We start from the raw sequence: 82,352 nt of genomic DNA on the forward strand, positions 1-82,352 counted from the left end.
CGGATAGTACTCTCAGGTATTCGGAGTTTGGTTGGGTTTGGTAAGACGGTAAGTCCCCCTAGCCCATCCAGTGCTCTACCCCCTGAGGTATTCGTCCGAGGCGATACCTAAATATCTTTCGCGGAGAACCAGCTATTTCCCAGTTTGATTGGCCTTTCACCCCTAACCACAAGTCATCGGAGTCTTTTTCAACAGACACCCGTTCGGTCCTCCAGTGAGTGTTACCTCACCTTCAACCTGCTCATGGCTAGATCACTAGGTTTCGGGTCTAATACAACGAACTTGACGCCCTATTCAGACTCGCTTTCGCTACGCCTTCGCCTATCGGCTTAAGCTTGCTCGTTAAATTAAGTCGCTGGCCCATAATACAAAAGGTACGATGTCACCCAGAACGTATCTTGGGCTCCATCTGTTTGTAGGTGTCCGGTTTCAGGTCTATTTCACTCCCCTCGTCGGGGTGCTTTTCACCTTTCCCTCACGGTACTGGTTCACTATCGGTCGCTGAGGAGTACTTAGGCTTGGAGGGTGGTCCCCCCGCGTTCAGACAGGATTTCACGTGTCCCGCCTTACTCGTGGATACATCATCGCATTACTCGTACGGGGCTATCACCCTCTAAGGCCCAGCTTTCCTGACTGGTTCCGATTGTCTTTGATGTATCACTGGCCTGGTCCGCGTTCGCTCGCCACTACTAACGGAGTCTCTGTTGATGTCCTTTCCTCCAGGTACTTAGATGTTTCAGTTCCCTGGGTTTGCTTGAAACCTCCTATGTATTCAGAAGTCTCATACCTTCTCTTGATAACCGGAAATCCAAAACCTCTTCGATCGAAATCTAAAGGCTTAGGCATCTCACATTTCTGATCGAACCCCACACCAATGTCTCTCGACAAAGGTCTTGGAGTTCCGGCTATCGAAGGTGGGTTTCCCCATTCGGAAATCCATGGATCAAAGCTTCTTCGCAGCTCCCCACGGCTTATCGCAGCGTAGCACGTCCTTCATCGCCTCTCAGCGCCAAGGCATCCACCGAACACCCTTAAGGCACTTGATTGCTCTCATTATCAATGTCCACACACTCGGCAGAATGTTGTCTGCAGAACTACCTTGCGGCACGCGCCCTCGATGAACGCTATCTGCAGCCGGACAATGATTAGAAAGACCAGCTTGCTTCGTAAGATCGTTCCGATAGCGAGGCGGTCAAGCTTCGCTAAAAGGATCATTTACAACTCGCTTGTCTTTCAAGCGCAGCCTTGTGAGCTACCCTGGAAGACGCACGAGCGCCGAAATGATCCGGAGATAATGAAGTATCGCGCAGAAATCTTCTGCACGATCCAACTCGGATCGATCTCCTCTTTACAATGTCAGAAATCACGCACGTCACTGTCCATCCGGACTAGTGGGTGCGAAGTGATGTTTCGCGGACGACGGTTGAGTTGTCGGTGATCAAACCATCTGGTGGAGCCAGACGGGATCGAACCGACGACCTCATGCTTGCAAAGCACGCGCTCTCCCAGCTGAGCTATGGCCCCGTAACCAGAAGACGAATGCTCACTCGATGAGTGTGGTGGGCCTGGGAAGACTTGAACTTCCGACCTCACGCTTATCAAGCGCGCGCTCTAACCAACTGAGCTACAAGCCCCTAACGCATATCCAGTCAAGGACCAGGGATCCTGCAAGGTTGCAGCCCCAGCGCGTGTTCGTCCGCGAAGAAAGAGAAACGAAGACGGCGAAATCCCGCCAATGCAGCTCAACGATCCTGACGACCGTTGGCCACTGATGTTTCTAAAACGATCCGATAGCTAGCCGAAGCTAAGCTGAAGGATCATCCTTAGAAAGGAGGTGATCCAGCCGCAGGTTCCCCTACGGCTACCTTGTTACGACTTCACCCCAGTCGCTGACCCTACCGTGGCCGGCTGCCTCCATTGCTGGTTAGCGCACCGTCTTCAGGTAAAACCAACTCCCATGGTGTGACGGGCGGTGTGTACAAGGCCCGGGAACGTATTCACCGTGGCGTGCTGATCCACGATTACTAGCGATTCCAACTTCATGGGCTCGAGTTGCAGAGCCCAATCCGAACTGAGACGGCTTTTTGAGATTTGCGAAGGGTTGCCCCTTAGCGTCCCATTGTCACCGCCATTGTAGCACGTGTGTAGCCCAGCCCGTAAGGGCCATGAGGACTTGACGTCATCCCCACCTTCCTCGCGGCTTATCACCGGCAGTCTCCTTAGAGTGCTCAACTAAATGGTAGCAACTAAGGACGGGGGTTGCGCTCGTTGCGGGACTTAACCCAACATCTCACGACACGAGCTGACGACAGCCATGCAGCACCTGTGTTCCAGGCTCCGAAGAGAAGGTCACATCTCTGCGACCGGTCCTGGACATGTCAAGGGCTGGTAAGGTTCTGCGCGTTGCGTCGAATTAAACCACATGCTCCACCGCTTGTGCGGGCCCCCGTCAATTCCTTTGAGTTTTAATCTTGCGACCGTACTCCCCAGGCGGAATGCTTAAAGCGTTAGCTGCGCCACTAGTGAGTAAACCCACTAACGGCTGGCATTCATCGTTTACGGCGTGGACTACCAGGGTATCTAATCCTGTTTGCTCCCCACGCTTTCGTGCCTCAGCGTCAGTATCGGGCCAGTGAGCCGCCTTCGCCACTGGTGTTCTTGCGAATATCTACGAATTTCACCTCTACACTCGCAGTTCCACTCACCTCTCCCGAACTCAAGATCTTCAGTATCAAAGGCAGTTCTGGAGTTGAGCTCCAGGATTTCACCCCTGACTTAAAGACCCGCCTACGCACCCTTTACGCCCAGTGATTCCGAGCAACGCTAGCCCCCTTCGTATTACCGCGGCTGCTGGCACGAAGTTAGCCGGGGCTTATTCTTGCGGTACCGTCATTATCTTCCCGCACAAAAGAGCTTTACAACCCTAGGGCCTTCATCACTCACGCGGCATGGCTGGATCAGGGTTGCCCCCATTGTCCAATATTCCCCACTGCTGCCTCCCGTAGGAGTTTGGGCCGTGTCTCAGTCCCAATGTGGCTGATCATCCTCTCAGACCAGCTACTGATCGTCGCCTTGGTGAGCCATTACCTCACCAACTAGCTAATCAGACGCGGGCCAATCTTTCGGCGATAAATCTTTCCCCGTAAGGGCTTATCCGGTATTAGCACAAGTTTCCCTGTGTTGTTCCGAACCAAAAGGTATGTTCCCACGCGTTACTCACCCGTCTGCCGCTGACGTATTGCTACGCCCGCTCGACTTGCATGTGTTAAGCCTGCCGCCAGCGTTCGCTCTGAGCCAGGATCAAACTCTCAAGTTGGACTTGAACTTTGAACCGGCTGATCACAACGTTTTGACGAGGTCCCACCATTTTTCATCGACCGAAGTCGATGAGCTGCCCGCGATTCACATCGCTGGCAACGATGGTGTAACCTTAAAACGTGTACCGCCGAAGTCTTTCGTCCGGCCCCGATCCGAAAAGCCGAAGCTCTTCAAATGCGAGACCCGCAAGGACTCCGCCGTCCACGTTTCTCTTTCTTCATCTTCACTTGTCAAACAGCCCGGGACCCAGGAGGCCCCAACCTTCCAGAGAGGAAGGGTTCCGACACCCTTACCGACGATGAATGAACTCCAATCGACTTACGTCGACTGTTGTGTCACTCAACAAGGTGAGGAGCATCAGTGGCGCGTTCGCTCGCCTTGGTCAGTGACCCGGCGGCGCCGCGCTCAGTGGTCGGGTTATAGGCCCCGCCCATCGGAGTTGTCAACGGCCATTGTCAACAAATCGTCGCACGGTGGATTGTTGAAAAAATTCACGCGATTCCAGATGGTTAGATGACCCCTGAGCGCGCGGACTGAACCGGGGCGGTGAAAAAACCCAAAAAAAGTTTGGGCCCGAGGGGGCGCTGGAGGCCGCTTGCAGCGCCCCCTCCGGGGAGGTCCCTCGCGCCGGGCCGTTCAGGAAACTTTTCCATATTAGGCGCCGTACTTGAGCCACAATCCCCCGGCGTTCTGCTACAGACAAAGCTTGAATCGCAGGGATGCCAGTGGGGGCTGCCGGCGGTTTGCGTGGGGTCAGAGGAAGGCGATCACGATGACGCGGCCTTCTTCAGACATTCGAGCTTCAGACATTCGAGAAACATCGAGAGTTTTTTTTCCGCTTAGCTGTTCGTAATTTCGGCCGGCCCGTCATCAGGGCCTTCTGACCGCGGACGCCTGTGCGGCTTGCCCTTTCCGGCGACGCCCCCGAAGGGGCGGCGTAAGGCGTAAGGAGGGGCTCGAAACCGGGCTGCTCGAAACCGGGCTCTTGGGTCGTTGATTGGGGGACTTGGGTTGAACCACAGGACGTCACGCGGCGCTTACGGGCGTGAGACCGGGATCATCGATCTCGGCCACGAGCCGCCGCTGTCCGTCGATGGTTCTGAAGCCGCCGTCATCGATCGCCGCCGCGTCTCGGTGCAATGGTTCAGCGGGACGATCTTGACCGGACTCTGCGGCGCAGCCCTGATCGGCGGCGCCGTTTTCGCTTCGCTCGACGGCGAGATGACCTTCGCCAAGGTGCCGGAGCGCGTCGAAGGCGCGCTGCGCGGCGCATTCGGCGCAGCCGACCGCGCCGCCACGCTGCACAAGAGCGACCGCCTGCCGCCGCCGAACGAATCCACCGCATCGCGCAACATCGTGCGCGTCTCGACCGTCGCCCGCGTCGGCAACCGCGACGTGATGCGGGTGCGTCCCTTCATCCGGATCGCCGGCAATCTGTCGATGACGACCAGCGACCTGTCGGCGAAGATTCCGCCGTTCAACGCCCAGCGCCTTCTCACCGACGTCGGCGCCGATCCGAAGACGGCATCCGACGATCCCAACAATCCGGAAGCGGTCGAGCCCGACGCCGAGGTCTCCTTCGTCACCAAGGACCTGTCGCCGGTGCTGCCGAAGGCCAAGATTTCCGCAGTGGTGGCGCTCGACGACATCCTGATGCGGGTGCGCGATGCCGCCAACTGGCGCGGCAATGGCGGGGTGCGCTACGCCGCGCTCTCCAATGCCGCCGCCGACGTCTCCGGCGCGACCGGCCCGTCCGACATCAGAAGCGCCTACGCCACCGAAGTGTCGCCGTCCGATCCCTATGCCGGCTTCGAGACGCGCGTGGTGCCGGAAAACGTCACACTGCTGCCGAAGACCAAGGAGCAGATCACCGGTGGAAATCCCAACGGCGAACGCGTCCACATCGTCAAGAAGGGCGACAACGTCGCTGGCGTGCTGCGCGATCTCGGCGCCACGGCCGAGGAGATCAAGGCGATCGCCGCGACGCTCGGGCCCCGCGGCCGCGACGGCGGCCTCAAGGAAGGCGAGAAGCTGCGCATCCTGATGGCGCCCGCAAGCCCCGGCGCCCGGCTGCAGCCCTACCGCGTCGTCGTCGCCAACGAGACCATGGTCGAGGCGATCGCGGCGCTGTCCGATCTCGGCAAATACGTCGCGGTCGACGTCTCCAGCATGAACACCGTCGCCGACGCTGCGGCCAACGCCAGCAGCGACGACGATGACGACGATGACGGCACGGGCGTGCGGCTCTACCAGAGCATCTACGAGACCGCGATGCGCAATAAAGTGCCGATGCCGGTCATCGACGACATGATCAAGATCTACTCCTACGACGTAGATTTCCAGCGCAAGGTGGCGCCGGGCGATTCATTCGACGTGTTCTACGCCGGCGAAGACGAAGGCGTGACCGCGAGCGAAAAGAACGACGTGCTGTTCGCTTCGCTCACGCTCGGCGGCGAGACCAAGAAATACTACCGCTACCAGAGCCCCGACGACGGCGTCGTCGACTACTATGACGAGACCGGTAAGAGCGCGAAGAAGTTCCTGGTGCGCAAGCCCGTCAACAACGCCATCATGCGCTCCGGCTTCGGCGGCCGTCGCCACCCGATCCTGGGCTATGTGAAGATGCACACCGGCGTCGACTGGGCCACCGCCTACGGCACGCCGATCTTCGCCTCCGGCAACGGCGTGATCGAGAAGGCCGGCCCGGAGGGCGGCTACGGCAAATACATCCGCATCAAGCATAACAACGGCTACGAGACCGCCTATGGCCACATGTCGGCCTTCGCCAAGGGCATGGAGCCCGGCAAGAAGGTGCGGCAGGGCCAGGTGATCGGCTTCGTCGGTTCGACCGGCGCGTCGACAGGCCCTCACGTCCACTACGAAATCCTGGTCAACGGCCGCTTCGTCGATCCGCTGCGCGTGAAATTGCCGCGCGGCCGCTCGCTGGAAGGCCCGATGCTGGCCGGCTTCGAGAAGGAGCGTGACCGGCTCGACGGCATGATGAGCGGCCGCGTCGGCGCCATCGCCCGGATGTCGGACGCCACCGGCGGCCCGTTGCAGGTCACCAACCGGTAAGCCGGCGAGCCCGCCGACATCGGCCGGATATCTTCAAACACGACCTGGATTTGACGTTGTCGCGCGAGGTCCGCTTGGCGGCATCACAACGTCAAGTTTCGTTTGCCAAAGCGGCATGAGGAGCGAATACTTTCCAAAAAATGGGAGGTCTCGCCATGAAGAACAGGCTCGCCTGCGCAGCCTTCGTCGCTGCGATTGTCTCCGCCACCGGCGTTTCGGCCGAAAGCTGGGAGGTCACCAGGCTGGTCCCGGGCTCGGCGTTCCACGGCGTGCACGGGCTTGCGATCGACAAGGCCGGCCATCTGTTTGCCGGCAGCGTCGCGGGCGCGGCGCTCTACGAGGTCGACATCGCCGGCGGTACCGCCAAGGTTGCAATCCCCGCTCCGATCGGAATGGCCGACGACATCGCATTCGCGCCCGACGGCACCATGGCCTGGACCGGATTCCTGGCCGGCGATCTCTATTCGCGCAAGGGCGACGGCCCGATCAAGAAGCTCGCTTCCGGCCTTCCCGGCATCAACTCGCTCGCCTTCCGCAAGGACGGCAGGCTCTACGCCACCACCGTCTTCCTCGGCGACACGCTCTATGAGATCGACGTCGAGGGCGTCAAACCGCCGCGCCAGATCATGGAGAAGATGGGCGGCCTCAACGGCTTCGAGTTCGGTCCCGACGACAAGCTCTATGGTCCGCTCTGGTTCAAGGGACAGGTCGCAAAGGTCGACGTCGACAAAGCCGAGCTGACCGTCGTCGCCGACGGCTTCAAGGTCCCGGCCGCGGTGAACTTCGATTCCAAGGGCAATCTCTGGGTGGTCGACACCGCGCTCGGCCAGCTCGTCCGGGTCGATCCCAAGTCGGGCGCCAAGACCATGGTCGCGCAACTGAAGCCGTCGCTCGACAATCTCGCGATCGACGACAACGACCGCATCTACGTCTCCAACATGGCCGACAACGGCATCCAGGAGGTCGATCCGGCGACCGGCGAGGCCAGGCAGGTCATCATCGGCAAGCTCGCTTTGCCCGGCGGCATCGGCGTCACGTCAGAGAACGGCAAGGATACGATCCACGTCGCCGACGTGTTCGCCTATCGCACGGTGGACGGCGCGACCGGCGAGGTCACCGAGAAGGCGCGCATGCACGCCGCCGGCGTCACGCTCGAATATCCGATGAGCGTGACGGCGAAGGGGAACGACGTGGTCCTGTCGAGCTGGTTCACCGGCACGGTGCAGGTGATCGACGGCAAGACCGGCGCCACGCGCGACATGTTGCACGGCCTCAAGGCGCCGCATGACGCAATCGTGCTCGCGGACGGCAGCATTTTGGTGGCCGAGCTCGGCACCAACTCGCTGGTGCGCGTCAGCGGGGAACACGGCAAGGACCACACCCCGCTGATCGGCGGCCTCGAGGGCCCGGTCGGGCTCGTCGGCGGATCGCGCGGCGAGGTCTATGTCACCGAAGCGTTTGCGGGCGTCGTCTCGATGATCGACAGCAACGGCGAAAAGACCGTGCTCGCCAAGGAGCTGAAAATGCCCGAAGGCATCGCACGCGCCAGCGACGGCAAGCTGATCGTGGCGGAGGTGGGCGCGAGGCGCATTGTCCAGATCGATCCGAAGGACGGGGCGATCACCGAGATCGCCGCCAATCTTCCAATCGGCCTGACGGGCGCACCCGGCGGCCTGCCGACCCACATCCCGACAGGCGTGGCGGTCGGGGCGAGCGGCGTGATTTATTTCTCGTCGGATTTAGAGAACGCGATTTACAAGATGACGAAGAAATAAGCCCCAGAACGTCCCCCGTGTTCGGCGCCGCGCTGCTAGCCGCTGCCAGCGCATCGGCATCGCGCGCGTATCTCGGCTGGCTGCTCAAGCCGTGGCGCGCCATCTGCACGCGTGATGACTTATTTTAGCACTTCAATCACGGCGATGAGAGGATTGCGTCCCCTCTGGATCAGGAGCCCTGAGTCAGCCAGAGCCAGCTCTTCGGTGCCAACATTACCGCACGGTTCCTGATTACCCATCACGATGAGCGCTTTGCGCGGAACTATATCAATGACGATCCCGCTCTCCGAAAAATAACTTCCGGCCAAGATGCGATCGAACGTCACCTTTCCGTTGTTCCGGTTCACATGAAGAATATCGCCAAGTTGCGGCGCATAGGCTTCAATGCGTCTCGCCTGAAACGCACCTTGTTCGGCGTCTGCGTTCTGCACTGCAAATTGAGCATATTTCGAATGGCTGAGTGCCGTTGGAAATTCGGCCTCCGAAGCTCCCGCGGTGCGCATGCACCAGGAAATGAAGACTGCCGAATAATGCTGCTGGAACGAAGCAATATCTGTAATCCCGATTGAACGCCCATAGGATTCGATACGAATTTCAAGCTCCTGATCTCCGCGGCAGCGGCCAGACAGGGCCTCACTCTCTTGTCGCGCCAATTGGACGAATTGAGTCTTGAAAAGAGTAGGACCCGCCATTTTGATCCCCCTGCATTACGGTGCTTTCATTCGGTTGCGCCTGCCACCGAAATCAGAACTGGCTCTTGTCCAGGTCGAAAAACAGCATCGGTAAATGCAGTTGGTCGACGTAGCGAGCCCTCCAGCTCTTGAACGTGCGGTTCTGGGCGAACTGTCCCTGTCCCGAACTGTTCGAGAAAACCTGGGTGTTGTCCAAGCCTCCCGTGGGGCTCTGACCAACAATTCCAATGTGGCCGTGCACGGTTCCGGATGGCGGGGTCGGCGAGATGATGATCGAACCCGGGCTGGGGCTATCCGTCTGAATATGATGCTTTCGTAAAGCATCAAAAACTTCTCCCGTGCCCAGCGCATTTCTTCCTTTGCTATCGGCAGCGATCGGTTTGCCGAGCGCGAGCCGAACCACTTCATTGACCGCCCATGCGCAGGCAAGATTGCCTCCCTCTGTCCCAGGCACCTTGCTGGTGTCCATCCCGACGCTCGCTTGGGCCTTGGCAAACACCTTCGCATTGATATTGGCGTTTGCGCCGGGCGCTGGGCCGCCTTTCTTTTTCGACTTTTCGGGTTCGACGCTTGCCCTGTTGAGCTGATCAGCAACCGCCTGTGGAATCTTATCGCCCGCCTGCACCGGGAGTACCGTAGTGTTGCTGAGAAGAATTTCCGTCGCATTGTGGCCGACGCGACGCAATAGCGTTTGCCCCCCCTCGATCGATCCGATCTGGTTGGTTATCCAATAGGTGCTGTTATTGGAGGTCGTCATCACGACGAGCGAGCGCGTCATATCGGCTGGGAAGGTTATCTTATCGATCGCCGCCAAATTTACGCCCACGGCGACGCCGATCTGCGGAGTTGGAATTTCGACAGTGCAGACGTCGTCCGTTTTGAGTCCGAGCTTTGTTGCCAATCCCGGTGAAAGGTCTGCCACGCGACCGGTTGTCGGCTTGGGGCCCGAATCGACCGGCCGAGCTTCTTCCGACTTCCCGTTGGCGCTAACCCGGACCTTAATTGTTCGCAGAAACTCTCGCGGCGTTGCAAAGATGTCCCAGCGACACGCAATGTAATTGACCGTCGGATCGAGCCGCTTCGCCAGACCGGTAGTGTTTGGCGGTTGCGTCTGAAGAAAAATATCCGGATTGGCCGCGACATCTATCTGTTCGAACAAGGCGAGACCTTCATCAGGACCGACACCCGGATCGGTCGGGCCGCCAAAGGTCGACATCTTGCCAACTTTGGTTATGGGCGTACCGGGCAAATCCGTCGGCTTGTCTGCGACGATCACCGTCGACTCGACGGTGAAGGTGCCATCCTTGTCGACGAATGCTGTGACGATGTCAGCTTCGTCGATCTCCTTGAAATCGTTTATCAGGCTTACCAATTCCGACTCGGGGACTTTGGTCGTCCTATCAATAGTTGCCGTCATCCGATCCCCCTAAATATTTGAATTCAACACGACGATACTGAATCACTAAGGGATGTTTTGCTCGCTTACGAACTGTGCCCGCTTGCTGGCAAACTGACCTTGAGCAATGAAGCTGCTCGGAGAGGTGTTCAACTGCTCCCTCTTGATGAACCCCTCTAAAATGCTCACGCTACCCTTGATTACGTTCCCATTGGCGTCTCGTATCCACGCCTTAATCCTTCGCGAGAACGAATCTGCTCCAAATTCTCCATCCGTCCTAAACTTAACGCCGGAGGTCGAAGGACCACTCCCAGTCAGTGTTCCTGCGGCATTGCCGCCACTCGACGGCGCAGCAGTTTCCTTGACATTCGAAACCGTAATTGGATTGGGGCCCGACTTATCCTTCGCCTGCTCCGCGGCTCGGTCTGCGTTCGCAAGTGTCCTGGAAAGTCCAACCAGCGCGGAAGCAACTGTACCTGCCTGATAATAGGCATCCGCATCGGACAACGCCATCGGAAGGGTGTAATCAGCGATCGGTGTTATTATTCTTGTTGTACTGCTGACGTCCCTGAACATCTTGGCGTAAATGGTAGCGGCCTGGGTTTTTCGATCCGCTCGCATCTGAGCTTGCAGCGCCTGGATCGTGTTGCTGAGCAACTGCTTTTCGGTATAGGCCTTGTCAGCTCCGATGACTGCGGTGGCCGTCCCCGACAAGATGGATTTTGTCGACACGGCAGGTACCAAAGTCGCTGCCGTGGTTAGACCGAGGCTTGCCAAGGTCGCTGCTAAACCCTCTTCCTGCATTTCCTTTGTGAGGCGGGCTTCGTAGTAATGATATTCGAGGTCGGTCATATACATGCGGGCGGTCAGAACCTGATTCCGCATGTTCGCCTGCTGGTCCGAAGATTGACTGTAGAAGTTAGCCAAGTCTGGCGCGCCGAGCGGCCTTGTCCATTCGACATCATCTGTAATGAGAAAGGCTCGTCGAGGCCCTGGTTGACTTGACGTGCAACCGCTCACCAGCAGCGCCAATGCAACGCAACTCGCAACGATACCCGAACGCATCGCACGCCCCCACAATATCTTTCAGACCGTGACGAGCGAACTCTGTCGCTACGAACGACAGCCTCACGCGACCAACATTTCGGCAAACGCCGTATGTCGCCACAGCCCCTTAAATCTGGAATTGATTGTGGCGAACCTTAAGCAAATTGTTCAAGAAGATTCATGCACGCTCTCGGAGAAAGCGCAGAGCGTGTTCTATTTATAGCACACTCCCTTTACGGGCATTGCGGTGACGCAGCCATTGGTTGCGCTAAGGGTCACGCATATAGCGCGACACCTGATCGCCCCCTCGTCCCACGCAAATTGCGCGCATTGCCGGTACAAAAAAACCTCCCCGCGTCGCGGGGAGGTTTGGTCAGGTTCAGTGCTGCGCTATGCGCTCAGTTCAACTTCCGCTTCGACACCGGCGCCTCGAACTGGGCGATCTCCGCGGTCTGCGGCGCCTTGCCGTTGAAGGTCAGGACGTTGCCTTCGGACGAGATCGCAACGCTGTCGCCATCCTTGACGTCGCCGGCTAAAATCATCTCGGCGAGCGGATCCTGGACGTGACGCTGGATCACGCGCTTGAGCGGCCGTGCGCCGTAGGCGGGATCCCAGCCCTTGGCGGCGAGCCAGTCGCGGGCCGCAGCGTCGAGCGTCAGCACGATCTTGCGATCGGTCAGAAGCCTCTCGAGCCGCGCGAACTGGATCTCGACGATCCGGCCCATCTCGCTCCTCTGCAAGCGATGGAACAGGATGATCTCGTCGACGCGGTTCAGGAATTCGGGGCGGAAATGCTCCCGCACCATTCCCATCACCTGCTCGCGCACGGCCGAGGTGTCCTCGCCCTCCGGCTGGTTCACCAGAAACTCCGAACCGAGGTTCGAGGTCATGATGATCAGCGTGTTGCGGAAGTCGACGGTGCGGCCCTGACCGTCGGTGAGGCGGCCGTCGTCGAGCACCTGCAACAGGACGTTGAAGACGTCAGGATGCGCCTTCTCGATCTCGTCGAACAGCACCACTTGGTAGGGCCGGCGCCGCACCGCTTCGGTCAGCGCACCGCCCTCGTCATAGCCGACATAGCCCGGAGGCGCGCCGATCAGCCGCGAGACCGAGTGCTTCTCCATGTACTCGGACATGTCGAGGCGGACCATCGCGGTCTCGTCGTTGAACAGATACTCGGCAAGCGCTTTCGTCAGCTCGGTCTTGCCGACGCCGGTGGGCCCCAGGAACATGAACGAGCCGGTCGGCCGGTTCGGATCCTGCAGGCCAGCGCGCGAACGGCGCACGGCAGTCGCGACCGCACGCACGGCCTCGGCCTGGCCGACGACGCGTTGTCCGAGCTGCTCCTCCATCTTGAGGAGCTTCTCCTTCTCGCCCTGCAGCATCTTGTCGACGGGCACGCCGGTCCAGCGCGAGACCACCTGCGCGATGTGGTTGGCGGTGACCGCCTCCTCCATCATCTCGCCGGAGTTCTGCGTTGTATTTTCCTTGGCTTCGATATCCGCAAGTTGCCTCTCGAGCTCGGGGATCCGGCCATAGGCCAGCTCGCCGGCGCGCTGGAATTCGCCGCGCCGCTGGGCGTCGGCGAGATCGACACGCAAGCCATCGAGTTCGGCCTTCAGTTTCTGGGCGTTGGAGAGCTTGTTCTTCTCCGCGCTCCAGCGCGCAGTCAGCGCTGCAGACTTCTCCTCGAGCCCGGCGAGCTCCTTCTGGAGTGCTTCAAGACGGGTCTTGGAGCCGAGATCGCTTTCCTTCTTCAGGGCCTCCTGCTCGATCTTCAGCCGGATGATTTCCCGATCCATCGAATCCAGCTCTTCCGGCTTGGAATCGACCTGCATCTTCAGCCGCGCAGCCGCCTCGTCCATGAGGTCGATCGCCTTGTCCGGCAGGAAGCGGTCGGTGATGTAGCGGTTGGACAGCGTCGTGGCGGCCACGAGCGCGGAATCGGTGATCCGAACGCCATGGTGCTGCTCGTACTTGTCCTTCAGCCCGCGCAGAATGGAGATGGTGTCCTCGACCGAGGGCTCGCTGACGAAGATCGGCTGGAAGCGCCGCGCCAGCGCCGCGTCCTTCTCGACGTGCTTCCGGTACTCGTCGAGCGTGGTGGCTCCGATACAGTGCAGCTCGCCGCGCGCGAGCGCCGGCTTGAGCAGGTTCGAAGCGTCCATCGCGCCGTCGCCCTTGCCGGCGCCGATCAGCGTGTGCATCTCGTCGATGAACAGGACGAAATTGCCCTCGCTCGCCGTCACCTCCTGAAGCACGGCCTTCAGCCGCTCCTCGAACTCGCCGCGATATTTTGCACCCGCAATCAGCGCACCGAGGTCCAGCGACAGCAGCTTCTTGTCCTTCAGGCTCTCCGGCACATCGCCGTTGACGATGCGCAGCGCGAGGCCCTCGGCGATGGCGGTCTTGCCGACGCCGGGTTCGCCGATCAGGACGGGATTGTTCTTGGTCCGGCGCGACAGGACCTGGATGGTGCGGCGGATCTCCTCGTCGCGGCCGATGACCGGATCGAGCTTGCCGTCGCGCGCCGCCTGGGTCAGGTCGCGGGCATATTTCTTCAGCGCGTCATACGCGTTCTCGGCGGTCGCAGAGTCCGCGGTGCGGCCCTTGCGCAGCGCTTCGATCGCCGCATTGAGGTTTTGCGGGGTGACACCGCCCTTGGCCAGGATCGCACCCGCCTCGCTGGTCTTCTCCAGCGCGAGCCCGAGCAGCAGGCGCTCGACCGTGACAAAGCTGTCGCCGGCCTTCTCGCCGGCCTTTTCGGCGGCGTCGAAGGTACGGGCAAGCTCGGGTGCCAGATAGATCTGGCCGGCGCCAGCGCCGGAGACCTTCGGCACCTTGTTCAGGGCGTCCTCGGTCGCCTTCAGAATTGCGCGGGAATTGCCGCCGGCACGGTCGATCAGGCCGGAAGCCAAGCCCTCATTGTCATCCAGCAGCACTTTCAGAACGTGCAGGGTCGAAAACTGCTGGTGCCCCTCGCGCACCGCAAGCGACTGGGCGGACTGGACGAAGCCCCTGGAGCGTTCGGTATATTTGTCTATGTTCATTACTTCTTTCCCTCGGCCTGCCCCAGGAGCCCTCTAAGGCACTCCAAACGGCATCTTCATTGGGTTTCCGATTACCGCATTGACGTTTCTCAACCGGTAACGGTCGTTATCAGCCGGCGCTGGCGCCGGCCTGACCCAGATGTGGGAAGCGTCCCCTTGGACCGAAAGAGGCGAGTTCACAATTTCGTGCGCGGATCCGCCCGCTTGGCACCAGCGGGCCGAATCCCCTAAGTAGCGGCATGACATCCAGCGCAATGACCGCCAGCCAGAACGCCGAGATCATCGGCCTCTACCGTTATCCGATCAAGGGCCTGACGCCGGAGCCGCTGCCCCGCATCGCCCTGCGAACCGGCCAGACCCTGCCCGCCGACCGCCGCTACGCCATCGAGAACGGCCCCAGCGGCTTCGACCCTGATGCGCCCCAGTGGAAGCCGAAAATCCAATTCCTGATGCTGGCGCGCAATGAGCGGCTGGCTTCCCTCGACAGTCGTTTCGAGGACGCCACCAATCTGTTGACCATCCGCAAGGACGGCCAAATCGTCGCCAGCGGCGATCTCGAGACCGCGGCCGGCCGCGCCGCCATCGAGGGCTATTTCAGCGAGAACTTTCAGCCGGAGCTGAAGGGCCCGCCCAAGGTCCTGTCCGGCCGTGACCACAGCTTTTCCGACGTCGCCCGCAAAGTCGTGTCCATCATCAATCTCGACAGCGTCCGCGCGCTCGAGACCATGCTCGGCGGCGCCGCGGTCCACCCGCTGCGCTTTCGCGCCAATCTCTACGTGAAGGGCTGGCCGGCCTGGTCCGAGCTCGACCTCGTCGGCCAGACGCTCGCGATCGGACAGGCCCGGCTGCAAGTGGTCAAGCGCATCAAGCGCTGCCCGGCCACCAATGTCGATCCTGATACCGCCAGGCGCGATCTCGAAATCCCGGCGACGCTCTCAAGCAATCTCGGCCATATGGACTGCGGCATCTATGCCGAGGTGATCGCCGACGGCGAGATCGGCGTCGGCGATGCGATCGCGGTGGAAGAGCCGAGATTGGTGTGACGCGGCGCCTGCTCCACGTACTCCGTCATTGCGAGGAGCGAAGCGACGAAACAATCCAGGGTGCACCCGCGGAGGGATTCTGGATTGCTTCCGCCTTCGCCAGAGGCTTCGGCGGACAAGTCGCTTCGCTCGCAATGACGAGCGCTAATTCGGCATCACATAGGCATAGATCCGGCCGCGCGAGATCGGCGCTTCGCGGACGCGGTTGCCGTTGTTGCCGGAGATCATGATCGGATTCCCCTGCGCGTCGATGCCGGTGATGATGCCGACATGGCCGCCGCCGCGGCCGCGCGACATGACCGCGATGGCGCCGACCTGCGGACCCGAGACGCGCGTGCCATAGCGGGCGAACGAACTCGCCATGTCGGAGCCGGTGCCCTGATGGCCGGTGTGCTGCAGCACCATGTTCATGAAGCGCGCGCACCACAGGCTGCCGCGCCCGGTCGGATTGCCGCCGACATAGCGGCGCGCCTCGGACACGAGACCCGATCCGCCACTGACGCCTCCGCCGCTCGTAGCGTTATTGGGCATGCTGCCGACATTCGCGTTAGCGGCCGTCCCACCGCCACGCCTCATGGCGAATCGACCGCTATCGCTCATGGCGACTCGACCGCTATCGCTCATGGCCATCCGACGGCTGGTGCGCGTGGTCATTCCACCGCTGCCGCTCATGGTTATTTCACCGCCGCCGCTCATGGCCATGCCGCCGCTATTGGCGTTCGGGTCATAGCTGGCGAAGGTGTTGCCGAAGCCGCTCGCCTGCAATTGCGCCGCGCCGCGCTCGAAGCGCGAGCTGCGTGCATGATAATGTCTGCTGGCGTGATGCGCGTAAGCGTTCCGCTCTGCGCTATGACGATGAGGCCGTGCTGACGCCGGAGAGGTGAACGCGGCGACCGCCGCGAAGAAAACAGCCAGCGCGACGACACAACGCGACAGGCGAGACGCAAACAACTCGAACATACTTCATCCTTCGTTGACACCCCACTTTCCCATCGGCCCCGTGCGGTGGCCGACATCCGCGGGCCGTATCAGTATCCTGATGTGGCGAGAACAAGACGCGGTCGCGGAGATTTTGGACGATGATTAACAAGTGTTAGGGTCGCATGCGCTGATCGCAGAACGGCATTCCAATGCCGCAGCCACCACAGGGAGAAAACCGGATGCCTCACGCCCTCACGAAGGACAATTGCCGTCTCTATTTCGAAGAAGCAGGCACGGGCACACCGATTATTTTTCTGCACGAGTTCGCGGCCGACTACACCAATTGGGAGCCGCAGATGCGCTACTTCTCGCGCGGCCATCGCTGCATCACCTATTCGGCGCGCGGCTACACGCCATCGGACGTGCCTGATGGCGAGGTCTACAGCTACACGCATTTCTACACCGATGCGCTCGCGGTGCTCGATCATCTGAAGATCGAACGCGCGCATCTCGTCGGGCTCTCGATGGGCGCCTATTCATCGTTGCAGATCGGACTGAATGCGCCAGAGCGCGCGCTATCGATGACGCTCGCCGGCGTCGGCTCCGGCTCGGAGGTCGAGAATCTCGACAATTGGCGCAAGCAATGCCGCGCCAATGCCGAGCAATTCGAGACGCTCGGCTCCGCCGAAGTCGCAAAAGTCACGCGCGAGGCGCCGAGCCGGATTCCCTTCCTGGTGAAGGACCCGCGCGGCCACGCCGATTTCTACGCCGCACTGGCGCGGCACGACGCCAAGGGATCGGCGCGGACGATGCGCGGCTTCCAGGGCGGCCGCCCCTCGATCTACACCATGACGGATGCGATCAGAGGCGTTGCAACGCCGGCGCTCATCATCTGCGGCGACGAGGACGATCCGTGCGTGGGCGCAAGCCTGTTCCTGAAGAAGCATCTGCCTGCGGCGGGGCTCGCGATGTTTCCGAAGTCCGGCCACGTGCTCAATCTCGAAGAGCCCGCGTTGTTCAACGAAACCGTGGAACGGTTCGTGACGCTGGTGGAAGCCGGGCGCTGGCCGGTGCGCGATGCGCGGTCGTTGGCCGCGCATTAGAGCCAAGGTGTCACCACACGCGCCGTCATTGCGAGCGGCTACTTCCCCTGCCCCCGCGTGAGCAGAAACACCGCCTGCTCGCCGAACATGTTCCACACCCACCAGGGCAGGTTCAGCGGCACCGGACGGCCATAGAGATCGAGCGCCACCGAGCGCTCCATCTTGACGTCGATCGCGTCACAGAGCTCGACGAAGTCCTTGATGGTGCAGAAATGGATGTTGGCGGTGTCATACCAGCTTGCCGGCAGATTTTCCGTGCGCGGCATGTGGCCACCGATCAGGAGCTGGAGCCGCATCTTCCAGAAGCCGAAATTCGGGAACGACACGATGGCGCGGCGGCCGATGCGCAGCAAATTCTCCAGCACCACTTTCGGCTGCCGCGTCGCCTGCAGCGTCTGCGACAGGATCACGTAGTCGAAGGCGTCATCCGGATAATTCACCAGGTCGGTGTCGGCATCGCCCTGCACCACCGCGAGCCCCTTGGCGACGCAGCGGTTGACGCCCTCGCGCGACAGCTCGATGCCGCGGCCGTCGATGCCGCGGGTCTCCAGCAGCTGGAGCAGGTCGCCCTCGCCACAGCCGACGTCGAGCACCTTCGAGCCCGGCTTGACCATCTCGGCGACTAGCACATGGTCGGCGCGAAACTGACCGGATTGCCCGGTCGCAAGGCCACCCAGCGGCAACGCTTCCTGTACAGACATGGCTAGCCGTCCTTGTTAAGCATTCCTGGCGGCGAGCCCGCGCGCCTTGCCTGCCGATTGCAGGAAGGCGCGGGAGATATCGAAGAATTCGGGCACGTCGAGCAGGAAGGCGTCGTGACCGCGATCGGTCTCGATCTCGGCGAACGACACCCGCGCGCTCGAGGCATTCAGCGCGTGCACCAGCGCCCGCGATTCCGAGGTCGGGAACAGCCAGTCGCTGGTGAAGGAGACCACGCAGAAGCGGGTCTGGATTCCAGCGAACGCCTTCGCCAGCACCCCGCCATGGTCGCCGGCGATGTCGAAATAATCCATCGCACGGGTCAGGTAGAGATAGGAGTTGGCGTCGAAGCGCTCGACGAAGGACGAGCCCTGGTAGCGCAGATAGGACTCGACCTGGAAGTCGGCGTCGAACGAGAAGGTCGGCAGCTCGCGGTCCTGCATGCGGCGGCCGAATTTTCGATGCAGCGCGGCGTCCGAGAGATAGGTGATGTGCGCCGCCATCCGCGCGACGGCGAGCCCGCGATGCGGATGGAGGCCGTGATCGGCATAGCCGCCACTGTGCCAATCGGGATCGGCCATCACGGCCTGCCGGCCAAGCTCGTGGAACGCGATGTTCTGCGCCGAGTGCCGCGTCGAGCAGGCAATCGCCAGCGCGGAGAACACGCGGCTCGGATACGCCGCGGTCCATTGCAGCACCTGCATGCCGCCCATCGAGCCGCCGACGACCGCGAACAGCGTGTCGATGCCGAGCCGGTCGATCAGCATCGCCTGCGCGCGCACCATGTCGGGGATGGTGATGACAGGGAAATCAAGGCCCCAAACCTTGCCGGTCGCGGGATTGATCGAAGCCGGACCGGTCGAGCCCATGCAACCGCCGATCACGTTGGAGCAGATGATGAAGTAGTGTTGAGGATCAAGCGGGCGGCCCGGGCCGACCAGGGTCTCCCACCAACCGGGCTTGGCGGTGACGGGATGTACGTTGGCGACATGCTGGTCGCCGGTCAGCGCATGGCAGAGCAGAACGGCGTTGGAGCGATCGGCGTTGAGCTCGCCATAGGTCTGGTAGGCGATCTGGAACGGGCTGAGATCGACACCGCAATCGAGCCGCAGCGGCTGCTCCGTGCCGAACTGCGCGACCTGCGAGCTCGGATGATCCACCTCGTGCGACCGCTCGTCGGCAGTGATCGCGGGACTCGGAATTGACTGGACGCCAACCATCTGACCATCGACCTCGTTTGCGATCGTAGTGGTGACCGCATTGACATCAGGCCATGAAAAACCCGGCCTGAACGATAGGTTCGGCCGGGATCGAAAGGGTCCCCGGCCTGTTTAGCGAGTTTTTTAACGTGGCTGCAAGCCGGCCGGCTCAAATGACCACGGAACGGGCAAAAACTACCGGCTTGGACGGTTTTCGTCAAGTCGCGGTCCGGATCAACCAAATTCGCCTGTCGCGCCGCCGGCGGAAAGGGCCCGATTTCCCTTTGCATTTCTCTTTGCTTTCGCCGCCCTGACTGCCTAATCAGGACATCGATCGCAGCGGTGACGGCTCGACTGATCCGCATTGGAACGGCTCTCAACAAACGCCTGTCAGATATGTCCCAACGTCCGCCCGCTCCACCATCGCTCCAGGAATTGCGCAAGGAGATCGACGCGATCGACGAGGGCATGCATCGCCTCCTCATGCAGCGCGGCGACATCATCGACCGCCTGATCCAGGTGAAGCAGACCCAGGAGGTCGGCTCCGCGTTCCGCCCGGCGCGCGAGGCCGCCATGATGCGTGACCTCGTCCAGCGCCATCGCGGCATCCTGCCGCTCGACACAGTCGAGAGCATCTGGCGTGTCATCATCGCGACCTTCACCTATGTCCAGGCGCCGTTCTCGGTACACGCCGACATCTCGGCGAGCGAGCCGGCCATGCGTGATTCCGCGCGCTTCCATTTCGGCTTCACTGTGCCTTACGTCGCGCATTTCAGCGCGCAGGCGGCGGTCGAGGCGGTCGCGAAGTCCAAGGGCGACCTGGCGCTGGTGTCGGCGACCTCGAGCCGCACGCCGTGGTGGCTGTCGCTGGAGGAAAGCGGCGCGCCAAAGATCATCGCGCGGCTACCCTTCGTCGAGCGCGCCGACCATCCGGCGGCGTTGCCCGTGTTCGCGGTCTCGCGCGTCGCCGACAGCGCCCTGGTGACGGAGGTCGAGACCTTCAGCGTGCGCGTGTCGGGGTGGAACGCCGAGGTCGCGCGCGCCCTGTCGCCGCTCGCCGAGATCGTGGCCGTGCCCGATACCGCCTTCGATGGCGCCGCGCTGCTGGTCTCGATCACCGCGGCGAGCAGCCTCGACAAGATCAAGGCTGCCCTGATCGAAGCGGGGGCCTCAGTGCGCTCCACGGCCCTCGTCGGCAGCCACGCAACGCGCTATACGGTGCCCCCGACCGGGTCGAAATCGTAAGTCGCGAACCGCTTAGGCCACTCCGGAGTTGAAGATGTCACGCCCCGTGCCGAATCCCGGCATTCTCGATATTGCGCCCTACACGCCCGGCAAGAGCCCGGTCGCCGAGCCGGGCCGCAAGGTGTTCAAGCTCTCGGCCAACGAGACGCCGTTCGGGCCCTCACCGAAGGCGATCGCGGCGTTCAAGCACGTAGCGGATCATCTGGAAGACTATCCGGAAGGCACCTCGCGCGTGCTGCGCGAAGCGATCGGCCGCACCTTCGGGCTCGATCCCAACCGCATCATCTGCGGCGCCGGTTCGGACGAGATCCTCAACCTGCTCGCCCACACCTATCTCAGCCCGGGCGACGAGGCGATCTCCACCACGCATGGATTCCTGGTCTACCCGATCGCCACCATGGCGGTCGGTGCGAGGAACGTCGTCGCAGCGGAGACGAACCTCACCGCCGATGTCGATGCCATTCTCAAGGCGGTGACGCCGCGCACCAAACTGGTTTGGCTCGCCAACCCCAACAACCCGACCGGAACCTATCTGCCGTTCGACGAGGTCAAGCGTTTGCGCGCCGGCCTGCCGTCGCACGTCCTGCTGGTGCTCGACGCCGCCTATTCCGACTACGTCTCGCGCAACGATTACGAGATGGGGATCGAGCTCGTCGCGACGACCGAGAACACGGTGGTGACGCACACCTTCTCCAAGATCCATGGTCTTGCGGCGCTGCGCGTCGGCTGGATGTTCGGCCCCGAGCACATCATCGACGCGGTCAACCGCATCCGCGGTCCTTTCAACGTGTCGACGCCGGCGATGTACGCTGCCGTTGCCGCGATCGAGGACACCGCGCACCAGGCCATGTCGAAGCAGTTCACGGAGACCTGGCGCAACTGGCTGACCGAGGAGATCGGCAAGCTCGGGCTGAAGGTGACGCCGAGCGTCGCGAATTTCGTGCTGATCCACTTCCCGACCGAGGGCAAGACCTCGGACGCGGCCGATGCCTTCCTCACCAAGCGTGGGCTGGCGCTGCGCGGCTTGAAGAACTACGGCCTGCCGCATTCGCTGCGCATGACCATCGGAACCGAGGAGGCCAACCGCCTCGTCGTCGAGGGCCTGCGCGATTTCATGGCCGGCAGATGAGCGCGAACCCGCACTTCCAGCGCGTCGCGCTGATCGGCTTCGGCCTGATCGGCGGCTCGATCGCGCGCGCTGCAAAGCTCCAAGGCCTGGCCGGCGAGATCGTCACCACCGCGCGCTCGGAGAAGACGCGCGCACGCGTGCTGGAGCTCGGCATCGTCGATCAGGTCGTGGCGACCAATGCAGAAGCGGTGAAGGACGCCGACCTCGTCATCCTCTGCATTCCCGTCGGCGCCTGCGGGCCGGTGGCGCAGGAGATCGCCGCGCATCTCAAGCCCGGCGCGATCATCTCCGACGTCGGCTCGGTCAAAGGCGCCATCGTCAGGGATATGGCGCCGCACCTGCCGAAGGGCATTCATTTCGTGCCGGCGCATCCCGTCGCTGGGACCGAGCATTCGGGCCCCGATTCGGGCTTCGCCGAGCTCTTCATCAACCGCTGGTGCATCCTCACCCCGCCGGAGGGCGTTGATGCCGCTGCCACCGATCGCCTGCGCGCGTTCTGGGCGGCGATGGGCGCCAAGGTCGAGGTCATGACGCCGGATCATCATGATCTCGTGCTCGCGATTACCAGCCATCTGCCGCATCTGATCGCCTACACAATCGTCGGCACCGCCGACGAGCTGGCGCAGGTGACGGAGTCGGAGGTCATAAAATTCTCCGCCGGCGGTTTTCGCGATTTCACCCGCATCGCGGCCTCCGATCCGACGATGTGGCGCGACGTCTTCCTCGCCAACAAGGAGGCCGTGCTGGAGATGCTCGGCACCTTCACCGAGGACCTCGCCAAGCTGACGCGTGCGATCCGCCGCGGCGACGGCGAGGCGCTGTTCGACCACTTCACCCGCACCCGCGCCATCCGCCGCGGCATCGTCGAGATCGGCCAGGATTCGGCCGCCGCAGATTTCGGCCGGCCGCATGCGGCGCTGAAAAAGCCGTAGCCCACCCCTCTCTCCTCCGTCATTGCGAGGAGCGCAGCGACGAAGCAATCCAGACTGTTTCCGAGGAGAAAGCCTGGATTGCTTCGCTTCGCTCGCAATGACGGAGGAATCAATACAGCGGCGGAATCTGGCCGACCTTGACCGGGCCGAGCAGCACAGCGCCGTCGACGAACTTCAGCGGGAAGCTGCGGGCCTTCTTGCCTTCCAGCGTGCTCTCGGTGCCGATCGAATTGATACCGGCGGCGACGCCGGCATTGGCGTTCTGTTTGATGACCTTGCCGAGGCCCGGAACGGCGCGATCGAGTGCACCGAACAAATTATTGAGGTCCTGCGACTTCACGCCGGGCGCGACGCGATCGAGGGTGGCCTGCGGCACCCCCTCCTCCAGCATCTTCTCGATGCCAAGCGCAGGGATCACGCGCTCGAGGCCCGTCACGGTCATCTGCAATTCGCCGTCGAGTCGGCCATTGGCCGAGAGCCCGAGCGTGCCGGCCGCGACCGCGATCATCTCGCCCTGCTGGATCCGCGACTGCACGATCTCGATGTGACCACCCGCGGCCTGGATCTCGCGGAAGCGCTGCGGCCACGGCTTTGGCGTGAGGTCGGACAGTCCGGTGATCTTCGCGCGCGTGTCGGCCTCGAACGGCTCGGCAAGCAGCGGATGAACGCCCTGGATGCTGCCCTGCGCGATCTGCAGCACGGTCTCGATCACGGGATGATCGGACGGCGATCCATCCGCGAGGCGCCCGTGCAGCTCGATCTGCTTGGCGCGCGCGAGCGGCACCTGCACACTGCCGTCGAGCCGGTTGACGGTGGGGTCCTCGAATACGATGGAAGCGCGCTCGGGCACGGCGGGCAGGCCGACCACGCTGCTACGGCCCTTGCTCCAGTTTACCACGAAGGTGTTTTGCGTGACGCCGTCGGTGAGCGTCGCCGGCGCGGAGAATTCGGCGATGACACGCTTGGGATCGTAGACCTGGGCAATGACCAGGATGTTGTCGAGCCTGGCCGTGAACGGTGTCTTGCTGGCGTTCTGCGACACCAGGGCGACGCTGGCATCGGAACACTGGACCTCGAAGCGGAACGGGAAGCCCGCGATCGAGCGCTTGGCGCAATCATAGATGCGGCCGGATTTGGCCTCCTGCGCGCGCCAGGCGTCGGCGGCGACTTCCGCCTGCGACGCCGCATAGAACCAGAAGCAGCTCCACGCGACGGCGAGGATCAGGAGGATAACGGGTGCGATGAAAAGGCCCCAACGGGAGCGCCGGCCTGCGGCAACGGTCATATCGGACATGCGGCGACCCTTTGACCCCAGATGATGGCAAATGTAAGCGAGGTTCGGCTGCGACGAAAGGCCGAGAATTCGCTTCGCTTGGGGGCGCGGGTCTGGTAGCCGTGCCCGAAATGTCGGAAATCACCCTCCCCTCCGTCACCACAGCCAAGGGCGACCTGTGGGTGTTCGGCTACGGCTCGCTGATGTGGCGGCCCGGCTTCGAATTTAGGGAGCGCGTCCCGGCGCGGCTGGTCGGCGAGCATCGCGCGCTCTGCGTCTATTCGTTCGTGCACCGTGGCACGCCGGAGAAGCCGGGTCTGGTGCTCGGCCTCGACCGCGGCGGCGCCTGCCGCGGCATCGCCTTCCGTGTCGCCGAGAAGAGCCGCGCCGATGTGGTCGCTTACTTGCGGGCGCGCGAGCAGGTGACGTCGGTCTATCGCGAAGTCATGCGCTCGGTGTGGCTGGAGAACGATGCGCGGCAGCGCGTCTCGGCACTCGCCTATGTCGTCGACCGCGGCCACGTGCAATATGCCGGCCGGCTGTCTCTCATCGACCAGCATCGCCACGTGCTCCAGGGCCACGGCCAGTCCGGCGCCAACCGCGACTACGTGACCGCGACCGTGAAAGCAATCGAGGCCGAAGGTTTTCGCGATGCGCCGCTGCATCAGCTTGCCACAATGCTGCATGGTGATGCGCATTCTGCGCACGCGCCGGCTCCGGTGGAAGATCGAGAGAACCGCTAGCTCTCCGACGGCGCATAGCTCGGCGCCGAGCCGATCAGCTGCTCCTGCTCCTTGCGGCCCGCTTCGACCAGGCGCCCGGTCGCGTCTTCGATCGCCGTTTGCACGCGGGAGAGAAACTCATCCTTGGGCAGGCCAGACGGCAGCGGATCGAGGAACTCCACAACCAGCGTGCCGGGATAGCGCATGAAGGTGCGGCGCGGCCAGAACAGGCCGGAATTGAGCGCGATCGGCAGGCACTGCGCGCCGCAGGACGAATAGATCTGCGCAAAGCCGGTCTTGTAGTCCGGTGGCGCGCCCGGAGCGCGGCGCGTGCCTTCCGGGAAGATCACGAGCTGGCCGCCGCTGCGCACCGCCTCACGCGCCCGCCGCGTCATGTCCAGAAGCGCCTTGACGCCGGCATTGCGGTCGATCGCGATCATCCCGGTCTTGACCAGAAACTGGCCGAACACCGGAATCTGCATGAGCTGACGCTTGAGGATGAAAATCGGACGGTCGAAAAAACCCGGCAGGACGAACGTCTCCCAGAACGACTGGTGCTTCGCAACGATTACCAACGGTCCCGTCGGGATCTTTTCGACGCCGCGGAATTCCACCTTGATGTTGCAGACCAGGCGCATCAGAAATAGCGTCGCCTTCGCCCACCATCGCGCGACCGTGAGCATGGCGCGCGGCGGCAATGCGAAGGTCGGCAGCGCCACGATCGCGAGGCACACCAGCACGGTGTAGAACAGCAGGTTGAACACGAGCGATCGCAGGAAAATCAAGAACATCGAGTATCCGATCAATTGCCGATCAGTTGCCGATCAATTGGCCTGTGCGGTGGCGGGCCGCTTCGGCTGCAGCCCGGGAGGCTGCTCCGACATCTCGGGCGAAAGGTCAATCCCGAAATCCTCCAGCCGCACCCTGAGCTCGGCCGCGATGTACTTGACATATTCCGACAGCAGCAGCCGCAAGGTGGACGCCGAGGTCCACCACGGCTCCTCGCGCCATTTGTCGCCGACCACCACGAACGGGATCAGCTTCGTCTCCGGCATCGCATGCGAGAATTCCACCAACGCGCGCGGCATGTGATAGTTCGAGGTGACCACGATCAGCGACCTGAAACCGCGCCCGTCGGCCCAGCGCCGCGCTTCCGCGGCATTGCCGCGGGTCGAGACCGCGGTGCGGTCGAGATCGACGCAGCAATGCATGAAGGACTGGTTCTCCGGCAACGTCCGGGAGATGTCGCTCGCCGTCGAGGTCGGGTGCACGCCGGAGATCAGGAGCCTTCTGCCATAGCCGGCAGCGAGCAGCTCCATCGCATCCGACACCCGCGAGGAGCCGCCTGTCAGCACCACAATGCCGTCCGCCTTGCGGTCCGGCGCGATCTCGGCGCCGCGCAATTGCGACAGGAACGCGATGAAGCCCGCCGCCGCGCCGACGAAGGCGAACGCAATCGTCGACATCACGGCCGCGCGCAGCCAGCCGCGCGGGAGTTTCGGCGATCGATCGTCGGTCGGCGAGGTCATGCGATGTCGGTGGTCCCTTCCCTGGATGATTTTAGGACGTTTTGAGGCGAAGTGGAGTCCGGTTTATCGGACTCAATCAACATCATTCAGCGTCGCGAACAGTGTCTGGCGCGAGGCGACCGCGGTAATGGCGCCGATCAGCACGGCCTGCACCGCGAGCACGATGTAGCCGGACGGCCGCAGCGAGAAGGTGCCGAGCAGCGCGGCGAACTGGTCGCCGACGGGGGTGCCGGAAAACCAGCCTGCAATCGACTCGGAGAAGCCGAACACCAGCATGGCGGCGCCGCCGCCGATCACGCCGCCCTCCAGCCCCAGCCTGAGGAAATGGCGCAGGAAGCGGTTGGCGATATAGCGGTCGCCGGCGCCGACGAAATGCAGCACCTCGACGATTGGACGGTTCGCCGCCATGGCGCCGCGGGTCGCGAACGACACCGAGATGATGGTGGCGATGATGACGAGCGCGAGGATGCCGAGGCCGGCGAGCACGGTGGCGTTGGTCATCGAGCGCATGCGCTCGATCCAGGCGCGGTGATCGTCGACGCTGGCGCTTGGCGCCACCTGGGTCACGCGGGCGCGCAGGGCGCCGAGATCGAGCGCCGTGCCGGGCTGCACGCGCGCTATGATCATGCGCGGCACCGGCAGATCGTCCATCGACAGGCCGGTGCCGAGCCAGGGCTCGAGCAGCTTGCCGCTCTCGTCCTTGGTGAACGGCTTGACTTCGACGATGCCGGCTTGCGCGCGCATGGCCTCGGTCACCGCCGCGGTGTCGCGTTCGAGATCGCGGCCCGTCTGCGGCCGGACCTGGATGGTGATTTCGCTCGCAACGTCGGACTGCCATTCGGCGGCGGAGGCGCTCACCAGCAGCACCGTGCCCGTCGTCATCGAAGCGAGGAACGTCATGATGGCGACGACGGCAACCAGCGCGCGGCCGTGGATCGAGGCGCGCGGCACGATCGGCGACATGTTGCGCGCCCTGGCGGGAAGCTGCGGACGCTCCTGTCCGAGATCGACCAGCACGCCTCGCTCGTCGGTCCTATTCATAGACGTGCAGCCGTCCCTGGTGCAGCACCAGCCGCCGCGCCTCGTACTGGTCCATCAGGCCGATGTCGTGGGTGGCGATGATGACGGCGGTGCCTGACTTGTTGAGCTCGATGAACAGCCGCAGCAGGCGGCGGCCGAGCGTCGGATCAACGCTGCCGGTCGGCTCGTCCGCGAGCAGCAGCTGCGGCCGCGAGATCACGGCGCGCGCGATCGCCGCGCGCTGCTTCTCGCCGCCCGACAGGATCGGCGGCAGCGCATCCATGCGCTCGCCGAGCCCGACCCAACGCAGGAGGTCGATGACCTCCTTGCGGTAGCTCGATTCGCTGCGGCCCATGACGCGGAACGGCAGCGCGACGTTCTCATAGGTCGTCATGTGGTCGAGCAGGCGGAAATCCTGGAGCACGATGCCGATGCGCTTGCGCAGGTCCGCGATCTCGTCCTTGCCGAGCTGCGAGATGTCGTGGCCGAACAGGTTGACGAGGCCCCGCGTCGGTCGATGCGACAGGAACAGCAGGCGCAGCAGCGAGGTCTTGCCGGCGCCGGACGGGCCGGTGAGAAATTGAAAGGAATGCGCCGGGATCTGGAAGCTGAGGTCGCGCAGGACCTCGGGCCCCAGGCCGTAACGCAATCCGACATTTTCGAACCGAACCAAGCTCAGCTCCGTTCGAGAGAGGCCGCGGGCCACACGGTTGTGCTCCGCCACACGCGATCAACGGGTTTTGCGGCCGTTATGGTTTCCGGTTCGTTAACGGTCGCTCTGTAGCATAATTGGCAGCATCCTTGCCCCTCGGTCTCCGCGACCGTGTCATCGTTAAGCTCGTCCATGCATCAAGGCTCGTCCATGCATATCGTCTGCCCTCATTGTACGACATCCTACGCCATCAAGCTTGCGAGCCTGGGGGCGAATGGCCGGACGGTCCGCTGCTCCCGTTGCAAGGAAACCTGGGTCGCCCATGCCGAGGATGCCATCGAGGAGGCGTCCATACCGGCCATGGCCGCGGCCAGCCAGGCCGACGACCAGTCGGATCTCGCCGAGCAGTGGAACTCCTATGCCCAGGACGACGGTGCCACTGATGCGCCCGTCGTCGACAGCCCCTCGATCGCCAGCGACTGGCCCGACGAGGAAGCCAGGGACACCGAGGACGAATGGTCGGCGGCGGCCCGGTCCGTCGAGGAGGACGTCGTCGGCGAACAGCACCAGTCCTGGTTCCGCGGCCTGTTTGGCCGCCGCGGCGCGCGGGTGAGCCGCCCGGTCGCCGCCACGGCGCGGCGAAAATCCCATTTCGGCCTACCGATCGCCTGCGCCGCCATGGGCGCGCTGGTGCTGGCACTGGTGATCTGGCGCGGCGACATGGTGCGGCTGCTGCCGCAGACGGCTGCTTTCTACAAGATAGTCGGCCTCGAAGTTAATCTGCGCGGACTGGCCTTCAAGGACGTCAGGCTCTCCAGCGAGACTGTGGACGGTAAACAGGTACTGGTGATCGAGGGCGTGATCGTGGGCCAGGGCAAGAAGCCGCTCGACATTCCCAGGCTGCGCTTCGCGGTGCGCGACGCGCAAGGCGCGGAGATCTACGCCTGGAACACCGTTCTGGAGCAGACCGTGCTACAGCCCGGCGAGCGCGCCTTCTTCCGCTCGCGCCTGGCCTCGCCGCCGCCGGAGGGCCGCAACATCGACGTTCGCTTCTTCAACCGGCGCGACATCGCCGGCGGCAGCGTATAATCGGTTTCGCAGGTGTCGCAGGGAAAGTTGGTCGCGAGGTTGGTCCCAAGGTTGGTCCAAAGGTTGGTCTCATGCCCAAAATCTTGATCGCCGACGACGAGGATTCGATGCGCCAGCTGGTGGCGCGCGCCATCGCCATGGACGGCCACGAGACCGTCACCGCGCAGGACGGCGCCGAGGCGCTTGAAATCCTGACCCGCGCCGACGGCGGGTTCGATCTGCTGCTCACCGACATCCAGATGCCGGTGATGGACGGCATCGCGCTGGCGCTTGCCGTCGCACGCGATTTTCCCGATTTGACCATTCTGCTGATGACCGGCTTTGCCGACCAGCGCGAGCGCGCCTCGAACCTCAATGCGCTGGTGCATGACGTCGTGACCAAGCCGTTCTCGGTCGCCGACATCCGCACGGCAGTGGCGGATGCGCTGGCGGCGAAGAAGGGGTAGCGGGCGGTCACCACGTATTCCGCTGTCATGCCCCGGCTTGACCGGGGCACCCAGTACGCCGCGGCCTCTCGATTGAATCACAACCGTCTCGGAGTACTGGATCGCCCGGTCAAGCCGGGCGATGACAGAGAACTCAAAAATCCTTCAGCAGCCGCTCGATATAGTCGAGCTCGATCTGCGGGCGCGAGCTATCCCCCAAGCGGCGACGGAGCTCTTCGAGGATGCGGCGGACGCGCTGGGCGTCGATCTCGCCGGGGATCTTGACCGTGTAGTCGTCGCTCAGATCGCGGCCGTGAAGGGGGCGACCGAGTGGATCGGTCTGATTGCCGCCGCTCTGCTGGCGGCCGGCACGATTGCCGGGACCTTCGCCCTGCCCGTCGCCATCGCCCTGCTGCATCGCCTCGGCCATCTTCTGCGCGCCCTTGCGCAAGGCGTCGAGAGCTTTGCCTTGCGAGTCCACGGCGCCGTCGGAATTGCCCTCGCCGAGCTGCGAGCCGGCATCGCCCATGGCCCCGTCGGCGGCGTCCAGACTGCCGTCGTCATCGCCCTGGTCGCCGTCCTGATCGCCATTCTGGCCCGGCTGTCCCTGGTCGCCCTGCTGACCTTGCTTCCCTTTCTGGTTCTGACCCTTTTGCCCCTTCTGCGCGAGGCCGCGCTTGGCGAGCTCGTCCTGCAGCTTCTTCAGGCGGTCGCGCAGCGACTGCTGGTCCTGCTGAAGGTCCGACATCGACTGATCGCCCTGCTGCTTGCCGCGCGAGCGCTCACGCCGGGAATCCTGGCCCTGCTTGAAAGTCTTGTCACGCAATTGCTGCTGCTTGCGGATCATGTCGCTGAGCTCGTTGAGCGCCTGCTCCATGTCGCTGTCGCCGGATTGCCCGGGCTGCGCCATCTGGAGATTTTCCATGATCTGCGCAAGCTGCTCGAGCATGCGCTGGGCCGCCTCGCGATTGCCTTCGCGCGCCGCCTTCTCGATCTGCTTCAAGAGCTCGTCCAGATCGCGTTGCGTGATGACGGAACGATCGCGATTGGAGGATTGGCTTTTTTCCGTCGCGCGCTTGTAGTCCTCGAGCTTCTGAATCGCATCGGATTGATTGTTCAGGCTGCGTCCGGACTCCTTTTGCCTGAGGCTGTCGCCGGAATCCTGCATCGCTTTTTCCGCACTATCGAGCAGCGCGTCAGGATCCTGATCCTGCTGGGCCGAAACGGCAGCGGGGAAGCCTCCCAGGAGGAGGGCAAGACAGGCGATCGACATCGCCTTCAAGACTGGCACGCGCGCTAGCTTCCGCATTTCCGATCCCGCGTAAACTGATTGGTCCCGTCCTCGCCCCCCTTCGCCCGACTGCCCGCCGACTTCCGATAAGCCTGCAGCTGCTGGCGCAAGACATCCTGCTGCTGCGCCAGCTCTTCGAGCTGCTCGGGCGTGGCATGCTGGGTCTTTTGTCGCAGCTCGACCGCCTTGTCGAGGATGAGCTGAACCTCTGCCGGGAAAGGCTGCCGGGGTCCAAGCGGATTCTGCTCGGCGCGCCGGGCGAGATCGCGCACCTTGCCGGCCATCGCCTCGCGGAGCTTTTGCGTCAGCGCCTTGATCTCCTCCTCGCTGGCGCCGCGTTCCAGCGCCCGCTTGAGCGCGTCCTGCGCCGAGCGCAGCGCGGCGTTGACGCTGCCGGCGACACCGTCGTCCTCGATGGTGACCGCGAACGCCCACATGCTTCCCACCACCTCGCGCAGCGCGTCGTCGGTGCGGGCCGCTTCCAGCTGGAGCGCCAGGCTGCGCAGGCCGAGATAGCAGCCCGCATCCGGCGTGAACAATTCAGGCGCGATCATCAGCGCGTCGAGCGCGGTGTAGACATCCGAGTTCTTGTTGGCGTCGAGTGCGAGGATGCGGCGCTGCTCGATCAGCGCGCGCGCGAGCGAGTTGGTGAACAGCCGCTCGGGCAGGCGCATGTTGAAGGGCTCGCTCCTGGCCTCGTTGCCGGCCTCGTCCTTGGCGGTGAGGGTCAGCGTGACGTCGGCGCCGGCATAGGGGTCCTCGCTGAGGTCCTTCACCGTCTGGCCGACGCCGTTGCGGGTGCGCGCATTCGGCAGCACGAGCGGGAATTGCGGCGGCTGGAATAGCGGCCGCGCGGCCGCCTTGGTGTCGTCCCTGCTGCCATCTTTGGCATCGGCGGGGCGCAGGCCGATGTGCGCGTCGGCGCCGGTGACGCCGTAATCGTCCTCGATCTTGTAGGAGAGCTGGAGTCCGCCGCGGGCCTGGCGCTCGGGATCCTTGGCGAGGGCGATCGTCGGCGCGCGGTCCGGCGTTGCCGCAAACGCCCATTGCGGTTGGCCTGAGGGCGCGCGGACATGCGCGGTACCGTCGCCGGCGATGGTAAAATGCTTCTCGTTGGTGCCCTTGGGCGTGGCTTCAGTGGGGGCGACCTCCTTGAGGCCGCCGGAGACGGCAACATCAAGGCTGCCGCCGGAGGAGCGCACGATCAGGGTCGAGCCGGCGGGAACGGCAAGCGGACCGCTGGCCGGCAGCGCCGCAGCCTCCTTGTTCGCGGCCGACAGGATCACCGGCGGCTTGCCGGTGTAGAGCGGCGGCGTGACCCAGGCATCGACGCGAACGTTCGTCGGCGCCAGCGCGCCGTTCCAGTCGAATGCGGCCACGAGCCGCATCGCACGCTCGTCGCCGGCGGCGAAGAAGGTCGCAACCAGCATCACCATGACCAGCGCGCGCAGCGCCCAGGGATCGTGCAGAGCGAGCCGCGGGTTCGGCAGACCGGCGCGGATGCGCTTGATCGAAGCCAGCGTGCGCACGCGCTGCGCCTGCCACAACGCCTGCGCAACCGGGTCCTGCGAGGTCAGCGTGTCCGTCAGCGTGGTGGCCGGCCGATGACGGAGGCCGGAGCCGCGATCGAGCCGGGCAAGCGCCTCCTCGCGGCCCGGCCAGCGGAAGCGAACCAACGGGAACAGGACGGCAATCGCGATGCCGGCGAAAACGACGAGACCAATGGCGCGGGCAATGAACGGCAGCGCCAGCCAGAGGCCGGCCCAGGACACCACCAGGAACAGGCCGACGACGGTGAGAAGCCGCGCCAAATTTGGCCAGGCACGCTCCCATGCGATGGCATAAATGGCCCGCTGCAGGGCCTGCGCCAGCTTCAGCCGCGACAGAGCGTCGCCATCGCGGATCGGGTCTGACGGGTCGGGGGTGACGCCGTTCAATCAACTCTCCAGGTTGCCCGGTAGAGAAGCGTACCACAACGGCAGCACTGAGGCATCCGTTCCTGTACGGGAGAGACCCCTTTTCCCGCATAACACGAGGACGTGACTGGCCCGCCGCAACCCCGTAATTTCCGGGCCGCCATCCAAGAAAAACGAAGGAAACGCCATGGACAAGAAGATGCACGACAAGGGCCTGGAAGTCCGCAAAGCGGTGCTGGGCGAGGCCTATGTCGACAATGCCCTGAAGAGCGTCGACGATTTCAACCGTCCGTTCCAGGAGATGCTCAACGAATATTGCTGGGGCACGGTGTGGGGCCGCGAGGAGCTGCCGCGCAAGACCCGCAGCATGCTCAACATCGCCATGATCGCGATCCTCAACCGCCAGCACGAATTCCGCGCGCATCTGAAGGGCGCACTTACCAACGGCGTCACCCGCGACGAGATCCGCGAGATCCTGATGCAGGTCGCAATCTATGGCGGGGTGCCGGCCGCGGTCGACAGTTTTCGGATCGCGCGCGAGGTGTTCGCGGAGATCGACGGCAAGGCGTAAGGGGGTAAGCCGTGAGGGGGTAGGCCCTCTCCACGTCGTCCCGGCCTTTTCGCCGGGACGACGCCGAAAGCAGGACGCGCTGTTCGCCAACAACAAAGCAAAAAGGAAACACCATGAACATCGGATTCATCGGCCTCGGAAACATGGGTTTCCCGATGGCGCGGCGGCTGATCGAGGCGGGCAACCGGCTCGTCGTGTTCGACACGCGCAAGGAGGTCGTCGACAAGCTGGTGGCGCGTGGCGCCACTGCGGCGACGTCGCCGAAGGACGTCGCCGACCAGGTCGAGACTGTCATGGCGAGCCTGCCCTCGCTGCAGGCTTCGCTCGCGGTTGCGACGGGGCCGAACGGCGTGATCGAAGGAAGCCGCATAAAACGCTTCATCGATCTCTCCACCGTCGGCTCGCAGATGGCGGCGAAGATTCACGGCCTGCTCGCCGAGCATAACATCGTACAGATCGACTGCCCCGTCTCCGGCGGCGTCGGCGGCGCCGAGAAGGGTACGCTGGCAGTGATGGTCTCGGGGCCGAAGGCCGAGTTCGAGCTGCTCAAACCCGCGCTCGAAATCATCGGAAAAGTGTTCTTCATCGGCGAGAAGCCTGGCGCGGCGCAGACCATGAAGCTCGCCAACAATTTTTTGTCTGCCACCGCCATCGTGGCGACGTCCGAAGCCGTCGTGATGGGCGTGAAAGCCGGGCTCGATCCCGCCGTGATGATCGACGTCATCAACGCCGGCTCGGGCATGAACACCGCGAGCCGCGACAAGTTTCCGCGCGCGGTGCTGCCGCGCAGCTTCGATTTCGGCTTCGCCACCGGACTGATGGTGAAGGACGTGCGGCTGGCGCTGGAGGAGATGAAGCAGCTCGGCCTGTCGATGGAGGTCGCCGACGCGGTGGGACGGTTGTGGGAGACCGTGATCAGCGCGGAAGGCGCCGATTCCGATTTCACCGCGGCGATCAAGCCGATCGAGAAGAAAGCGGGGGTGGTGGTTGGCGGGACAACCGCCCGCAGCTAGTGCCGGCGCAAGCGCAGCGCTGGTGACTGGCGCTGCGCTGCTTGGCTCGGTCGATCGATCGTGGAAGGAAGTCTATGAGCGGCGTCCGCCGACGGCAACGGCGCCGATCGACTGATCGAATTGCAGGGAGGCGGAGCCACCGCTGCATTTGATGTATTTCTGATCGCACCTGCGCATGCACCGCGTATCATTGGAGCATTTCGCGGCAGTGTTGTTTCAGCTGACCCAAGCGGTATCACACCGCGAGACTCGGGCTGAAGCGGCGCCGGACAATCCGATCAGGAAGGCCGCACTGCAAGCCGCGAAAAGCAGGCGAAGCTGGCCACCGCCCGCGAGTGAATCGTTCATTCCATTCTCCTGTGTGGGCCGGGCACGGTGTGCGCCTGCGGCCAGGTCCGATGTCTTGACGAAGATGCGGCTCAAGCCTTGGCGAGGTAGGGAATCGTGCCGGCCAGATCGGTGTCGTCGATCAGCTGGAAACGGCTCTCGCTGCCGCCCCGGCGCGCCGCGGCGAAGCGGCCATAGGCCGGATCGGTCACGAAGGATTCCGCTGCCTTTGCCGTGGGAAACGACATGATCGCGATCAGCGAGGTGTCGAGGGGGGCACCTTCGAGGGTTTTCACGTTGCCGCTGCGGGAAAGATACTTGCCGCCGTGCTTGTGCACCAGTTCGTGGACCGAAGCCGCGTAGTCCGGCACCCATTTTCCGTCAGTCACTTTAATGTCCGCGATCAGATACGCTGTCATGTCGTGTCTCCTGGCTCGAGTTCAGCTCCGCCTTGACAGGGGCGGGCATGACTTGGGTGCCAGAACACGGCGGCGGCTCGCCAGTACGGGAACTGTAGCGGGGCGATACAAATACTGAATCGAGCCGCCCTGCATCAGCTCGCCAGCTTGCGTTCCTTGGCGAACGGGCTGAGGCCCAGCCAGCTTTGCATCGCCGCGGCAAGCTGCCGGTCGCCGGTGAGCAGCATCCGCCGGCTTGCGACGGCCGCGCGCACGGTATCGAGCCCCATCCAGATCGCCGTCATGGTGCGCAGATCAACTGACACGTAAAGGTCGACGTCGAAACCGGGATCAATCGAGCAGAGGTCGACGCCGTCGTCGGGATCGACAATCAGCCACCACAATCGCTGCGTCGAAGGCAATTCCGGATATGCGAACTGCAGCACGCTGCGGCGGGCCGGCATCGGGGTCGTGTTCAGATTCCGCCGCATGTCCCACATCAACAGCTGGACATCGAGATGCTGAAGCGACAGATGCGACTCGATGCGGCGCTGGCCCCAGATGCCGAACGCCTCGACGATGGGGCCGAGTTCGCGTCCGGCGGCGGTCAGCTGATACTCGATCACGCCGCGCTCGGAAGCCGATGGTTGGCGGATGACGATGCCTGCGGCTTCGAGTTCCTTCAGGCGCTGGGAAAGCAGCGCAGGCGACATGCGGGGAACGCCGCGGCGCAACTCGTTGAACCGGGTCGAGCCGGCGACGAGCTCACGTAGCAGCACGACGGTCCAGCGCGTGCATAGTATCTCGGCCGCCATCGCGACCGGACAGAACTGCCTGTAGCTGCCGATGGTCATGCGGGCCTCCGTGACAAGCGAGAGCGGAACCATAGGGCCGGTGCGCGCGGCTTCCTAGTTCAGATTCTGTATTGCCCTGGGTTCATTTGCTGAACTGGCCGCGGACGGCGGGCATCGTCTATCCGGCCGCATTGCAAGCCAGACCGGCCGCCGTCGCGGTCCATCAGACAACGGAGATTGATATGAAGAAGCACGATTCAGCGGCGTTCAGACGCCTCGCCTCGCTAAGCAAGGCGGCGATTTGCGTGATCGGCCTCGGCGCCGGCGCGACCACGGCTTCCGCAGCCAACCTGACGCGCAGCATCGAGGTCAGCGGCGCAGCGGCCGACGTGTGGTCCGTCATCGGTCCATTCTGCGCGATCAAGGACTGGCTGCCGCCGGTCGGCATGTGCATCGAGGACGGCAAATCCCCGCCGACCCGAACGCTTGTGACCAAGGACGGAAAGGCCGCGTTCGTCGAGGCGCAGACCGGGCGCGACGACAGAAGCTACAGCTATTCCTACGCGTTCCTCACCAGCCCTTTGCCGGTCAGCCAGTACAAGTCGACCATCAAGGTCACGGCGAGGGGCGAAGGGGTCTCGGTCGTGACCTGGACCGGAATCTATACGCCCGTCCCGGGCAAGGAAAAGGACGCGATCGACGCCTTGAGCGGCGTCTACGATTCCGGCCTCGCCTCGATCAGGGACAAATTCAAGAAGTAGGCCGGGCGCCCCGGCCGGCTCGATGAGCGCGGACGGCGTCTGCGCTCATCGGGCGCAAGGCGCCGACGTGATCCTCACAACCACGGCGCCGGCGCGTCCATCGCGATCAGCTGCTCGACCTCGATGCGCGGACGCACGACTGCGTACTGGTCGCCCTTCACCAGCACCTCGGGCACCAGCGGCCTCGTATTGTACGTGCCGGCCTGCACTGCGCCATAAGCGCCAGCGGTCATGATGGCGAGGAGATCGCCCGCCTTCGGCGTCGGCAGGGTGCGGTCGAGCGCGAGATAATCGCCGGTCTCGCAAACCGGGCCGACGACATCGGCCGCGATCGTGGCCGCGCCCTTCGCAGGCTGCGTCACCGGCAAAATGTCGTGATGGGCTTCATACAGCGTCGGACGGATCAAATCGTTCATGGCGGCGTCGATGATGACGAAATTCTTGCCGTCGCCATGCTTCACATAGATGACCTTGGCGACGAGGATGCCGGCGTTGCCGACGATCATGCGGCCCGGCTCGAACATCAGCGTGCAGCCGAGATTGTGGCTGACACGCTTGACCATGGCGGCATAGGCGTCGGGCGCCGGCGGCGCCTCGCGGTCCATGTAATAGGGAATGCCGAGGCCGCCGCCGAAATCGACATGCGAGATGTTGTGGCCGTCGGCGCGCAGCGTCTGCACGAATTCGGAGAGGATGCGGAACGCGATCTCCATCTTGGAGAGGTCGGTGATCTGGCTGCCGATATGCACGTCGGTGCCTGTTACCTCGATGCCCGGCAGCTTCGCGGCGCGGGCATAGACCTCGCGGGCATATGCGATCGGAATGCCGAACTTGTTCTCGGACTTGCCGGTCGAGATCTTTGCGTGCGTGCCGGCATCGACGTCCGGATTGACGCGGATCGAGATCCGCGCGGTCTTGCCCGTCTCGGCCGCAAGGCGCGACAGCAGCTCGAGCTCCGGCTCGGATTCGACGTTGAGGCAGAGGATGTCGGCGGCCAGCGCGGCGCGCAGCTCGGCTTCCGTCTTGCCGACGCCGGAGAACAGGATCTTGCTGGCGGGAATGCCGGCGGCCAGCGCGCGCTTCAATTCGCCGCCGGAGACCACGTCGGCGCCAGCCCCCAGCTTGGCCAGCGTGCGCAGCACCGACTGGTTGGAGTTCGCCTTCATGGCGTAGCAGACCAGCACCTTCTCGCCGGCGAAGGCGTCGGTGAAAACGCGATAGTGCCGCTCGAGCGTCGCGGTCGAATAGCAATAGAACGGCGTGCCGACGGTTGCAGCCAGCTCGGACAGGTTCACCGCCTCGGCGTGCAGCACGCCGTTGCGATAGTCAAAATGGTTCATGGCGTTGGCTCAGTTGCCCCAGCCTATCGGCTGGGTCTTTCGTCCAGGAGCGGGTCGAGAATGAACGGTTTCTTCTTGCCCTTGGTCGCCGCCGGTGCGGCGTCCGCACCATAGGTGGGATTGAACACGCTCGGCGTCTTCTGGGCTTCGGTCTCGGTGTCGGTCGGCGGCGCGACGTTCGCCGTGGACGCGCTGGAGGCGGTCGGCGGCAGATCCAGCGGGCCCTTGCGGCCACAGCCGGCAAGCGCGAGCGCCGTCAGGCTCAAGACAATGATGGCCCAACCCGAGCCGGCCGGGCGAAACTTTGACGTCACGACGAAATCCCCACTACGCGCGGCGCACCATACAGAGATTGGCGCGCTCTGGCGAGACCCGGATGACCATGAAACATAAGCGAAATTTTGCCCTCAGCCCAATTTTCGCTCTTTTTCCAGCCGCTTCAACCAGGCCTTGGCCTGCGACGCCACGTTCTTCGGCGCGGTGCCGCCGAAGCTGGTCCGGCTCTTGACCGACGATTCCACCGAGAGCACGCCGAGCACGTCCTTGGTGATGTCAGGCTCGATCGCCTGCATCTCCCTCAGCGGGAGCTCGTGCAGCGCCACGCCGCCCTCGGCGGCTTTCGCGACGATGCGGCCGGTGACGTGATGGGCCTCGCGGAACGGCATCTTCAGCGTCCGCACCAGCCAGTCGGCAAGATCGGTCGCGGTGGCGTAGCCCTCGCCTGCGGCCGCTTTCATCTTCGCCTCATCAGGCACGAGATCGCGAACCATGCCGGTCATGGCGCGGATCGCGAGCGACAGCGCGGCGAAGCCTTCCATGGCGCCCTGCTTGTCCTCCTGCATGTCCTTTTGATAGGCGAGCGGCAGGCCCTTCATCACGATCAGCAGACCGTTGAGCGCGCCGATGACGCGGCCGGTCTTGGCGCGCACCAGCTCGGCGGCATCAGGATTCCGCTTCTGCGGCATGATCGAGGATCCCGTGGTGAACTTGTCGCTGAGGCGGATCATGCCGACCAGCGGCGAGGTCCAGATCACGATCTCCTCGGCAAAGCGCGACATGTGCACGGCGCAGATCGAGGCCGCCGACAGCGTCTCCAGCACGAAGTCGCGATCGGAGACCGCATCGAGCGAGTTCGCCATCGGACGGTCAAAACCGAGCGCCTTCGCCGTGGCGTGGCGGTCGATCGGGAACGAGGTGCCGGCGAGCGCTGCGGCGCCGAGCGGGGATTCGTTCAGCCGCTTGCGCGTGTCCTGGAAACGGCCGCGATCGCGTGCAGCCATCTCGACATAGGCGAGCAGGTGATGACCGAAGGTCACGGGCTGCGCGGTCTGCAGGTGCGTGAAGCCGGGCATGACCGTTCCGGCATGCTCCAGCGCGCGCTCCACCAGCGCCTGCTGGAACGCGGCGAGCGCGGCGTTGGTCTCATCGAGAACGTCGCGGACATAGAGACGGAAATCGGTCGCGACCTGGTCGTTGCGCGAGCGCGCAGTGTGCAGGCGGCCGGCGGCAGGGCCGATCAGCTCGGACAGGCGGCTCTCGACATTCATGTGAATGTCCTCGAGCGCGCGCTTGAATTCGAAGCCGCCCTTGCCGATCTCTGACAAAATCGTGTCTAGACCCTTGCCGATATTTTTCGCATCAGAGGCCGTGATGATGCCCTGTGCGGCCAGCATCGCGGCGTGGGCCTTGGACGCGGCAATGTCCTGAGCAAAGAGGTGACGATCGACGTCGATGGAGACGTTGATCTCTTCCATGATCTCGTCGGGACGTTCCGAGAACCGGCCGCCCCACATCTTGTTGCTCATGATCCCCTGCTCACGCCTTGCTTGCCGCCACCGCACGTTTGCTGGCCGCGGCCCGCCGTATTAAGAGGTCCCTGATAGCCATATCTGCGACCGGATGACAAACGATATGCTCGACCCCAACGATATGCTCGACCAAAGGAAAGCGCGGTCGGCCACGCGCCGGATCCCCGTCGTCATCGCCACCGTGGTGGTCGGGGGCCTGGCTGGCTTTGCCGCGCTGTACGGGCTGGGCCTGAGCCGGGCCCCGTCCGGCGATCCGGCCTGCCGGGCGGCCGTGGCAACGGCCTCCAGGATCGCCCCTCTCGCCCATGGCGAGTTGGCGGCCCTGACCATGGCGAGCGCGCCGTTGAAGCTGCCGGACCTCGCCTTCGAGGACGCCGACGGCAAGCCGAAGAAGCTGTCCGACTTCCGCGGCAAGACGCTGCTGGTGAACCTCTGGGCCACGTGGTGCGTGCCCTGCCGCAAGGAGATGCCGGCGCTGGACGAGCTTCAGGGCAAGCTTTCGGGCCCGAATTTCGAGGTGGTGGCGATCAACATCGACACCCGCGACCCCGAGAAGCCCAAGACGTTCCTGAAAGAGGCCAGCCTGACCCGGCTCGGCTATTTCAACGACAAGAAAGCCAAGGTTTTTCAGGATCTTAAAGCGATAGGCAGGGCGCTGGGCATGCCCACCTCGGTGCTGGTCGACCCGCAAGGTTGCGAGATCGCGACGATCGCGGGACCGGCGGAATGGGCAAGCGAGGACGCGCTCAAGCTGATCCGGGCGGCGACGGGCAAAGCCGCCGCGTCGTTCTAGGAGTTCAGGCGGTGACGTTGAGGTTGCCGCCGACGCCGGCGCCGACATTGGCAAGCGAGGGCTGTCCCGCACCGAGCAGCGTCAGGACGGTGGATTTCTCCGCATCCGCGTTCTGCTTCATCAGCGTCGCCGAGATATCCGACTGCAGCGCGCCTTGCTGAGAGGCCAGCATGCTGCTGACCATCGCCATCATGTCCATTACGCGAACCCTCGGGCTGCAGCCTAGAGGCGAGCGGTTAACGGAAGGTGGAGATTTTGGACGCTTTCGTGGCCCGGACACGAAGCGACACGAAGTGCCGTAGCGTGGGCGCTGCTGGGCCCGGCTCTGTAGCGCACCGCTGAAGAAGCGCTGCTTAGCGTCCGGGCGCGAAATCGATCAGCGCGTCGGAACCGGCTTGGCGCCACGGTAGTCGTAGAAGCCGCGCTGGGTCTTGCGGCCGAGCCAGCCCGCCTCGACGTATTTCACCAGCAGCGGGCACGGACGATATTTGGAGTCGGCGAGGCCCTCATGCAGCACCTGCATGATGGAGAGACAGGTATCGAGGCCGATGAAATCGGCGAGCTCCAGCGGGCCCATCGGATGGTGCGCCCCGAGCTTCATCGCCGCGTCGATCGCCTCGACATTACCGACGCCTTCGTACAGCGTGTAAATCGCCTCGTTGATCATCGGCAGCAGGATGCGGTTGACGATGAAAGCCGGGAAATCCTCGGAGACCGCGACCTGCTTGCCGAGCTTGGCGACGAATTCCTTGGACGCCTCGAAGGTCTGGTCGTCGGTGGCGATGCCGCGGATCAGCTCCACCAGCTCCATCAGCGGCACTGGATTCATGAAGTGAATGCCGATGAAGCGTTCGGGCCGGTCGGTGGCGGCGGCGAGCCGCGTGATCGAGATCGAGGAGGTATCGGAGGCGACGATCGCCTCCGGCTTCAACACAGCGCAGAGCTCGTGGAAAATCTTGCGCTTGACCTCTTCCTTCTCGACCGCGGTCTCGATCACGAGATCGCAGTCCGCGAGATCGTCCAGCTTCTCGCCGGCCACGATGCGCGCCATCGCCTTGGCTTTGTCGTCCTCGCTGACGGCCTTCTTGGAGACCTGGCGCGCCAGGTTGCCGTTGATCGTGGCCATGCCTGACTTGAGGCGGTCGGCCGAAATGTCGTTGAGCACCACGTCGAAGCCGGCCAGCGCAGCGACATGCGCGATGCCATTGCCCATCTGCCCCGCGCCGATCACGCCGACCTTCTTGATTACTGCCGCCATAATGTCATCCACCGGAACGGCGCGCTGCTAACCGCGCCTGCCTATCCCCCTGAGCCGGGAGGTCCGATTTAATCAGAACCCGGCCTCGAAACCTAGATTGGATCGCTTCGAAGGCGTGTCCCACGCCAAAGAAAACGCCTCAAAAGCAACACCGGCCGGAGTTTATACCTCCGGCCGGTGTTTTTAACGCGTTTTACTTGCCGAGCTTGCCGAGTTCGGCTGTCAGCTCCGGAACCGCCTGGTAGAGGTCGGCGACCAGGCCGTAATCGGCAACCTGGAAGATCGGCGCGTCCTCGTCCTTGTTGATCGCAACGATCACCTTGGAGTCCTTCATGCCGGCCAGATGCTGGATCGCGCCGGAAATGCCGACGGCGACATAGAGCTCGGGGGCCACGACCTTGCCGGTCTGGCCGACCTGCCAGTCGTTGGGCGCATAGCCGGCATCCACCGCCGCGCGCGAGGCGCCGACGCCGGCGCCAAGCTTGTCGGCGAGCGGCTCGATGTACTTTGCGAAGTTCTCACGGCTCTGCATGGCACGGCCACCGGAGACGATGATCTTCGCCGAGGTCAGCTCGGGACGGTCGCTCTTGGCGACTTCCTCGCCGACGAAGGACGACAGGCCCGGATCGGCGGCCGCTGCGACGCTCTCGACCCAGGCGCTGCCGCCTTCACCCGCTGCTGCGAAGGTGGACGTGCGCACCGTGATGATCTTCTTGGCGTCCTTCGACTTCACGGTCTGGATGGCGTTGCCGGCATAGATCGGGCGCTCATAGGTGTCGGGCGCGACCACCTTGGTGATCTCCGAGACCTGCATGACGTCGAGCAGCGCTGCGACGCGCGGCATCACGTTCTTGAAGCGCGAGGTCGCGGGCGCGACGATCGCGTCATAGGACGGCGCCAGCGAGACGATCAGCGCGGCCAGCGGCTCGGCAAGATCGTGCGCGTAGAGGTCGCCCTCGGCGACGAGCACCTTGGCGACACCGGCAAGCTTCGCGGCAGCATCCGCCGCAGCCTTGGTGCCCTGGCCGCCGCCGGCAACCAGCACGTGGACGTCACCGCCGAGCTGGGAAGCTGCGGTCAGCGCCTTGTTGGTGGAGTCCTTGAGGACCTCGTGTTCGTGTTCGGCAATCAGCAACGTCGTCATCAGAGCACCCCGGCTTCGTTCTTGAGCTTCGACACCAGCTCGGCGACGTCCTTGACCTTGACGCCGGCCTTGCGGCCCGCTGGCTCCGTCGTTTTCAGAACTTCGAGGCGTGCGGTGACGTCGACGCCGTAGTCGGCGACGGTCTTGTCCGCGATCGGCTTCTTCTTGGCCTTCATGATGTTTGGCAGCGAGGCGTAGCGCGGCTCGTTGAGACGGAGATCGGTGGTGACGATCGCCGGTCCCTTCAGCTTCACGGTCTGCAAGCCGCCGTCGACTTCGCGGGTGACCTTGAAGTCAGAACCTTCGACCTCGAGCTTCGAGGCAAAGGTCGCCTGCGACCAGCCGAGCAGTGCGGCCAGCATCTGGCCGGTCTGATTGCTGTCGTCGTCGATCGCCTGCTTGCCGAGAATGATCAGGCCCGGCTGCTCTTCGTCCGCAATCTTCTTCAGGATCTTGGCGACGGCGAGCGGCTCGACCGCGCCCTCGGCCTTCACCAGGATGCCGCGATCGGCGCCCATGGCGAGACCGGTGCGGATCGTTTCCGACGCCTGCGCCGGTCCGATCGAGACCACCACGACTTCGGTCGCCTTGCCGGCTTCCTTCAGGCGCAGCGCTTCCTCGACCGCGATTTCGTCGAACGGGTTCATCGACATTTTGACGTTGGCGAGTTCAACGCCCGATCCATCGCTCTTGACGCGGACCTTGACGTTGTAATCGACCACCCGCTTTACCGGCACCAAGACCTTCATCGATCCTCTTTCACTCAATCTGGGAGGGGGCTATCAACTGGCGCGGAACCTAAAGGCCTGATCCGGCCCGGTCAACGCGCGAAAGCCTCTAATTTTGGCCTCCAGAAATGCGCCGCTCAATGGGTCAGCGGTTCTGGCCGGGAACCCAGAGCACGTCGCCGGCGCCGTCATGATTAGCGGCGCGGCTGGCCACGAACAGGAAGTCCGACAGGCGGTTCATATACTGGATGCCAGCTGCTCCGACCGGCTCATTGGGCCGGGCCGCCAGTTCCACCATCACGCGTTCCGCCCTGCGGCAAATCGTGCGGGCGACATGGAGGTAGGCGGCGGCCGGCGTTCCGCCCGGCAGCACGAAGGAAGTCAGCGGCGCCAGCTTGTCGTTGAGCGCGTCGATGTCGCGCTCGAGCCGCTCGACCTGGCTCGCCACCACCCGCAGCCGTTCCGCTTTGCCTTCACGCTCCGGTACCGCAAGGTCCGCGCCGAGGTCGAACAGATCGTTCTGGATGCGGCCAAGCATCGCGTCGAACCCGGGCATATCATTGGTGTGGAGCCGCACCACGCCGATCGCGGCATTGGTCTCGTCCACGGTGCCATAGGCCTCGATGCGCAGATCGTATTTCGGCCGGCGTTCGCCCGAGCCGAGCGCTGTCGTGCCGTCGTCACCGGTTTTCGTATAGATGCGGTTGAGCACGACCATGTTAACGCCCCATCGCCCACACGGCGAGCATCGCGATGACGATCGCCACGAACTGAAGCAGCACGCGCCAGCGCATCAGCTTCTGCGAGGTGTTGGGCGAGCCGCCACGCATCATGTTGATGAGACCGAGCAGCAGCACCAACGCCACGGCGCCGACCGCGATCGGCAAGATGAAAGTACTCAAGAGCGATGCCATCCAAGGGTAAATAACACCCGGCGCGCCGGTCCGCTATGGCGTTCCCGATCTGGCTTTTAAGCCAATAATATCAGAAGCTAGCTGGATGAATCTGGATTTGCGGGAATTGCCCATCCTCTTCGCCCCTCCCCGTTTGCGGGGTGAGGCCGGAATGCGCTCCGCGCACGCGGGAAGAGGAAGTGACGACAGCAGTGTGGGTGGCGCGTGAAGGCGATCCGCACCATCTACCTCGTCGTGATGGACGCGTTCTACACGTTCCTGGCCGACGATGGCTGGGCGATCGCGAGCCATATCGCGCTGTCGACGCTGATGGCGCTGTTCCCGTTCCTGATCGTGCTGACCTCGCTCGCCGGCTTCTTCGGCTCCAAGGAACTCGCCGACCAGGCCGCAAGCCTGATGCTTCAGGTCTGGCCCAAGCAAGTCTCCGATTCAATCTCGGGCGAGGTGCACGACGTGCTGACCACGACCCGCTCCGGCGTGCTGACCGTCGGCGCCATGCTGTCGGTCTACTTCGCCTCGAACGGCGTCGAGGCGCTGCGGGTCGCACTCAACCGCGCCTATGCGGTGGTCGAGATGCGGCGCTGGTACTGGCTGCGTTTGGAGTCGATCGGCTACACGCTGGTCGCCGCCTTCACCGCACTCGCCATGGCGTTCCTGATCGTGCTCGGGCCGCTCCTCATCGAGGCGGCGCGGCGCCACATTCCGCTGTTCGTCGAATCCAATGAGAGCATCCTCACCTGGCTGCGCTACGGCATCACCGTGGGTGCGCTGGTAGTGGCGCTGCTCATCCTGCACGCCTGGCTGCCGGCGGGGCGGCGCGGTTTCTTCCAGATCCTGCCCGGCATCGTCTTCACCATCGTGGCGTCGCTGATATCGGGCATCGTGTTCGGGCAATATCTGGCGCGCTTCGCCAACAACTACGTGACGATGTATGCGGGGCTCGCCTCGGTGATCATCGCGCTGGTGTTCCTGTACTTCATCGCCGCAATCTTCGTTTACGGCGGCGAGCTCAACGCCGCGATCATCAAGTCGCGGCTTCCTCACGGCGTGTCGCTTCAAGCAGCGCAGTCGCTAAAGCCCGCGGAGACACAGGCTTGACCAGAAAGGCGTCGGCGCCGGCCTCGCGTGAGGCGACTTCGTCTTCGCCGCGACCGGACACCCCGATGATGGGGATCTGAGCCAGCGGCGTCGCCATGGTGCGGATCCGCCTGATCGCCTCGACGCCATTGATGCCCGGCAGCACCATATCCATCAGCACCGCATCGAAGGCGCCCTGCGCGAGCCGGTTCACCGCGTCCTCGCCGCGCCCGATGAACTCGGCATGATGGCCAAGCTCGGTCAGGATGGTGTTGAGCACGACGCGGCCGAACGGATTGTCCTCGACGCTGAGCACGCGCAGCGCCGCGACCGCATCCACCTCGGCTTCGCCCTTCGCCTTGCGGGACCTGCCCGATCCCGTCGCATCCACCGACACCGTCAACGTGAAGGTGGCGCCGCCGCCGGGCCGCGGTGCGACCGTGATGTCACCCCCCATCGCGCGCGCCAGCTGCTTCACCGAGGACAGGCCCAGGCCAGCGCCGCCGAACCGCGAGGCAATGGTGACATTGGCCTGGGTAAACGGGCGGAACAGCCGCTTGATCTCGGCCATGGTGAGGCCGATGCCGCTGTCGGACACCGCGAAGGCGACACCGACCCTGCCTTTGCCCTTTGCTTTGCCCTTGCTCTTGGCGGAACGCCAAGGCGCGACCGCGAGCGCCACGCCGCCTCGCTCGGTGAATTTCACGGCATTGTCGATCAGGTTCTCGAGCGCGGCGCGCAGGCGGACGGGATCACCGACCACCAGCCCCGGCAGCTTCTCGGAGATATCGACCTCGGCCTGGAGACCCTTGGCCGCGGCGCGACCGGCCAGCGAATCGCCGGCGTTGCGGGCGAGCGTCCGCAGGTTGAACAAATCCTGCCGCAGCGTGCTTCCATTCTTCGCGGCCCCCTTGCCGGTTCTGGCGGCGTCCACGAACAGGGTGGCAAGGCTCGCCAGATGCTCAGCGCCGGCCTTGATCGTGTCGGCCCAGCGCCGTTCCCGTTCACCGAGATCGGAGGTCGCGAGCAGGTCGCTGATCGCGAGAATGCCGGTCAGGGGGGTGCGGACCTCATGGGCAAAGGCGGCAAGCGCGGCGTGGACCACGTCCGGCGCGACCTGCTTGGTGCCGGGCTTGCGCACCGTGGCGGCCGCCCCGGACCGCTTCCGAGGCGGTCGCCTGGACGTCCGCGTGGTGCGCGCTGCGCGCGATTTCGCCGCCATAAATCCCCTTCGAAGTATCCGCTTCGAACCCCGGGCTCGTCGGCAAGCATGGCACGGCGGAACACCCGGAGTCACGGCGGCGTTTGGCTAAACCCCAGAGAAACTTAACCTAATCCCACCAACTGGCGGATACCGGCGGCTGTGGCGCCGGCAGTGCGCAGTTCACGAAGGCCGGTCGAGCTGGTTGATTTCGACAGCTTCCGACCGGCCTCGTCGCGAAGTAGCCCATGGTGGCGGTAGAGGGGTTCGGGCAGGCGGAGCAGAACCTGCAGCAGGCGGTGGACCGAGGTGGCGTGGAACAGGTCCTGGCCCCGCACGACCTCGCTCACGTCCTGGAGCGCATCGTCGACAACGACGGACAGATGGTAGCTTGTCGGCGTCTCCTTGCGGGCCACGATCACGTCGCCCCAGGCCTCCGGTCGCGCCGGGACGATGCCGCGCTCGCCGTCGGATCCCTCGCCCAACTCGTTCCAGGTCAGGCCGGCGGCGCGGCGGCACGCGGCCGCCATATCGAGCCGAAGCGCATAAGGCGCGCCGGACTCGATCAGCCGGTCGCGCTCGTCGGTGGACAGCGATTTGGCGTCGCCGGGATAGAGCGGCGCGCCGTCGGGATCGCGCGGCCACGGCCCGTCCGCTTCACGCGTCGCAACCAGCCTTGCGATCTCGGCGCGGCTTTCGAAGGCGGGATAGACCAGGCCGAGCGCGGAGAGCCTGTCCAGCGCCGCGCGATACTCGCCGTGATGCTCCGACTGCCGCCGCACCGGCGTCTCCCAGGCGATGCAGAGCCAGGCGAGATCTTCGTAGATCGCCGCCTCATATTCCGGCCGGCAGCGCATCGCATCGATGTCCTCGATCCGCAGCAACAGCCGTCCGCCGGTCTCGCGCGCGCAGTCGAAGTTGAGCAGCGCCGAATAGGCGTGGCCAAGATGCAGGAAGCCGTTCGGGCTCGGGGCAAATCGGAAAACGGGTGGCATAGATTCTCGCGAGACTTGTCATTGCCGGCTTGACCCGGCAATCCATCTTCCAGGACTCTGGTCCCGCCTGCGCCGAAGGCTTCGGCGGGCTTCCGGTATTGAGCCGGCGTAGCTTTAGCAGAGACGGCAAGCCCGCGCATGACGAGTTGAGCAAGCAATGACCATCCACCTCGAAACCCAGTCGGATCTCGAAGAGGCCGTCCACGCGCTCGTCAAGCGCGATCCGCGCCTGAAGCCCGTGCTCGCGACTGCCGGCATGCCGGCGTTGCGGCGGCGCGAGCCGGGCTTTGCCGGGATCGCGCACATCGTCTGCGGGCAGCAACTCTCGACCGCGAGCGCCGCGGCGATCTGGGGACGGCTATCGGCCGCGTTCGACCCGTTCGACCATGAGGCGGTGCGCCGCGCCCGCACCGACCGGCTGGGGCGGCTCGGCCTGTCCGCCGCCAAGATCAAGACGCTGAAACATCTTGCGCGCGAGATCACCGCGCAGCGGCTGAACCTCGAGGTGCTCGCCGAAGAGGATGCCGACGCCGCGCATCACACGCTGATCTCGCTGCCCGGCATCGGGCCCTGGACCGCGGACGTCTATCTGCTGTTCTGCCTCGGCCATGGCGACGCCTGGCCGGCCGGTGACCTCGCCGTGCAGGAAGGCATCCGCATCGGGCTCGGCTTGCAGGCGCGGCCGACGGAGAAGCAGATGACGCCGCTCGCCGAACCCTGGCGCCCCTTGCGCGGCGCGGCGGCGCATCTGTGGTGGAGCTATTATCGCGCCATGAAGAAGCGCGAGGGCGTGCTCACGGCGTGAGCAACCAAACAACGTTTAAAACTATGTTACCGTTGCAAACGGCGCGCGTGAACGATTGAGATGTCGGCGCGAACAAGAGCCGGGATCGACATCATGACAGCCACCGACTTCATCGTGACGCGAAACGATTTCGAAACCTGCAAGGTGGTCGCGACTGAGCTTCCCGGCGCGGATGCGCTGCCGCCTGACGCCCTGCTCGTGAAGGTCGACCGGTTCGCCTTCACCGCCAACAACATCACTTACGCGGTGCTGGGCGACGAGTTGAAATACTGGCAGCTCTTTCCCGCGCCGGCCGGTTTTGGCAACATTCCGGTGTGGGGCTTTGGCGAAGTGATCGCCTCCAGGCATCCGAACGTCGCAATGGGCGAGCGCCTGTTCGGCTATTTCCCGATGGCGACGCATCTCGTCATTGAGGCCACCGACGTCAGCAAGCGCGGCCTGCGCGACGGTGCCGCGCACCGGCAAGGCGTGGCGCCGGTCTACAATGCCTATGCGCGCGTCACGGACGATCCCGCTTACGCCGGGCGGCAAGGCGACTATCAGGCGCTGCTGCGGCCACTGTTCATGCTGTCGTTCCTCGTCGACGATTTTCTAGCCGAGAACGACGATTTTGGCGCGCGCGCTGTGCTGCTGTCGAGCGCCTCGAGCAAGACCGCGTTCGGGCTCGCGCATGTCCTGCACACGCGCGGCCGCAGGGTGATCGGACTGACATCGGCTGGGAACACGAGTTTTGTCACGTCGCTCGGCTGCTTTGACGAGGTCGTCACCTATGACCGCGTGACGTCGCTGCCGCCGGACGTTCCCGTCGCCTTTGTCGACATGGCCGGCAACAGCGCGCTACGCGACACGCTGCACCGGCATTTTGGTGAGCAGATGAAATGCTCGGTGCGCGTCGGATTGACGCATCGCGCCACCGATACCGACGAGGGCGAGATGCCCGGCGCAAAGCCGCGCTGGTTCTTTGCCCCCGACCAGATCCGCAAGCGCGCCAAGGAATGGGGCCCTGGCGGAATCGAGCAGCGCTTTGGCGCGGCATGGTCAGGGTTCGCGCCGCTGCTGGAGAGATGGCTGACCGTGGTGGAAAGCCGCGGACCTGAGGCGGTGCGGCAGATCTACCTCGACACGCTGAAGGGCCGTATTCCGCCTGAGCAGGGCCATATGCTTTCGCTGCTCGGGTAAACCGCTTTTGGCGTAGGCTTATCCAGTATAGCGTCGACCCTCAGAGGAAGCGCGCGGCAAGAGGTCGCGCATGCTCGACAAGACCAAGGATATCTCTGCATCTGCGCAGGTCTGGCTTGATCAGTTCGAGCGCACGCTGGGTGAAGCCGGCACGCTGGATGGGCTGTTCCTCGTCGAAAGCTATTGGCGCGATGTGCTGGCGCTAAGCTGGAACCTACAAACAATCACAGGCCGCGATGCGATCGCTGACGCACTGACAGCGCTTGCACCGGAGACGGCGGCGGTCAGCTTCAAGATCGCGCCGAACCGTGCACCGCCGCGCTGGGTGACTCGCACCGGCATCAACAATATCGAGGCCATCTTCGATTTCGAGACCGCGCTCAGCCGCGGCAGCGGCATTTTGCGGCTCGTTCCCGATGCGGCCGACGGCGACAGGTTGAAGGCATGGACACTGCTGACCGCCCTCGACGAATTGAAAGGCTTCGAGGAACAGCTCGGCACCTCGCGGCCACGCGGCCAGGCCTATTCGCGCGATTTCCGCGGACCGAACTGGCTCGACCTGCGCAACGCCTCGCGCGACTACGCCGATCGCGATCCCGCGGTGCTGGTGGTCGGCGGCGGCCAGGCCGGCCTCGCCATCGCGGCAAGGTTGAAGCAGTTGAAGGTCGACACGCTGATCGTCGATCGCGAGGCGCGGATCGGGGACAATTGGCGCAAGCGCTATCATGCGCTCACCCTGCACAACCAGGTGCAGGTCAATCATTTGCCCTACATGCCGTTTCCACCGAGTTGGCCGACCTACATCCCCAAGGACAAGCTCGCCAACTGGTTCGAAACATATGTCGATGCGATAGAGCTGAATTTTTGGACCGGCACCGAATTCGAAGGCGGCGCCTACGACGACGCGCAAGGCCACTGGACGGTGACGCTGCGGCGCGCCGACGGCAGCAAGCGCACCATGCATCCGCGCCATGTGGTGATGGCGACCGGCGTCAGCGGCATCGCAAATGTGCCGGATATTCCGACCCTCGATAACTTCAAGGGCACGCTGCTGCATTCCAGCCGCTACGAGGACGGCGAGAACTGGACAGGCAGGCGCGCCATCGTCATCGGCACCGGCAACAGCGGCCACGACATCGCGCAGGACCTCTACTCCAGCGGCGCCGACGTGACGCTGGTGCAGCGTTCGCCCACGCTGGTCACCAACATCGAGCCGTCGGCCCAGCTCGCTTATGCGACCTACAATGAGGGCACGCTCGACGACAACGATCTGATCGCGACCTCGATGCCGACGCCGCTCGCGAAGAAGACCCATATGATGCTGACGAAGCAGTCGAAGGAGCTCGACAAGGAGCTGCTCGACGGCCTCTCCCGCGTCGGCTTCAAGCTCGATTTCGGCGAGGCCGGCACCGGCTGGCAGTTCAAATACCTCACCCGCGGCGGCGGCTATTATTTCAACGTCGGCTGCTCCAACCTCATCGTCGAGGGCGCGATCAAGCTCAGGCAGTTTTCCGACGTCGAGGGTTTCGTCACCGAGGGCGCGCGGATGAAGGACGGCACGACCATTCCGTCCGACCTGATCGTGCTCTCGACCGGTTACAAGCCGCAGGAATATCTGGTGCGGAAGCTGTTCGGCGACGGCGTTGCCGATCGCGTCGGCCCGGTGTGGGCTTTGGTGACGGCTTCGAGCTGCGCAACATGTATGCGCGCACGCGGCAGCCGGGCCTGTGGTTCATCGCCGGCAGCCTCGCGCAATGCCGGATCAACTCGAAATATCTCGCGCTCCAGATCAAGGCGATCGAGGAAGGGATTTTGGGGCGTGAGGTGAGTGCCGCTTAGGCCTCGTCATTGCGAGCTCAGCTGAAACGAACAAGAGGGAAAAACCAATGCCAGCCATTCTCGGCACCGGCGAGCACCGCTACCGCGTCGTCGAAAACTTCGCAAAGCTGCCGGATGGCTGGCAGTTCACCGACGTCGCTTCGGTCGCGGTGGACAGCAAGGACCGCGTCTACGTCTTCAACCGCGGCGCCCATCCGATGGTGGTGCTGGACCGCGAGGGCAATTTTTTGCGCAGCTGGGGTGAAGGTCTGTTCTCGCGCGCGCACGGCCTGCACATCGACGCCGACGACAATCTCTATTGCACCGACGACGGCGACCACACCGTGCGCAAATGCACCACCGACGGCAAGGTGCTGCTGACGATCGGCATCCCCGAGAAACCGTCCCCGTTCATGAGCGGCGAGCCCTTCCACCGCTGCACCCACACCGCGCTGTCGCCGAAGGGCGAGATCTACGTTTCCGACGGCTATGGCAATGCGCGCGTGCACAAGTTCACGCCGGACGGCAAGCTCCTCAAGAGCTGGGGCGAGCCCGGCACCGATCCCGGCCAGTTCAACATCGTGCACAACATCGCCACCGACGCCGACGGTTTTGTCTATGTCGCCGACCGCGAGAACCATCGCGTGCAGGTGTTCGATGGCGAGGGCAAGTACGAGACGCAGTGGAACAATCTTCACCGGCCTTGCGCGCTGTGCTGCTGTGGCGGGGGCAAGAGCCCGACCTTCGTGATCGGCGAGCTCGGCCCCGGCCTTGCCATCAACCGCGATGTGCCCAATCTCGGCCCGCGGCTCTCGATCGTGGACGCCAAGGGCAAGCGCATCGCGCGGCTCGGCGGCGAGGAAGGGCCGGGCGTTGCAAGCGGAAAATTTTTGGCGCCACACGGCATCGCGCTGGATTCCAGGGGCGACATCTATGTCGGCGAGGTCGGCGTCACCAACTGGGAGACCAGCTTTCCGGGCGGGGAGATGCCGGTCGCGGTCCGCACGACACGGTGTTTGCAGAAGCTGGAGCGGGTGCGGGAGTAGTTGCGCAGGCAAGCCCCGATGCGCTGTCAGGTCGATCCTGCCTCCCGCCGTGGCCCCCGCCCCAAAATCACGGCGTTTTTGGTCGCTTTGCCACCCCGCCGCCGCATTGCTTGCGCCTGAATAAGTCGCTCAACGGGCTTCACAATCCCGTCACGCTGCATGTAGTATGTCAATACATGCTGCTTCGCAGCGTACATGGAGGCCGGGAGCGTTACTTGAACGCACATGTCTCGCAAGGCAGTTGGCCGGTGTTGGTGCTGAATGCGGACTTCCGGCCGCTGAGTTACTACCCGCTGTCTTTGTGGTCGTGGCAGGACGCGATCAAGGCGGTGTTCCTCGACCGCGTCAACATCGTCGCGCATTACGATCAGGCGGTCCATAGTCCCACGCTGCAAATGCAGCTGCCGAGCGTCGTCTCGCTCAAATCCTTCGTCAAACCGACCACACATCCCGCGTTCACGCGATTCAACGTCTTCCTGCGCGATCGTTTCGCCTGCCAATATTGCGGCTCGCCCGAAGACCTCACCTTCGACCACATCGTCCCGCGCAGCAAAGGCGGCCAGACCACCTGGGAGAACGTGGTCGCGGCCTGCTCGCCCTGCAATCTGCGCAAGGGCAATCTCACGCCGGTCCAGGCCAAGATGTTTCCGCGCCAGCACGCCTTCGCCCCAACCGTGCACCAGCTCCACCGCAACGGCCGGCTGTTCCCGCCGAACTACCTGCACGACAGCTGGCTGGATTATCTCTACTGGGATACGGAGCTGGATCCGTAGGATTGGCGTCTGGTCTCACACCCCGATCGCATTCCGCGCCACCACATCACGGTAGAACGCCGCGCTCAGCTTTGGCACCCTCGCCTGCGTCTCGAAGTCGACCCGGTACAGGCCAAACCGCTTCCCATAACCAAAAATCCACTCGAAATTGTCCATCAGGCTCCAGAGGAAATAGCCGCGGATCGGCACGCCCTCGGCGACCACGCGCTGCATCTGGGTCAGGTAATTGCGCAGGAACATGATGCGGTCGAGATCGTAGACCTGGCCGTCGGCGGCGACCTTGTCTTCGGACGAGGTCCCGTTCTCGCTGATGTAGATGGTGTCGATGTTCCAGATTTTCGCGGCGATGCGCGGCGCCCAGTAGATCACCTCGGGGCCGACGCGGAGCCATTCCGAATTCATGTGCGGGAACGAAGTCGGGAACGGCAGCACGCGGAAGCCGGGCGCGCGATCGGAGGCCGTGACGTAATATTGCGGCGCGTAGATGTTGAGGCCGACGAAGTCGTTCGGCGTGCCGATGATCTTCAATTCCTCAGGCGTGAATTTCGGCGCGTCCGCCCCCGCATAGGCGAGGAAGCCGTCAGTGTATTTGCCCTCCAGCACCACACCGAGGAAGCCGGCATTGAGCTCGCGCGTCGCGATCTCGGCAGCGCGGATGTTTTCGGGCGTGGCGATCGCCGGCACGCAGGCTGCGATGTTCTCGGCCGCGCCGACGCGGGTGCCGGCGCGCGCCGAGGCGCGGATCGCCTGCACCGCGAGCCCGTGCGCCAGCGCGACGTGGTGGCGGGCCTGGTTGAGCTGCGCGGTCGGCAGCTTGAGGCCGGGGGCGTCGATGCCCCAGCCATAGCCGAAATTCACGAAGCGCCCGACCTCGTTCACGGTGAAGATGTTCTTCACACGATCGGTCAGGCGTGCGGCGACGTACGCAGCGTAGTCGGCAAAGGCCTTTGAGGTATCGCTCGACCGCCAGCCGCCGACGCGGTCCTGGAGCGCCTGGGGCAGATCCCAGTGATAGAGCGTGGCGTAGGGTTCGATGCCTTTCGCAAGCAGCTCGTCGACGAGGCGATTGTAGAAATCGAGCCCCTTGGCATTGGGCTGCCCTGCGCCGTCCGGAAATACCCGCGGCCATGCGATCGAGAAGCGGTAGGCCTTGACACCGAGCGCCTTGATCAGCGCGACGTCGTCCCTGTAGCGATGATAGTGCTCGTTGGCACGGTCGCCGGTGGTGCCGTCCTCGATCTTGCCGGGCGTGTGGCTAAAGATGTCCCAGATCGACTTGCCGCGGCCGTCCTCGTCGACGGCACCTTCGATCTGGTAGGACGAGGTCGCCGTCCCCCACAGAAAATCCTTCGGGAAGCGCGCCGGCGCGTGACGCTCGGTCGATGCGGGCGTTTCATTCTCCGCAGCCCTGGCACCCGCCGCCGCCCCAGCCGCGGCGAGGCCCGCGAGCTTTGCAAAAGTGCGCCGCGAGAAACCAGTTGCCATTGCTATCTCCGCGCCTGCTCCATATCGATCTGATAGGCGGAAATCCGGTCGATCTCGAATGCGATGCTCGGTGGCGATTCCGCGTCGACCGGACCGACGCCGAGAAAGAATTTCGATCCGATCGCGAGATTGACGATCATGTACATGGGATCGTCGAAGCCGATCGGCACCTTGATGTCGGACACCGGCCTGCGGTCGATGAAATAGACCAGGCGATCCTCTGCCCACAGCACACCGTAAGCGTGGAATGCGCTCGAGGCGTCGCCAACCGCAAAATCGAAGCCGCAGGACTGGATCTTCTGGGTCGAGGGAATTCGCCAATGTGTCGTCATCACGAGATCACCCGCCTTTTCGCCGCGCCCCTCCAGCACGTCGACCTCCGGCGGCCAGCCACCGTCATCCGCCAGCATCCAGAACGCCGGCCACACCGCATGCCCGACCGGCACCTTGGCGCGGATTTCGAAATAGCCGTGCTTCTGCGCGAACGTACCCTGGGTCGTCAGGATTCCGGAGATGTACTCGTTGTTGAACAGCACCGGTTTCAATTCCGGCGGCGTGCGGCTGGCGACGATCGACAGCACGCCGTCCTTGACCTTGAACGGATCGAGCCCGAGCGGCGCCGCGGCACGCCCCGCGTAGCGGGGATCGACATAGATCTGCTGCTCGCCATTGGCGCTGGTCTTGCGCTTGAAGTCGGAGCCGTCGCCGCCCCAGTAGCGCGCCTCCGGCCACGCCGCGCCGCCGGCGTAGTGCGGCACCCAGCGTCCGGTCGCCAGCGGATGCTCGTCAAAATCCTCGTTGAAGGTCCGGCGCAGCGGCAGGAACACGAGCGAGGCCGGATTGACCGTCTCCAGCCGGCGGCAGTCGATGGTGGATGGATCGGTTGTCACCTGCAGCGACATGCTCGCCGGCGCACCATCAAGATCGTCCTGCGCGATGCCTGGCGCAGGCACGACGCAGAGACCGATCGCCGCCAGAGCGCCCCTCGTCCAACGCTCGATCATCACCGCACTTCGAAGATTCCGGAGGAATGGCCGAGGTTAGCTCGCTCGCATCGGGACGGGCAAGAGCAGCGACGCGACGCTGCGCCAATTCGGAGCGCCCGCCCGGACACGCGACCCACATTTCCGTGCACTTGCAAAAAAATGGACCACCGCCCATGGGCAGCGTCCAGCAGGCGAGCGCAGGCTCTCGCCGGGGACGGAACCCGAAGCGCCGGCATCCGTTCAGAGTCGAGGCCGGATGTCTCGCGAGTGCCGACTGTCTGCGACAGAGGTATCCGGCGCCGCCACAGCACAAGGGGAGAATAGTCATGCCCACGAGCGAGACAGATCACGTCTACAAGATGCTGGAACTGGTCGGATCGTCCGAGACCTCGATCGAGGACGCGATCAAGAACGCGGTCAGCCGTGCCGCCAAGACCGTCCGCGAGATGAAATGGTTCGAGGTTGTGCAGACGCGCGGCCACATCGAGAACGGCGCCGTCCGCCACTACCAGGTCACGTTGCGCGTCGGCTTCACACTGGATGGATGATACGGCGACGCCAGGCGAAACCGTCACGCCGCGGCGACGTGGTTAACAATCGCCGACGGGCGTCGATCAAGATATCGGCAACTCTCTCCGGCCGAATACGGGCTCCGCACAATCATCGCGGATGTTGCAACAGGCCGTTAAGACCAAAGTGAGAGGTTTGCACCGATTTGGAGCAAGCCCGATGGTCACGAGCCGCGAACTCGCCAAGACGCGCCTTCCGCTCTGGGCGGCGGGTTTCGTCGTGCTGATTTGCGTGGCGATCCTCGGCTTGAGCGGCTGGCGCGAATGGGAGACCCGCAATGCCGAACTCAGGAACGCCGAGATCGACGTCGCCAATCTGGCGCATTCGCTGATTCAGCACGCGGACGACACGTTCGAACTCGTCGATACGATCCTCGTGGGGCTGGTCCACCGGCTCGAACTTGACGGCACGGGTCCGGACACGATTGCAAAGCTTCAGGCCTATCTGCCGACACGCAAATCAGCGGACCGCATCCGCGGCATCTTCGTCTATGACGCGACCGGCCGGTGGCTTGCCACGACTGAGCGCATCGACTTCTCCAAGCTCAACAACAGCGACCGCGAATATTTCCAGCGCCATCGCGACTCGCCGGAGACGGGCACGCTGATCGGACCGCCCGTCAAGAGCCGAGCCGGGGGCCAATGGATCGTCACCGCGTCCCGCCGGATCAACGATCCCGACGGCGGCTTCGCCGGCGTTGTCCTGCTCACGATCGACGTCGGCTATTTCGTCAAGTTCTACGAGCGATTCGACATCGGTCCGAACGGCTCGGCATCGTTGCTCAACAATAGCGGCATCATGCTGGCGCGCAGCCGCGACGACAGTGGTGCCTTTGTCGGACGCGACCTGTCCAATGCGCCCTTGTTCAAGGGTTGGGAAAGCCGTCCCGCCGCGGCAGTCTACTATTTCAAGTCGCCGCTCGATGGCGTGCAGCGGCTGAGCTACTACCAGCGCAGCAGCCGCTATCCCCTGATGGTGCTGGCGAGCAAGTCGCAGGACGACGTGCTGGCGCCCTGGCGGCGCGCCGCAGCTGCGCGCACGACCTTCGTCCTCGGCCTCGTGCTGCTGATCGCGGTGATCGGCTTCTACCTGGTCCGTCAGCTCGTGCAGCGGCAGCGCATGGCCCAGGCGCTGGTCGCCAAGGAAGCGAATTTCCGCCTGTTGGCCGAGCAGTCCAGCGACATGGTGACCCGGATCGGGCTGGATAACCGGCTGCTCTACGTCTCTCCCTCGTGCGTGCGCATCACCGGCTGGTCCGCCGACGAACTGCTGGCCACCTCGGCCCTGGCCGGCATTCACGCCGACGATATGGAGCGGGTCGAGCAGGCCATCGCCGCGCTGAAAAATGGCGAGGCCGAGGAGGCGCGGTTCGTCTATCGTCAGCGCCATCGCGACAAGGGCGAGATCTGGGCCGAGGCGGCGCTGCACGTGACCCTGGCGTCGGACAGCGGTGAGATCGACGGCGTCGTCGCAGTGGTGCGCGACATGACCGAGCAGAAGGATCTTCAGGACAAACTCGCCTCGCTTGCAACGACCGACGGCCTTACCGGCCTCGCCAACCGGCGCGCATTCGACGAACGCCTCGCCGACGAATGGGCGCGCGCCCGGCGCGACGGCACGCAGCTGTCGCTCCTGCTGATCGATGTCGACCATTTCAAGAAGTTCAACGACCATTACGGACATCTGGCAGGCGACGGGTGCCTGCGCGCGCTGGGCCGGATCCTGACCGCCCAGGCCAAGCGCCCGGCCGACCTCGCGGCGCGGTACGGCGGCGAGGAATTCGCGGTGCTGTTGCCGAACACCGGCCCGGATGGGTGCGCCGAGGTCGGCGAAGGGATTCGCCAGGCGCTGCACGATCTCGCCATGCTGCATGCGCAAAATCCGCCTTCCCGCCTGGTGACTGCAAGCGTTGGCGCCGCGACGAGTCTTCCGTCCCAAACCACGACGGACTGCAGCACGCTGGTCGCCGCCTCCGATCGCGCCCTCTACGCCGCCAAGGACAATGGCCGTGACCGGCTGGTGATGTCGGGACAGGTGGTTCCCTGGCCCGCGAGGAGCGCTTGACGGGATTTGACCGTTGCTCCGGATTTGTCGGCCGCGCTCCAGCGGGGTATGGCTTGGATCACGGCCGGATATCCGGCTAATCCGCGAGTGCCGCTGTGACTGATGGGATCAAGCTCGTCCTCTTCGACATGGACAATGTTCTCTGCGAGTACGACAGGGGAAAGCGCGTCGCATGCCTGGCGGAGCTTGCAGGAGCCACCAGCGACTTCGTCCACAAGGCGATCTGGGAAAGCGGCTTCGAGCTGCTCGGCGATTCCGGCACTCTCGATGCCGCGGACTACTTGCGAGGCTTCGGCGGGCGCATCGGCTATCCGCTGTCACTGGACGAGTGGGTCGAAGCGCGGCGCCGTTCAATGCAGGTCGATCGCGCGATGCTGGAGATTGCCGGCAGCTTGCGTAAAACCGTCGACATGGCCGTCCTGACCAACAATACCACGCTGGTCGCCGACCACATCGACACGCTGCTGCCGGACTTGCGTCCGCTGTTCGGCTCGCGAATCTACACCTCGGCCCAATTCAAGGCAGCAAAGCCGGACCCGCGCTGCTACCGTCTCTGCCTGTCGGAGCTCAACGTGAGGCCGGAGAGCGTCCTGTTCGTCGACGATCTCGCAGCCAATGTCGTCGGTGCGCGCGAGGCGGGTCTGTTCGCGCATCACCATACGTCAGTGGAGACTTTCAGGCAGGCCCTTTCGGAGCATGGCCTGCTTCACGAATGAATACGCGCTCCGCTTTCCCCGGCCTCACGCCAGATGGCACGCCACAAAATGCCCGCCTGCGCCTTCCCTCAGCTCCGGTGCGCTCTCCGAACAGCGCGGCTCGGCGATCGGACAGCGGGTGTGGAAGTGGCAGCCTGACGGCGGCTTCATCGGGCTCGGCACGTCGCCCTTGAGGCGGATGCGCTCGCGCTTGAGCTTGGGGTCGGGCACCGGCACCGCTGATAACAGCGCCCTGGTGTAGGGATGCTGCGGATTGCGGTAGAGGTCGCTGGCCTTGGCGAGCTCGACGATACGGCCGAGATACATCACCGCGACGCGATCGGAGATGTGCTCGACCACCGACAAATCGTGCGCGACGAAGAGATAGGTGAGGTTCAGCTCGGCCTGGAGATCTTCCAGCAGGTTGATGACCTGCGCCTGGATCGAGACATCGAGCGCGGACACCGGTTCGTCGCAGACGATCAGCTTCGGCTCGACCGCAAGCGCGCGGGCGATGACGATGCGCTGGCGCTGGCCGCCGGAAAACTCATGCGGATAGCGGCGCATGTGCTCGGCCTTGAGCCCCACCTTGACCAGCAGGCTCGCGACGCGATCTTCACGCTCCTTGGCCGACGATCCAAGCTTATGGATGATCAGCGCCTCGCCGAGAATGGCGCCGACCGTCATGCGCGGGTTGAGCGAGGCGAACGGGTCCTGGAACACCAGCTGCATGTTCCGCCGCATGGCGCGCAAATCGGTGCCGCCGAGTTGGCGCACGTCCTGGCCGTCGAACACCACCTCGCCGGCGGTCGGCTCGATCAGGCGCAACACGCAGCGACCCGTCGTCGACTTGCCGCAGCCGGATTCGCCGACGAGGCCGAGCGTCTCGCCGCGGTTGACCGAGAACGAGACCCCGTCGACGGCGTAAACGCTGCCGACCTGGCGCGACAGCAGGCCGCCGTGCACGGGGAAATATTTCTTCAGGCCGCTGACGCGCAGCAAGGGTTCGCTCATGCTGCACCTTCCAACTGCGTATCTCCCAGATGACAGGCCATGCGGTGGCCGGGCGCGATCTGGCGCAGCAGCGGCTCCTTCGCGGTGCAGACGCTCATGGCGTGGCGGCAACGCGGGGCGAAGCGGCAGCCGACCGGCGGATTGATCAGGATCGGCACAGAGCCGCCAATCGCCTCCAGGCGCGTCTTGTGCTCGCTGTCGAGATCGATGCGCGGGATCGAGCGGATAAGCCCTTGCGTATAGGGATGGCCGGGATTGCCGAAGAGGTCGTCGACAGGCGCCTCCTCCACCACCTTGCCCGCATACATCACGACGACGCGCTGCGCGGTCTCGGCGACGACGCCCATCGCATGGGTGATCAGCATCACCGCCATGCCGAAGCGTTCCTTCATGTCCTGCAGCAGGTCGAGGATCTGCGCCTGGATGGTGACGTCGAGGGCCGTAGTTGGCTCGTCGGCGATGATCAGCTTCGGCTTGCAGGCGAGCGCCATCGCGATCATCACGCGCTGGCGCATGCCGCCGGAGAATTGGTGCGGATAGTTGTGCACGCGGCCTTCGGCGTTGGGAATCTGCACCAGCTTCAACATCTCGATGGTGCGCTCGAGCGCCTGCTTCCTGGTCACCGCTTCGTGGCGGCGCAGGCTCTCGGCGATCTGTTCGCCAACCGTGAGAACCGGATTGAGCGAGGTCATCGGCTCCTGGAAGATGAAGCCGATCTCCTTGGCCCTGATCTCGTCGAGCTGACTGCTCGTCAGCGGCACCAGATCGCGGCCCTCGAAGATGATCTCGCCCGCCGCGATGCGGCCCGGCGGCATCGCGATCAGCTTCAGGATCGACATCGCGGTGACGGTCTTGCCGCAGCCGGATTCGCCGACGACACAGAGCGTCTCGCCCCTGTTGATGGAGATGTCGACGCCGTCGACGGCCTGGAGGATGCCGTCGTCGGTGGAGAAGTGGGTTTTCAGTCCCTTGATCTCGAGCAGCGGCGCCATCAGATCACCCGTCGCGCATCGAGTGCGTCACGCAGGCCGTCGCCGATGAAGTTGATGGCGACCACCGCGATGAAGATCGCGCCGCCCGGAAACAGCGCCCAGTGCGGGCCGATGTCGAGGAAGTCCTTGGCATCATAGAGCAGCCGGCCCCAGGTCGGCGTATCCGGAGGGAAACCGAGGCCGAGGAAGGACAGCGTCGATTCCGCGATGATGGCGGCGGCGACGTCGATGGTGCCGGCGATGATCACCGGACCGAGTGCATTGGGCAGGATATGGCGCACCACCTGCCGCACCGGGCTCGCCCCGAGAGCGCGCGCAGCTTCGACGAATTCCTTCTCGCGGATCGACAGGAACTGCGCGCGAACGAGGCGGGCGACCGGCATCCAGCGCAACCCACCGATCACAAGCACGATCAGGATGAAAATGCCGCCCTCGGGGCCGAACGCGGCCTTCAACCCGTCGCGAAAGAGATAGATCAGCAGCAGCAGGAGGGGCAATTGCGGCAGCGACAAAAAGAGATCGGTGAGCCACATCAGCCCATGACCGAGCGCGCCGCGCGACATGCCGGCGAGCGCGCCGATCAGCACACCGACAAAGACCGAGACCAGCATCGCGGCAAGTCCGACCGCGAGCGAGATGCGCCCGCCATAGATCATGCGGGCAAGAATGTCCTGGCCGAGATCGTCGGTGCCGAAGGGATGGGCCAGTGACGGCCCCTGCATGCCCGCCACGATATCGATGTCGTCGATCTTGACCCGCCAGACGAAGGGGCCGGCCACCACGGCCAGGATCAGAATGAGGAGCAGGAACGCACTGACCACGGCAAGCCTGTGGCGGCTATAGCGCCGCCACGTCTCGCGCCAGGGCGAGTAGACGCGCCGCTCAGCGGAGGGAGATGCGAGGGTCAAGCCAGCCATAAAGAACGTCCGCGATGAGATTGAACAGCACGACCAGGCACGCAAAGACGAAGGTGACGGCCATCACCACCGGCGTGTCGTTGGAGAGGATGGAGGAGATCAGCAGCGAGCCGATGCCGGGGATGCGGAATATCTGCTCGGTGACGATGGCCCCGCCGAACACCGCCGGGATTTGCAACGCAATGAGCGTGACGACCGGGATCATCGCGTTGCGCATCACGTGCTTGATGATCACCCGCCGCTGGCCGATGCCCTTGGCGCGCGCGGTGGTGACGTAGTCGAGCCTGATGACGTCGAGCATCGCCGAGCGCACGAAGCGCGTCATCGACGCCGCCTGGAACAGGCCGAGCACCGCCACCGGCATGATCGCCTGACGGATCACCTCCAGCAACCAGTGAATGCCGGTGCCCTTGATGTCGGTCGTGTAGACGAAAGGCAGCCAGTCCAGCGTGACTGAGAAGATCAGGATGAACAGGATGCCGGTGAAGAAGGTCGGCAGCGAGAAGCCGACAAAGGCGAGCGTGTTGGCGACCTGGTCGAACAGCGAATAAGGTTTCGTCGCGGCATAGACCCCGACCGGGATCGCGATCAGGAGCGCCAGAATCTGCGCCGAGCCGATCACGTAGAGCGTCGTTGGCAGTCGCTGGAGAATGAGTGTGTCGACGTTCATCCGGCTGACGAAGGAGAAACCCCAGTCGCCGTGCAGCATGGCGTTGAGCCAGTGCAGGTAACGAAGGTAGATCGGATCGTCGAGGCCGAACCTCGCCCGAAGCGCGGCCTGCACTTCGGGCGGTACGTTCGGATTGGTCGCCAGTTCCGAGAACGGATCGCCCGGCGCTAGTGCGAGCACGACGAAGAGCACGAGCGAAATTCCGAGCAGGCTCGGAATCGCGATCAGGAGGCGACGCAGGACATACTGGCTCATGAAGGAGGACCCGCTCTAGGCGTGCGTGATCATTCCTCGCGGTACCAGTCGAACAAATTGTCGGTTTCGTTGGCCCAGCCGCTGATCACCGGACGCAGCGTGTTGGCGGTCGCTTCCACCTTCAGCCGATGCTGCGCCGGGATGAACACGGTGTCCTGGAACAGGAGATCGTTGGCCTTGATGTAGAGCGCCACACGCTTGACCGGATCCATCTCACCGTCGGCGGCGTCGATGGTCGCGTCATAGTCCTTGTTGATCCAGCGCGGGAAATTGGTGCCCTGCCACTTGTTCTCCTTGGCCGCGACATTGCTCGAATGATAGCGGCGCATGTGCTGGGCGGGATCCGGCTGGCTCATCGGGATCTGGAACATCTCGATGTCCGCGTAGAATTTGGCGTACGTGTCGGGATTGGCAACGTCCGAGGAGAAGAACACAGAGGCCACGACGGACTTCAATTCCACGTCGATGCCGGCCTTCTGACAGGCCTGCTTGACGATCGCCTGGGTCTTCTGGCGCGGGCCGTTGATCGAGGTCTGGTACACGATCTTCAGCCTCTTGCCGTCCTTCTCGCGGATGCCGTCGGCGCCGGGCTTCCAGCCGGCATCGTCGAGGATCTTCGAGGCCTTCTCGACGCTGAACTCCCACGTGGTGTTCTTGGAGACGAACTTTTCGGGACCGTTGAGGAAGTTCGCGGTGGTGCGGCCGGCGCGGCCATAGATGGCTTTCTTGATGGACTCGCGATCGACCAGCAGCGACAGCGCCTTGCGCACCGCCGGATCCGAGAACAGCGGATGCTTGGTCTTTATCGAGGAGCGCTCGCCGTCGACCTCGGCGTTGGGATCGGTGAAGTTGAGCGCGATGAACTCGGTATCGCCGCCTACGGCGTAGATGGTCTTGCCCTTGCCGCCCTTCTCCAGACGCAGCAGCACGTCGTCCTCGACCTGGATGTTCCAGCCGAAATCATATTCGCCGGTCTGGATCACCGCGCGCGCCGCCGAGACGGCATCGCCGCCGCCCTTCATCTCGATCGTATCGAAATGGGGACGGTTCGGCATGTGATAGTCGGGATTGATCACGCCCCGGATGAGATCGCCGGGCTTGAACTCGACGAATTTGTAGGGGCCAGTGCCGACCGGGGCGAGGTTGGCCGGCGCCTCACGGGACTTCGAGCCTTTGAACTCGGCAAACAGGTGCTTGGGCAGAATCTGTCCGGTCGCGCCGACGAAGGCATCGGCCCAGAACGGCGTCGGCTTCTTGAAGCCGAGGCGGACTGTCAGATCATCCACCTTCTCAACCGTAATATCGCGGTAGGTCGCGACAGTGACGGCCGCGGTCGCGGGATCGATGATGTATTCCCAAGTGAAGACCACGTCATCGGCGGTGAAGGGTTTGCCATCGTGCCATTTGACGCCGGGTTTCAGCTTCCAGGTCACCGACGTGCCGTCGGCCGCGAGCAGGCCGTTCTGGGTCGAGGGAATCTCCGTCGCGAGAACCAGCTTCATGTTGCCGTCGGGATCCCAGCAGGCGAGCGGTTCATAGAACAGGCGCGAGCCGTCCTGGTCCTTGGTGCCGGTGGCGAAATGCGGATTAAGCAGGGTCGGCCCCTGCCACCACAACAGCTTGAGCGCACCACCGCCGCCGCGCTTGGTCGGCTTGTAGGTCGAGGCGCCCTCAGCCATGGCGACCCCGCCAAGCGCGAGGATCTGATTCGCCAAAGGCGCGGTGAGACCCACGGCAGCCAAATGCTGAATGAAGGCGCGGCGATCCATCCGCCCGCCCTTCACGTCACCGATCATCGAACGCAGTTCTTTATCCAGCATGGTTGTCCCCGTCTGGTTCCCGTATGGATGCAGGCGGTCGCGCGGGGCGACCACCGGGCTTGTCTGGCGGTAGATGGCACACCGAATGGGGCGCGCGTCAACTGCGACCGTGTGTATGCAAACGGTCTTCTGACTGTCTGTTGGGCAAAACCATATTCCGCAGCCCATACGTTCGGCAATCCAGCATCAAAACACGCTGAATTCCGCGCTGCACTGCAGAAAATTTGATCGCCGGATCAGACGAAGTATCGAGGCGAAATTCTACGCCACGGACATGTCGAGCGGCGGCGCGACGTGGTCTGGCAGCGGACAGACATAAGGCGTCTTGGCCGTCCGCTTCTCGAGGTCAGCCTTGGCGGCCTTGATCAGCTCCGGCTCCGTCAACGCCTTGATGCCGATGCCGGCCATCGCCTTGGCGGCCTGCACCATGGCCTTGTGCGCATGCGGGCTCTTGCCCTGCGCGACCACCTGCCAGGTGTGGAAGGGCGTACCGATTGCAACCGTGGGTGCGTGAACCTGCACGGTCGGCACCACCCAGCTCACGTCGCCGACGTCGGTCGAGCCGACCAGCGGGTTGCGCTTGGCATCGAGCGGCACCAGGAAGTCAGCGAGCGGCCGATCGGTCGGCTCCATGCCGATCGCGTAATAGACCGACTCGATGTCCTTGTCGCTCAGCGTCGCGCGGATCTGGCTGGCAAAGCCGTTGTCGGCGTCATCGAAATGCGGCGGTCCGAGCTCTTCCATGACCCGGTGCAGCGCCTGCTCCAGCGGGGTGTTCGGCAGGATATTGGAGACCGCGGAGATGATCTTCATCTCGACCTTGGTCTCGGTCATCAACGCCGCGCCGTCTGCGATCTTGCTCACGCGTCCGACCAGTTCGTTCATGCCGGGCAGATCACGGGCGCGAATGGAATAGCGCACCCGCGCATGCGCCTGCACCACGTTGGGGGCGATGCCGCCGGTGTCGAGCAGCGCGTAGTGCACGCGCGCGTCGCTCGGCATGTGCTCGCGCATGTAATTCACGCCGACATTCATCAATTCCACCGCGTCGAGCGCGGAGCGGCCAAGATGCGGTGAAGCCGCTGCATGCGAGGTGCGGCCGGTGAAGATGAAATCGGCGCGGGTGTTGGCGAGCGACGGCGTCACCGCGACTTCCCAGAAGCTGTGCGGATGCCAGGTGATGGCGACGTCGGCGTCTTCAAACGAGCCGGAGCGCACCATGAAGGCTTTTGCCGCGCCGCCTTCCTCCGCGGGGCAGCCATAATAGCGCACGCGGCCCGGCACCTTGTTCTCGGCGAGCCAGTCCTTCACCGCGGTCGCGGCGAGGAGAGCTGCGGAACCGAGCAGATTGTGACCGCAGCCATGGCCGTGACCGCCGGTCTCGACCGGACGATGCTCCGCGACGCCCGCCTCCTGGCTGAGCCCCGGCAGCGCGTCATATTCGCCCATGAAGGCGATGACCGGCCCGCCCTCGCCCCATTCGCCCATCACCGCAGTCGGGATGCCCGCGACGTTCTCGGTGATGCGGAAACCCTGATGACGCAGCTCGGCGAGATGTTCTGCGGCGGACCGTGCCTCGGTGTAGCAAACCTCGGGCATGCCCCAGACCTTGTCGCTGAGGTCAATAAAACGTGCCTTGATCGTGTCAATGCCACGCCAGATGTCGCTGCGGTTGTCCATGCTTCGGTCCGTGATCCCTTGGTCAAACGAAGCGGCAATGGTTAGCAGCTTCATTGTACGGCGCCTAGCACCTCGCCGGACAGCAGCCATGCGGCCAATGCCGGAGCCCTACCGACCGCGCATGAACCGTTCCTGTGCCTTTCCGAGATTTCACACGGCGTTCTCTGGAATAGTTGGGAAACGAGGCTTTCAAGACGGCCTCCTCCGGCCTAAATTATGCGTGCTTCGCGCCTCGTTCCGCTTTGTGGCGGAGCTATGCTGTCAGCCAGGAGAACTCCATGCCCGCCCTGACCGAATGGAGAGTGCCGCCGGCCAATCAGCCGCGTGCGAGCGATTACGGTTTCGATCTCGAACGCGCACTCGCCTCCGTCGTCGGCCTGCATGCCATCATCCCGCCGGACGCCTTTAGCGCCGAGACATTGGGCACTGAACGCGCCGGCAACGGCGTCGTGATCGATGACGGGCTGGTGCTCACCATCGGTTATCTCATCACCGAAGCAGAGTCCGTGTGGCTGCATGTCGGAGACGGGCGCGTGGTGGAGGGACATGTGCTCGGCTTCGACGCCGTCACCGGCTTTGGCCTGGTGCAGGCGCTCGGCCAGCTCGACGTCGAACCCTTGCCGCTCGGCATCTCGGCCGAAACCCGGCTCGGCGACCGCGTCGTGGTCGGCGGCGCCGGCGGACGCACGCGCTCGGTCGCGAGCCAGATCGTGGCCAAGCAGGAATTCGCCGGCTACTGGGAATATCTGCTGGACGAGGCCGTCTTCACCCATCCCGCGCACCCGAACTGGGGCGGCACGGCGCTGCTCAACGAGCGCGGCGAGCTGATCGGCATCGGCTCGCTCCAGCTCGAACGCGAGCGCGACGGCAAGGCCGAGCACGTCAACATGATCGTGCCAATCGACCTGTTGACACCGATCCTGGACGATCTGCGCAAGTTCGGTCGCGTCAACAAGCCGGCACGGCCATGGCTCGGACTCTATTCGACAGAGATCGACAACCGCGTGGTGGTGATCGGGATCTCCGCCAACGGTCCGGCCGCCCGCGCCGAGCTCAAGACCGGCGACGTCATCCTCGCGGTGGACGGCGACAAGGTCACGAGCCAGACCGCCTTCTACAAGAAGATGTGGGGGCTCGGCGCTGCCGGCATCGACGTGCCGCTGACTGTTCATCATGAAGGCGTCACCTTCAACGTCACGGTGACCTCGACCGATCGCTTCAAGTTGCTGAAGGCGCCCAAGCTGCACTGACACGGCCGAACTTGGAAGGCGAGTAACGGCGATGACCGAGGCCGTTGTGGACGACATCGTGGCCGTGCTGCCGCCTCTGCTCAATGCGCTGGAAGCGCTCGGCTTCTTCGCCCGGCGCTTGCATCCGCCTGCCTTTGCGTCGGCGATGAATGCGATCGGCGCGCCGGACGAGGCGCTGCAAACGGCGCGCGCGGCGATCAGCGCCTGGCCGGAACAGTTCACAGGACTGCGCGAGCGGCTCGATCGTGCCTGCGACGAGACGCTCGCCGCCTTTGCCGGCCTACGCGACGTCGAGCGTGGCAATGGCGACCTCGTCGCGGTCTTCCGCGCGTTGCGCCACGTGCCGCGTGCGCAGGAGGCACTCTATCCGCTGGCGGCGCAGTTTCCGCCGGTGAGCAGCTTCTTCCTCAACGCCGCCACCCGCGAGAATACCGCCCTGTTGTCGCGGCTGGAAGCCGGCGCGGGCGCGCACACCGGCATCATCCACGATCACAACGAGCCCGGCAGCCGCGGCGGCTTTTCGGTCTATGTGCCCGAATATTGCACGCCCGACCGCGCCATGCCGCTGGTGATGGCGCTGCATGGCGGCAGCGGCAACGGCCGCGGTTTTCTGTGGAGCTGGCTGCGCGACGCCCGCAGTCTTGGTGCGATCCTGGTGGCGCCGACCGCGACCGGCCCGACCTGGGCGCTGATGGGTGACGATTCCGACACGCCCAACCTCATGCGCATTCTCGAAACCGTGCGCAGCCGCTGGACCATTGACCCCTCGCGCATGCTGCTCACCGGCATGAGCGACGGCGGCACCTTCTGCTATGTCGCCGGGCTCGACGGCGCCTCGCCCTTCACGCATCTCGCGCCGGTGTCGGCGACTTTTCATCCGTTGATGGCCGAAATGGCCGACGCTGCGCGCCTGCATGGCCTGCCGATCTTCATCACCCACGGCAAGCTCGACTGGATGTTTCCGGTTCAGACCGCGCGGCAGACCCAGGCCGCGCTCTCCGCCGCCGGCGCCGACGTCACCTATCGCGAGATCGACGACCTCAGCCACACCTATCCGCGCGAGATCAACGCGGAGCTGATGCAGTGGCTGAATGGAGAATGAACAACCTCTCCTTACCTGCGCCGTACTGCCGCGGAACCATCACTCTGGGCCGACGTTATCGCCCGTCACCGGAGGTTCGCCATGCAGACTTTTTTCGGAATGATTTTGGGCGCGCTGCTGCTTGCCTGCGGCGTGTACGTCTATGACTCCATGCAGACGTCGTCCGTCGCCAATGGCGAGGTCGCGACGACCAATCGCACCATCGTGAACTGGGATGTCGCCAAGGCCGATTGGGACGCGCTGCGCGATCGCGCGCACAAGGACTGGGTCCGCATCTCGTCGAAGTAACGACGCCGTATCATGAATGAGGCGCCGTCGCGGGTCCGCGGCGGCGCCTTTGTGTCGCGCGATGAATATCGCTCGCGTCAGTTCATCTTGGCCTTGCGGGCATCGGCGATGACCTGCTCGAAGTCGTTCATGCTGAGCACGCCGGGCACGCGGTACTTGCCGACGATAAAGGATGGCGTGCCGCGAAAGCCGAAGGCTTCGGCCTGCTCGTTGTTGCGCTTGAGCACGGCGTCGATGTCCTTGGCGTGGTCGGTGAGATCGCGCTTCAACCGGTCCATGTCGACGCCGGCGGCCGCCAGCAACTCGTTGATGCGCGGCTCGGTCAGGCGCGAGCTGACGCCCATCATGGCGTCATGGGCCGGATGGTACTTGTCCTGGTATTTTGCCGCGAGAGCGATCCGGGCGGCCGTCACCGAGACGGGCCCCAGGATCGGCCAGTCCTTCATCACCAGCCTGACCTTGCCGTCGTCCTGGACGACCTGACGCAGCTCCGGCTCGAGCTTGCGGCAATAGGGGCAATTGTAGTCGGACCATTCGATGATGCTGATGTTGCCGTCGGGATTACCGGCGACGGGAACGTCGGGGTCGCGCAGCACCTTGGCTTCGGTCAGCACTTCGTCATCGTCGGTGGCGGCTCGTGCCAGGGTGATCCCGCTCGCGGTGAGGGCACCCGCCCCGATCAACGTCAACGCGGCGCGCCGCGTCGGCACCAGGCCCTTCTTCAGAAATACAGCCATATCTCGTCCCGTTTCGGTCCCATCGCTGCAGATACGGCTCGGGACCGGGAATTGTTACGCCTCATATAGAGTGTCGCTGCAGCGATGTCATCGCACCAGCAGCGTGACCGCCAAGGGTACCAGGAACGAGGTCACCAAAGCGTTCAGGCTCATGGCGATGCCGGAGAACACGCCGGCGATCTCGTCGACCTGGAACGCGCGTGCGGTGCCGATACCATGCGCTGCCAGACCTGCCGCGAAGCCGCGAGCCCGGTAATCGGTGACGCCTGTCCGGTTCATCAGCGGCGTCACGATGATTGCGCCCATGATGCCGGTGAAGATGACTGCAACCGCGGCCAGCGAGGGATCGGCGTGCAGCGATTCGGCGATGCCCATGGCAACGCCGGCCGTGACGGACTTCGGCGCGAGCGACAAGACCACGGCGCGCGGCAGACCGGCGAGTTCGGCCAGCAACACCACCGACACCACGGCCGTGACCGATCCCGCGACCAGCGCCACCAGCATCGGCACGATCGAGGCGACGACGCGCTTGCGGTTCTCGTAGAGCGGAACCGCCAGCGCGACCGTCGCGGGCCCCAAGACGAAATGCACGAACTGCGCGCCGGCGAAATAGGTCGTGTAGGAGGTGCCGGTCAACAGCAGGAACGCGCCGATAACCCACATCGCATGCAGCACGGGATTGGCGAGCGGATGGCGCCGCGTCGCCAGCGACACTGCATCCGTGGTCGCATAGACCAGCAGCGTCACGGTCAACCAAAGCAACGGCGACTGCGAGAGATAGACCCAGAGCGAGAACGGATTGTCCTTCATCGCGCGTCCTGTTGTCTCAACAGGCGGCTGACCAGGCGGAAGGTGAGTACGGTTGCGAGCAGCGTGACGACCACCGACAGCGCGAGCACGAGGATGATGGCAATGCCGTGGGACGCGAGCAGATCGAGCTTCTGCACGACGCCGACGCCGGCCGGCACGAACAGCAGCGACAGATGCGCCAGCAGACCCTTGCTCGCCGTCTCGACGCCATCATCGCGCAGCGGCCCGCGCGCGAGAAGCGCAAAGCGGTCGCGCGCGAGCAGCAAAATCAGGAGCAGCAAGAGGCCAAGCACCGGCCCCGGCATCGGCAAGCCGAGGCCGCGCACGACGGCTTCGCCGATCAACTGGCAGAGCAGGATGAGGCCAAGACTTGCAAGCATGATCCCGGCATCAAGGGATGCGCCGGCAGGCTTGTCAATCACCGCTATGCAGGGTTGTGCGCGGTTCGTGCGAAGCCGCAAGGGCGGGGCAGCATCGCCATCAGCGTCCCGGTCATCGTGGCGATCAACGTGACCTTGCCCGCATGCTCGGCAAACGCCTTGGCCTCGCAGAAGGTCAGCGTGCGGCCGGGCTTGACGACCTCTGCGTTGAAGACGAACCGCTCGCCCCGGGCCGGCGCGAGCAGCATGGTCTTGAACTCGACGGTGAGGATGTCGGCTTCGCGCGGCATCAGGGTGAAGGCGGCGACACCACAGGCATTGTCGAGTCCTGCGGCAATGATGCCAGCGTGGACAAAGCCGTTCTGCTGCGTGAGGGCCGGCGAGTGCAGCATGGCCAGTTCGACCTCGCCCGGCGCCAGGCGGACGATCACAATGCCGAGCGTGTGCATCGCCGGCTGGCGGTCGAACATGGCGATGGCAGCAGCGCGATAGCCCGGGTTTTTCGGCTCGTGTGCGGCCATGGCTCAGGCCTCGGCCGGCTCGGCGAGATGCCTCAAGGCGACCTCGCGGATGGCATCCTGCTCCATCGCAATTTCTCCCTGGCCTTTTCTGCCCTTGCTTATTGATACGGTAGCGTATCAGGCTGCTTCCGCGTTAGCAATACGGCACCGTATCAAGAACCGGCGAGGCTTCCTTCATGAGCGACGGCAAGGGCGATGTCTGGGTCGAGGCAGGGTTCACCGAGCTCGCCCGATCGGGGGTCGAGGGCGTGCGGGTCGAGGTGCTCGCCAAGAACCTGGGCGTCACCAAGGGCGGCTTCTACCGCCGTTTCGCCGACCGTGCCGCATTGCTCGGTGCCATGCTGGAACGCTGGCGCGAGGGGCGCTCAACGGCGATCGCGCAGCAGACGAGCCTCGATGGTCAAGCGCCCCGCGAGCGGCTGAGGGCGGTGATCCAGCTTTATTCCGAGCGGCTCAATCCGGAAGGGATGGCGATCGAGCTCGCGATCCGGCAATGGGCCCGCTCGGACGAGGGCGCCGCGGCAGCGGTGGCGAGTGTGGATGCGGCGCGGCTGAAGCACGTCGCCGAGCTCTATCGCGCGACCGGCCTCGAGGCCGAGGCGGCCGAAGCGCAGGCCTTCCTGTTCTACTGCTTCATCTTCGGCCAGAGCCTGCTGTTCGTCGAACGCGGCCCGCGCAAGCGATCGCAGCTCGTGGCGAAATCGGCCGAGAAGCTACTGGATTAAAGCAAGGGGCCGGAGCTTGGCTCCGGCCCCTGCATCGACTTGAAGCTTCAGGCGGCGCCCTTCAGCTTCTTGTTGCATTCGCTGTAATAGCCGCCGCCCTTCTCGATCCACTTCATGCCGCCATTGCCGTTGGTGGCCTTGTTGGCGTTGTACTGGTCGACGCAGGTGTGGAGGCGCGCCTTGCCGGCGGTCTCCTTCGAATATTTCGCATCGACCGCGTTCGGGAAGACGGCGTTGCCCATCGGCATAGTCGGCGCCGGGGCGGCAGCGGGGGCTGCCTCCTTCTTCGCAGCCGCCTTCGGCTCGGCGGGAGCCGCGGGCGCGGCAGGAGCAGCCGCGGTCGGGGCGGCGGCAGGCGTTGCGTCCGCACCGCACTGGGCCTTGCGGAAGTCATTCCACTTCGTGGCGCCGAGCGAGCCGTCCTTCTTGGCGGCCTGATATTTCGCACTGCACTCCTGCGAGGTCAGCGCCTGCGCCGGCGCGGTGGCCATCAACGCGGCAACACCCGACACCGCAATCGCGCACAACAATTTTGTCTGAATGGTCATCCTGAGGTCTCCTCCTTGGTCTTCCCCAAATGAAGCGAACGAGGATTGCTATCCTAGCGTGCTGGCTGCTTGGGACAAGGAAGCGGAGGCGTCCGGCGCCAAAATATAGTGATCGCGACGCGCCCATCATTCATGTCGCGTTCAGCATCGCAAGCCGACGTTCGCGCCCTTCGCAATTTCTCGCAAGAAGAGTGCAGCACCATGACCCTCGCCTCCCGCCTCGCCGTCGCCGCCCTCGCCTCCGTACTCGCAACCGGCATCGCCTTCGCGCAGACCGCGGCGCCAGCCGCCAAGACCGACACCAAGACCACTGCCGCCCCCGCCGACAAGAAGGCACCGAAGGAGCACTCGGCCGAGTCGCTCGAATGCTCCAAGCAGGCGGATGCAAAGGGCCTGCACGGCAAGGAGCGCAAGAAATTCCGGTCCGAATGCATCAAGACCGCGAAGGGTGGCACGGCTGCTCCCGCTCCAGCGGCCGCCGACAAGAAGTAAAATCCGTCATAATCCTCCGCGAGCCTCGGCGAGAGGTGCGCGCATTGCGGCATGACATAGCTGCAATTGTGCGCCTCTCGCTGATTTGCGATAAGGTGGCGTGAAGCAAATCACCGCCTCCCTGCCGTTCGATGGCCAAGCCGTGCCAAGATCTTGAGCACGGTGGAGACGCTCGTCATCGGCACTGCCGGTGGCCTCGCGTTTCTGCTCGCGGGCCTTCCCGGCGGGCTGATCTCGGGCTCGATGATCGCGGTCGGGATCGCCGCGATCGCCGGGCGCCAGCTGATGCTGCCGCCGATTCTGACCCAGACCGTGCTGGTCCTGCTCGGCATTTCGCTGGGCTCGGTCGTCTCGCGCCATCTGCTTCAACAGGTCAGCGCCTATCCGCTCACCATCGGACTGCTTGCGCTCGCGACCTTCTGCTCGACCTTCGGCTCGAGCTATTATCTCCAGCGCGTCCACGGCTGGGACCGCACCTCGGCCTTCCTGGCCGGCAGCCCCGGCGCGCTGTCGCAGATCACGATTTTGGCGGTCGAGCGCGGCGCCGACCTGCCGGGCATCGCGGTGGTGCAGACCATGCGCGTCATCATCCTCACCGCGGCGCTGCCGATGGTGCTGGCGTTCGCCGGCGTCGCGCCCTCCGTCGCGCCGTCGCTGACGACGATGATCGCCTCGCCGCTCGACCTCGTCGAGCTGGTCGCGGCCTCGCTGGCCGCGGCGCTTCTCCTGCGGCTGATCAAGTTTCCGGCGAGCTGGATGTTCGGTGCGATGATCGGCTCAAGCGTGCTTCACGGCGCAGGCTGGGTCGAGGGCGGCCTGCCGGACTGGGTACGCGGCGTGGCGCTGGTCGGCATCGGCGCCCTGATCGGCAGCCGCTTCGCGCGGATGCGGATCAAGACGCTCGCCGGGCACATCAATGCGGCGCTGGGCTCGTTTGCCGTAGCCATCGCCGTCTCCGCGATCTTCGTCGGCATCGGGGCGCTCACCACACAGGTGAAATTCTCCGACGTCGTGGTCGCCTACGCACCGGGCGCGATGGACGCCATGCTGGCGCTGGCCCTGACGCTGCACATCGACCCGATCTTCGTCGGTGCACATCACCTCTCGCGTTTCGTCTTCGTGACGATCGCGACGCCGGGCATCGTGCACCTGTTCGGCCGCACGCAGGACGATGTGGATGATTGAGCCTTAGCGCTTCGCCGTCGCCCCAAATCCCCACGCGGCGATCGCGGCCATCAACAGCGAGATCAGCACGTTGTAGCCGGCAAGCGAGAGGCCAAGGAAACGCCACTGCACCTCGTCGCAGCGGACCACCTTCACGGTGTCGAGCCGCGACAGCAGGTCGGTGGCGCTGCCGAGATTGACGACGGGACCGGAGCAATCGGTCGGCCCTTTCCAAAAGCCCCATTCGACGCCGGCGTGATAGGTGCCGAGCCCGGCATTGGCGAGGGTCGCCAGCGCCAGGATCGCAAGGCCCGCGAGCAGCAACGGCCTCACCGCGCCGCCTCGCGCCGCGAGTGCGATGAGCAGGCCGAGCGGGATCGCGAGGTAATAGGCGTAGCGCTGCTCCAGGCAGAGCGGACACGGCACGATCCCGAGCACCAGCTGGAAGAACCAGGCGCCCGCGATGGTCGCGGCTGCAATCAGCGTGACCGCGAGCGAAGCGGCCAGCGCGGGGCTCGTGGCCGCCGGTTTGAACGCAGGTACTGCGGCACTCTGGGTCGTCACGGCAGCCTCTTTCGGATCGACGCGGACCTAAGCCTCTAGCCCCGCCCCATGCGGCTGTCGAGAACCGCTGACATCACTTTGGCGCGGGTTGACCCTGTCCGGTCCATGGCTATAGTCCGCCGGCTTCGCGACGCCCTGTTTTGGGGCCGACCGAGGGCCCCTGTGGCGGAACTGGTAGACGCGCTCGACTCAAAATCGAGTTCCGCAAGGAGTGCTGGTTCGATTCCGGCCAGGGGCACCAACTAGGCTGTTCAAGCCCGTTCCAAAGCGTCTGCAACCGTCCGCACACTGCTCGAAACCCCTTGAGAATAGACACTTCCGCGTACATCGGCGTTCGTCACCGTTTGTTCTCATCCGATCCCAACCGCCCGCGGTCCAAGGTCGGGATGGACTTTCGTGCATCCGTCGTATCGCAACCGCCAGACGGTCATCGGCGAGCCCGCGCAAAAGACCTGGGGACTCCGCCGTTCCCGTCGTGGAGCGAAGGGCCTCGATCATCAGGACCTCCAGCAGGCGCGCGAGAATGACGTCTCGTGCTGGACGCATCCCGCGCGATTCCTCACCAACGAGCTGCACGAGGGTGGCCAGCCGCTTCTCGCCGCGAACCCGCACGAGGTGTGGCAGGAGCGAAACGAGCAATGCGGCGTCCGGCGAACCGAAGATACAGCGGCCGATGAGCATCAGAACGTCGGGCGGCCCCTTCTGAACGCCGAGCCTGAACTCGCCATTCGGCAACGCCACCGGCGAGGTGTCGGCGTCTTCCCAATTCGGCGGCTCCAAGCTCGATGTCATGAAGTCGAATATTGCCGGAATAAGGACGAAATCGCCCGCCTGGAGGATGATCGGTTCGCGTCCGTGGACCGAGAGGCGGCAGGATCCATCGAGGATAACACAGTAGAAGGGCCTTCCCGCTTCGGAGCGGCGAACATGCCAACGACCTGCGGCGCTGACCACTTTCGAGAAGGCGGCGCTCGGTTGGAGCAGCGTAACGACCTCCGCGAGTGGATCGACCATTTCCGGACTCTTGCAAACGATATTTGGACTTCTGACTGTACCGGGTCCGGCTGCTGCGATCTATGGTGTTGGTATTGCGAGCCGCCAATAGAGCGAAATGCCACTGAACGTAAGGCCAGCCAAGGTGTCGACAATTCCGGACATAAAGGACGAGTACCGAGTCGAGTCCGTCGTCTCCGCCGACGGAACCACGATCGGGTATCGGCGCTACGGTCGCGGCCCCGGTATCGTTCTGGTCGAAGGGGCTATGGGCACGGCTCACAATTATGACCAGTTGGCGCGATCATTGGCGGGCAACTTCACTGTTATCGTTCCTGATCGACGGGGACGAGGGCTAAGCCCGCGTGATTTCTCGCCCGATCATTGCCTGCAAAAAGAGATTGAGGATCTCGAAAGTCTGTTCGGGCAAACAGAAGCAGAGTTTCTGTTCGGCCTCAGTTCGGGCGGCGTTATCGCTTTGGCGGCTGCTCGTTATCTACCAGCGCTTCGCAAGGTAATTCTCTACGAACCGCCTTTCCCGGTCGGCAGCGATCGTTTCCATCTTGTCCCACGTTTCAATCGCGAGGTTACGGAAGGCAAGATGGCGACCGCTTTGGTGACCGCCAATCAGATGGTCGGTCTTGCCCCGCCGATATTGGCCATTCTTCCACGCTCGATCCTTCAGCTCCTGACCGGCGCCATGCTGCGCAGAGACGACAAGACGCACGGGGAATATACACCCATACGCACTTTGCTGCCGGCGATGCGCTACGACTTCAATGTCGTGTCCGAGATGCAGGGCAAAGCGGGAGACTGGGGCGAGGCCAAGGTCGAGATCTTGTTGCTCGGGGGGACGAAAAGTCCCGCCTATCTCAAAATGGCCCTTGGTGTACTCGAGCAACGTCTGCCTGCAGCAAAGAGAATTGAGTTCGAGGGGCTGGCTCACTCCGGGCCCTGGAATGCGGATCGACGCGGGAGCCCAAACATCGTCGCGGATGCTATCTCCGAGTTCATACTGAAGCCAAACGCGCGCTCATTCGCCGGTAGAGCCGGTCCGATCGATGGTCGATCTTAAACGCGCTGCTGGCACCGACGGCCAAAAGGCCGGAGCTTCGGTTACGGAATCGCGCATCGGTCGAACTGATCAGGACAGCTCGGTACAGCTAAACCATCTAGCGGAGCCCTCATGAAATCTATCCTGATTACCGGATGTTCATCCGGGTTTGGTCTTCAGACTGCACGATATTTCTCTGATCGCAATTGGAAAGTCGTCGCGACGATGCGGAAGCCTCGCGAGGGCGTCCTACCCCTCTCACGAACACCTGCGCGTACTAGCCCTCGATGTCACAGATCCCATGAGCATTCGTCAGGCCGTGGAGGCCGCAGGGCCGATCGATGTCCTGGTCAACAATGCAGGGATTGGCTGGCTGAACGCCCTCGAAGGCACGCCGATAGACGCCGCGCGCGAGGTCTTCGAGACGAACACCCTCGGCACGATGGCGATGACGCAGGCGGTGCTGCCTCAGTTTCGGCAACGGAAAGCGGGCGTCATCGTGAACGTCACATCGAGCGTGACCTTGAAGCCGCTTCCCCTGCTGTCCGTATACACCGCGAGCAAGGCGGCGGTGAATGCGTTCACAGAGTCTCTGGCGCTCGAACTCGAGCAATTCGATGTTCGCGTGCGCTTGGTGCTACCAGGACGGGCTCCGGAGACCCGCTTCGGCGAAAACGCCCGATTGCGAATGCAAGATGGCTTCCCCGAGGCGTATGCAGGCTTGGCACAGAGCGTCTTTGCGAGACGGGAGCAGGAGTCGCTTGCGATCACGCAGTCGCTTGACGTGGCGGAGGCGGTGTGGCTTGCGGCAAATGACCCATCCTGTCCGGTTCGCATTGCTGCCGGCGCTGACGCCGTGGCGTTGGCTGGGTCATGGTGATTGGGGTCCGGAAGCTGTGGGGCCAAAATGCATTTCAGCTCTCGTCGTCAGTGTCTTTGGGCCCCAGCTTGAGTTCGCTATGAGCGACCCGGTCAGGACGCCGTCGTGATTACGCGAGGCAGTAACGGAATCGGCCTGGATGCAGCTGGACAGTTCCTCGGGCTCGGCAAGGAGGGGGCGTGACTTGGTTAAGATCCTCGGTTCAGATAGCCACTCTCGGCTTTTGCGTTCTAACTGCGCCAGATATCGCAACGGCCCACGACGAGGTGCATCTGTCCTATGAAGTTTCGCTCGCCGGGCTGTCCCTTGCCACGGCGGATCTCGACCTCATCGTCGGGGATAGTAGCTACGTCGCGCGGATGCAATACCGGACGTCGGGTGCGGCTCGGCTGACGAGCAGCGGGGCCGGAGAGGCGATCGCCAAGGGCGCCTATATGGGTGGCCGCTTCGTTCCAGCGACCTTTGATCTCGACCACCGGGCCGGTCGGCGATCGCGGAAGATCGCGATAACCATCGTGGACGGGAAAATAAAATCAATGACGTTGGACCCGCCAATCGATCCGGATTCCGGACGGATGCCGTTTGAATTGGACAAGCTCGGGACTATCATCGATCCGCTCAGCGCCACGGTGGTATCCGGTGTCACAACCGACGGCAGACCAGAGACGCGAGTCTGCGACCGAATCCTGCCGATTTTCGATGGCATCCGTCGCTATGACATCGAGCTTTCCTTGCAGGGCAGCGGCTTCTCCAATCGAGGGATATTCATCGGCCCCCTCACGAACTGTCGGTTGCGACTGATGCATCTTTCGGCTGAAGAAAAACCCGAGAATGCTACGCAATCAGCCGAACGAGGCGCGCGGCTCGGGTCGGTTGATGTCACATTTGGCTTCGTCGCGGCAGTCAAGGTCTACGTTCCCGTGGCGATTTCAGCGGAGGTCGGCCGGGCTACGCTGATGGTCCGGCTCATTCAGTTTTCAACCGGCGGAGCGCGTACTGACGCAGCGCGATGAGGGCGTCGCATTGGGCCGCCAGGTTGCACGCGAGCGGGCATGCCTGCGAGCGAGTTTCCGATTGAACCGAACCGGTACGGCAAGCGTGACCGCACACTCTCCAGGCACTTGCGAGAGGACATCGCGGACCATCTCGCCGACAGCGGAGACGTCCAGCGATCTGCCATTGGCGACGTCGATGGTTTAGAGCTTTCCACCGAGATCCTCGGCGAGATGCAACGTGGCGTCACAACGCGGCGGGGATGTTGCTGCCCTCCACTTTACGGCTGAGGCGTGCGACAAGATCGAGGCGCATTCGGTGTAGAACGGGGCTTCTAGACAACCAGCATCTCAATGGACGGGAACCGAAGGATCGTGTCCCCTAGCGTGGTGTAGCTGGCGGTGGGTCACCGCGTTCACCGACCAAGGCCGGGCAGGTCAGCTGGCGATAGCCGGAAGGCTGACATCGGGATCATCGCGGAAGATGCCGACGACCTCGGTTCGCCGCTTGATCTCGCCGTTGAGGCGCTCGATCGGGTTAGTCGAGTGCAGCTTGGTTCGATGTTGCGGGGGAAATGTCATATGGGCCAGCACGTCAGTCTCGGCCTCGTCGAGGAAGCCGGCGAGCTTTGGCAGCTTGAGGCGGACCTGATCCGCGACCTTGCGCCACTGCGTTCGCGCGGCCTCGGCATCGTCCTGGGCGAACGCGGCGGCGATGAAGGCGGAGACGACGCGCCGGCCGCTCTTGCTGGCATGCCCCAGCGCGTTGCGCATGAAGTGGACGCGGCCGCGCTGCCAGCTGGCGTTGAGCACCTTGGCCACGGTGGCCTTGATGCCCTCGTGGGCGTCGGACACGACCAGCTTGACGCCGCGCAGGCCGCGGCGGGCGAGCTTGCGCAGGAACGCCCAGAACGTCTCGGCTTCGGAAGGACCAATATCCATGCCGAGCACCTCGCGCCGACCGTCACTGTTGACGCCAACCGCAACGATCGCCGCAACCGACACGATGCGCCCCTGCTGGCGCACCTTCACGTAGGTGGCGTCGATCCACCGATAGGGCCAGTCAAGGTTCATCATGTCTTCGGTCATCGGTGAATCCTCGGTTGCGTTGGCGTGTCGCAACCCGATCCTGCCGGTGAACTGCCGGTGACCACCGCAAAGCCGCCCGCCCGCTACGGCGCTATGTGAGGCGCGCGTCCGGGCGGCTTTGCTCTGCCGAGCTACACCACCACCGGGGACACGACCCATAATCTCGCCGTTTGCCCGCTGCGCTTTTGGCATTCCGCAATTGGTTGCGGGTGATTTGAACCTACCAAAGTAAGCCATTGATTTTGTTGGCGCGACGGTTCGGCCCTAAAAGCAAAAACCCAGCAATCCATTGGGATTGCCGGGTTTTTAGTGCCGAACTTGGTTGCGGGGATAGGATTTGAACCTATGACCTTCAGGTTATGAGCCTGACGAGCTACCGGGCTGCTCCACCCCGCGTTAAACCGTTGCTTTGCCTTCGCGAAAATGCCGGAGACGGTGAGGTAAGGCCGACGCTGCTCGCGTAGCTTGCTTCGTCCGTCCCAAAGGCTTCCTTGGAAGGCAACCCCGGGGCAAAGCCCGTTGGGTGCGAGCGGTATGTACCAACCCGGGGTGCCTTTGGAAAGGGCTGCGGGAACGTTTTTTTCGACTTTATGACAGGCGGATGGACCAGATTCGGGTCTGTTTGGCGCGCCCTTGCCAGAAGTTCCACAAAGGGCCAGCTTGCGGCAACAAAACCAAGGGGCCAACGCCACTTACAAGGGAGAATGCCATGGATCGCGCCTTGAACCAATCCTTGGACAATTCCCCAGCGAGCGCCCCGCAGCTAGCCCTCGAAGACGCCTTCCATGCCATGGTCGCGCGGTCGCGGGCCGAGCCGGCGCCTGGCCTCGCCGAGCGGCTCGACCGGCTGGCACGGCTGCGCGCCGTGGTCGCCGACAACGAGGAGCGTTTCCGGCAGGCGATCTCGGCCGATTTCGGCCACCGCTGCGCGGTCGAGACCACCATCGCCGAGACCATGCTGGTGTTCTCCGAGATCCGACATGCCACAAAGCACCTCAAGAGCTGGATGGCGCCGCAGCGCGTCGCCACCGCGCTGCAATTCCTGCCCGCGCGCAACCGGCTGCTGCCGCAGCCGCTCGGCGTCGTCGGCATCATCGCGCCCTGGAATTATCCGCTGCAGCTGACGCTCGCCCCCGCGATCGGCGCCATCGCCGCCGGCAACCGCGTCATCATCAAGCCAAGCGAGCTCGTGCCGCACTTTGCACGCCTGCTGAAGGAGACGGTCGCCGAGCGGTTCGACGCTGCGGAGTTGCTCGTGGCCGGCATCGAGGACGAGATCGCAAAGGCCTTCGCACACCTGCCGTTCGATCATCTCGTATTCACCGGCTCGACCCGGGTCGGGCGGCTGGTCGCGGAGGCCGCGGGACGCAATCTGACACCCGTCACGCTCGAACTCGGCGGCAAGTCGCCGGCGATCATCGACGCCTCGGCCGATCTCGAGGAGGCGGCCGAGCGCATCGCCTACGGAAAGCTGCTCAATGCCGGGCAGACCTGCATCGCGCCGGATTATGTGCTGGTGCCCGAGCGCTCGTTGCAGGCCTTCGCCGAAAAAGTGCGCGCGCAGATGCGGCGCATGTTCGGCACCGATCCCGCCAACAAGGATTATACCTCTGTGATCTCCGACCGGCATTATGCGCGGCTGGAAAATCTCGTCGCGGATGCGGCACGTCGCGGCGCAAAGATCCTGCAGCCGGCGAAGGCCGACGATCCCAACTGGAAGGCACACCGTAAATTCCCGCCGACGCTGATCGTCGGCGCGACCGACGACATGGCGGCCATGCAGGAGGAGATTTTCGGGCCGGTGCTCCCCGTGCTCGGCTATCGCGATCCGGCCGACGCGATCGCCTTCGTCAACGCCCGCGACCGGCCGCTGGCGCTGTACTGGTTCGGCAAGGACCGCACCGCGCGCGACGAGGTGCTGGCGCGCACCGTCTCCGGCGGCGTCACCATCAACGACTGCCTGTTTCATTTCACGCAAATCAACCAGCCGATGGGCGGCGTCGGCGCATCCGGCACCGGCGCCTATCACGGCGAATGGGGCTTTCGCACGTTCAGCAAGCTGAAGCCGGTGTTTTATCGCTCGAAGTTCAACCGCCTTGCCGACCTCTATCCGCCATATGGCGGCAAGATCGCGCGGCTGGAGAAGATGATGCGGTTCATGTCGTAGCAGCTACCAAACCCGTCATTGCGAAGCGCAGCGAACCTAGCAGTCTGCTGAAAAACTATGAAGTCGAGAGTTTTCTTGTCTTTGTTCGGTCGCTGTCGGGGCGGAGCGCTGGAGGTTGGATGTCGTGTTCGGCTTGGCGCCGGGTTGCCCCGGCGCGGGGTGGC

The 82,352-nt window shown here is 63.9% G+C and carries 71 protein-coding genes, 4 tRNA genes, 2 rRNA genes, 5 pseudogenes and 1 riboswitch (1 of these 83 only partly in view); of the genes and pseudogenes, 34 read left to right on the forward strand and 48 right to left on the reverse strand.

All coding sequences use genetic code 11. The features are described 5' to 3' along the window. From QCM77_RS23025 to QCM77_RS23040, 4 genes are all read right to left on the reverse strand, one after another. Positions 1-1,046 (reverse strand): 23S ribosomal RNA (locus QCM77_RS23025) (it extends 1,827 nt beyond the left edge of the window). Between the two features lie 402 nt (positions 1,047-1,448). Continuing rightward, a tRNA-Ala gene (locus tag QCM77_RS23030) sits at positions 1,449-1,524 on the reverse strand. Positions 1,525-1,557: 33 nt separating this feature from the next. After that, positions 1,558-1,634 (reverse strand) — tRNA-Ile (locus QCM77_RS23035). A gap of 193 nt (positions 1,635-1,827) precedes the next feature. Further along, positions 1,828-3,316 (reverse strand): 16S ribosomal RNA (locus QCM77_RS23040). Together the 16S and 23S rRNA genes with 2 tRNA genes alongside form the textbook arrangement of a ribosomal RNA operon. Positions 3,317-4,329: 1,013 nt before the next feature. Between QCM77_RS23040 and QCM77_RS23045 the strand changes: the two genes are divergently transcribed. Next, on the forward strand, positions 4,330-6,393 hold the full coding sequence (locus QCM77_RS23045) for a M23 family metallopeptidase (RefSeq protein ID WP_279685017.1): 2,064 nt from the start codon (positions 4,330-4,332) through the stop codon (positions 6,391-6,393). Between the two features lie 155 nt (positions 6,394-6,548). After that, positions 6,549-8,168, forward strand: coding sequence for an NHL repeat-containing protein (locus QCM77_RS23050; protein ID WP_279685019.1), 1,620 nt, complete (start codon positions 6,549-6,551; stop codon positions 8,166-8,168). A 119-nt stretch (positions 8,169-8,287) separates the two neighbouring features. Here QCM77_RS23050 and QCM77_RS23055 read toward each other — a convergent pair whose 3' ends face one another. The 4 genes from QCM77_RS23055 to clpB all read right to left on the reverse strand — a co-directional run bounded on the left by QCM77_RS23055 (position 8,288) and on the right by clpB (position 14,353). Next, positions 8,288-8,860, reverse strand: coding sequence for a DUF2272 domain-containing protein (locus QCM77_RS23055; protein WP_279661560.1), 573 nt, complete (start codon positions 8,858-8,860; stop codon positions 8,288-8,290). Positions 8,861-8,912: 52 nt separating this feature from the next. Further along, on the reverse strand, positions 8,913-10,277 hold the full coding sequence (locus QCM77_RS23060) for an RlpA-like double-psi beta-barrel domain-containing protein (protein WP_279685020.1): 1,365 nt from the start codon (positions 10,275-10,277) through the stop codon (positions 8,913-8,915). A 45-nt stretch (positions 10,278-10,322) separates the two neighbouring features. Continuing rightward, complete coding sequence (locus QCM77_RS23065; protein WP_279685021.1) at positions 10,323-11,141, reverse strand: hypothetical protein; 819 nt, start codon at positions 11,139-11,141, stop codon at positions 10,323-10,325. A gap of 560 nt (positions 11,142-11,701) precedes the next feature. Continuing rightward, the gene (gene clpB / locus QCM77_RS23070) at positions 11,702-14,353 is read right to left on the reverse strand and encodes an ATP-dependent chaperone ClpB (protein WP_279685023.1); all 2,652 of its coding nucleotides are present in this window, start codon (positions 14,351-14,353) and stop codon (positions 11,702-11,704) included. 254 nt (positions 14,354-14,607) lie between these two features. Here clpB and QCM77_RS23075 point away from each other — a divergent pair, with 254 nt between their 5' ends. Further along, positions 14,608-15,396 (forward strand): MOSC domain-containing protein, encoded by a 789-nt coding sequence (locus tag QCM77_RS23075; RefSeq protein WP_279661809.1) that lies wholly within the window; start codon positions 14,608-14,610, stop codon positions 15,394-15,396. Between the two features lie 144 nt (positions 15,397-15,540). On the opposite strand, the gene QCM77_RS23080 is transcribed toward QCM77_RS23075, so the two are convergent. Further along, positions 15,541-16,356 carry a TIGR02594 family protein gene (locus QCM77_RS23080; protein WP_279685025.1) on the reverse strand — a complete coding sequence of 272 codons (816 nt, stop codon included), beginning with the start codon at positions 16,354-16,356 and terminating at the stop codon, positions 15,541-15,543. 200 nt (positions 16,357-16,556) lie between these two features. Between QCM77_RS23080 and QCM77_RS23085 the strand changes: the two genes are divergently transcribed. Further along, positions 16,557-17,420 (forward strand): alpha/beta fold hydrolase, encoded by an 864-nt coding sequence (locus tag QCM77_RS23085; protein ID WP_279661555.1) that lies wholly within the window; start codon positions 16,557-16,559, stop codon positions 17,418-17,420. Between the two features lie 38 nt (positions 17,421-17,458). Here the strand turns inward: QCM77_RS23085 and metW are convergent, their stop codons facing one another. Together metW and metX are read right to left on the reverse strand one after the other, a co-directional pair. Continuing rightward, the gene (gene metW / locus QCM77_RS23090) at positions 17,459-18,121 is read right to left on the reverse strand and encodes a methionine biosynthesis protein MetW (protein ID WP_279661554.1); all 663 of its coding nucleotides are present in this window, start codon (positions 18,119-18,121) and stop codon (positions 17,459-17,461) included. Between the two features lie 15 nt (positions 18,122-18,136). Further along, positions 18,137-19,339: a homoserine O-acetyltransferase MetX gene (metX, locus tag QCM77_RS23095; protein ID WP_279661553.1), complete on the reverse strand. Its 1,203-nt coding sequence runs from the start codon at positions 19,337-19,339 to the stop codon at positions 18,137-18,139. Between the two features lie 90 nt (positions 19,340-19,429). After that, a riboswitch (SAM riboswitch) is annotated at positions 19,430-19,509 on the reverse strand. Between the two features lie 205 nt (positions 19,510-19,714). On the opposite strand from metX, the gene QCM77_RS23100 reads away from it, so the two are divergent. The 3 genes from QCM77_RS23100 to QCM77_RS23110 are packed head-to-tail and all read left to right on the forward strand — an operon-like array spanning position 19,715 to position 22,624. After that, positions 19,715-20,563: a chorismate mutase gene (locus tag QCM77_RS23100; protein ID WP_279661552.1), complete on the forward strand. Its 849-nt coding sequence runs from the start codon at positions 19,715-19,717 to the stop codon at positions 20,561-20,563. Positions 20,564-20,597: 34 nt separating this feature from the next. Continuing rightward, positions 20,598-21,692, forward strand: a complete 1,095-nt coding sequence (gene hisC, locus QCM77_RS23105) for a histidinol-phosphate transaminase (protein WP_279685026.1) — start codon at positions 20,598-20,600, stop codon at positions 21,690-21,692. Next, positions 21,689-22,624 carry a prephenate/arogenate dehydrogenase family protein gene (locus tag QCM77_RS23110; RefSeq protein ID WP_279661550.1) on the forward strand — a complete coding sequence of 312 codons (936 nt, stop codon included), beginning with the start codon at positions 21,689-21,691 and terminating at the stop codon, positions 22,622-22,624. Before hisC ends, QCM77_RS23110 begins: the two co-directional genes overlap by 4 nt. A 109-nt stretch (positions 22,625-22,733) precedes the next feature. Here QCM77_RS23110 and QCM77_RS23115 read toward each other — a convergent pair whose 3' ends face one another. Next, positions 22,734-23,918 carry a DUF2125 domain-containing protein gene (locus QCM77_RS23115; protein WP_279685028.1) on the reverse strand — a complete coding sequence of 395 codons (1,185 nt, stop codon included), beginning with the start codon at positions 23,916-23,918 and terminating at the stop codon, positions 22,734-22,736. A gap of 110 nt (positions 23,919-24,028) precedes the next feature. On the opposite strand from QCM77_RS23115, the gene QCM77_RS23120 reads away from it, so the two are divergent. Then, entirely contained in the window at positions 24,029-24,640 is a 612-nt protein-coding gene (locus QCM77_RS23120) for a gamma-glutamylcyclotransferase (RefSeq protein ID WP_279661548.1), read from the forward strand. Here QCM77_RS23120 and QCM77_RS23125 read toward each other — a convergent pair. The 4 genes from QCM77_RS23125 to ftsE all read right to left on the reverse strand — a co-directional run bounded on the left by QCM77_RS23125 (position 24,637) and on the right by ftsE (position 27,841). Continuing rightward, positions 24,637-25,410 (reverse strand): lysophospholipid acyltransferase family protein, encoded by a 774-nt coding sequence (locus QCM77_RS23125; RefSeq protein WP_279661547.1) that lies wholly within the window; start codon positions 25,408-25,410, stop codon positions 24,637-24,639. The genes QCM77_RS23120 and QCM77_RS23125 overlap by 4 nt on opposite strands. Positions 25,411-25,443: 33 nt before the next feature. Continuing rightward, entirely contained in the window at positions 25,444-26,148 is a 705-nt protein-coding gene (locus QCM77_RS23130; RefSeq protein ID WP_279661546.1) for a YdcF family protein, read from the reverse strand. Between the two features lie 72 nt (positions 26,149-26,220). Then, positions 26,221-27,189: a cell division protein FtsX gene (locus tag QCM77_RS23135; RefSeq protein ID WP_279661545.1), complete on the reverse strand. Its 969-nt coding sequence runs from the start codon at positions 27,187-27,189 to the stop codon at positions 26,221-26,223. Next, the gene (ftsE, locus tag QCM77_RS23140; protein WP_279685030.1) at positions 27,182-27,841 is read right to left on the reverse strand and encodes a cell division ATP-binding protein FtsE; all 660 of its coding nucleotides are present in this window, start codon (positions 27,839-27,841) and stop codon (positions 27,182-27,184) included. The genes QCM77_RS23135 and ftsE overlap by 8 nt, the downstream gene beginning before the upstream one ends. Before the next feature lie 189 nt (positions 27,842-28,030). Here ftsE and QCM77_RS23145 point away from each other — a divergent pair, with 189 nt between their 5' ends. Beyond that, the gene (locus QCM77_RS23145; protein WP_279685031.1) at positions 28,031-28,909 is read left to right on the forward strand and encodes an MJ0042-type zinc finger domain-containing protein; all 879 of its coding nucleotides are present in this window, start codon (positions 28,031-28,033) and stop codon (positions 28,907-28,909) included. Between the two features lie 71 nt (positions 28,910-28,980). Continuing rightward, entirely contained in the window at positions 28,981-29,355 is a 375-nt protein-coding gene (locus tag QCM77_RS23150) for a response regulator (protein WP_279661542.1), read from the forward strand. Between the two features lie 133 nt (positions 29,356-29,488). Here the strand turns inward: QCM77_RS23150 and QCM77_RS23155 are convergent, their stop codons facing one another. Together QCM77_RS23155 and QCM77_RS23160 are read right to left on the reverse strand one after the other, a co-directional pair. After that, on the reverse strand, positions 29,489-30,643 hold the full coding sequence (locus QCM77_RS23155; RefSeq protein ID WP_279685032.1) for a DUF4175 family protein: 1,155 nt from the start codon (positions 30,641-30,643) through the stop codon (positions 29,489-29,491). Next, complete coding sequence (locus QCM77_RS23160) at positions 30,631-32,562, reverse strand: TIGR02302 family protein (protein WP_279685034.1); 1,932 nt, start codon at positions 32,560-32,562, stop codon at positions 30,631-30,633. The genes QCM77_RS23155 and QCM77_RS23160 overlap by 13 nt, the downstream gene beginning before the upstream one ends. A 166-nt stretch (positions 32,563-32,728) precedes the next feature. Between QCM77_RS23160 and QCM77_RS23165 the strand changes: the two genes are divergently transcribed. Together QCM77_RS23165 and QCM77_RS23170 are read left to right on the forward strand one after the other, a co-directional pair. Continuing rightward, entirely contained in the window at positions 32,729-33,112 is a 384-nt protein-coding gene (locus QCM77_RS23165) for a carboxymuconolactone decarboxylase family protein (protein WP_279685035.1), read from the forward strand. Positions 33,113-33,225: 113 nt separating this feature from the next. Continuing rightward, on the forward strand, positions 33,226-34,125 hold the full coding sequence (locus QCM77_RS23170; protein ID WP_279685037.1) for an NAD(P)-dependent oxidoreductase: 900 nt from the start codon (positions 33,226-33,228) through the stop codon (positions 34,123-34,125). 419 nt (positions 34,126-34,544) lie between these two features. On the opposite strand, the gene QCM77_RS23175 is transcribed toward QCM77_RS23170, so the two are convergent. Next, a complete protein-coding gene (locus tag QCM77_RS23175) occupies positions 34,545-34,871 on the reverse strand; it encodes a DUF1330 domain-containing protein (protein ID WP_018453248.1) in 327 nt (108 codons plus the stop codon). Positions 34,872-35,005: 134 nt separating this feature from the next. After that, complete coding sequence (locus tag QCM77_RS23180; protein ID WP_279661536.1) at positions 35,006-35,704, reverse strand: winged helix-turn-helix transcriptional regulator; 699 nt, start codon at positions 35,702-35,704, stop codon at positions 35,006-35,008. A 182-nt stretch (positions 35,705-35,886) separates the two neighbouring features. On the opposite strand from QCM77_RS23180, the gene QCM77_RS23185 reads away from it, so the two are divergent. Continuing rightward, entirely contained in the window at positions 35,887-36,405 is a 519-nt protein-coding gene (locus QCM77_RS23185) for an SRPBCC family protein (RefSeq protein WP_279661535.1), read from the forward strand. Between the two features lie 74 nt (positions 36,406-36,479). Here QCM77_RS23185 and lysA read toward each other — a convergent pair whose 3' ends face one another. The 3 genes from lysA to argH form a co-directional block, all read right to left on the reverse strand. Beyond that, complete coding sequence (lysA, locus tag QCM77_RS23190) at positions 36,480-37,745, reverse strand: diaminopimelate decarboxylase (protein ID WP_279685039.1); 1,266 nt, start codon at positions 37,743-37,745, stop codon at positions 36,480-36,482. Positions 37,746-37,768: 23 nt separating this feature from the next. Continuing rightward, entirely contained in the window at positions 37,769-38,059 is a 291-nt protein-coding gene (gene lptM / locus QCM77_RS23195) for an LPS translocon maturation chaperone LptM (protein ID WP_279661533.1), read from the reverse strand. 93 nt (positions 38,060-38,152) lie between these two features. Further along, positions 38,153-39,550, reverse strand: coding sequence for an argininosuccinate lyase (gene argH / locus QCM77_RS23200; RefSeq protein ID WP_279685041.1), 1,398 nt, complete (start codon positions 39,548-39,550; stop codon positions 38,153-38,155). A gap of 106 nt (positions 39,551-39,656) precedes the next feature. Between argH and tlpA the strand changes: the two genes are divergently transcribed. After that, positions 39,657-40,346 carry a thiol:disulfide interchange protein TlpA gene (tlpA, locus tag QCM77_RS23205; RefSeq protein WP_462804348.1) on the forward strand — a complete coding sequence of 230 codons (690 nt, stop codon included), beginning with the start codon at positions 39,657-39,659 and terminating at the stop codon, positions 40,344-40,346. A 4-nt stretch (positions 40,347-40,350) separates the two neighbouring features. On the opposite strand, the gene QCM77_RS23210 is transcribed toward tlpA, so the two are convergent. The 6 genes from QCM77_RS23210 to QCM77_RS23235 form a co-directional block, all read right to left on the reverse strand. Next, entirely contained in the window at positions 40,351-40,545 is a 195-nt protein-coding gene (locus QCM77_RS23210; RefSeq protein ID WP_279685043.1) for a hypothetical protein, read from the reverse strand. A gap of 177 nt (positions 40,546-40,722) precedes the next feature. Next, positions 40,723-41,604: a 3-hydroxybutyryl-CoA dehydrogenase gene (locus QCM77_RS23215; RefSeq protein WP_279661530.1), complete on the reverse strand. Its 882-nt coding sequence runs from the start codon at positions 41,602-41,604 to the stop codon at positions 40,723-40,725. A 193-nt stretch (positions 41,605-41,797) separates the two neighbouring features. Then, positions 41,798-42,748, reverse strand: coding sequence for an electron transfer flavoprotein subunit alpha/FixB family protein (locus QCM77_RS23220; RefSeq protein WP_279685045.1), 951 nt, complete (start codon positions 42,746-42,748; stop codon positions 41,798-41,800). After that, entirely contained in the window at positions 42,748-43,497 is a 750-nt protein-coding gene (locus QCM77_RS23225) for an electron transfer flavoprotein subunit beta/FixA family protein (protein ID WP_279661528.1), read from the reverse strand. The genes QCM77_RS23220 and QCM77_RS23225 overlap by 1 nt, the downstream gene beginning before the upstream one ends. Before the next feature lie 124 nt (positions 43,498-43,621). Further along, on the reverse strand, positions 43,622-44,194 hold the full coding sequence (locus tag QCM77_RS23230; protein ID WP_279661527.1) for a cob(I)yrinic acid a,c-diamide adenosyltransferase: 573 nt from the start codon (positions 44,192-44,194) through the stop codon (positions 43,622-43,624). A 1-nt stretch (position 44,195) separates the two neighbouring features. Further along, positions 44,196-44,390 carry a twin transmembrane helix small protein gene (locus QCM77_RS23235; RefSeq protein ID WP_247339988.1) on the reverse strand — a complete coding sequence of 65 codons (195 nt, stop codon included), beginning with the start codon at positions 44,388-44,390 and terminating at the stop codon, positions 44,196-44,198. A 204-nt stretch (positions 44,391-44,594) separates the two neighbouring features. On the opposite strand from QCM77_RS23235, the gene QCM77_RS23240 reads away from it, so the two are divergent. Next, positions 44,595-45,488 carry a YihY/virulence factor BrkB family protein gene (locus tag QCM77_RS23240; RefSeq protein WP_279661526.1) on the forward strand — a complete coding sequence of 298 codons (894 nt, stop codon included), beginning with the start codon at positions 44,595-44,597 and terminating at the stop codon, positions 45,486-45,488. Here QCM77_RS23240 and QCM77_RS23245 read toward each other — a convergent pair. Then, positions 45,415-46,689 (reverse strand): ATP-binding protein, encoded by a 1,275-nt coding sequence (locus QCM77_RS23245; RefSeq protein WP_279661525.1) that lies wholly within the window; start codon positions 46,687-46,689, stop codon positions 45,415-45,417. The genes QCM77_RS23240 and QCM77_RS23245 overlap by 74 nt on opposite strands. 104 nt (positions 46,690-46,793) lie before the next feature. Next, the gene (gluQRS, locus tag QCM77_RS23250; protein WP_279685047.1) at positions 46,794-47,663 is read right to left on the reverse strand and encodes a tRNA glutamyl-Q(34) synthetase GluQRS; all 870 of its coding nucleotides are present in this window, start codon (positions 47,661-47,663) and stop codon (positions 46,794-46,796) included. A 157-nt stretch (positions 47,664-47,820) separates the two neighbouring features. Here gluQRS and QCM77_RS23255 point away from each other — a divergent pair, with 157 nt between their 5' ends. The 5 genes and pseudogenes from QCM77_RS23255 to QCM77_RS23275 all read left to right on the forward strand — a co-directional run bounded on the left by QCM77_RS23255 (position 47,821) and on the right by QCM77_RS23275 (position 53,284). Then, the gene (locus QCM77_RS23255) at positions 47,821-48,468 is read left to right on the forward strand and encodes a DNA-3-methyladenine glycosylase family protein (RefSeq protein ID WP_279661523.1); all 648 of its coding nucleotides are present in this window, start codon (positions 47,821-47,823) and stop codon (positions 48,466-48,468) included. 93 nt (positions 48,469-48,561) lie between these two features. Next, complete coding sequence (locus tag QCM77_RS23260; protein WP_279685049.1) at positions 48,562-49,647, forward strand: DUF2855 family protein; 1,086 nt, start codon at positions 48,562-48,564, stop codon at positions 49,645-49,647. Between the two features lie 70 nt (positions 49,648-49,717). Next, positions 49,718-51,486: pseudogene (locus QCM77_RS23265) on the forward strand (flavin-containing monooxygenase). Positions 51,487-51,533: 47 nt separating this feature from the next. Beyond that, positions 51,534-52,511, forward strand: a complete 978-nt coding sequence (locus QCM77_RS23270) for a peptidyl-alpha-hydroxyglycine alpha-amidating lyase family protein (RefSeq protein WP_279685051.1) — start codon at positions 51,534-51,536, stop codon at positions 52,509-52,511. Between the two features lie 215 nt (positions 52,512-52,726). Beyond that, positions 52,727-53,284 (forward strand): HNH endonuclease, encoded by a 558-nt coding sequence (locus QCM77_RS23275; protein ID WP_247498178.1) that lies wholly within the window; start codon positions 52,727-52,729, stop codon positions 53,282-53,284. Between the two features lie 15 nt (positions 53,285-53,299). On the opposite strand, the gene QCM77_RS23280 is transcribed toward QCM77_RS23275, so the two are convergent. Together QCM77_RS23280 and QCM77_RS23285 are read right to left on the reverse strand one after the other, a co-directional pair. Beyond that, positions 53,300-54,769: a GH1 family beta-glucosidase gene (locus QCM77_RS23280; protein ID WP_279685053.1), complete on the reverse strand. Its 1,470-nt coding sequence runs from the start codon at positions 54,767-54,769 to the stop codon at positions 53,300-53,302. Between the two features lie 2 nt (positions 54,770-54,771). Beyond that, positions 54,772-55,773, reverse strand: a complete 1,002-nt coding sequence (locus tag QCM77_RS23285; RefSeq protein WP_279661518.1) for a glycoside hydrolase family 16 protein — start codon at positions 55,771-55,773, stop codon at positions 54,772-54,774. A gap of 308 nt (positions 55,774-56,081) precedes the next feature. Here QCM77_RS23285 and QCM77_RS23290 point away from each other — a divergent pair, with 308 nt between their 5' ends. From QCM77_RS23290 to QCM77_RS23300, 3 genes are all read left to right on the forward strand, one after another. Then, positions 56,082-56,303: a dodecin gene (locus QCM77_RS23290; protein ID WP_279661517.1), complete on the forward strand. Its 222-nt coding sequence runs from the start codon at positions 56,082-56,084 to the stop codon at positions 56,301-56,303. A 181-nt stretch (positions 56,304-56,484) separates the two neighbouring features. Continuing rightward, the gene (locus QCM77_RS23295; protein ID WP_279685055.1) at positions 56,485-58,389 is read left to right on the forward strand and encodes a sensor domain-containing diguanylate cyclase; all 1,905 of its coding nucleotides are present in this window, start codon (positions 56,485-56,487) and stop codon (positions 58,387-58,389) included. A 95-nt stretch (positions 58,390-58,484) separates the two neighbouring features. Then, entirely contained in the window at positions 58,485-59,105 is a 621-nt protein-coding gene (locus tag QCM77_RS23300; RefSeq protein ID WP_279685056.1) for an HAD family hydrolase, read from the forward strand. Positions 59,106-59,129: 24 nt separating this feature from the next. Here QCM77_RS23300 and QCM77_RS23305 read toward each other — a convergent pair whose 3' ends face one another. From QCM77_RS23305 to QCM77_RS23330, 6 genes are all read right to left on the reverse strand, one after another. Further along, complete coding sequence (locus QCM77_RS23305; RefSeq protein WP_279661514.1) at positions 59,130-60,098, reverse strand: ABC transporter ATP-binding protein; 969 nt, start codon at positions 60,096-60,098, stop codon at positions 59,130-59,132. Further along, positions 60,095-61,090 carry an ABC transporter ATP-binding protein gene (locus QCM77_RS23310; RefSeq protein WP_279685058.1) on the reverse strand — a complete coding sequence of 332 codons (996 nt, stop codon included), beginning with the start codon at positions 61,088-61,090 and terminating at the stop codon, positions 60,095-60,097. Before QCM77_RS23310 ends, QCM77_RS23305 begins: the two co-directional genes overlap by 4 nt. Further along, positions 61,090-62,007 carry an ABC transporter permease gene (locus tag QCM77_RS23315; RefSeq protein WP_279661512.1) on the reverse strand — a complete coding sequence of 306 codons (918 nt, stop codon included), beginning with the start codon at positions 62,005-62,007 and terminating at the stop codon, positions 61,090-61,092. The genes QCM77_RS23310 and QCM77_RS23315 overlap by 1 nt, the downstream gene beginning before the upstream one ends. Next, the gene (locus QCM77_RS23320; RefSeq protein ID WP_279661511.1) at positions 61,973-62,932 is read right to left on the reverse strand and encodes an ABC transporter permease; all 960 of its coding nucleotides are present in this window, start codon (positions 62,930-62,932) and stop codon (positions 61,973-61,975) included. Before QCM77_RS23320 ends, QCM77_RS23315 begins: the two co-directional genes overlap by 35 nt. A gap of 29 nt (positions 62,933-62,961) precedes the next feature. Further along, complete coding sequence (locus QCM77_RS23325) at positions 62,962-64,752, reverse strand: peptide ABC transporter substrate-binding protein (RefSeq protein ID WP_279685060.1); 1,791 nt, start codon at positions 64,750-64,752, stop codon at positions 62,962-62,964. Between the two features lie 261 nt (positions 64,753-65,013). After that, positions 65,014-66,432 (reverse strand): M20 family metallopeptidase, encoded by a 1,419-nt coding sequence (locus QCM77_RS23330; protein ID WP_279685061.1) that lies wholly within the window; start codon positions 66,430-66,432, stop codon positions 65,014-65,016. A 278-nt stretch (positions 66,433-66,710) separates the two neighbouring features. Here QCM77_RS23330 and QCM77_RS23335 point away from each other — a divergent pair, with 278 nt between their 5' ends. The 3 genes from QCM77_RS23335 (at position 66,711) to QCM77_RS23345 (ending at position 69,072) form a co-directional block, all read left to right on the forward strand. Beyond that, positions 66,711-67,682 (forward strand): S1C family serine protease, encoded by a 972-nt coding sequence (locus QCM77_RS23335; protein ID WP_279661508.1) that lies wholly within the window; start codon positions 66,711-66,713, stop codon positions 67,680-67,682. Between the two features lie 31 nt (positions 67,683-67,713). Then, the gene (locus QCM77_RS23340; protein WP_279685062.1) at positions 67,714-68,784 is read left to right on the forward strand and encodes a carboxylesterase family protein; all 1,071 of its coding nucleotides are present in this window, start codon (positions 67,714-67,716) and stop codon (positions 68,782-68,784) included. An 81-nt stretch (positions 68,785-68,865) separates the two neighbouring features. After that, positions 68,866-69,072 carry a hypothetical protein gene (locus tag QCM77_RS23345; RefSeq protein WP_270165708.1) on the forward strand — a complete coding sequence of 69 codons (207 nt, stop codon included), beginning with the start codon at positions 68,866-68,868 and terminating at the stop codon, positions 69,070-69,072. Between the two features lie 77 nt (positions 69,073-69,149). Here QCM77_RS23345 and QCM77_RS23350 read toward each other — a convergent pair whose 3' ends face one another. The 4 genes from QCM77_RS23350 to QCM77_RS23365 form a co-directional block, all read right to left on the reverse strand. After that, positions 69,150-69,809, reverse strand: a complete 660-nt coding sequence (locus QCM77_RS23350; protein ID WP_279661506.1) for a DsbA family protein — start codon at positions 69,807-69,809, stop codon at positions 69,150-69,152. Between the two features lie 87 nt (positions 69,810-69,896). Next, entirely contained in the window at positions 69,897-70,619 is a 723-nt protein-coding gene (locus QCM77_RS23355; RefSeq protein ID WP_279661505.1) for an LrgB family protein, read from the reverse strand. Then, entirely contained in the window at positions 70,616-70,999 is a 384-nt protein-coding gene (locus QCM77_RS23360) for a CidA/LrgA family protein (RefSeq protein ID WP_247406828.1), read from the reverse strand. Before QCM77_RS23360 ends, QCM77_RS23355 begins: the two co-directional genes overlap by 4 nt. Before the next feature lie 44 nt (positions 71,000-71,043). Beyond that, complete coding sequence (locus tag QCM77_RS23365; protein ID WP_279661504.1) at positions 71,044-71,520, reverse strand: PaaI family thioesterase; 477 nt, start codon at positions 71,518-71,520, stop codon at positions 71,044-71,046. 176 nt (positions 71,521-71,696) lie between these two features. On the opposite strand from QCM77_RS23365, the gene QCM77_RS23370 reads away from it, so the two are divergent. Next, a complete protein-coding gene (locus tag QCM77_RS23370) occupies positions 71,697-72,245 on the forward strand; it encodes a TetR/AcrR family transcriptional regulator (RefSeq protein ID WP_279685064.1) in 549 nt (182 codons plus the stop codon). Positions 72,246-72,292: 47 nt separating this feature from the next. Here QCM77_RS23370 and QCM77_RS23375 read toward each other — a convergent pair whose 3' ends face one another. Continuing rightward, positions 72,293-72,793 carry a hypothetical protein gene (locus QCM77_RS23375; protein ID WP_279661502.1) on the reverse strand — a complete coding sequence of 167 codons (501 nt, stop codon included), beginning with the start codon at positions 72,791-72,793 and terminating at the stop codon, positions 72,293-72,295. A gap of 201 nt (positions 72,794-72,994) precedes the next feature. Here QCM77_RS23375 and QCM77_RS23380 point away from each other — a divergent pair, with 201 nt between their 5' ends. Together QCM77_RS23380 and QCM77_RS23385 are read left to right on the forward strand one after the other, a co-directional pair. Continuing rightward, positions 72,995-73,285, forward strand: coding sequence for a PsiF family protein (locus QCM77_RS23380; RefSeq protein WP_279661501.1), 291 nt, complete (start codon positions 72,995-72,997; stop codon positions 73,283-73,285). Positions 73,286-73,385: 100 nt separating this feature from the next. After that, positions 73,386-74,470: pseudogene (locus tag QCM77_RS23385) on the forward strand (AbrB family protein). Positions 74,471-74,473: 3 nt separating this feature from the next. On the opposite strand, the gene QCM77_RS23390 reads toward QCM77_RS23385, so the two are convergent. Further along, complete coding sequence (locus QCM77_RS23390; RefSeq protein ID WP_279685068.1) at positions 74,474-75,013, reverse strand: disulfide bond formation protein B; 540 nt, start codon at positions 75,011-75,013, stop codon at positions 74,474-74,476. 156 nt (positions 75,014-75,169) lie between these two features. Between QCM77_RS23390 and QCM77_RS23395 the strand changes: the two genes are divergently transcribed. Then, a tRNA-Leu gene (locus QCM77_RS23395) sits at positions 75,170-75,254 on the forward strand. A 245-nt stretch (positions 75,255-75,499) separates the two neighbouring features. On the opposite strand, the pseudogene QCM77_RS23400 reads toward QCM77_RS23395, so the two are convergent. After that, a pseudogene (locus QCM77_RS23400) lies at positions 75,500-76,027 on the reverse strand (cupin domain-containing protein); the annotation flags it as partial. A gap of 124 nt (positions 76,028-76,151) precedes the next feature. On the opposite strand from QCM77_RS23400, the gene QCM77_RS23405 reads away from it, so the two are divergent. The 3 genes and pseudogenes from QCM77_RS23405 to QCM77_RS23415 all read left to right on the forward strand — a co-directional run bounded on the left by QCM77_RS23405 (position 76,152) and on the right by QCM77_RS23415 (position 78,953). Further along, positions 76,152-77,081 (forward strand): alpha/beta fold hydrolase, encoded by a 930-nt coding sequence (locus QCM77_RS23405; protein WP_279688996.1) that lies wholly within the window; start codon positions 76,152-76,154, stop codon positions 77,079-77,081. Between the two features lie 111 nt (positions 77,082-77,192). Then, positions 77,193-77,940 (forward strand): annotated as a pseudogene (locus QCM77_RS23410) (SDR family oxidoreductase). A gap of 179 nt (positions 77,941-78,119) precedes the next feature. Further along, positions 78,120-78,953, forward strand: a complete 834-nt coding sequence (locus QCM77_RS23415; protein ID WP_279685070.1) for a DUF3108 domain-containing protein — start codon at positions 78,120-78,122, stop codon at positions 78,951-78,953. A gap of 441 nt (positions 78,954-79,394) precedes the next feature. Here the strand turns inward: QCM77_RS23415 and QCM77_RS23420 are convergent. Next, positions 79,395-79,997 (reverse strand): annotated as a pseudogene (locus tag QCM77_RS23420) (IS256 family transposase); the annotation flags it as partial. Between the two features lie 343 nt (positions 79,998-80,340). Beyond that, positions 80,341-80,417, reverse strand: a tRNA-Met gene (locus tag QCM77_RS23425). A 313-nt stretch (positions 80,418-80,730) separates the two neighbouring features. Here QCM77_RS23425 and QCM77_RS23430 point away from each other — a divergent pair. After that, on the forward strand, positions 80,731-82,188 hold the full coding sequence (locus QCM77_RS23430; RefSeq protein WP_279661494.1) for a coniferyl aldehyde dehydrogenase: 1,458 nt from the start codon (positions 80,731-80,733) through the stop codon (positions 82,186-82,188). The last annotated feature ends 164 nt before the right edge of the window (positions 82,189-82,352 follow it).

Origin of the sequence: Bradyrhizobium nivariense (genome assembly GCF_029846695.2) — a bacterium.
Classification (GTDB): domain Bacteria; phylum Pseudomonadota; class Alphaproteobacteria; order Rhizobiales; family Xanthobacteraceae; genus Bradyrhizobium.

Excerpts from the sequence above, each read along its gene's own strand:
- tlpA (WP_462804348.1), top strand. The coding sequence starts at position 39,657 with ATGCTCGACCCCAACGATATGCTCGACCAAAGGAAAGCGCGGTCGGCC.
- QCM77_RS23225 (WP_279661528.1), bottom strand. The coding sequence starts at position 43,497 with ATGAAGGTCTTGGTGCCGGTAAAGCGGGTGGTCGATTACAACGTCAAG.
- QCM77_RS23285 (WP_279661518.1), bottom strand. The coding sequence starts at position 55,773 with ATGATCGAGCGTTGGACGAGGGGCGCTCTGGCGGCGATCGGTCTCTGC.
- lysA (WP_279685039.1), bottom strand. The coding sequence starts at position 37,745 with ATGAACCATTTTGACTATCGCAACGGCGTGCTGCACGCCGAGGCGGTG.
- QCM77_RS23365 (WP_279661504.1), bottom strand. The coding sequence starts at position 71,520 with ATGGCCGCACACGAGCCGAAAAACCCGGGCTATCGCGCTGCTGCCATC.
- gluQRS (WP_279685047.1), bottom strand. The coding sequence starts at position 47,663 with ATGCCACCCGTTTTCCGATTTGCCCCGAGCCCGAACGGCTTCCTGCAT.
- QCM77_RS23100 (WP_279661552.1), top strand. The coding sequence starts at position 19,715 with ATGTCCCAACGTCCGCCCGCTCCACCATCGCTCCAGGAATTGCGCAAG.
- QCM77_RS23080 (WP_279685025.1), bottom strand. The coding sequence starts at position 16,356 with ATGTTCGAGTTGTTTGCGTCTCGCCTGTCGCGTTGTGTCGTCGCGCTG.
- QCM77_RS23380 (WP_279661501.1), top strand. The coding sequence starts at position 72,995 with ATGACCCTCGCCTCCCGCCTCGCCGTCGCCGCCCTCGCCTCCGTACTC.
- QCM77_RS23055 (WP_279661560.1), bottom strand. The coding sequence starts at position 8,860 with ATGGCGGGTCCTACTCTTTTCAAGACTCAATTCGTCCAATTGGCGCGA.
- QCM77_RS23295 (WP_279685055.1), top strand. The coding sequence starts at position 56,485 with ATGGTCACGAGCCGCGAACTCGCCAAGACGCGCCTTCCGCTCTGGGCG.
- QCM77_RS23060 (WP_279685020.1), bottom strand. The coding sequence starts at position 10,277 with ATGACGGCAACTATTGATAGGACGACCAAAGTCCCCGAGTCGGAATTG.
- QCM77_RS23245 (WP_279661525.1), bottom strand. The coding sequence starts at position 46,689 with ATGGCGGCGAAATCGCGCGCAGCGCGCACCACGCGGACGTCCAGGCGA.
- QCM77_RS23330 (WP_279685061.1), bottom strand. The coding sequence starts at position 66,432 with ATGGACAACCGCAGCGACATCTGGCGTGGCATTGACACGATCAAGGCA.
- QCM77_RS23255 (WP_279661523.1), top strand. The coding sequence starts at position 47,821 with ATGACCATCCACCTCGAAACCCAGTCGGATCTCGAAGAGGCCGTCCAC.
- QCM77_RS23235 (WP_247339988.1), bottom strand. The coding sequence starts at position 44,390 with ATGGCATCGCTCTTGAGTACTTTCATCTTGCCGATCGCGGTCGGCGCC.
- QCM77_RS23120 (WP_279661548.1), top strand. The coding sequence starts at position 24,029 with ATGTCGGAAATCACCCTCCCCTCCGTCACCACAGCCAAGGGCGACCTG.
- QCM77_RS23350 (WP_279661506.1), bottom strand. The coding sequence starts at position 69,809 with ATGGCTGTATTTCTGAAGAAGGGCCTGGTGCCGACGCGGCGCGCCGCG.
- QCM77_RS23340 (WP_279685062.1), top strand. The coding sequence starts at position 67,714 with ATGACCGAGGCCGTTGTGGACGACATCGTGGCCGTGCTGCCGCCTCTG.
- argH (WP_279685041.1), bottom strand. The coding sequence starts at position 39,550 with ATGAGCAACAAGATGTGGGGCGGCCGGTTCTCGGAACGTCCCGACGAG.
- QCM77_RS23270 (WP_279685051.1), top strand. The coding sequence starts at position 51,534 with ATGCCAGCCATTCTCGGCACCGGCGAGCACCGCTACCGCGTCGTCGAA.
- QCM77_RS23230 (WP_279661527.1), bottom strand. The coding sequence starts at position 44,194 with ATGGTCGTGCTCAACCGCATCTATACGAAAACCGGTGACGACGGCACG.
- QCM77_RS23360 (WP_247406828.1), bottom strand. The coding sequence starts at position 70,999 with ATGCTTGCAAGTCTTGGCCTCATCCTGCTCTGCCAGTTGATCGGCGAA.
- QCM77_RS23305 (WP_279661514.1), bottom strand. The coding sequence starts at position 60,098 with ATGAGCGAACCCTTGCTGCGCGTCAGCGGCCTGAAGAAATATTTCCCC.
- QCM77_RS23135 (WP_279661545.1), bottom strand. The coding sequence starts at position 27,189 with ATGAATAGGACCGACGAGCGAGGCGTGCTGGTCGATCTCGGACAGGAG.
- QCM77_RS23130 (WP_279661546.1), bottom strand. The coding sequence starts at position 26,148 with ATGACCTCGCCGACCGACGATCGATCGCCGAAACTCCCGCGCGGCTGG.
- QCM77_RS23145 (WP_279685031.1), top strand. The coding sequence starts at position 28,031 with ATGCATATCGTCTGCCCTCATTGTACGACATCCTACGCCATCAAGCTT.
- QCM77_RS23325 (WP_279685060.1), bottom strand. The coding sequence starts at position 64,752 with ATGCTGGATAAAGAACTGCGTTCGATGATCGGTGACGTGAAGGGCGGG.
- QCM77_RS23065 (WP_279685021.1), bottom strand. The coding sequence starts at position 11,141 with ATGCGGAATCAGGTTCTGACCGCCCGCATGTATATGACCGACCTCGAA.
- QCM77_RS23375 (WP_279661502.1), bottom strand. The coding sequence starts at position 72,793 with ATGACCATTCAGACAAAATTGTTGTGCGCGATTGCGGTGTCGGGTGTT.
- QCM77_RS23215 (WP_279661530.1), bottom strand. The coding sequence starts at position 41,604 with ATGGCGGCAGTAATCAAGAAGGTCGGCGTGATCGGCGCGGGGCAGATG.
- QCM77_RS23175 (WP_018453248.1), bottom strand. The coding sequence starts at position 34,871 with ATGACAGCGTATCTGATCGCGGACATTAAAGTGACTGACGGAAAATGG.
- QCM77_RS23320 (WP_279661511.1), bottom strand. The coding sequence starts at position 62,932 with ATGAGCCAGTATGTCCTGCGTCGCCTCCTGATCGCGATTCCGAGCCTG.
- QCM77_RS23110 (WP_279661550.1), top strand. The coding sequence starts at position 21,689 with ATGAGCGCGAACCCGCACTTCCAGCGCGTCGCGCTGATCGGCTTCGGC.
- QCM77_RS23430 (WP_279661494.1), top strand. The coding sequence starts at position 80,731 with ATGGATCGCGCCTTGAACCAATCCTTGGACAATTCCCCAGCGAGCGCC.
- QCM77_RS23155 (WP_279685032.1), bottom strand. The coding sequence starts at position 30,643 with ATGCGGAAGCTAGCGCGCGTGCCAGTCTTGAAGGCGATGTCGATCGCC.
- QCM77_RS23210 (WP_279685043.1), bottom strand. The coding sequence starts at position 40,545 with ATGGACATGATGGCGATGGTCAGCAGCATGCTGGCCTCTCAGCAAGGC.
- hisC (WP_279685026.1), top strand. The coding sequence starts at position 20,598 with ATGTCACGCCCCGTGCCGAATCCCGGCATTCTCGATATTGCGCCCTAC.
- QCM77_RS23335 (WP_279661508.1), top strand. The coding sequence starts at position 66,711 with ATGCCCGCCCTGACCGAATGGAGAGTGCCGCCGGCCAATCAGCCGCGT.
- QCM77_RS23125 (WP_279661547.1), bottom strand. The coding sequence starts at position 25,410 with ATGTTCTTGATTTTCCTGCGATCGCTCGTGTTCAACCTGCTGTTCTAC.
- QCM77_RS23220 (WP_279685045.1), bottom strand. The coding sequence starts at position 42,748 with ATGACGACGTTGCTGATTGCCGAACACGAACACGAGGTCCTCAAGGAC.
- QCM77_RS23115 (WP_279685028.1), bottom strand. The coding sequence starts at position 23,918 with ATGTCCGATATGACCGTTGCCGCAGGCCGGCGCTCCCGTTGGGGCCTT.
- QCM77_RS23075 (WP_279661809.1), top strand. The coding sequence starts at position 14,608 with ATGACCGCCAGCCAGAACGCCGAGATCATCGGCCTCTACCGTTATCCG.
- QCM77_RS23185 (WP_279661535.1), top strand. The coding sequence starts at position 35,887 with ATGAAGAAGCACGATTCAGCGGCGTTCAGACGCCTCGCCTCGCTAAGC.
- QCM77_RS23050 (WP_279685019.1), top strand. The coding sequence starts at position 6,549 with ATGAAGAACAGGCTCGCCTGCGCAGCCTTCGTCGCTGCGATTGTCTCC.
- metW (WP_279661554.1), bottom strand. The coding sequence starts at position 18,121 with ATGTCTGTACAGGAAGCGTTGCCGCTGGGTGGCCTTGCGACCGGGCAA.
- QCM77_RS23165 (WP_279685035.1), top strand. The coding sequence starts at position 32,729 with ATGGACAAGAAGATGCACGACAAGGGCCTGGAAGTCCGCAAAGCGGTG.
- QCM77_RS23345 (WP_270165708.1), top strand. The coding sequence starts at position 68,866 with ATGCAGACTTTTTTCGGAATGATTTTGGGCGCGCTGCTGCTTGCCTGC.
- metX (WP_279661553.1), bottom strand. The coding sequence starts at position 19,339 with ATGGTTGGCGTCCAGTCAATTCCGAGTCCCGCGATCACTGCCGACGAG.
- QCM77_RS23150 (WP_279661542.1), top strand. The coding sequence starts at position 28,981 with ATGCCCAAAATCTTGATCGCCGACGACGAGGATTCGATGCGCCAGCTG.
- QCM77_RS23355 (WP_279661505.1), bottom strand. The coding sequence starts at position 70,619 with ATGAAGGACAATCCGTTCTCGCTCTGGGTCTATCTCTCGCAGTCGCCG.
- QCM77_RS23310 (WP_279685058.1), bottom strand. The coding sequence starts at position 61,090 with ATGGCGCCGCTGCTCGAGATCAAGGGACTGAAAACCCACTTCTCCACC.
- QCM77_RS23180 (WP_279661536.1), bottom strand. The coding sequence starts at position 35,704 with ATGACCATCGGCAGCTACAGGCAGTTCTGTCCGGTCGCGATGGCGGCC.
- QCM77_RS23280 (WP_279685053.1), bottom strand. The coding sequence starts at position 54,769 with ATGGCAACTGGTTTCTCGCGGCGCACTTTTGCAAAGCTCGCGGGCCTC.
- QCM77_RS23315 (WP_279661512.1), bottom strand. The coding sequence starts at position 62,007 with ATGGCTGGCTTGACCCTCGCATCTCCCTCCGCTGAGCGGCGCGTCTAC.
- QCM77_RS23260 (WP_279685049.1), top strand. The coding sequence starts at position 48,562 with ATGACAGCCACCGACTTCATCGTGACGCGAAACGATTTCGAAACCTGC.
- QCM77_RS23170 (WP_279685037.1), top strand. The coding sequence starts at position 33,226 with ATGAACATCGGATTCATCGGCCTCGGAAACATGGGTTTCCCGATGGCG.
- QCM77_RS23370 (WP_279685064.1), top strand. The coding sequence starts at position 71,697 with ATGAGCGACGGCAAGGGCGATGTCTGGGTCGAGGCAGGGTTCACCGAG.
- clpB (WP_279685023.1), bottom strand. The coding sequence starts at position 14,353 with ATGAACATAGACAAATATACCGAACGCTCCAGGGGCTTCGTCCAGTCC.
- QCM77_RS23085 (WP_279661555.1), top strand. The coding sequence starts at position 16,557 with ATGCCTCACGCCCTCACGAAGGACAATTGCCGTCTCTATTTCGAAGAA.
- QCM77_RS23290 (WP_279661517.1), top strand. The coding sequence starts at position 56,082 with ATGCCCACGAGCGAGACAGATCACGTCTACAAGATGCTGGAACTGGTC.